The organism is Pseudomonas tohonis, assembly GCF_012767755.2.
Classification (GTDB): Bacteria; Pseudomonadota; Gammaproteobacteria; order Pseudomonadales; family Pseudomonadaceae; genus Metapseudomonas; species Metapseudomonas tohonis.
Window position 1 is genome coordinate 6,642,501 of record NZ_AP023189.1, and the last position, 114,170, is coordinate 6,756,670.

Annotated in this window: 99 protein-coding genes (2 of these 99 cut by a window edge); 49 read left to right on the forward strand and 50 right to left on the reverse strand. The window is 67.6% G+C overall.

Annotated elements, in window-relative coordinates; genetic code table 11:
• Both HSX14_RS30220 and HSX14_RS30225 read right to left on the reverse strand, forming a co-directional pair.
• Positions 1-940, reverse strand: partial view of a CaiB/BaiF CoA transferase family protein gene (locus HSX14_RS30220; RefSeq protein WP_173178217.1) — the 5' portion only. 284 nt of this gene lie to the left of the window's left edge; only the first 940 of its 1,224 coding nucleotides appear in the window; the start codon lies at positions 938-940; its stop codon lies beyond the left edge, outside the window.
• A 70-nt stretch (positions 941-1,010) separates the two neighbouring features.
• The gene (locus HSX14_RS30225) at positions 1,011-2,192 is read right to left on the reverse strand and encodes an acyl-CoA dehydrogenase (protein ID WP_173178216.1); all 1,182 of its coding nucleotides are present in this window, start codon (positions 2,190-2,192) and stop codon (positions 1,011-1,013) included.
• Between the two features lie 184 nt (positions 2,193-2,376).
• Here HSX14_RS30225 and HSX14_RS30230 point away from each other — a divergent pair, with 184 nt between their 5' ends.
• From HSX14_RS30230 to HSX14_RS30290, 13 genes are all read left to right on the forward strand, one after another.
• Positions 2,377-3,285 carry a LysR family transcriptional regulator gene (locus tag HSX14_RS30230; RefSeq protein ID WP_173178215.1) on the forward strand — a complete coding sequence of 303 codons (909 nt, stop codon included), beginning with the start codon at positions 2,377-2,379 and terminating at the stop codon, positions 3,283-3,285.
• Between the two features lie 213 nt (positions 3,286-3,498).
• On the forward strand, positions 3,499-5,265 hold the full coding sequence (locus tag HSX14_RS30235) for a DUF1302 domain-containing protein (RefSeq protein ID WP_173178214.1): 1,767 nt from the start codon (positions 3,499-3,501) through the stop codon (positions 5,263-5,265).
• Between the two features lie 25 nt (positions 5,266-5,290).
• A complete protein-coding gene (locus HSX14_RS30240; protein WP_173178213.1) occupies positions 5,291-6,661 on the forward strand; it encodes a DUF1329 domain-containing protein in 1,371 nt (456 codons plus the stop codon).
• Positions 6,662-6,826: 165 nt separating this feature from the next.
• A complete protein-coding gene (locus HSX14_RS30245) occupies positions 6,827-9,385 on the forward strand; it encodes a LuxR C-terminal-related transcriptional regulator (protein WP_173178212.1) in 2,559 nt (852 codons plus the stop codon).
• 520 nt (positions 9,386-9,905) lie between these two features.
• The gene (locus tag HSX14_RS30250) at positions 9,906-11,027 is read left to right on the forward strand and encodes a Re/Si-specific NAD(P)(+) transhydrogenase subunit alpha (protein ID WP_173178211.1); all 1,122 of its coding nucleotides are present in this window, start codon (positions 9,906-9,908) and stop codon (positions 11,025-11,027) included.
• Positions 11,028-11,039: 12 nt separating this feature from the next.
• Positions 11,040-11,354, forward strand: coding sequence for an NAD(P) transhydrogenase subunit alpha part 2 (locus HSX14_RS30255; RefSeq protein WP_021217425.1), 315 nt, complete (start codon positions 11,040-11,042; stop codon positions 11,352-11,354).
• A gap of 2 nt (positions 11,355-11,356) precedes the next feature.
• Positions 11,357-12,793 (forward strand): NAD(P)(+) transhydrogenase (Re/Si-specific) subunit beta, encoded by a 1,437-nt coding sequence (locus HSX14_RS30260; RefSeq protein ID WP_173178210.1) that lies wholly within the window; start codon positions 11,357-11,359, stop codon positions 12,791-12,793.
• Between the two features lie 268 nt (positions 12,794-13,061).
• The gene (locus HSX14_RS30265) at positions 13,062-14,555 is read left to right on the forward strand and encodes a succinyl-CoA:acetate CoA-transferase ScpC (protein ID WP_173178209.1); all 1,494 of its coding nucleotides are present in this window, start codon (positions 13,062-13,064) and stop codon (positions 14,553-14,555) included.
• Positions 14,556-14,866: 311 nt separating this feature from the next.
• Positions 14,867-15,082 (forward strand): DUF1127 domain-containing protein, encoded by a 216-nt coding sequence (locus HSX14_RS30270; RefSeq protein ID WP_111263305.1) that lies wholly within the window; start codon positions 14,867-14,869, stop codon positions 15,080-15,082.
• Positions 15,083-15,332: 250 nt separating this feature from the next.
• The gene (locus tag HSX14_RS30275) at positions 15,333-15,542 is read left to right on the forward strand and encodes a DUF1127 domain-containing protein (RefSeq protein WP_173178208.1); all 210 of its coding nucleotides are present in this window, start codon (positions 15,333-15,335) and stop codon (positions 15,540-15,542) included.
• A gap of 111 nt (positions 15,543-15,653) precedes the next feature.
• Positions 15,654-15,971 carry a DUF2388 domain-containing protein gene (locus tag HSX14_RS30280; RefSeq protein WP_173178207.1) on the forward strand — a complete coding sequence of 106 codons (318 nt, stop codon included), beginning with the start codon at positions 15,654-15,656 and terminating at the stop codon, positions 15,969-15,971.
• Between the two features lie 182 nt (positions 15,972-16,153).
• Positions 16,154-16,474 (forward strand): DUF2388 domain-containing protein, encoded by a 321-nt coding sequence (locus HSX14_RS30285; protein WP_173178206.1) that lies wholly within the window; start codon positions 16,154-16,156, stop codon positions 16,472-16,474.
• A gap of 31 nt (positions 16,475-16,505) precedes the next feature.
• A complete protein-coding gene (locus HSX14_RS30290; protein ID WP_173178221.1) occupies positions 16,506-18,464 on the forward strand; it encodes a DUF7844 domain-containing protein in 1,959 nt (652 codons plus the stop codon).
• Positions 18,465-18,700: 236 nt separating this feature from the next.
• On the opposite strand, the gene HSX14_RS30295 is transcribed toward HSX14_RS30290, so the two are convergent.
• The gene (locus HSX14_RS30295; RefSeq protein WP_173178205.1) at positions 18,701-19,102 is read right to left on the reverse strand and encodes a GFA family protein; all 402 of its coding nucleotides are present in this window, start codon (positions 19,100-19,102) and stop codon (positions 18,701-18,703) included.
• 72 nt (positions 19,103-19,174) lie between these two features.
• Here HSX14_RS30295 and HSX14_RS30300 point away from each other — a divergent pair, with 72 nt between their 5' ends.
• The gene (locus tag HSX14_RS30300; protein WP_373874664.1) at positions 19,175-20,146 is read left to right on the forward strand and encodes an AEC family transporter; all 972 of its coding nucleotides are present in this window, start codon (positions 19,175-19,177) and stop codon (positions 20,144-20,146) included.
• A 7-nt stretch (positions 20,147-20,153) separates the two neighbouring features.
• Here HSX14_RS30300 and HSX14_RS30305 read toward each other — a convergent pair whose 3' ends face one another.
• Positions 20,154-20,309, reverse strand: coding sequence for a hypothetical protein (locus HSX14_RS30305; protein ID WP_173178203.1), 156 nt, complete (start codon positions 20,307-20,309; stop codon positions 20,154-20,156).
• A gap of 100 nt (positions 20,310-20,409) precedes the next feature.
• Between HSX14_RS30305 and HSX14_RS30310 the strand changes: the two genes are divergently transcribed.
• Positions 20,410-21,717, forward strand: coding sequence for a CitMHS family transporter (locus tag HSX14_RS30310; protein WP_173178202.1), 1,308 nt, complete (start codon positions 20,410-20,412; stop codon positions 21,715-21,717).
• Positions 21,718-21,822: 105 nt separating this feature from the next.
• Complete coding sequence (locus HSX14_RS30315) at positions 21,823-22,584, forward strand: TerC family protein (protein ID WP_173178201.1); 762 nt, start codon at positions 21,823-21,825, stop codon at positions 22,582-22,584.
• Positions 22,585-22,660: 76 nt separating this feature from the next.
• On the opposite strand, the gene prfH is transcribed toward HSX14_RS30315, so the two are convergent.
• The 9 genes from prfH to HSX14_RS30360 all read right to left on the reverse strand — a co-directional run bounded on the left by prfH (position 22,661) and on the right by HSX14_RS30360 (position 33,722).
• Entirely contained in the window at positions 22,661-23,275 is a 615-nt protein-coding gene (prfH, locus tag HSX14_RS30320) for a peptide chain release factor H (RefSeq protein WP_173178200.1), read from the reverse strand.
• Entirely contained in the window at positions 23,275-24,411 is a 1,137-nt protein-coding gene (locus tag HSX14_RS30325; RefSeq protein WP_173178199.1) for an RNA ligase RtcB family protein, read from the reverse strand. The genes prfH and HSX14_RS30325 overlap by 1 nt, the downstream gene beginning before the upstream one ends.
• 215 nt (positions 24,412-24,626) lie before the next feature.
• Positions 24,627-25,523, reverse strand: coding sequence for a peptidoglycan DD-metalloendopeptidase family protein (locus HSX14_RS30330; RefSeq protein ID WP_173178198.1), 897 nt, complete (start codon positions 25,521-25,523; stop codon positions 24,627-24,629).
• 101 nt (positions 25,524-25,624) lie between these two features.
• The gene (locus HSX14_RS30335) at positions 25,625-26,527 is read right to left on the reverse strand and encodes a response regulator (RefSeq protein ID WP_173178197.1); all 903 of its coding nucleotides are present in this window, start codon (positions 26,525-26,527) and stop codon (positions 25,625-25,627) included.
• Between the two features lie 298 nt (positions 26,528-26,825).
• On the reverse strand, positions 26,826-27,575 hold the full coding sequence (gene phoU, locus HSX14_RS30340; protein WP_173178196.1) for a phosphate signaling complex protein PhoU: 750 nt from the start codon (positions 27,573-27,575) through the stop codon (positions 26,826-26,828).
• A 118-nt stretch (positions 27,576-27,693) separates the two neighbouring features.
• Positions 27,694-28,527, reverse strand: a complete 834-nt coding sequence (gene pstB / locus HSX14_RS30345; protein ID WP_173178195.1) for a phosphate ABC transporter ATP-binding protein PstB — start codon at positions 28,525-28,527, stop codon at positions 27,694-27,696.
• A gap of 81 nt (positions 28,528-28,608) precedes the next feature.
• Positions 28,609-30,225, reverse strand: coding sequence for a phosphate ABC transporter permease PstA (gene pstA / locus HSX14_RS30350; RefSeq protein WP_173178220.1), 1,617 nt, complete (start codon positions 30,223-30,225; stop codon positions 28,609-28,611).
• Positions 30,226-30,292: 67 nt separating this feature from the next.
• Positions 30,293-32,581 carry an ABC transporter permease subunit gene (locus HSX14_RS30355; RefSeq protein ID WP_228723516.1) on the reverse strand — a complete coding sequence of 763 codons (2,289 nt, stop codon included), beginning with the start codon at positions 32,579-32,581 and terminating at the stop codon, positions 30,293-30,295.
• Between the two features lie 169 nt (positions 32,582-32,750).
• Positions 32,751-33,722, reverse strand: a complete 972-nt coding sequence (locus tag HSX14_RS30360) for a phosphate ABC transporter substrate-binding protein PstS (RefSeq protein WP_111263322.1) — start codon at positions 33,720-33,722, stop codon at positions 32,751-32,753.
• 155 nt (positions 33,723-33,877) lie between these two features.
• Here HSX14_RS30360 and HSX14_RS30365 point away from each other — a divergent pair, with 155 nt between their 5' ends.
• A complete protein-coding gene (locus HSX14_RS30365) occupies positions 33,878-35,185 on the forward strand; it encodes a PQQ-dependent sugar dehydrogenase (protein WP_173178194.1) in 1,308 nt (435 codons plus the stop codon).
• 291 nt (positions 35,186-35,476) lie between these two features.
• Here the strand turns inward: HSX14_RS30365 and HSX14_RS30370 are convergent, their stop codons facing one another.
• A complete protein-coding gene (locus tag HSX14_RS30370; RefSeq protein ID WP_173178193.1) occupies positions 35,477-36,763 on the reverse strand; it encodes an MFS transporter in 1,287 nt (428 codons plus the stop codon).
• Between the two features lie 289 nt (positions 36,764-37,052).
• On the opposite strand from HSX14_RS30370, the gene HSX14_RS30375 reads away from it, so the two are divergent.
• Together HSX14_RS30375 and HSX14_RS30380 are read left to right on the forward strand one after the other, a co-directional pair.
• Positions 37,053-37,460, forward strand: a complete 408-nt coding sequence (locus HSX14_RS30375; protein WP_111263325.1) for an acyl-CoA thioesterase — start codon at positions 37,053-37,055, stop codon at positions 37,458-37,460.
• A 137-nt stretch (positions 37,461-37,597) separates the two neighbouring features.
• Positions 37,598-38,515 (forward strand): D-hexose-6-phosphate mutarotase, encoded by a 918-nt coding sequence (locus HSX14_RS30380; RefSeq protein WP_173178192.1) that lies wholly within the window; start codon positions 37,598-37,600, stop codon positions 38,513-38,515.
• A gap of 137 nt (positions 38,516-38,652) precedes the next feature.
• On the opposite strand, the gene HSX14_RS30385 is transcribed toward HSX14_RS30380, so the two are convergent.
• The 4 genes from HSX14_RS30385 to purE all read right to left on the reverse strand — a co-directional run bounded on the left by HSX14_RS30385 (position 38,653) and on the right by purE (position 41,163).
• Complete coding sequence (locus HSX14_RS30385; protein ID WP_173178191.1) at positions 38,653-39,198, reverse strand: DUF3299 domain-containing protein; 546 nt, start codon at positions 39,196-39,198, stop codon at positions 38,653-38,655.
• 66 nt (positions 39,199-39,264) lie between these two features.
• The gene (locus HSX14_RS30390; protein ID WP_173178190.1) at positions 39,265-39,510 is read right to left on the reverse strand and encodes a GlsB/YeaQ/YmgE family stress response membrane protein; all 246 of its coding nucleotides are present in this window, start codon (positions 39,508-39,510) and stop codon (positions 39,265-39,267) included.
• 75 nt (positions 39,511-39,585) lie between these two features.
• Positions 39,586-40,668 (reverse strand): 5-(carboxyamino)imidazole ribonucleotide synthase, encoded by a 1,083-nt coding sequence (locus HSX14_RS30395; protein WP_173178189.1) that lies wholly within the window; start codon positions 40,666-40,668, stop codon positions 39,586-39,588.
• A 3-nt stretch (positions 40,669-40,671) separates the two neighbouring features.
• Positions 40,672-41,163 carry a 5-(carboxyamino)imidazole ribonucleotide mutase gene (gene purE, locus HSX14_RS30400; protein WP_111263329.1) on the reverse strand — a complete coding sequence of 164 codons (492 nt, stop codon included), beginning with the start codon at positions 41,161-41,163 and terminating at the stop codon, positions 40,672-40,674.
• 233 nt (positions 41,164-41,396) lie between these two features.
• Here purE and adhP point away from each other — a divergent pair, with 233 nt between their 5' ends.
• A complete protein-coding gene (adhP, locus tag HSX14_RS30405) occupies positions 41,397-42,419 on the forward strand; it encodes an alcohol dehydrogenase AdhP (RefSeq protein ID WP_173178188.1) in 1,023 nt (340 codons plus the stop codon).
• Between the two features lie 18 nt (positions 42,420-42,437).
• On the opposite strand, the gene HSX14_RS30410 is transcribed toward adhP, so the two are convergent.
• Positions 42,438-43,358: a LysR substrate-binding domain-containing protein gene (locus HSX14_RS30410; protein ID WP_173178187.1), complete on the reverse strand. Its 921-nt coding sequence runs from the start codon at positions 43,356-43,358 to the stop codon at positions 42,438-42,440.
• Positions 43,359-43,532: 174 nt separating this feature from the next.
• On the opposite strand from HSX14_RS30410, the gene HSX14_RS30415 reads away from it, so the two are divergent.
• Entirely contained in the window at positions 43,533-44,957 is a 1,425-nt protein-coding gene (locus tag HSX14_RS30415; protein ID WP_173178186.1) for an aspartate ammonia-lyase, read from the forward strand.
• An 865-nt stretch (positions 44,958-45,822) separates the two neighbouring features.
• On the opposite strand, the gene pdxR is transcribed toward HSX14_RS30415, so the two are convergent.
• Complete coding sequence (gene pdxR, locus HSX14_RS30420; protein WP_173178185.1) at positions 45,823-47,289, reverse strand: MocR-like pyridoxine biosynthesis transcription factor PdxR; 1,467 nt, start codon at positions 47,287-47,289, stop codon at positions 45,823-45,825.
• Between the two features lie 89 nt (positions 47,290-47,378).
• Here pdxR and HSX14_RS30425 point away from each other — a divergent pair, with 89 nt between their 5' ends.
• The 4 genes from HSX14_RS30425 (at position 47,379) to HSX14_RS30440 (ending at position 52,331) form a co-directional block, all read left to right on the forward strand.
• Positions 47,379-48,011: an FMN-binding negative transcriptional regulator gene (locus HSX14_RS30425; protein ID WP_173178184.1), complete on the forward strand. Its 633-nt coding sequence runs from the start codon at positions 47,379-47,381 to the stop codon at positions 48,009-48,011.
• Positions 48,012-48,033: 22 nt separating this feature from the next.
• Positions 48,034-48,477: a GNAT family N-acetyltransferase gene (locus HSX14_RS30430; protein ID WP_173178183.1), complete on the forward strand. Its 444-nt coding sequence runs from the start codon at positions 48,034-48,036 to the stop codon at positions 48,475-48,477.
• Positions 48,478-48,487: 10 nt separating this feature from the next.
• Positions 48,488-49,171, forward strand: a complete 684-nt coding sequence (locus tag HSX14_RS30435; RefSeq protein ID WP_173178182.1) for a GNAT family N-acetyltransferase — start codon at positions 48,488-48,490, stop codon at positions 49,169-49,171.
• A gap of 256 nt (positions 49,172-49,427) precedes the next feature.
• Positions 49,428-52,331, forward strand: coding sequence for an autotransporter family protein (locus HSX14_RS30440; protein ID WP_173178181.1), 2,904 nt, complete (start codon positions 49,428-49,430; stop codon positions 52,329-52,331).
• A gap of 202 nt (positions 52,332-52,533) precedes the next feature.
• On the opposite strand, the gene HSX14_RS30445 is transcribed toward HSX14_RS30440, so the two are convergent.
• On the reverse strand, positions 52,534-53,226 hold the full coding sequence (locus tag HSX14_RS30445) for a hypothetical protein (RefSeq protein ID WP_173178180.1): 693 nt from the start codon (positions 53,224-53,226) through the stop codon (positions 52,534-52,536).
• A gap of 55 nt (positions 53,227-53,281) precedes the next feature.
• On the reverse strand, positions 53,282-54,100 hold the full coding sequence (locus HSX14_RS30450; RefSeq protein ID WP_173178179.1) for a helix-turn-helix domain-containing protein: 819 nt from the start codon (positions 54,098-54,100) through the stop codon (positions 53,282-53,284).
• A gap of 168 nt (positions 54,101-54,268) precedes the next feature.
• On the opposite strand from HSX14_RS30450, the gene HSX14_RS30455 reads away from it, so the two are divergent.
• The 3 genes from HSX14_RS30455 to HSX14_RS30465 all read left to right on the forward strand — a co-directional run bounded on the left by HSX14_RS30455 (position 54,269) and on the right by HSX14_RS30465 (position 57,253).
• A complete protein-coding gene (locus HSX14_RS30455; RefSeq protein WP_173178178.1) occupies positions 54,269-55,717 on the forward strand; it encodes an alanine/glycine:cation symporter family protein in 1,449 nt (482 codons plus the stop codon).
• 160 nt (positions 55,718-55,877) lie between these two features.
• Entirely contained in the window at positions 55,878-56,867 is a 990-nt protein-coding gene (locus HSX14_RS30460; RefSeq protein WP_173178177.1) for an asparaginase, read from the forward strand.
• Between the two features lie 185 nt (positions 56,868-57,052).
• Positions 57,053-57,253: a type II toxin-antitoxin system VapB family antitoxin gene (locus HSX14_RS30465; RefSeq protein ID WP_173178176.1), complete on the forward strand. Its 201-nt coding sequence runs from the start codon at positions 57,053-57,055 to the stop codon at positions 57,251-57,253.
• Between the two features lie 24 nt (positions 57,254-57,277).
• Here the strand turns inward: HSX14_RS30465 and HSX14_RS30470 are convergent, their stop codons facing one another.
• The 3 genes from HSX14_RS30470 to HSX14_RS30480 all read right to left on the reverse strand — a co-directional run bounded on the left by HSX14_RS30470 (position 57,278) and on the right by HSX14_RS30480 (position 61,133).
• On the reverse strand, positions 57,278-57,718 hold the full coding sequence (locus HSX14_RS30470) for a CBS domain-containing protein (protein ID WP_173178175.1): 441 nt from the start codon (positions 57,716-57,718) through the stop codon (positions 57,278-57,280).
• Between the two features lie 162 nt (positions 57,719-57,880).
• Entirely contained in the window at positions 57,881-59,701 is a 1,821-nt protein-coding gene (gene oadA / locus HSX14_RS30475; RefSeq protein WP_173178174.1) for a sodium-extruding oxaloacetate decarboxylase subunit alpha, read from the reverse strand.
• Between the two features lie 16 nt (positions 59,702-59,717).
• On the reverse strand, positions 59,718-61,133 hold the full coding sequence (locus tag HSX14_RS30480) for an acetyl-CoA carboxylase biotin carboxylase subunit (protein WP_173178173.1): 1,416 nt from the start codon (positions 61,131-61,133) through the stop codon (positions 59,718-59,720).
• A gap of 201 nt (positions 61,134-61,334) precedes the next feature.
• Between HSX14_RS30480 and HSX14_RS30485 the strand changes: the two genes are divergently transcribed.
• Complete coding sequence (locus tag HSX14_RS30485) at positions 61,335-62,282, forward strand: LysR family transcriptional regulator (protein ID WP_111259375.1); 948 nt, start codon at positions 61,335-61,337, stop codon at positions 62,280-62,282.
• Here HSX14_RS30485 and HSX14_RS30490 read toward each other — a convergent pair.
• The 5 genes from HSX14_RS30490 to HSX14_RS30510 form a co-directional block, all read right to left on the reverse strand.
• Positions 62,224-62,448: a PA3496 family putative envelope integrity protein gene (locus HSX14_RS30490; RefSeq protein ID WP_173178172.1), complete on the reverse strand. Its 225-nt coding sequence runs from the start codon at positions 62,446-62,448 to the stop codon at positions 62,224-62,226. The two genes, HSX14_RS30485 and HSX14_RS30490, sit on opposite strands and share 59 nt — an antisense overlap.
• Before the next feature lie 112 nt (positions 62,449-62,560).
• Positions 62,561-63,850, reverse strand: a complete 1,290-nt coding sequence (locus HSX14_RS30495; RefSeq protein WP_173178171.1) for an NAD(P)/FAD-dependent oxidoreductase — start codon at positions 63,848-63,850, stop codon at positions 62,561-62,563.
• A complete protein-coding gene (locus tag HSX14_RS30500; RefSeq protein WP_173178170.1) occupies positions 63,847-64,590 on the reverse strand; it encodes an amino acid ABC transporter ATP-binding protein in 744 nt (247 codons plus the stop codon). Before HSX14_RS30500 ends, HSX14_RS30495 begins: the two co-directional genes overlap by 4 nt.
• Positions 64,587-65,243, reverse strand: a complete 657-nt coding sequence (locus HSX14_RS30505; RefSeq protein ID WP_173178169.1) for an amino acid ABC transporter permease — start codon at positions 65,241-65,243, stop codon at positions 64,587-64,589. Before HSX14_RS30505 ends, HSX14_RS30500 begins: the two co-directional genes overlap by 4 nt.
• 61 nt (positions 65,244-65,304) lie before the next feature.
• Entirely contained in the window at positions 65,305-66,063 is a 759-nt protein-coding gene (locus tag HSX14_RS30510) for an ABC transporter substrate-binding protein (protein WP_173178168.1), read from the reverse strand.
• 172 nt (positions 66,064-66,235) lie between these two features.
• Here HSX14_RS30510 and HSX14_RS30515 point away from each other — a divergent pair, with 172 nt between their 5' ends.
• Entirely contained in the window at positions 66,236-67,012 is a 777-nt protein-coding gene (locus HSX14_RS30515; protein ID WP_173178167.1) for an IclR family transcriptional regulator, read from the forward strand.
• 33 nt (positions 67,013-67,045) lie between these two features.
• Here the strand turns inward: HSX14_RS30515 and hexR are convergent, their stop codons facing one another.
• Entirely contained in the window at positions 67,046-67,912 is an 867-nt protein-coding gene (gene hexR, locus HSX14_RS30520) for a transcriptional regulator HexR (RefSeq protein WP_111259177.1), read from the reverse strand.
• A gap of 173 nt (positions 67,913-68,085) precedes the next feature.
• Between hexR and zwf the strand changes: the two genes are divergently transcribed.
• Together zwf and trhP are read left to right on the forward strand one after the other, a co-directional pair.
• Positions 68,086-69,507 carry a glucose-6-phosphate dehydrogenase gene (gene zwf, locus HSX14_RS30525; RefSeq protein ID WP_228723657.1) on the forward strand — a complete coding sequence of 474 codons (1,422 nt, stop codon included), beginning with the start codon at positions 68,086-68,088 and terminating at the stop codon, positions 69,505-69,507.
• A 253-nt stretch (positions 69,508-69,760) separates the two neighbouring features.
• Complete coding sequence (gene trhP, locus HSX14_RS30530) at positions 69,761-71,119, forward strand: prephenate-dependent tRNA uridine(34) hydroxylase TrhP (protein ID WP_173178165.1); 1,359 nt, start codon at positions 69,761-69,763, stop codon at positions 71,117-71,119.
• Here trhP and HSX14_RS30535 read toward each other — a convergent pair.
• The gene (locus HSX14_RS30535) at positions 71,088-73,973 is read right to left on the reverse strand and encodes an EAL domain-containing protein (RefSeq protein WP_173178164.1); all 2,886 of its coding nucleotides are present in this window, start codon (positions 73,971-73,973) and stop codon (positions 71,088-71,090) included. The two genes, trhP and HSX14_RS30535, sit on opposite strands and share 32 nt — an antisense overlap.
• 199 nt (positions 73,974-74,172) lie before the next feature.
• Here HSX14_RS30535 and uvrD point away from each other — a divergent pair, with 199 nt between their 5' ends.
• The 3 genes from uvrD to HSX14_RS30550 all read left to right on the forward strand — a co-directional run bounded on the left by uvrD (position 74,173) and on the right by HSX14_RS30550 (position 79,319).
• A complete protein-coding gene (gene uvrD / locus HSX14_RS30540) occupies positions 74,173-76,356 on the forward strand; it encodes a DNA helicase II (RefSeq protein WP_173178163.1) in 2,184 nt (727 codons plus the stop codon).
• Positions 76,357-76,465: 109 nt separating this feature from the next.
• The gene (locus HSX14_RS30545) at positions 76,466-78,253 is read left to right on the forward strand and encodes a hypothetical protein (RefSeq protein WP_173178162.1); all 1,788 of its coding nucleotides are present in this window, start codon (positions 76,466-76,468) and stop codon (positions 78,251-78,253) included.
• Positions 78,254-78,476: 223 nt separating this feature from the next.
• Positions 78,477-79,319, forward strand: coding sequence for a Tim44 domain-containing protein (locus HSX14_RS30550; RefSeq protein WP_173178161.1), 843 nt, complete (start codon positions 78,477-78,479; stop codon positions 79,317-79,319).
• A gap of 258 nt (positions 79,320-79,577) precedes the next feature.
• Here HSX14_RS30550 and HSX14_RS30555 read toward each other — a convergent pair whose 3' ends face one another.
• Positions 79,578-80,036 (reverse strand): GNAT family N-acetyltransferase, encoded by a 459-nt coding sequence (locus HSX14_RS30555; protein WP_173178160.1) that lies wholly within the window; start codon positions 80,034-80,036, stop codon positions 79,578-79,580.
• A 136-nt stretch (positions 80,037-80,172) separates the two neighbouring features.
• On the opposite strand from HSX14_RS30555, the gene HSX14_RS30560 reads away from it, so the two are divergent.
• On the forward strand, positions 80,173-80,580 hold the full coding sequence (locus tag HSX14_RS30560; RefSeq protein ID WP_111259185.1) for an SMI1/KNR4 family protein: 408 nt from the start codon (positions 80,173-80,175) through the stop codon (positions 80,578-80,580).
• A gap of 15 nt (positions 80,581-80,595) precedes the next feature.
• Here the strand turns inward: HSX14_RS30560 and HSX14_RS30565 are convergent, their stop codons facing one another.
• On the reverse strand, positions 80,596-82,359 hold the full coding sequence (locus HSX14_RS30565; RefSeq protein ID WP_173178159.1) for a cation:proton antiporter: 1,764 nt from the start codon (positions 82,357-82,359) through the stop codon (positions 80,596-80,598).
• Between the two features lie 213 nt (positions 82,360-82,572).
• Positions 82,573-83,238, reverse strand: a complete 666-nt coding sequence (locus HSX14_RS30570) for a GntR family transcriptional regulator (protein WP_173178158.1) — start codon at positions 83,236-83,238, stop codon at positions 82,573-82,575.
• Between the two features lie 282 nt (positions 83,239-83,520).
• Between HSX14_RS30570 and HSX14_RS30575 the strand changes: the two genes are divergently transcribed.
• The 4 genes from HSX14_RS30575 (at position 83,521) to ybaL (ending at position 88,934) form a co-directional block, all read left to right on the forward strand.
• On the forward strand, positions 83,521-84,912 hold the full coding sequence (locus HSX14_RS30575; RefSeq protein WP_173178157.1) for an aspartate aminotransferase family protein: 1,392 nt from the start codon (positions 83,521-83,523) through the stop codon (positions 84,910-84,912).
• Between the two features lie 14 nt (positions 84,913-84,926).
• On the forward strand, positions 84,927-86,294 hold the full coding sequence (locus HSX14_RS30580) for a glutamine synthetase family protein (RefSeq protein ID WP_173178156.1): 1,368 nt from the start codon (positions 84,927-84,929) through the stop codon (positions 86,292-86,294).
• A 268-nt stretch (positions 86,295-86,562) separates the two neighbouring features.
• The gene (locus HSX14_RS30585; RefSeq protein ID WP_173178155.1) at positions 86,563-87,066 is read left to right on the forward strand and encodes an acyl-CoA thioesterase; all 504 of its coding nucleotides are present in this window, start codon (positions 86,563-86,565) and stop codon (positions 87,064-87,066) included.
• Between the two features lie 176 nt (positions 87,067-87,242).
• Positions 87,243-88,934 (forward strand): YbaL family putative K(+) efflux transporter, encoded by a 1,692-nt coding sequence (gene ybaL / locus HSX14_RS30590; RefSeq protein ID WP_173178154.1) that lies wholly within the window; start codon positions 87,243-87,245, stop codon positions 88,932-88,934.
• 15 nt (positions 88,935-88,949) lie between these two features.
• Here the strand turns inward: ybaL and HSX14_RS30595 are convergent, their stop codons facing one another.
• The 4 genes from HSX14_RS30595 to pdxY form a co-directional block, all read right to left on the reverse strand.
• On the reverse strand, positions 88,950-89,462 hold the full coding sequence (locus HSX14_RS30595; RefSeq protein ID WP_173178153.1) for a copper chaperone PCu(A)C: 513 nt from the start codon (positions 89,460-89,462) through the stop codon (positions 88,950-88,952).
• A 71-nt stretch (positions 89,463-89,533) separates the two neighbouring features.
• Positions 89,534-90,913 carry a PepSY-associated TM helix domain-containing protein gene (locus HSX14_RS30600; protein WP_173178152.1) on the reverse strand — a complete coding sequence of 460 codons (1,380 nt, stop codon included), beginning with the start codon at positions 90,911-90,913 and terminating at the stop codon, positions 89,534-89,536.
• Positions 90,914-91,034: 121 nt separating this feature from the next.
• Positions 91,035-91,418, reverse strand: a complete 384-nt coding sequence (locus HSX14_RS30605; protein ID WP_228723517.1) for a DUF2946 domain-containing protein — start codon at positions 91,416-91,418, stop codon at positions 91,035-91,037.
• 118 nt (positions 91,419-91,536) lie between these two features.
• Positions 91,537-92,406 (reverse strand): pyridoxal kinase PdxY, encoded by an 870-nt coding sequence (gene pdxY, locus HSX14_RS30610; protein ID WP_173178150.1) that lies wholly within the window; start codon positions 92,404-92,406, stop codon positions 91,537-91,539.
• Positions 92,407-92,511: 105 nt separating this feature from the next.
• On the opposite strand from pdxY, the gene HSX14_RS30615 reads away from it, so the two are divergent.
• Positions 92,512-94,050 carry a sensor domain-containing diguanylate cyclase gene (locus HSX14_RS30615; RefSeq protein ID WP_173178149.1) on the forward strand — a complete coding sequence of 513 codons (1,539 nt, stop codon included), beginning with the start codon at positions 92,512-92,514 and terminating at the stop codon, positions 94,048-94,050.
• Between the two features lie 47 nt (positions 94,051-94,097).
• Positions 94,098-94,502: a DUF3301 domain-containing protein gene (locus HSX14_RS30620; protein ID WP_111259376.1), complete on the forward strand. Its 405-nt coding sequence runs from the start codon at positions 94,098-94,100 to the stop codon at positions 94,500-94,502.
• Positions 94,503-94,546: 44 nt separating this feature from the next.
• Here HSX14_RS30620 and HSX14_RS30625 read toward each other — a convergent pair whose 3' ends face one another.
• From HSX14_RS30625 to HSX14_RS30635, 3 genes are all read right to left on the reverse strand, one after another.
• Positions 94,547-94,912 (reverse strand): DUF7079 family protein, encoded by a 366-nt coding sequence (locus HSX14_RS30625; RefSeq protein ID WP_173178148.1) that lies wholly within the window; start codon positions 94,910-94,912, stop codon positions 94,547-94,549.
• A complete protein-coding gene (locus HSX14_RS30630; RefSeq protein WP_173178147.1) occupies positions 94,909-95,784 on the reverse strand; it encodes an alpha/beta fold hydrolase in 876 nt (291 codons plus the stop codon). Before HSX14_RS30630 ends, HSX14_RS30625 begins: the two co-directional genes overlap by 4 nt.
• A gap of 67 nt (positions 95,785-95,851) precedes the next feature.
• On the reverse strand, positions 95,852-96,643 hold the full coding sequence (locus tag HSX14_RS30635) for an alpha/beta fold hydrolase (protein WP_173178146.1): 792 nt from the start codon (positions 96,641-96,643) through the stop codon (positions 95,852-95,854).
• Positions 96,644-96,827: 184 nt separating this feature from the next.
• Between HSX14_RS30635 and HSX14_RS30640 the strand changes: the two genes are divergently transcribed.
• Positions 96,828-97,442: a TetR/AcrR family transcriptional regulator gene (locus HSX14_RS30640; RefSeq protein ID WP_173178145.1), complete on the forward strand. Its 615-nt coding sequence runs from the start codon at positions 96,828-96,830 to the stop codon at positions 97,440-97,442.
• Here the strand turns inward: HSX14_RS30640 and HSX14_RS30645 are convergent.
• On the reverse strand, positions 97,439-98,800 hold the full coding sequence (locus HSX14_RS30645; RefSeq protein WP_173178144.1) for a DUF1329 domain-containing protein: 1,362 nt from the start codon (positions 98,798-98,800) through the stop codon (positions 97,439-97,441). The two genes, HSX14_RS30640 and HSX14_RS30645, sit on opposite strands and share 4 nt — an antisense overlap.
• Before the next feature lie 16 nt (positions 98,801-98,816).
• A complete protein-coding gene (locus HSX14_RS30650) occupies positions 98,817-100,565 on the reverse strand; it encodes a DUF1302 domain-containing protein (RefSeq protein ID WP_173178143.1) in 1,749 nt (582 codons plus the stop codon).
• A gap of 326 nt (positions 100,566-100,891) precedes the next feature.
• Between HSX14_RS30650 and HSX14_RS30655 the strand changes: the two genes are divergently transcribed.
• The 4 genes from HSX14_RS30655 to HSX14_RS30670 all read left to right on the forward strand — a co-directional run bounded on the left by HSX14_RS30655 (position 100,892) and on the right by HSX14_RS30670 (position 107,421).
• On the forward strand, positions 100,892-101,728 hold the full coding sequence (locus tag HSX14_RS30655; protein ID WP_173178142.1) for an extracellular medium-chain-length polyhydroxyalkanoate depolymerase: 837 nt from the start codon (positions 100,892-100,894) through the stop codon (positions 101,726-101,728).
• 70 nt (positions 101,729-101,798) lie between these two features.
• Entirely contained in the window at positions 101,799-103,559 is a 1,761-nt protein-coding gene (locus HSX14_RS30660; RefSeq protein WP_228723518.1) for a sensor histidine kinase, read from the forward strand.
• Positions 103,556-104,896 carry a sigma-54-dependent transcriptional regulator gene (locus tag HSX14_RS30665; protein WP_173178141.1) on the forward strand — a complete coding sequence of 447 codons (1,341 nt, stop codon included), beginning with the start codon at positions 103,556-103,558 and terminating at the stop codon, positions 104,894-104,896. Before HSX14_RS30660 ends, HSX14_RS30665 begins: the two co-directional genes overlap by 4 nt.
• Before the next feature lie 1,217 nt (positions 104,897-106,113).
• Positions 106,114-107,421: an MFS transporter gene (locus tag HSX14_RS30670; RefSeq protein ID WP_173178140.1), complete on the forward strand. Its 1,308-nt coding sequence runs from the start codon at positions 106,114-106,116 to the stop codon at positions 107,419-107,421.
• 90 nt (positions 107,422-107,511) lie between these two features.
• On the opposite strand, the gene HSX14_RS30675 is transcribed toward HSX14_RS30670, so the two are convergent.
• On the reverse strand, positions 107,512-108,477 hold the full coding sequence (locus HSX14_RS30675) for a CobW family GTP-binding protein (protein WP_173178139.1): 966 nt from the start codon (positions 108,475-108,477) through the stop codon (positions 107,512-107,514).
• A gap of 82 nt (positions 108,478-108,559) precedes the next feature.
• On the opposite strand from HSX14_RS30675, the gene HSX14_RS30680 reads away from it, so the two are divergent.
• Positions 108,560-108,946: an NADH:ubiquinone oxidoreductase gene (locus HSX14_RS30680; RefSeq protein WP_173178138.1), complete on the forward strand. Its 387-nt coding sequence runs from the start codon at positions 108,560-108,562 to the stop codon at positions 108,944-108,946.
• Positions 108,947-109,069: 123 nt separating this feature from the next.
• Here the strand turns inward: HSX14_RS30680 and HSX14_RS30685 are convergent, their stop codons facing one another.
• From HSX14_RS30685 to dksA, 3 genes are read right to left on the reverse strand one after another with little or no spacing between them, the layout of a single operon-like run.
• On the reverse strand, positions 109,070-109,714 hold the full coding sequence (locus HSX14_RS30685) for a DUF1826 domain-containing protein (protein ID WP_173178137.1): 645 nt from the start codon (positions 109,712-109,714) through the stop codon (positions 109,070-109,072).
• Positions 109,714-110,919 carry a zinc metallochaperone GTPase ZigA gene (zigA, locus tag HSX14_RS30690; protein WP_173178136.1) on the reverse strand — a complete coding sequence of 402 codons (1,206 nt, stop codon included), beginning with the start codon at positions 110,917-110,919 and terminating at the stop codon, positions 109,714-109,716. The genes HSX14_RS30685 and zigA overlap by 1 nt, the downstream gene beginning before the upstream one ends.
• Before the next feature lie 48 nt (positions 110,920-110,967).
• Positions 110,968-111,387, reverse strand: a complete 420-nt coding sequence (gene dksA / locus HSX14_RS30695; RefSeq protein ID WP_173178135.1) for an RNA polymerase-binding protein DksA — start codon at positions 111,385-111,387, stop codon at positions 110,968-110,970.
• Positions 111,388-111,457: 70 nt separating this feature from the next.
• Between dksA and folE2 the strand changes: the two genes are divergently transcribed.
• Positions 111,458-112,396 carry a GTP cyclohydrolase FolE2 gene (gene folE2, locus HSX14_RS30700; protein WP_173178134.1) on the forward strand — a complete coding sequence of 313 codons (939 nt, stop codon included), beginning with the start codon at positions 111,458-111,460 and terminating at the stop codon, positions 112,394-112,396.
• A gap of 237 nt (positions 112,397-112,633) precedes the next feature.
• Here the strand turns inward: folE2 and HSX14_RS30705 are convergent, their stop codons facing one another.
• The gene (locus tag HSX14_RS30705) at positions 112,634-113,194 is read right to left on the reverse strand and encodes a DUF6037 family protein (protein ID WP_142013303.1); all 561 of its coding nucleotides are present in this window, start codon (positions 113,192-113,194) and stop codon (positions 112,634-112,636) included.
• Positions 113,195-113,278: 84 nt separating this feature from the next.
• Positions 113,279-114,170, reverse strand: partial view of an SAVED domain-containing protein gene (locus HSX14_RS30710; protein ID WP_173178133.1) — the 3' portion only. It continues 656 nt past the right edge of the window; 892 of the gene's 1,548 nt are visible here — the last part of the coding sequence; the start codon falls outside the window, past its right edge; the stop codon is at positions 113,279-113,281.

Sequence of the window (114,170 nt, forward strand, 5' to 3'; positions counted from 1 at the left end):
CCCACTCGGCCGTCGTCTTGAACACGGTCGCCTGGCGGATCAGCGGGATCAGCTCGGCACGATTCGCCACTCGCGCCTTGTTGGAAGAAAAACGCGGGTCGTCGGCCCACTCCCGGTGGCCGGCGACCTCGCAGAACTTGCGGAACTGCCCATCGTTGCCAACGGTGAGGATGAAATCCCCATCCGCGGTGGGGAAGTCCTGATACGGCACGATGTTGGGATGGGCATTGCCCAGCCGGCGAGGCGCGTTACCCGTGGTGAGGTAGTTCATCGCCTGGTTCGCCAGGCAAGCCACCTGCACATCCAGCAGCGCCATGTCGATGTGCTGCCCACGCCCGGTCGTAGCGCGCGCGGTCAATGCAGCGAGGATGGCGACGGAGGAATACAGCCCCGTGAGGATATCGGTCAGCGCCACGCCCACCTTCACCGGCCCGGCTCCCTCCTCGGCATCCGAACGCCCGGTCAGGCTCATCAGCCCACCCAGCCCCTGGATCATGAAGTCGTAACCCGCGCGCTTGGCGTAGGGCCCGAACTGGCCGAAACCGGTGATGGAGCAATAGATAAGGCGCGGGTTGATCACCTTCAGGGATTCGTAGTCCAGCCCATAGGCCGCCAGCCCACCCACCTTGAAGTTCTCGATGAGGATGTCCGACTCCGCCGCCAGCTTGCGCACCAGCGCCTGCCCCTCGGCCTGGGTGAAGTCGATGGTCACCGACTGCTTGTTGCGGTTCGCGGAAAGGAAGTACGCCGCCTCGCTGGTATCCCGGCCATCGGCGTCCTTCAGATAGGGCGGGCCCCAGGAGCGGGTGTCGTCCCCGGCCCCCGGTCGCTCGACCTTGATCACCTCGGCACCGAGGTCGGCGAGTATCTGCCCGGCCCAGGGCCCGGCCAGCACACGGGAAAGATCGAGCACGCGGATATGCGAAAGGGCACCGGCCATGGAATCACCCAAAGGAGAAGGAAGGACAGGCACCACTCCCTCTATATATAGAGGGAGTGGCAACTCCGGATCAGAAGAACGCCTGGATACCGGTCTGCGCGCGACCGAGGATCAGCGCATGCACGTCGTGGGTCCCCTCGTAGGTGTTGACCACCTCCAGGTTCACCAGGTGACGGGCGATGCCGAACTCGTCGGAAATCCCGTTGCCGCCCAGCATGTCGCGGGCCAGGCGGGCGATCTCCAGCGCCTTGCCGCAGCTGTTGCGCTTCATGATCGAGGTGATCTCCACCGCAGCGGTGCCTTCATCCTTCATGCGACCCAGGCGCAGGCAACCCTGCAGGGCCAGGGTGATCTCGGTCTGCATATCGGCCAGCTTCTTCTGGATCAACTGGTTGGCCGCCAGCGGGCGACCGAACTGGTGGCGGTCCAGCACATACTGGCGCGCGGTGTGCCAGCAGAACTCGGCGGCACCCAGGGCGCCCCAGGAAATGCCATAGCGTGCGGAGTTCAGGCAGGTGAACGGCCCCTTCAGGCCACGCACCTCGGGGAAGATGTTCTCCTCGGGGACGAACACGTTATCCATCACGATCTCACCGGTGATGGACGCCCGCAGGCCCACCTTGCCGTGGATGGCCGGTGCGCTCAGGCCTTCCCAGCCCTTCTCCAGCACGAAGCCGCGGATATCGCCGGCATCGTCCTTGCCCCAGACCACGAAGACGTCGGCGATCGGGCTGTTGGTGATCCACATCTTGCTGCCGGTCAGGCGGTAGCCGCCCTCCACCTTGCGCGCGCGGGTGATCATCGAGCCCGGGTCGGAACCGTGGTTCGGCTCGGTCAGGCCGAAGCAGCCGATCCACTCGCCACTGGCCAGCTTCGGCAGGTACTTCTGCTTCTGCGCCTCGCTGCCGAATTCGTTGATCGGCACCATCACCAGGGACGACTGCACGCTCATCATCGAGCGATAGCCGGAGTCGACGCGCTCCACCTCGCGGGCGATCAGCCCATAGCACACATAGTTCAGGCCGCTGCCGCCGTACTCCGCCGGGATGGTCGCGCCCAGCAGGCCGACCTCACCCATCTCGCGGAAGATCGCCGGATCGGTCTTTTCATGGCGGAAGGCTTCCAGCACGCGGGGCGCCAGCTTGTCCTGGGCGAACTGCTCGGCGCTGTCGCGCACCATGCGCTCCTCTTCCGTCAGTTGCTGGTCCAGCAGCAGCGGGTCGATCCAGTTGAAAGCAGCTTTGGCAGCCATGAAGGAATCCTCGGTATGCGGTGGATGCGGAACGGGTCGCGCCCGTCTTGTCGTATGCATTCATCCTAGACAGTGCCGGCCGCCAGGGGCAAACGAGGATTTCGCACCCTCTTGTGCTAATTTCTCACTCCGAAATCGCACAAGCCGCCGTTTACGCCAGTCAATTGTGAGGCAGAGGTACAGCATGCGCCGCAAGATCCCCAGCACCAGTGCCTTGATCGCCTTCGAATCCGCCGCGCGGCACCAGAGCTTCACCAAGGCCGCCGAAGAACTGGCCCTGACCCAGAGCGCCGTCTGCCGGCAGATCGGCGGGCTGGAGGAATTCCTCGGCCTGGAACTGTTCCGCCGCTCGCGCCGGGGCGTGAAGCTCACCGAGGCCGGCCTCGCCTACTCCCGCCGCATCGCCACCCAGCTCGACGCCGTGGAGCGCGACACCCTCGCCGTGATGGGCCAGCAGGGCGCGATGGCCATCGAACTGGCCGTGGTGCCCACCTTCGGCACGCAATGGCTGGTTCCCCGGCTGGCGGACTTCCAGCGCCTGCACCCGGAAGTGACGGTCAACCTCACCAACCGCACCCGCCCCTTCCTCTTCGCCGACACCGCCTTCGATGCCGCGCTCTACTTCGGCGACGCCGACTGGTCGGGCACCGAATCCCACTTCCTCATGCACGAGCACTCGGTGCCGGTGTGCAGCCCGCGCCTGCTGGGCGGCCGCACGCGCCTCAGCGCCAGCGAGATCGCCGGCCTTCCGTTGCTGCAACAGACCACCCGCCCCTACGCCTGGCGCCAGTGGTTCGGCTCCCTCGGCCTCAATGTCCCGCGTGACATGAGCGGCCCGCGCTACGAACTCTTCTCCATGCTCGCCCAGGCCGCCACCCACGAGATGGGCATCGCCCTCATCCCGCCCTTCCTCATCCAGCGCGAACTGGCTGACGGCAGCCTGGTCACCGCGCTGGACCACAGCTTCCGCAGCGACAAGGCCTATTACCTGATCATCCCCGAACGCAAGGTCGAATCCGCCGCCCTGGGCGCCTTCCGCGACTGGCTGGTGGAAGCCGCGTGCCTCTATCGCCAGCAGGCCGGCCAGGACTGAGTCCACACGCCCGCCACTGTCACGCAAAGTAGCAGCCCGCCAGGCCGTATCGCCCCGCCCGCCCTTCGTCGCCCTGAAAAGCCCCCGCGCAGGCCCGCGCGGGCGATGGCATCACCCACCCGGGTGATGGGTGAAATCGCCCGTTCAGGCAGTTATGGGCAGACTTTCGGCTGATTAGCATGAGGCCTCCTTCATCCTTCACTGGAGAGCCGCATGACAACAAGAACAATGCGCGGAATCTTCCGGCCGCACGCGCTGGCCGCCGCCGTGGCACTGGGATTCACCGCCCCCTCGTTCGCCGTCACCTTCAACATCGGGGAGATAGAAGCGCAGTTCGACTCATCGCTGTCGGTCGGCGCGAGCTGGGGCACCCGCGCGCCGGACCCGGAATTCATCTCCGTCGCCAGCGGTGGCGAAGCGCTCTCGCGCACCTCCGACGACGGCCGTCTCAACTTCAAGAAGGGCGAGACCTTCTCGAAGATCTTCAAGGGCATCCATGACCTCGAACTGAAGTACGGCGACACCGGCGTCTTCATCCGCGGCAAGTACTGGTACGACTTCGAGCTGAAGGACGAGCACCGCGAGTTCTACGACATCGACGACCACAACCGCAAAGAGGGCGCCAAGTCCTCGGGCGCGCAGATCCTCGACGCCTTCATCTACCACAACTACAACCTGGGCGACCTGCCCGGCAGCGTACGCGTCGGCAAGCAGGTGGTCAGCTGGGGCGAAAGCACCTTCATCGGCAACTCGATCAACAGCATCAACCCCATCGACGTCGCCGCCTTCCGCCGTCCCGGCGCCGAGATCAAGGAAGGCCTCATCCCGGTCAACATGATCTACGTCTCCCAGAGCCTGACCGACAGCCTCTCGGCAGAAGCCTTCTACCAGCTGGAGTGGGACCAGACGGTCGCCGACAACTGCGGCACCTTCTTCTCCACCTCCGACGTGGTCGCCGACGGCTGCACCGACCGCCTCATCGTCAACGGCCCCGACCTGCCGCCCGGCGTCTCCACCAACACCGGCGCCACCCTCTACATCCCCCGCGCCGGCGACAAGGACGCCCGCGACAGCGGCCAGTTCGGCGTCGCCCTGCGCTGGTTCGTGCCGGAGTTCAACGACACCGAGTTCGGCGCCTATGCGATGAACTACCACAGCCGCGGGCCGGTGTTCAGCACCATCCGCACCACCACCCCGAGCCTGGCGGTCATCCCCGGCGCGCCGGGTGCCCGCTACTTCATCGAATACCCCGAGGACATCCGCCTCTACGGCGTGAGCTTCCAGACCAACATCGAAGGCACCTCGGTCGCCGGCGAGCTCAGCTTCCGCCCCAACATGCCGCTGCAGCTCAACAGCACCGACCTGTCCTTCGCCGCCCTGGCCGTCCCCTCCTCGCCGATCTTCGAAAGCGGCCACGGCAGCAACACCGCCGGCGCCATCCTCCACGGCTACGAGCGCAAGCCCGTCACCCAGGCCCAGGTCACCGCCACCCAGTTCGTCGACCAGGTCATGGGCGCCAGCCGCCTGACCCTGGTGGCCGAGGTCGGCTACAACCACATCGGCGGCCTCGACGACGACATGGGCTCGCTGCGCTACGGCCGCGACCCGATCTACGGCCCCGGCCAGCTCTCCTCGCAAGCCACCTGCCTGGCGCTCACCGCCACCAGCCCGGCCCAGCGCGAGTGCAACGACAAGGGCTTCTACACCAGCAGCTCCTGGGGCTACCGCGCCCGCGCCGCCCTGGACTACAGCAACGTCTTCGCCGGCATCAACCTCACCCCCAGCCTCGCCTGGTCCCATGACGTCGACGGCTACGGCCCCAACTTCAACGAAGGCAGCAAGGCCATCAGCCTCGGCCTCAACGCCGAATACCAGAACACCTACACCGCCAGCCTCAGCTACACCGACTTCTTCGGCGGCCACTACAACACCACCACTGACCGCGACTTCATCGCCCTCAGTTTCGGCCTGAACTTCTGATCAACGACCGCATAGGACTCGCACAATGAGAACCACAAGAATCCTGCAAGGCGGTGTGCTGGCCCTCAGCCTGCTGGCCGCCACCGTGATGGCCGCGGTATCGCCCGACGAGGCCGCCAAGCTCGGCACCAGCCTCACCCCGCTGGGCGCCGAGAAGGCCGGCAATGCCGATGGCAGCATCCCCGAATGGACCGGCGGCCTGCCCAAGAACGCGGCCGCCATCGACGCCAACGGCTTCCTCGGCGACCCCTTCGCCAGCGAGAAGCCGCTGTTCACCATCACCGCCGCCAACGCCGCGCAGTACAAGGACAAGCTCTCCGAAGGCCAGCTGGCGATGTTCAAGCGCTACCCCGAGACCTACAAGATCCCGGTCTACACCACCCACCGCACCGCCGCCGCGCCGGACGCCATCTACGCCGCCGCCAAGCAGAGCGCCCTCAACACCCAGCCGGTGGACGGCGGCAACGGCCTGTCCAACTTCGCCGCCAGCCACTACTACGCCTTCCCGATTCCCAAGGACGGCGTCCAGGTGCTGTGGAACCACATCACCCGCTACCGTGGCGGCAACGCCCGGCGCCTGGTGGTGCAGGTCACCCCGCAGACCAACGGCTCCTTCTCCCCGGTGCAGTTCCAGGACGAAGTCGCCTTCCCCGGCGACATGAGTGACCTCGACCAGGACAAGGCCGCCAACATCCTCCTCTACTTCAAGCAGCGGGTCCTCGCGCCCTCGCGCCTGGCCGGCAACGTGCTGCTGGTCCACGAGACCATCGACCAGGTCAAGGAGCCGCGCCTGGCGTGGATCTACAACGCCGGCCAGCGCCGCGTGCGCCGGGCGCCGCAGGTCGCCTACGACGGCCCCGGCACCGCCGCCGACGGCATGCGCACCGCCGACAACTTCGACATGTTCTCCGGCGCGCCCGATCGCTACGACTGGAAGCTCATCGGCAAGAAGGAGATGTACATCCCCTACAACAGCTACAAGCTCGATTCCACCTCCCTCAAGTACAAGGACATCGTCCAGGCCGGCCACATCAACCAGGACCTGACCCGCTACGAGCTGCACCGCGTCTGGGAAGTCGAGGCCACGCTGAAATCCGGCGAACGCCACATCTACGCCAAGCGCCACATGTACATCGATGAAGACAGCTGGCAGGTCGCCCTGGTGGATCACTACGACGGTCGCGGCCAGCTGTGGCGCGTCGGCGAAGGCCACGCCGAGTACCACTACGGCCAGCAGGTTTCCGGCTACACCCTGGAAGCCCTGTACGACATCATCGCCGGCCGCTACATCGCCCTGGGCCTGAAGAACGAGGAGAAACACGGCACCGAATTCGGCTTCAAGGCCAGCGGCGCCGACTACACCCCGGCCGCCCTGCGCAACGCCGGCATCCGCTGACCCACCCGCTCCACCCGCGCCCCGGCATGTCCGGGGCGCGTGCGTTCCGGGGCTGCGTTATGGCGCACAATCATTCGCGGCCATAGCGCTTCACCTGCCGCTGCCTTGGGTCTAGTCTCAATGACCACGGTTCATCCCATAACAACAACATCCGCGAGAACCGCCATGCCCCGCAGCAGCTCCGGCGTTCCGTCCGTTCGCGCTCCCCACTCCAGCATCCCGCGCCTGCCGCCGGCCCATGTGCCGCGCCCCCGGCTGACCGAACGCCTGCTCGCCGAACAGAGCCGACTGCGCCTGCTCTGCGCCCCGGCCGGCTTCGGCAAGAGCGTGCTGTTCAGCGAATTGCTGCTGGGCCTGCGCGACCCCGGCCAGGTGCTCTGGCTCAACCTCGCCGGCCAGCCGCTGCACCCCGAGCAGCTGATCGCGCAGATCGCCGGCGCCCTGCAGCGCCCGGTCCCCGACCTGCCCGCGCCGCTCGCCCTGCTGCAACTGCTCGATGGCGGCGGCAAGCCGCTGTGGCTGGTGCTCGACGACTACCCGAGCCAGCCCCCGGCCGAACTCGATGCCTGCATCGACCAACTGCTCGCCCGCGCCCTGCCCAACCTGCAGCTGCTGGTCAGCGCCCGCCAGCGGCCGGACTGGAACCTGCCACGCCTGCTGTTGGCCGGCGAACTGCAGGAACTGGACGCCACCCACCTGGCCCTGACCCGCGACGAATTGGAGCGCCTGGTCGACCAGCTCGCCCCCCAGGCCAGCGACGCCCAGCGCGAGGAACTCTGGCAGGAGAGCGAAGGCTGGTGCGCCGGCGCCCGCCTGCAGCTGTCCAGCCGCAATCACCCGCACGGCCCCGGCACCGCTGCCGCCGCCAGCCATTGCTGGCTGAAGGAATACCTCGACCACGAACTGCTCGCGCGCCTGGGTGACGAGGAAGCCCGCTGCCTGTTCGCGCTGGTCCACCTGCCCAAGGTCTCCGCCGAACTGTGCCGCCAGCTGTGGGAGGAAAGCGACGGCGCCGAACTGTTCTCGCGCCTGCTCGCCCGCCAGGCCTTCTGCATGCCGCTGGACGAGGACGGCCACTGGTACCGCGTGCTGCCCGCCGTGGCCAAGGTCCTGCACAACCGCATCTCGGCCACCGCTGCGGCCCACCTGCACCTGGCGGCGTGCCGGGTGTTCATCGCCGCCGGCCAGGTGGAAGACGCCATCGAACAAGCGCTTTGCGCCGGGCAACCGGAGGTCGCCGCCAACTACCTCGAACACCTCGGCCAGGAATGGCTCACCGGCGAGCAGCACCTCGCCCACCTGCTCGCCTGGCGCAGCCGACTCCCGGCCCTGCTGCTGGAGAGTACGCCGCGCCTGCTCACCCTCAACGCCTGGGCCCTGCTCCTGGCCTGGCGCCTGGACGAAGCCGAGGACTGTATCCACAAGCTCGGCCGCTTCCTGCCCCAGGCCGATGCCCGCCGCAACCGCAAGCTGCTGGCCAACTGGCAGGCCCTGCACGGCGTGCTCGGCGCCCTGCGCGGCCGTCCCGGTCAGGACGCCGCGCTGCACTGCCAGCAGGCCCTGGAACACCTGCCCGAGCGGGACTGGATGCCGATCCTGCTGTGCCACTCCGCCCTCGCCCGCATCGCCATGGCCAGCGGCCAGCCCGACCTCGCCCCGGTGCGCCTGCACGACGCCCTGGAGATCGCCCGGCGCCAGGGCAGCCTGCTGTTCGAAACCCTGATCAACCTCGACCGCACCCGCCTGCTGCTGCTGCGCGGCGAGTTCGCCCGCGCCCAGGGGCTGGTCACCCAGAGCTTCGTCCTGATCGGCCAGCGCAAGGCGGTGGACGGCCTGCTGCTCGGCCGACTGCACCTGATCCAGGGCGAACTGCACCTGATCCACGGCCGCCTCGACGACGCCGAGACGGAACTGCGCATCGGCCTGGAACAGGCCCTGGAATGCGCCGACCCCTTCGCCCTGCACGGCTACCTCGGCCTTGCCGAACTCCGCTCGCGGCGCGGCGAGTTCGACCAGGCCTTCGTCCACCTGCGTGATGCCGAGCGGGAAATGCATTGCCGCCAGGTCTGGCGCCTGTCCTTCAACGGCGTGCTCAGCCTGCAGAGCATGCGCGTGCTCGCCCGGCAGCAGCGCTGGGACCGCGTCGAGCCCGTGGGCCTGCGCATCCAGCGCTACTTCGAGGGCGACAGCCCCTGGATGCCACCGCTGGACTACCCCACCCTGCCGTTGCGCAACCTGCTCCTGCTGGCCCGCGGGCACCTGGCGGCGGGCCGCGCCGAACAGGCCGAGGCGATGCTGCGCCCACTGCTGCAGCGCTGCGAATTCCTCCAGTACCGACCGCTGGCCTGCGAAGTCGGCCTGGCGCTGGCCGAGGCGGCCCGCTGGCTCGGCCAGGAGGATGCCGCCAACCTGGAGCGCGAGGCTCGCCAACAGGCCACCCACCTCGGCATGCAGGGCCTGCTGCAGGAGTGGCCCACCGCCGGCCAGACCGGCGAGCGCAGCGGCACGGCGGGCACGGGCGACCACAGCAACCTGCTCAGCCAGCGCGAACGCTCGGTCCTGCAACTGCTCGCCGAGGGCTTCTCCAACCAGGAGATCGGCAGCTACCTGTTCATCTCGGTGAACACGGTGAAAACCCACACCAAGAAGATCAACAGCAAGCTCGGCGTGAAGCGCCGCACCCAGGCGGTGATGCGCGCCAAGAGCCTCGGCCTGCTGGTTTGAGGCGCAACCGCGACAATCCACCACAGGGCGCGCCCGCCCTTCCTGCACTTCCCCCTCTGGAACGGGCTTTTCGGCGATATTTGACCCTGTAGTCAAATATTCATCAAAGCTACAGAAGCCCCGTTTTCCAGACACTTATGGCAACTATAAAAAACGCTGACTAACAGTCGCGCCGCCAATGACGGCAGGATGTCGCGGCCTCCCAGTGGGTCGGGCATGGCCTGATGGACATCCATTCATGTCAGGGATGTCATTCCCCGCCCACAGGGCCTCCGGATAGGCTGCGCAGCCAGTCCGGACGGCGCTTTGAATCAAATGGCCGTTTTCCCGGTCAATTGGTGACTTGTAGTTACTGCCGCGTTTGACTTCAGAACTTCTTGAAGCACTCGCGGTTCGCCTGCAAAATGCCGCGCCCGCCGGTCAGCACCCAGTGCACCGAGCGGTTTTGTGCTGATCCGCCCCCGCCAGAGCGCCAACGTAGTGCGCTGGTCAATCACAACGATCACGCAGGAGAATTTACGTGCACATCGGTGTTCCTCTCGAAACCCTGGCCGGTGAAACGCGGGTAGCCGCGACTCCCGAGACCATCAAGAAACTGATCGGCCAAGGCCATCAGGTCACCGTCCAGAGCGGTGCCGGCGTCAGCGCCAGCATCACCGACGCGGCCTATGAAGCCGTCGGCGCCACCCTCGGCAGCGACGCCGCCGCCTTCGGTGCCGACCTGGTGCTGAAAGTCGTCGCCCCCTCCGACGCCGAACTGGCCCTCATGAAGGCCGGCGCCGTGCTGGTCGGCATGCTCAACCCGTTCAGCAACGAGACCATCGCGCGCATGAATGCCCGTGGCATCACCGCCTTCGCCCTCGAAGCGGCGCCGCGCACCTCCCGCGCCCAGAGCCTCGACGTGCTGTCGTCCCAGGCCAACATCGCCGGCTACAAGTCCGTGCTGCTGGCCGCGCACCACTACCCGCGCTTCATGCCGATGCTGATGACCGCCGCCGGCACCGTCAAAGCCGCACGCATCCTCATCCTCGGTGCCGGTGTCGCCGGCCTGCAGGCCATCGCCACGGCCAAGCGCCTGGGTGCGGTGATCGAAGCCTCCGACGTACGTCCCGCAGTGAAGGAGCAGATCGAATCCCTCGGCGCCAAGTTCGTCGACGTGCCCTTCGAGACCGATGAAGAGCGCGAATGCGCCCAGGGTGTCGGCGGTTACGCCCGCCCGATGCCGGCCTCCTGGATGGAGCGCCAGGCCAAGGCCGTGCACGAGCGCGCCAAGCAGGCCGACATCGTCATCACCACCGCGCTGATCCCGGGCCGCAAGGCACCGACCCTGCTGCACGAGGCGACCGTCGCCGAGATGAAGCCGGGCTCCGTGGTCATCGACCTGGCGGCGGCACAGGGCGGCAACTGCCCGCTGACCGAAGCCGAGCAGGTGGTGGTCAAGCACGGCGTCACCATCGTCGGCTACAGCAACCTGGCGGCCCTGGTGCCGGCGGATGCCTCGGCCCTCTATGCGCGCAACCTGCTGGACTTCCTCAAGCTGGTCATCGACAAGGACGGCCAGTTCCACGTCAACCTCGAAGACGACATCGTCGCCGCGTGCCTGATGTGCCGCGACGGGCAAGTCGTCCGCACCAACGGCTAAGGGGCAGCGGACATGGATATGATTTCTGACGGCATCTACAACCTGATCATCTTCGTGCTGGCGATCTACGTCGGCTACCACGTGGTCTGGAACGTGACCCCCGCCCTGCACACCCCGCTGATGGCCGTGACCAACGCCATCTCCGCGATCGTGATCGTCGGCGCCATGCTGGCCGCCGCCCTCACCGTCACCCCGCTGGGCAAGGCCATGGGCACCCTGGCCGTGGCCCTGGCCGCGGTCAACGTCTTCGGTGGCTTCCTGGTCACCCGACGCATGCTGGAAATGTTCAAGAAGAAAGCGCCCAAGGCGTCGGCGGAGAAGCACTGACCATGAGCATGAACCTGATCACTGTTCTCTACCTCGTCGCCTCGGTGTGCTTCATCCAGGCACTGAAGGGCCTGTCGCACCCGACCACGTCCCGTCGCGGCAACCTGTTCGGCATGATCGGCATGGCCATCGCGGTGTTCACCACCGTCGGCCTGATCTACAAGCTCGGCGCCGAGCTGGCCACCCAGGGCATCGGCTACGTCATCGTCGGCCTGCTGGTCGGCGGCACCGCCGGCTCGGTCATGGCCAAGCGCGTCGAGATGACCAAAATGCCGGAGCTGGTCGCCTTCATGCACAGCATGATCGGCCTGGCCGCCGTGTTCATCGCCATCGCCGCCGTCGTCGAGCCCCAGTCCCTGGGTATCGTCGCCGCACTGGGCGACGCCATTCCGAAAGGCAACCGCCTGGAACTGTTCCTCGGCGCTGCCATCGGTGCCATCACCTTCTCCGGTTCGGTGATCGCCTTCGGCAAGCTCTCGGGCAAGTACAAGTTCCGCCTGTTCCAGGGCGCCCCGGTGGTGTTCAAGGGCCAGCACATGGTCAACCTGGCCGTCGGCCTGGCGATCCTCGGCCTGGGCCTGTACTTCACCTTCACCGGTGACATCCGCGCCTTCGCCCTGCTGGTGGCCCTGGCCTTCGTCATCGGCGTGCTGATCATCATCCCGATCGGCGGCGCCGACATGCCGGTGGTGGTGTCGATGCTCAACAGCTACTCGGGCTGGGCCGCCGCCGGTATCGGCTTCTCGCTGAACAACTCGATGCTGATCATCGCCGGTTCGCTGGTGGGCTCCTCGGGCGCGATCCTCTCCTACATCATGTGCAAGGCGATGAACCGCTCGTTCTTCAACGTCATCCTCGGCGGCTTCGGTGCCGATGCGGATGCCGGCGCCGCCACCGGCAGCAAGGAACAGCGCCCTGTGAAGTCGGGCTCCTCCGACGACGCGGCCTTCCTGCTGACCAACGCCGACACCGTCATCATCGTTCCCGGCTACGGCCTGGCGGTGGCCCGTGCCCAGCACGCGCTGATGGAACTGGCCGAGAAGCTGACCCACCGTGGCGTGACCGTGAAGTACGCGATCCACCCGGTCGCCGGCCGCATGCCGGGCCACATGAACGTCCTGCTGGCCGAGGCCGAAGTGCCCTACGAGCAGGTGTTCGAGATGGAAGACATCAACTCCGAGTTCGGCCAGGCCGACGTGGTCCTGGTGCTCGGCGCCAACGACGTGGTCAACCCGGCTGCGAAGAACGACCCGAAGTCGCCGATCGCCGGCATGCCGATCCTCGAGGCCTACAAGGCCAAGACCGTGATCGTCAACAAGCGCTCGATGGCCAGCGGCTACGCCGGCCTGGACAACGAACTGTTCTACCTAGACAAGACCATGATGGTCTTCGGCGACGCCAAGAAGGTCATCGAAGACATGGTCAAGGCGGTCGACTGACCCCTGCCCCGCACCACCGAAAACCCCGGCCACGCGCCGGGGTTTTCTTTTATGGGGGATTTCTGTGGGAGCGAATCCATTCGCGAAGCAGACCGCTGGGCTGCCTGGAAATCCCACCCCCTGAGAAGCCCTTCGCGAATGAATGCGCGCCTATCCCCTCCGTCCTGCCCTCCATTCATGCGCGCTCTTCGACCTTGGTATAGAAGGCGGCGGCCCTCGGAGCCCCTAGACTGCGCGGCTCGTTTCCCCCGTTGCCCGAGGTTCCCCCATGCACCCTGATCGCGTACGCCTGCCCTCGCTGCTGGGCAAGGTAATGAGTGCGGCCGAAGCCGCGTCCCTCATCGAAGACGGCATGACCATCGGCATGAGCGGCTTCACCCGCGCCGGCGAGGCCAAGGCCGTGCCCCGGGCGCTGGCCGAGCGCGCCAAGCAGCAGCCGCTGCAGATCACCCTGATGACCGGGGCGAGCCTGGGCAACGACCTCGACAAGCAACTCACCGAAGCCGGCGTACTGGCCCGGCGCATGCCCTTCCAGGTGGACAGCACCCTGCGCAAGGCGATCAACGACGGCAGCGTCATGTTCATCGACCAGCACCTGTCGGAAACCGTCGAACAGCTGCGCAACCACCAGCTCAAGCTGCCGGACATCGCCGTCATCGAGGCCGTGGCCATCACCGAGGAAGGCCACATCGTGCCCACCACCTCCGTGGGCAACTCCGCCAGCTTCGCCATCTTCGCCAAGCGCGTGATCGTCGAGATCAACCTGGCCCACGACACCAACCTCGAAGGCCTGCACGACGTCTACATCCCCACCTACCGGCCGACCCGCACGCCCATCCCTCTGACCCGCGTGGACGACCGCATCGGCACCACCGCCATCCCGATCCCCCCGGAGAAGATCGCCGCCATCGTCTTCACCGAACAGCCGGACTCGCTCTCCACCGTGCTGCCGCCGGATGCCGAGACCCAGGCCATCGCCGACCACCTGATCGGCTTCTTCGCCCGCGAAGTGGAAGCCGGGCGCCTGTCCAACAGCCTGGCGCCGCTGCAGGCCGGCATCGGCAGCATCGCCAACGCCGTGATGTGCGGGCTGATCGACTCGCCCTTCCAGAACCTCAGCATGTACTCCGAGGTGCTGCAGGACTCCACCTTCGACCTGATCGATGCCGGCAAGCTGCGCTTCGCCTCCGGCAGCTCCATCACCCTCTCCGCGCGCCGCAACGCCGATGTCTTCGGCAACCTCGAACGCTACAAGGACAAGCTCGTGCTGCGCCCGCAGGAGATCTCCAACCACCCCGAAGTGGTGCGGCGCCTCGGCATCATCGGCATCAACACCGCCCTGGAGTTCGACATCTACGGCAACGTCAACTCCACCCACGTCGGCGGCACGAAGATGATGAACGGCATCGGCGGCTCGGGGGACTTCGCCCGCAACGCCCACCTGGCCATCTTCGTCACCAAGTCCATCGCCAAGGGCGGCGCCATCTCCAGCGTCGTGCCCATGGTCAGCCACGTCGACCACACCGAGCACGACGTCGACATCCTCGTCACCGAACAGGGCCTGGCCGACCTGCGCGGCCTGGCCCCACGAGAACGCGCCCGGGCGATCATCGACCACTGCGTGCACCCGGATTACCGCGCCGCACTGGACGACTACTTCGAGCGCGCCTGCGCCAAGGGCGGGCACACCCCCCATCTGCTGCGCGAAGCCATGGACTGGCACATCAACCTGGAAGAAACCGGGCGCATGCTCGCCAGCTGAATCGGTACAGCGGGCTTTTTGCTGACAAACAGGTCAAAAAACAGCTTCCGGTAAAAGGCCAACTGTACTGCTGCCAATCCCTGCCGAAGTTCGCTTCGGCAGTGAAAAATCCGGTTTCCCGTCGTTCGCCGAGGGTTTCAACGGGGCACCAATACAGCTGATGGAAATTTCGCAAGCACAGTTAGTTAGCTTGCTCAGTACTACCCGTACAATTTCAATCAGCTGTGACTACTGGGTCGTTTGTTCTGGACAGAAAATAGGTACCAGACAAACCCCTCTAGCCCCGCCACAAGCGGGAAGGAAGCGCCACCATGGAACGTACCCTCAGTTCCGACCTGATCCTCAGCTCCTCCGAATCCAGCGCCAAGGCCTCCTGGCCGCTGCGCGTCATCTCCACCCTGCTGATGTGGCAGCGTCGTATCTCCAGCCGCCATCAGCTCGCGATGCTCGACTCCCGCCTGCTGGCCGATGCCGGCATCAGCGAGGCGCAGCGCGAACTGGAGCTGAACAAGCCCTTCTGGCGCTAAGCCCGAAGCGGCGCCAGCCGCACTGCAACACCTGACAGAACCCGCCGCAGAGGTATCGCCGGCGGGTTTCGTTTTTTCGGGGCCCGGAAACCTGCGTAACAGCGCGACCCGATAGGGCCGGTACAGTTGGCCAAGTCGCGACACTGACCCCCTACAATTGCGCCCCGCTGTCCCTGCCGCCAAGCGCCCCGGCGCGCGAACATGGTCTCCCATAACCCGAACCCGCCCAGACGCGGGAAGGAAGACCGCCATGGAACGCAGCTTCGTTTCCCCTGCCCCCGCCGCCCCGTCCCTGCAACGCACCCCGCTGGCCATCCGCCTGTTCGCCCGCGTGGCCGAATGGCAGCGCAACATGCGCACCCGCCACCAGCTGGCACAGTTGAACGCGCAGCAACTGGCGGACATAGGGCTCAGCGAGTGCGACCGCAGCCAGGAGCTGGACAAGCCCTTCTGGCGCTAGGCGCGGACACCACGCGTGCCACCACTGGAACGACTCCCGCCGCTTCGCTAGGCTCTACGCCACGGGGCGCTGCGCGTGCAGCGCCCTTCGTCCCGCACAGGAGTTATTCCCATGTCCCTCTCCCGCCTGCTCGGCGCAGCCGCACTGCTGGCCCTGGCCACCAGCGCCTCGGCCACCAGCTTCGTGGTCACCACCGATGCCGTCGTCGGTGCCGTCGGCGCCACCTTCGATGCCACCTCGGACGTCACCTCTTCCCTGCGCGACGACAAGCTCGTCCTCGCCGCCCGTGACGACGCCGCCAGCTTCGTCGCCAGCGCAGGCGACATCCGTGGCGCGCGCCTGGAAGCCGCCCTCGTGCACATCCGCAGCGCCCAGCCGCAGCTGCAGGCCAGCGACCTGCAACTGGCCCAGGCCATCCTCGCCCTGTGACGCCCCTCCCGGCGGGCGCTCCCCGCGCCTGCCGGCCCTGGCCGTGAACCCCGCATTCCGCTAGCCTTGGCGCCCGCCGCGCCCCGGGCCCGGCAACCTCCTGCGCCGCTTCGCTCGGTTTGAACTGCGCCAGGGGTTTTCCGTCCAATGACCCGTACAGTTTTCACCTTCGGAGAGATCCAATGCGTCGCACGCTGATTGCCGCTGCCACCGCCCTCACCCTCGTCGCCGGCGCCGTCCAGGCACAGACCCTGGTTGCCACCAGCAACATCATCGTCCGCGCCTTCGGCCGCAGCATCGACTTCACCTCCGATACCACCACCTCGATCCGCGACATGAAGGTGATCCGCGAAGCCCGCGACGATGCCGCCAGCTTCGTCGCCAGCGCAGGCGACATCCGCGGCGTCCAGCTGGAAGCCGCCTTCAGCACCCTGCGTGAGCGCCTGCCGGAGGCGCGCGACGCCAGCGACGAGGCCCTGGCCCAAGCCATCCTCGCACTCTGATCGCCCCCTGACCGCCGTCTTGGCCGTGCGCCTGCCCACTGTCCTGCGCTGGGTTTGCCTGGCAGGGTTGCTGGCGAGCGCAACAGTTCGGGCCGAGCTGCAACTGGACCTGAACAGTGACGGCCTGAGCGCGCCCCAGCGCCAGGCCAGCCAAGCGCTGCTGGATGAAGCCCTCGCCGCCCTGCCGCCGAGCTTCGTCCAGCGCCTCGACCGCCGCGTCGAGGTCGCCTGGGCCGATGACCTGCCCGACAACGCCTACGGCCGCGCCACCCGCATCGACGCCCTCGACCTCAACCGCGCCCTGCTGCCGGAGCTGGCCGATGGCAGCGCCGCGCAGGAAAAAACCCGCCGCCCACACGGCACCGTGCGCCGCGAACTGCTGGCCACCGTGCTCCACGAACTCACCCACCTCTACGACCGCGCCCGCTGGCGTACCCCGGCCGAGCGCAGCCTGCAGTTCCGTTGTGGCCTGGCGGCCGACAGCACCGGCCTGGTGGGGCAGCGTGGCGAATGCCGGGGGCAGGTGGCGCGGCGCTTCAGCCTCAGCGACGACCCGCGCCTGCTCGACCTCGCCGGCTGGCCGCAACAGGTCGGCCGGCGCGGTGACCGCGAGGCGGAGAACCACCAGGTCGCGCGCAGCCCGGATCTCTACGAGCTGAGCAACCCGCGCGAATTCGTCGCGGTGAACATGGAGTACTTCCTCCTCGACCCCGCCTTCGCCTGCCGCCGCCCGGCGCTTTACCGCTACCTGCGCCAGCATTTCGGCTGGGCCCCCGCGCAGCAGGCCGAGTGCGCCGGGGAGCTGGCCTACCTCAACGCCGGGCGCGACTTCGGGCGCGAACCCCTGGGCCGTCTCGACCCCGAGCGGGTCTACGAAGTGGACTACCTGTTCGCCGAAGCCAACGACAACTGGGTCAGCCGCTGGGGCCACAGCATGCTGCGCCTGGTCATCTGCGCCCCCGGCCGGCCGCGCGGCCCGGACTGCCGCCTCGACCTCGACCAGCACCTGGTGCTGTCCTATCGCGCCTTCGTCGGCGACGTGCAGCTCTCCAGCTGGGACGGCCTCACCGGCGCCTACCCCTCGCGCCTGTTCGTCCTGCCGCTATCCCAGGTGATCGACGAATACACCAAGGTCGAAATGCGCAGCCTCGCCTCGGTGCCGCTCAAGCTCGACCGCGACCAGGTGGAGCGCCTGGTGGAGCGCGCCACCGAGATGCACTGGAGCTACGACGGCGACTACTGGTTCCTCTCCAACAACTGCGCGGTGGAGACCCTCAAGCTGCTGCGCAGCGGCACCGCCGACCCGCGCCTGGCGGATCTCGACAGCATCATGCCCAACGGTTTGCTGGCCCTGCTCGAAGGGCGTGGCGTGGCCGACCCGCAACCGCTGCGCGACCCGAAGGAAGCCCTGCGCCTGGGCTACCGCTTCGACTCCTTCCGCGACCGCTACCAGGCCATGTTCGCCATCGCCCGCGAGCGCCTGGCCCTGCCCCAGGCCGATGTCGAGACCTGGCTCGACCTGCCCGCCGACCGGCGCCGACCCTGGATCGCCAACGCCGACCTGCGCGCCAGCGCCGCCCTGCTGCTGCTGGAGCAGGCGGCCATGCGCAAGCAGATGCTGCTGGCCCAGGACGAACTCAAGCGCCGCTACCTCGACAGCCGCGAGAAGCTCGGCAATGCCGAGTTCTCCAGGGCCGGCGACACCCTGGAGCAGATCCTCGCCAACAGCGGCTTCCTCAGCCGCCCGGCGGACATGCTCGAAGGCGGCTACGGCCTGCCCCAGGCCAGCGAGTGGCAGCGCCTGGAGGCCGAGAGCAGCAGCCGCCAGCAGAAGCTGCGCAGCCTCACCGACGACCTCGACCGCGAAGTGCGCCACCTGATCGACCCGCGCATCCTCGCCGAGCTGGACGCCGTGCAACTCAACCTCGACCAGCTCAGCGCCCACCTGCGCCAGCTGCACAAGGACGCCGGCGGGCTCGAGCTGCCCTGACGGCTTTGCCCCACCTCCAGCCCCACCGGTGGGCTGAAGCCCACCCTACGATCAAGGCGCAGGCCGATAGGGAATGACTTGCGCCGGAAACCATCCGCGTGGGTTTCGCTCCGCTCTACCCACCCTACTGGGTACGGCCACGCCGTGGCATGAGCCCCGTAGCTCGGGTGCGAACCGGCGTTCCGTGCACAGGACGTTCGGGGGTTTCACCCGCCCTACTGGCGTGACAGAGGTGACTACAGCTTCTCTTCCTGCTCCTCCGGCAGGCCCGGGTCCAGGTGCAGCCAGGGCAGGCGGCTGCGCACCCAGATGTGGCGGTCCGGCAGGGCCTCGGCCACATCGTCCAGGGTGGCGATGGTCACGTCCATGGTGCCCGGGGCCTGCTGGGTGAAGAGGCCGAGCAGGCAGCCGCAGCCGCCGCAGAAATAGCGCGAGCAGCCGGGGGAGGAGTGGTACTGCGCCGGCTCGCCACGGGTCCAGGTGAAGGACGCCAGTGGCACGGTGATCCAGGTGGTGACGATTCCGCCGCTGGTGCGCCGGCAGTCCGAACAGTGGCAGTGGGCGATATCGGTGAGCGGGGCTTCGATGCGGTAGCGCAGCCGCCCGCAATGGCAGCCGCCCATATGGACCTGGGTCATGGGTACGTCCTCCTGTGCAGTGGGAAAACCTAGTCGCTGCAAGGCGCATCGGCCAATGGTCGGCTTGCGGATGTGCGCGGCGTTGCACAAGATGGCCGCCTCCCGACCGGACCACCGGAACCCGATGTGACCGCACTGCTTGCAGCCCTCTGGCCCCTTTTCGCCCTGATCGTCGGCGGCTACGCGCTGCGCCTGAAGGGCTTCCCCGGCGATGCCTTCTGGCCCGCCGCCGAGCGCCTGAACTACTTCATCCTCTTCCCCGCGCTGCTGTTCAGCAGCCTGGCCACGGCGCCGCTGGACAACCCCGCGCTGCCGCGCCTGGCCCTGGCGGTGCTGCTGGGCCTGGGCGTCGGCTGGGCCGTCCTGCTCCTGGCCCGCCGCGTGATGGGCTGGCCGGCGGCACGCTTCGGCGCCGTCACCCAGGGCGTGCTGCGCTTCAACACCTACCTGGGGCTGGCGGCCATCGGCAGCCTGTTCGGCAAGGAGGGCCTGGCCATCGCCGCGCTGATGCTGGCGCTGATGGTGCCGACGGTGAACCTGCTGTCGGTGTGGTCGCTCACCGCCGAGCGCGGCGTCAGCGCGCGGGGCCTGCTGCTGCCGATGGCGAAGAACCCGCTGATCCTCGCCTGCCTCGCCGGCGCCGCCTACAACCTGGCCGGGCTCGGCCTGGGTGGCGGCATCGACCGGCTGCTCAACCTCCTGGCGGTGGCCAGCCTGCCCCTGGGCCTGCTCTGCGTCGGCGCGGCGCTGCAGCCCCGCGAGCTGGGTGGCGAGCTGGCGGCCCTGGGCTGGAACTGCGCGGCGCGCCTGCTGGCCATGCCCGCCCTGGCCTTCGCCGTGGCACGCCTGCTCGGCCTGCCGGCGATGGAGAGCAGCATCCTGGTGCTGTTCTTCGCCCTGCCGACGGCCCCCACCGCCTATGTGCTGACCCGCCAGCTGGGCGGCGACGGCCACCTGATGGCGGGGATCATCACCCTGCAGACGCTGCTCTCCGGCGCCACGCTGGTGGCCGTGCTGGCGCTGCTGCAGGCTGGGCCGGGCTGACCGCCCGTCAGGATTTCGCAGCACGTTCGCCGCCGATTCCCGGCGAAAGCTGGCTGAAAGCTTCGCCCCTTAGCATCGCCCCACCGCCGGCGAAGACCGGCCGCCGGGTGCTGCACCCGCTCCACCCGGCAACCCCGACAACAACAAGATGGGTGATTGCCATGCTCCGCTCCTGCCGCCTCAACGGCCTCGTTCCGCCCCCTCTCCGTACCCGACCCGCGCGCTGATCCAGCCCCGCCCTCGCCCTCGTCCGGAGATTCCCCATGCTGACCTTCCTCGGCTTCGCCATGGTCATGACCTTCATGTACCTGATCATGACCAAGCGCCTGTCCGCGCTGATCGCGCTGATCATCGTCCCCATCGCCTTCGCCCTGCTCGGCGGCTTCGCGGCCGGCATCGGCCCGATGATGCTGGAGGGCATCGGCAAGCTCGCGCCCACCGGCGTGATGCTGATGTTCGCCATCCTCTACTTCGCCCTGATGATCGACTCCGGGCTGTTCGACCCCGCCGTGCGCGCCATCCTGCGCCTGGTCAAGGGTGACCCGCTGAAGGTCTCGGTGGGCACCGCCGCGCTGGCGCTGATCGTCTCCCTCGACGGTGACGGCGCCACCACCTACATGATCTGCGTGGCTGCGCTGCTGCCGCTCTACAGCCGCCTGGGCATGAGCCCGCTGATCATGGCGGGGCTGATCATCCTCGCCGGCGGCATCATGAACATGACCCCCTGGGGCGGCCCCACCGCCCGCGCCGCCAGCGCCCTGCACGTGGACCCGTCGGACATCTTCGTGCCGATGATCCCGGCCATGATCGCCGGCTCCCTGGCCCTGTTCGGCCTGGCCTGGGCCTATGGCAAGCGCGAGCGCGCCCGCCTCGGCGTGCTGCACCTCCCGGACGAGCCGACCCGCCACGACGAGATCAGCGTCTCCCAGTACCCGGAAGCGCGCCGGCCGAAACTCTTGTGGGTGAACGCGGCGCTGACGGCCGCCCTGATGGTCACGCTGATCGCCGGCCTGCTGCCACTGCCGGTGCTGTTCATGATCGCCTTCAGCATCGCCATGATCATCAACTACCCCTGCCTGCAGCAGCAGAAGGAGCGCGTCGCGGCCCATGCCGGCAACGTGCTGGCGGTGGTGGGGCTGATCTTCGCCGCCGGCATCTTCACCGGCATCCTCACCGGCACCGGCATGGTGGAGGCCATGTCCAAGAGCCTGCTGGCGGTGATCCCGCCCGCCCTCGGGCCCTACATGGCGGTGATCACGGCGCTGGTGAGCATGCCCTTCACCTTCTTCATGTCCAACGACGCTTTTTATTACGGCGTGTTGCCGGTGCTCGCCGAGGCGGCGGCCCATTACGGCATCAGCCCGGTGGAGATGGCGCGGGCCTCAATCGTAGGCCAGCCGGTGCACCTGCTCAGTCCGCTGGTGCCCTCCACCTACCTGCTGGTGGGCCTGGCGAAGATCGAATTCGGCGACCACCAGCGCTTCACGTTGAAGTGGGCGGTGATGATCTGTCTGTGTATCCTGCTCGCCGCACTGTTACTCGGCGTGTTCCCGCTGTTCGGTACACACTGAACCGCAGGCGACGCGCCCTCGCCGAAGCCGGAAATGCGCCTGCGCACGTTCCGGCTTCGGCGTGCTCCAACCCCCTGACCGCTGAACACACGAGGAATCCGCATCATGGAATGGCTGACCAGCCCGGAAATCTGGGTCGCCTTCTTCACCCTGACTGCCCTGGAGATCGTCCTGGGCATCGACAACATCATCATGATCGCCATCCTCGTGGGCCGCATGCCGCCGCACATGCAGGCACGCACCCGCTTCTTCGGCCTGGCGCTGGCGATGATCACGCGCATCATGCTGCTGCTGTCGATCACCTGGATCATGCGGCTCACCGCCGACCTGTTCCACGTCTTCGGCCAGGGCATCTCCGGGCGCGACCTGATCCTGTTCTTCGGCGGCCTGTTCCTCCTGTGGAAGAGCAGCACCGAGATGTACCACAGCCTCGAAGGCGAGGATGAAGCCGAGCAGCCGCAGGCCGGCGGCGCCGCGCGCAACTTCATCGGCACCATCATCCAGATCGCCATCATCGACATCGTGTTCTCCCTGGACTCGGTGATCACCGCCGTGGGCATGGTGTCCCACGTGCCGGTGATGGTCGCCGCGATCGTCGTCGCCGTGCTGGTGATGATGGCCGCCGCCGGCACCATCAGCGACTTCATCGACAAGCACCCGAGCCTGAAGATGCTGGCACTGTCCTTCCTGGTGGTGGTCGGTACCGTGCTCATCGCCGAGTCGTTCGAAGTCCACGTGCCCAAGGGCTACGTCTACTTCGCCATGGCCTTCTCCCTGGCCGTGGAAGCGCTGAACATCCGCATGCGCACCGCGCGCGGGCGCAAGGAAGACCCGGTCAAGCTGCGCAAGGACATCCCGGGGGAATGAGCCCGGACATAAGCGCCAGCTGAAATGAAGAACGGGGCCGAATGGCCCCGTTTTTCATGGGTGGGTGAACGCCGGCTCACACCGGCTCGAACCGCTCGCCTCGGAAGCAGCGCACCGGGTTGCCGCGCTCCACCCGGTGGTGGAACAGGCGGCGCTCCGCGCGCAGGGCGCCGTCCGCCTCCTCGGCCCGCTGCGCCAGGCGCTGGCCGATGAGCAGGACGGCCAGGCGCTTGTTGGCGTGCTGGCTGCGCTCGCTCTGCACCTTGACGCTGATGCCGCTGGCCAGGTGGGTGGCGCGCACCGCCGAGTCGGTGGTGTTGACGTGCTGGCCGCCCGGCCCCGAGGCACGCAGCGCTTCGAAGCGGATCTCGCCTTCGAGGCTGGCCGGCGGTGCGGCGAACCGCGCCCCGCCGAAGAACCAGTTCTTGCGCCCGTGGTTGGGCCGGTAGGGGCTGGGGCAGGTCCATTGCAGGGAACCTTCCCAGCGCCCGGCCAGCGCGTCCGCATGCGCGCCGTCCAGGGCCAGGAGCACGGAGGCGAGGGTGCCGCGACGCGCGCCCTCCTCCCGCTCCAGTACCTGCGCCTGCACGTCCAGCGTGGCGGCTTCGTCCAGCAGCCGTTGCAGCGCCTTGGCCACCGCCAGGGCGCATTCGTCCGGCCCCTGGGCCGCCGAGAGTTGCAGGAGGATCATCAGCAGCACCCTCCGCGCGTCTTGTAGGTCAGCACCGGCTTGAGCCGCGCCAGCACCTGCACCAGCCCGGCGTCACGCAGGGCACCGACCACCGAGTCGATGGCCTTGTAGGCTTCCGGCGCTTCCTCGTAGATCAGCGCGCGGTCGGCGCAGATCACCCGGCTGCCGAGGGCGGTGCGTTCCAGTTGCTCGACGCTGTAGCGCTTGGCGAGGCGGTCCTTGCACTCGCTGCGCATCCACTTGCGCCCGGCGCCGTGGGCCAGGGAGTTGAGGCTGCGCTCGTCGGCCACCGGGGCCACCAGGTAGCTGTAGTCGCCGCGGGAACCGGGGATGACCATCACGCCCTGGTCGGCGGGGGTGGCGCCCTTGCGGTGCAGCCAGCCGTCGACGCCGCCGAGGGTCGCGGCGGAAACGAGGTTGTGGTTCACATCCAGCAGCTGCTCGCCGTTCGCACGCAGGCGGTCGAGGATGCGTCGGGCGATGAGCTGGCGGTTGGCCTCGGCGAAGCGCAGGGCGCCGTCGTGGCGGGCCAGGTAGTGCTCGGCTTCCGGGCTGCCAGCCTCCAGCCCGGCGTGGCTGAAGCGGTCCACCTGCTCGCGCAGGATGGCTTCGCCCAGGCCGCGCGAGCCGCTGTGCACCAGCAGGAGCAGGTGCTTGCGGTCGATGCCCAGGGCCGCCAGGGCCGTGTCGTCATAGGCCTCGTCGAGCTGCTGCAGCTCGGCGAAGTGGTTGCCGCCACCGATGGTGCCCAGGGAACGCTCGTGCCCGCAGGGCGCCAGGCCGAAGGCGGCGATCGCCTCCTGCCAGCTGTCGTCCAGCGGCGCATCGAGGGAGCCCAGGCGCTTCTCCAGCTTGTCCAGGTGGAGCTTGGCGACGGGGATGTCGGTGCGCCAGAAGGCCATGCCGCAGCCGATGTCGTTGCCCACCAGGGCGGGGTAGAAGCGGCCGCTGGAGAAGAACGCGGCGCCCACCGGGTAGCCACGCCCCGGGTGCAGGTCCGGCATGCCGGCCACCCGTTGCATGCCCGGCAGGCGGGCGGTGGTTTCAAGTTGCTGGATCGCTTTTCCTTCGATCCAGGTGTCGTCCGCGGCGATCAGGGTGATGCCGTCGGCCAGATTGCGAATGCAAGTGCCCATGGTCCAATCCAAATGGGTTGAAACGAAAAATGCTTGGATTTGGCAGGTCTGGGTCGGGCAGTGCGGGACCGTCGCGAAGAAGGACGGAAGAAGCGTTTAAGCCAGGCGCGACCTGCAAAGGGTGATCAGTGTCTGCATGATGGACCTCCTTTGCTGTCGGGTTGGGGGGAAAGGCGCGCATCTTAGGCGCGCCGCCCGGATTGACGCAAGCGCTGTCATTCACCGCCCACGGCGAAGTTGGGCAGGGTGTCCACCGGCTGGGCGAACTGGAAGGGGATGGATTCGAGCGCAAGGCCCACGTTGCGCTGGATGACGAAGTGCAGGTGCGGGCCGGTGCTGTTGCCGGTGTTACCGGAGCGGCCGATCTGCTCGCCGATGGCGACGCGCTGGCCCTCCTGGACCTTCACCGAGCCGCGCATCAGGTGCAGGTAGACGCCCATGGTGCCGTCGTTGTGGAGGATGCGCACGAAGTTGCCGGAGGGGTTGTTGCCCCGCCCGCTCTGCTGGTTCTCGATCTTCACCACCATGCCGGGCCGCGCCGCGACGATGGGCGTGCCTTCGGGCATGGCCACGTCCTGGGCGTAGCGGCCCTTGGGGGTGAAGTGGCTGTACTGGCCGTTGGCGCCCTGGGTCAGGCGGAACGGGCCGCCCACCCAGGGCAGCGGGTAGCGGTAGAGCGAGGGCTGCTGGCGCGGGTCGCCCAGGGCGTAGCGCAGGCGCGGCTTGTAGCGCATGGCCTTGCTGGCGTCGGCCGGGGCCAGGGTGGCGAGGCGGATCTTGCTGCGCGGCGGCAGCACCCAGCGGATTGGCTTTTCCGGCGCACCCACGGCGTTGCTGACGTTGTTCAGGCTCAGCTCGACTTCCACCGGCGCATACAGGTCGTTGCGCACCAGCAGGGTCTCGCCGGCGTCATGCTTCTGGGTTTCCAGCTTCACCGAGAGGTCGAGGCGCTCGACCATGCGGTCGCGGAAGACGAACACCTGCGCACCGGCGACGGCCTTGTCGGTGTAGGTCACCACGCCGTTGGCATCGGTGTACTTGTAGATGGTCAGCGCGCACGCCGGCAGGGCTGCCGCCAGCGAACCGCAGAGAAGGAGGATGCGCCCTAGCATGACTGCATGGATCTAGTGGTTATGGGTGTTCGAGCTGGCAAGCCTAGCAGCGCCGCCGGCACCGCGCGAGGCACCGGCCGTCGGGCTGTGACGGGGTTGGCTCAGGCGCCGGGTACGAAATGTTTCTGTGCCGAGCCACGGGCGATCAGGCGCGACAGGTAGTCGAGCTTCTGCGGATCGCGGTCGACGAAGCGGAAGGTCAGTTGCAGCCACTCGCTGTCGGGCTTGGGTTCGAGGGCCGAGACGGCGTGCAGGTAGCCGTTGAGGCGCGCCACCTCGCCACCCTCGCCCTGTTCCAGGTCGAGCACGGCGCTTTCCAGCACCTGGGGCAGCGGCTCGCCGCGCTTCACCACGAGGTGGGCGTCCTTGAGGCTGATGGTCTTGATCACGCAGGACAGCACGCCGCTGGGCAGGCGCAGCTGGGCTTGCCCACGGCCTCCCGGCGCCTGGCCGGCAGCCTTGGCCGAGGGGGTGGGCGCAGCCGGCTTGGCGGCGGCCTTGGGCGCCGCTGCGGGCTTGACCACCTCGGCCTTGCCACCGGTGAGGGCGGCGAGGGAATCGTTGGCGAAGCCGCCGGAGCTGAGCATCTTCGGCGGCGCGCCGGCGGCCAGGGCCTCCATCTTGCCGGCGCGGGCCAGCTGCTTCTTCACCTTGGTCACCAGCTGGTCGTTGGAGAAGGGCTTGCCGATGTAGTCGGAAACCCCGGCCTGGATGGCCTGCACCACGTTCTCCTTGTCGCCGCGGCTGGTCACCATGACGAAGGGCGTGGTCTTGAGCGTGTCCTGGGCGCGGCACCAGGTGAGCAGCTCGAGGCCGGACATCTCCGGCATCTCCCAATCGCACAGGATCAGGTCGACGGGCGTGCGCGCCAGCATCTGCTGGGCCTTGCGCCCGTTGATCGCTTCTTCGATCTGGATGCCGGGGAAATGGTCGCGCAGCCCCTTCTTCACCAGGTCGCGAATGAAGGACGCATCGTCCACTACCAGCACTGTCACCTTGCTCATCGACCACTCCTCAGAGAACGGGCGTAAGCATAGCCTCGGCTGATAGCGCTTTGCCAAGCTGAATGCGACATCGCGCACCCTTTCGCGTGAAAGGTGGCGCCAGGGCCTTGGTCGGCAGGGGACTGGCGGGGCTCGCGGGACGTCACCGCGGAGGAACGCATCGCGAATGAATTCGCTCCCACACGGCAGGAGACGCTTCGCGAGCAGAGCCCGCTGCTACGGTGGGAGGTAGAGAAAGGGGTGGAGCCGCAAACGAAAACGCCCGGCATGGCCGGGCGTCTTGCCGAAGCGGGGCGGATCAGCTGGCGGGGGTATCGCCGGCCTTGTTGGCGGTGCCCTTCACTTCTTCCTGCATGCGCGCCAGGCCCATGTGGCGCACGTCGGTGCCGCGCACCAGGTAGATCACCAGTTCGGCGATGTTGCGCGCGTGGTCGCCGATGCGCTCCAGGGAACGCAGGGCCCAGATGATGTTGAGCACGCGGCTGATGGCGCGCGGGTCTTCCATCATGTAGGTGACCAGCTCGCGCAGGGCGGTCTTGTATTCGCGGTCGATGGTCTTGTCGTACTGGGCGACCGACAGGGCCAGGTCGGCGTCGAAGCGGGCGAAGGCGTCCAGGGATTCCTGCACCATGCGGCGCACCTGGTCACCGATGTGGCGGACCTCGACATAGCCGCGCGGCGACACGCCCTCCTCGCAGAGCTGGATGGCGCGGCGGGCGATCTTCGAGGCTTCGTCGCCGATGCGCTCAAGGTCGATCACCGACTTGGACACGCTGATGATCAGGCGCAGGTCGGAGGCCGCCGGCTGGCGACGGGCGAGGATGCGTACGCACTCCTCGTCGATGTTGCGCTCCATCTGGTTGATCTCGTCATCGATCTCGCGCACCTGCTGGGCCAGGCCCGAGTCGGCGTCGATCAGTGCGGTGACGGCGTCGTTGACCTGCTTTTCCACCAGGCCGCCCATCGCCAGGAGGTGGCTGCGCACTTCCTCCAGTTCGGCGTTGAACTGCTGGGAGATGTGATGGGTGAGGCTGTCTTTGTCGATCATGTTTTCGCTCCGCGAAAGCCGCAAGCTTCAAGCTGCAAGCTTCAAGTCGGTTGATTCGTGTCCCTGAGCTGACTTGCCGCTTGAAGCGTGCGGCTTGCAGCTGTCGCGTCCCACGCGACTAGCCATAACGACCGGTGATGTAGTCCTCGGTCTGCTTCTTGGCCGGGTTGGTGAACAGGGTATCGGTATCGCCGAATTCGATCAGCTTGCCCATGTACATGAACGCCGTGTAGTCGGAGACGCGCGCGGCCTGCTGCATGTTGTGGGTGACGATGACGATGGTGTACTTGCTCTTGAGCTCGTAGATCAGCTCTTCCACCTTGAGGGTGGAGATCGGGTCCAGGGCCGAGCAGGGTTCGTCGAGCAGCAGCACTTCGGGTTCGACCGCGATGGTGCGGGCGATGACCAGGCGCTGTTGCTGGCCGCCGGAGAGGCCGAGGGCGGATTCGTGCAGGCGGTCCTTGACCTCGTCCCACAGCGCCGCGCCCTTGAGGGCCCACTCGACGGCTTCGTCGAGCACGCGCTTCTTGTTGATGCCCTGGATGCGCAGGCCGTAGACGACGTTCTCGTAGATGCTCTTGGGGAAGGGGTTGGGCTTCTGGAACACCATGCCGACGCGGCGGCGCAGTTCGGCCACTTCCTCGCCCTTGCGGTAGATGTTGTTGCCGTCGAGGCGGATCTCGCCCTCGACGCGGCAGCCGTCCACCAGGTCGTTCATGCGGTTGAAGCAGCGCAGCAGCGTGGACTTGCCGCAGCCGGACGGGCCGATGAAGGCGGTCACGCGCTGTTTCGGGATGTTCATCTGCACGTCGTACAGCGCCTGCTTCTCGCCGTAGAACAGGTTCAGGCCCGGCACTTCGAGGGCAACCGTTTCCTGCGCCAGGCTCAGGCTCTGCTTGCTGCGGCCGAGGGCGGAGATGTTGACGCCGTGGCTGTGGCTTTCGTGTTGCATGGTTTCACTCCGTTCGTAGCGCCAGGCTACAAGCTTAAGTTTTCAAGCGGAGCGGCGTGCTGCACGCCGCTCGGGGCTGACTCAGTTATCCAGCGCCTTGTACTTCTCGCGCAGGTGGTTGCGGATCGCCACGGCCGAGAGGTTCAGCAGCGCGATCACCAGCACCAGCAACAGCGCGGTGGCGTACACCAGCGGACGGGCAGCCTCGACGTTGGGGCTCTGGAAGCCGACGTCGTAGATGTGGAAGCCCAGGTGCATGATCTTCTGGTCCAGGTGCAGGTAGGGGTAGTTGCCGTCCACCGGCAGGCTCGGGGCCAGCTTCACCACGCCCACCAGCATCAGCGGCGCCACTTCGCCGGCGGCACGGGCCACGGCGAGGATCAGGCCGGTCATCATGGCCGGGCTGGCCATCGGCAGGACGATCTTCCACAGGGTCTCGGCCTTGGTCGCGCCCAGGGCCAGGGAGCCTTCGCGCACCGCACGGGGGATGCGCGCCAGGCCTTCCTCGGTGGCGACGATCACCACCGGCACCGCGAGGATGGCCAGGGTCAGCGAGGCCCACAGCAGGCCCGGGGTGCCGAAGGTCGGCGCCGGGGCGGCTTCGGGGAAGAACAGGCGGTCGATGGAGCCGCCCAGCACATAGACGAAGAAGCCCAGGCCGAACACGCCGTAGACGATGGCCGGGACGCCGGCCAGGTTGTTCACGGCAATGCGGATGATGCGGGTCAGCAGGCCCTGCTTGGCGTACTCGCGCAGGTAGATGGCCGCCACCACGCCGAAGGGGGTGACGATCACGGCCATGATCAGGGTCATCATCACGGTGCCGAAGATGGCCGGGAAGATGCCGCCCTCGGTGTTGGCTTCACGCGGGTCGTCGGCGAGGAATTCCCACAGCTTGGCGAAGTAGAAGCCGATCTTCTGGAACAGGCCCATCGAGTTGGGCTGGTAGGCATGCACCACCTTGCCCAGGGAGATCTCCTGCTCCTGGCCACCGGCCTCGCGGACCACCACGCTGTCGCGGTTGAAGGCTTCGTGCAGGCCGCCCAGTTGCGCTTCGAGGCCCTTGTAGCGGGCTTCCAGCTCGGCGCGCGCGGCGGCCAGGTCGGCCTGCGCGGCGGCGTCCAGCTTGCCGTCCAGCTCCAGCTTGCGGCCTTCCAGGCGCAGGCGCTCGAGGCCGTGGTTGATGGCGCCGATGTCCTTCTTCTCCAGCTTGTAGAGCTGGGCGTAGAGGTCGTCGACGCGCTTCAGGCGCTTCTGCAGCTCGGCCATGGCGGCGTCGCCTTCGGCGACGACCTGGCCGTTCTCCTTCACGCTCACCAGGCGACCGTAGAAGTTGCCCCACTCGCGGCGCTCCATGGCGACCAGCTCGGCGGGTTTCTTCTGGTCCTGCAGCCATTCGCCCACCACCCAGGTGAAGTCGCTGCCGTACACCTCGCGGTTGCCCACCTTGACCAGCTCGCGGGTCATGAACTCGGGGCCCTCCTCGGGCACCGGCAGGCCGGCACCCTTGAGGCGCGCGCGGGATACTTCCTCGATCTGTACCGCTTCGCCGATCAGCGCCTTGGGCGCCTGGCCCGGGACGCTGTACTGGGCTTCGATCAGGTCGGCCGGCCAGAAGTGGCCGAGGCCACGCACGGCGATCACCGAGAGCAGGCCGATGGTCATGATGACGGCGATGGATACCGCGCCACCGCTCATCCACACACCTGGCGCGCCGCTTTTGAACCAGTATTTGAGGGAAACCTGTTTCACGGAATTCTCCACCTTAAAGCGAGGCGTATTTCTTGCGCAGGCGCTGACGGATCAGCTCTGCCAGGGTGTTCATGACGAAGGTGAACATCAGCAGCACCAGGGCCGCGAGGAACAGCACGCGGTAGTGCGAGCCACCCACTTCGGATTCCGGCATCTCCACCGCGACGTTGGCCGCCAGGGTGCGCATGCCTTCGAAGATGTTCACTTCCATCACCGGGGTGTTGCCGGTGGCCATCAGCACGATCATGGTCTCGCCCACCGCACGGCCGAGGCCGATCATCAGCGCGGAGAAGATGCCCGGGCTGGCGGTGAGGATCACCACGCGGGTCAGTGTCTGCCAGGGCGTGGCGCCCAGGGCCAGGGAGCCGTAGGTGAGGCTGCGCGGCACGCTGAAGATGGCGTCCTCGGCGATGGAGAAGATGTTCGGGATCACCGCGAAGCCCATGGCCAGGCCGACGATCAGGGCGTTGCGCTGGTCGTAGGTGATGCCCAGGTCATTGCTGATCCACAGGCGCATGTCGCCGCCGAAGAACCAGGCTTCCAGCAGCGGGCTCATGCCCAGGGCGAGCCAGCCCACCAGCAGCACCACGGGGATCAGGATCGCCGCTTCGAAACCGTCCGGCACGCGCAGGCGGATCGACTCGGGCAGGCGGCTCCAGAGGAAGCCGGCGAGCAGGATGCCGATCGGCGTGAGCAGCAGCAGGCTGAAGATGCCCGGCAGGTGCCCCTCGACGTAGGGCGCCAGGAACAGGCCGGCGAAGAAGCCGAGGATCACCGTCGGCAGCGCTTCCATCAGCTCGATCACCGGCTTGACCTTGCGGCGCATGCTCGGCGCCATGAAGTAGGCGGTGTAGATGGCGGCGGCGATGGCCAGCGGGGCGGCCAGCAGCATGGCGTAGAAGGCGGCCTTGAGGGTGCCGAAGGTCAGCGGCGCCAGGCTCAGCTTGGGTTCGAAGTCGGTGTTGGCCGCGGTGGATTGCCAGACGTACTGGGGCGCGTCGTAGCTTTCGTACCAGACCTTGCCCCACAGCGCGCTCCAGGAGACTTCCGGGTGCGGGTTGCGCAGGCTGAAGGGCAGCAGCTGGCCGCCTTCCTCGATCACCACGCGGTTGGCGCGGGGCGAGAAGGCCATCACACCGGCGCCGTCGGTGACCTGCTCGATCAGCAGGGTGCGCTCGGCGGTGCTGTGGAAGACGCCGAGCTTGCCGCTGGCATCCAGGGCGAGGAAGCCCTTGCGACGCTCCTCGGGGGCGATCTGCACCACCGGCGCCTGGCCCAGCTGGAAGCTGCGGATGTGGGTCAGGCGGGCTTCGCCGTCGGCGCCACGGACCATGAACCACTGGCTCACGTCGCCCTTGGAGTCACCGATCATCAGGGAGATGCCACCCAGCAGCAGGTTGCTCGAGGACACTTCGCGATCACCTTCCTCGAACAGCTTGTAGCGGCCGTTGAGGCTCTTGTCGTGCAGGCTGAAGACATCCACCTGGGCGCGACCGTTGACCACGTACAGCCACTGCTGGCGCGGGTCGACGTAGATGGCCTTGATCGGCTCGGTCATCTGCGGCAGGGCGATGGCGTTCTGCTCGACCGTGGTCTCGCCGGTCATCATGTTTTCTTCGCTGACCAGTTCCTGCACGTGCAGCTGGTTGCCGGTGGAGCCGGCCAGCAGCAGGGTCTCGTCGTTGTGGTTGACCGCCACGTGCTCCAGCGCGCCGCCGTCCTGGTTCAGCACTAGGGGCTTGTCGCCGTAGGGGAAGTCGATCTGCGGGGTGATGACCCGCTTGTTGTCCGGGTAGGTCACCGCATAGCTGTGCTTGAACAGCAGCACCTGGCCATTGGAGAGGCCCAGGGCCACCAGCGGGCTGCCGGGCTGGTCCTGGCCGATGGACACCACGCTCGCGCCGGCGGGCAGCGGCAGCGGGGTGCGCTTGAGCTCGGCGCCGTCCTTGGTGGCGAAGAACACCGCTTCGCCCTTGTCGGAAATGCGCATGCCGACCTGGTTCTGCTCCTCGATGGTCAGCAGCAGCGGCTTGCCGGCGTCCTGCTGGAGCCAGGCGGGGCTCTGCACCTTCTTCGCGGTCAGCTCGGCACCCTGGAACAGGGGCAGCACCACGTAGGCGAGGTAGAAGAAGATCAGGGTGATGGCCGCGAGCACGGCCAGGCCGCCCACCAGTACGTACCAGCGGGTCAGGTTGTCTTTCAGCGCACGGATGCGACGCTTGCGCTGCAGCGCCGGCGTGTTGAAGTCGATGCGCTCGGGGGGATTCGTCGAGGTCATGGGGGAACTGGCCAGATCATTCATGGGCACACCCTAAAGCCTTCGTATGACAGAAAGATTACAGCGAGGTGACGCAACGAGGCCCACCCTGGGCATGCTGCCGGGGGCGGGCCTCCATGGCGGGGGTCTCCCGCCATCGTCGCGTCCTTGCGGGGCGGCCTGCGAAGCGGCCGCCCCCTTCATCTGTCCTGGATTACAGGCCCAGATCCTTCAGTGCTTTTTCAGCGACCTTGGCCGGCAGCGGGATGTAGCCATCCTTCACCACGACCTGCTGGCCTTGTTGCGACAGGACCAGCTTCACGAACTCGGCTTCCAGCGGGGCCAGAGGCTTGTTCGGGGCCTTGTTGACGTAGACGTAGAGGAAGCGGGACAGCGGGTAGCTGCCGTTCAGGGCGTTCTGCTCGTTGTCTTCGACGAACTCGCCGCCCTCCTTCTTGGCCAGGGCGACGGTCTTCACGCTGGACGTCTTGTAGCCGATGCCCGAGTAGCCGATGCCGTTGAGGGACTGGCTGATGGACTGCACGACGGAAGCCGAACCCGGCTGCTCGTTGACGTTGGCCTTGAAGTCGCCTTTGCACAGGGCTTCTTCCTTGAAGTAGCCGTAGGTGCCGGATACCGAGTTGCGGCCGAACAGCTGGATCGGCTTCTCGGCCAGGTCGCCGGTCACGCCCAGCTCGCCCCAGGTCTTGATGTTGCTCTTGCCACCGCACAGGCGGTTGGCGGAGAAGATGGCGTCGACCTGCTGCATGGTCAGGCCTTTGATGGGGTTGTCCTTGTGCACGAAGATCGCCAGGGCGTCGACGGCGACCGGGACGGCGGTCGGCTTGTAGCCGTACTTCTGTTCGAAGGCCTGCAGCTCGACGTCCTTCATCTTGCGGCTCATCGGGCCCAGGTTGGCGGTGCCTTCGGTCAGAGCCGGCGGCGCGGTGGAGGAACCGGCGGCCTGGATCTGGATGTTCACGTTCGGGTATTCGCGCTTGTAGGCTTCGGCCCACAGGGTCATCAGGTTGGCCAGGGTGTCCGAACCGACGCTGGAGAGGTTGCCGGATACGCCAGTGGTCTTGGTGTAGGACGGGATGGACGGGTCGACAGCGGCAACCGCGCTGGCGGTCGCAACGCCGGCGGCGACGAAAGTCAGGGCCGCCATCAAACGCTTCAGTTTCATGCCTTGCTCCTAGCAAAGGATCGGGTTGGATGAATCGGGGGCCAGTATCTGCAGGCCGTATGAACACTCTATGAACCGAATATGACAATTGGATGAATGGCCATCATGACGGTCCAAACCTGCTTGAATGAGCCCGCACCCCTAGGAGAACGACCATGCACCCCCTACGACTGATGCCCCTGGCGGTCCTCCTCGCCGCCTGCACGGCCTGCGGCGACAAGGCCACCCTCGAGGTGAGCGACGGCACCGGCGCCAACCCCAGGCTGCCGCCGCCGAACAAGACCCTGCTGCCCACGGTGAACGTGGCCCCGGCCAAGGGCTGGGCCGAAGGCGGCCTGCCGACCGCCACCACCGGTACGCAGGTGAAGGCCTTCGCCGAGGGCCTGGACCACCCGCGCTGGCTCTACCTGCTGCCCAATGGCGACGTGCTGGTGGCCGAGAGCAACGCCCCGGCCTCCGATGGCGGCTTCAGCCTCAAGGGCTGGATCGCCGGCAAGGTCATGGAGAAGGCCGGCGCCCGCACCCCCAGCGCCGACCGCATCACCCTGCTGCGCGACACCGACGGCGACGGCGTGGCCGACCTGAAGACGCCCTTCCTGGAAAACCTCCACTCGCCCTTCGGCATGGCCCTGGTGGGCGGGGACTTCTACATCGCCAACGCCGACGCCCTGGTGCGCGTGCCCTACCAGGAAGGCCAGACGCGCATCGACGCCACGCCGCAGAAGGTCACCGACCTGCCGGCGGGCATCAACCACCACTGGACCAAGAACGTCATCGCCAGCCGCGACGGCACCAAGCTCTACGTCACCGTCGGCTCCAACAGCAACGTCGGCGAGAACGGCCTGGAGATGGAGCAAGGCCGCGCGGCGATCTGGGAAGTGGACCGCGCCAGCGGCACCAAGCGCCTGTTCGCCAGCGGCCTGCGCAACCCCAACGGCCTGGCCTGGGAGCCGGAGACCGGCGCACTGTGGACGGCGGTGAACGAGCGCGACGAGATCGGCAGCGACCTGGTGCCCGACTACATCACCTCGGTGAAGGACGGCGGCTTCTACGGCTGGCCCTGGAGCTACTACGGCCAGCACGTCGACGAGCGCGTGGAGCCGGCCAACCCGGATATAGTCGCCAGGGCGCTGGTGCCCGACTACGCCCTGGGTCCGCACACCGCCTCCCTCGGCATCGCCTTCGGCAAGGGCGGCGCCCTGCCGGACTTCCAGAACGGCCTGTTCGTTGGCCAGCACGGCTCGTGGAACCGCAGGCCGCACAGCGGCTACAAGGTGATCTTCGTGCCCTTCAAGGACGGCAAGCCCAATGGCGAGCCGGTGGACGTGCTCACCGGCTTCCTCGATGCCGACGGCAACGCCCAGGGCCGCCCGGTGGACGTCATGCTCGACGCCCGCGGCGCCCTGCTGGTGACCGACGACGTGGGCAACAAGGTCTGGCGGGTGACCTCCACCGCCCAGTGATGGCCAGCCCCGCCAACATCTCCCCTGTAGGAGCGAGCTCTGCTCGCGAAGTGCTCCCTGCAGGGGCATGGCGCCCATCACCGCTGCGCATAGAGCCGGTCCGTAGGATGCGGTGAGTTCAGCGCCGCATCGATGCCCCGTACGTGGGCCATGTAGGGTGGGCCGGGCGGCGTTCCGCTTCAGCCCACCAGCGGGGGTCAGCGTGGGCTGAAGCCCACCCTACGGGAATGCCCCAGCACGAAGTGCTCCTGCAGGGGCATGGCGCCCGTCACCGCAGCGCCAAGCCCTCGATCAGCGCTTCTTGCCGATCAGGTACAGCCCGATGACCATCGCCAGCCCGCACAGCGCCGCCACGTAATAGGCCGGGCCCAGCGGGTCCCACTTCATCAGCAGCGAGACGATCATCGGCGTCAGCCCACCGAAGATGGCGTAGGCCAGGTTGTAGGAGAAGGACAGGCCGGAGAAGCGCACCACCGGCGGGAAGGCCTTGACCATCACATAGGGCACCGCGCCAATGGTGCCGACGAACAGGCCGGTCAGCGCATAGAGCGGGAACAGCCAGTCCGGGTGCGCCTTGAGGCTGGTGTAGAAGGTCCAGGAACTGGTCGCCAGCAACAGCCCGCCCACCAGGAAGGTACGGCCCGCGCCGAAGCGGTCGGCGATGGCGCCGGAGGCGACGCAGCCGACCGTCAGGCAGACGATCGCCAGGCTGTTGGCCTTGAGCGCGGTGGCGGCCGCGAAGCCGTAGACGGTCTGCAGCACGGTGGGGGTCATGAGGATGACCACGACTATGCCCGCCGACAGCACCCAGGTCAGCAGCATGCTGATGGCGATGGCGCCACGGTGCTCGCGCAGCACCGCCTTGAGCGGCACCTCCTCGGCCAGCGCCTTGCGCTGCTGCAACTCGGCGAACACCGGCGTCTCGTGCAGCCAGCGGCGCAGGTACACGGAAAACAGGCCGAACACGCCACCCACCAGGAAGGGCACGCGCCAGGCCCAGGCCTGCACCTCTTCCGGGGTGTAGAGGGTGTTGATCAGGGTCGCCATCAGCGAGCCCAGCAGGATGCCGAAGGTCAGCCCCGACGTCAGGGTGCCGCAGGCGTAGCCGATGTGCCGGGTCGGCACGTGCTCGGCGACGAACACCCAGGCACCGGGCACCTCGCCACCGATGGCAGCGCCCTGGATCACCCGCAGCAACAGCAGGGCCAGCGGCGCCCAGATGCCGATCTGCGCGTAGGTCGGCAGCAGGCCCATGATCAGCGTCGGCACCGCCATCAGGAAGATGCTCAGGGTGAACATGCGCTTGCGCCCCAGCAGGTCGCCGAAGTGCGCCATGACGATGCCGCCCAGGGGCCGCGCCAGGTAACCGGCCGCGAAGATGCCGAAGGTCTGCAACTGGCGCAGCCACTCGGGCATCTCGGCGGGGAAGAACAGCTTGCCGACCACCGCCGCGAAGAACACGAAGATGATGAAATCGTAGAACTCGAGGGCACCGCCCAGGGCGGACAGGGAGAGGGTCTTGTAGTCGCTGCGGGTCAACGGCCGCGCGGGGGCCTCGGAGGCGGTAACGGTGGACATGGAGGGTCTCTTGTCAGTGCAGGCAGGGCATGCCCCGCCGCTGCGTTGGCGGCGGGCCGGTCCGCAAAATAGCAAAAAGCCGCCGGGCGCACACAATCTCTGACGTATGGGTGGTCAAAAGCGAAACCCGGCGGTCGTCGCCCGACGCGGCGAGCTATATACTGCGCGCTGTTGCGCGCGGGCGACATGCAGTGGGTCGGCGGGCGCAGGGGGAACTTTGCAGGGCACCTTGTCCTTCCCCGTCCATTGAAGCCATCCAGAGCAGCACAGGGGCAGAGGCACCCCAGGCATGATCGAGATCGAAGAAGAAGAAAACCTGACTCCCCAGGGCGACCTGGCCTTGCAGATCACCGCGCTTCCGCGCGAAACCAATGGTTTCGGCGACATCTACGGCGGCTGGCTGGTCTCGCAGATGGACCTCGCCGGCACCGCCATGGCCAGCAAGGTCGCCGGCGGCCGCGTCGCCACCGTCGCCATCGACCGCATGGCGTTCCTCGTCCCGGTGGCCGTGGGCGCCCAGCTCTCCTTCTATACCCAGGCACTGGAGATCGGCCGCAGCTCGATCCAGATGCTGGTCGAGGTATGGAGCGACGACCCGCTCTCCAGTGAATGGCGCAAGGTCACCGAAGCGGTGTTCGTCTTCGTCGCCATCGACGGCAGCGGTCGCACCCGCCCCGTTCCGCCGCGCCGCGGCTGAGCCGCACGAGGGGCGCCGCAGCCGCGAACGCCCCCTCTTCCCGATATTGCTCACGCATTCGCCGGTTTCGGGGAACCCCGCCGGCCCGCCCCTGCCCAATGCAGACGGCAAGCAGCCACAGGCCCAGGAGCCCCCGGATGAACAGCGAAAGCAAGGTTCCGCAGATCGAGCGGATCGAGATGGACGAACTGGCGTGCTGGCGCCTGCGCACCGCCGACGCGGAGCTGCTGGTGGCCCAGCAGGGCGCCCAGGTGCTGAGCTACCAGCGCAACGGCGAAGAGCCGCTGATCTGGCTCAGCGAGCAGGCGGCGTTCAAGCGCGGCCAGTCGGTGCGCGGTGGCGTGCCGGTGTGCTGGCCCTGGTTCGGCGACCTGCGGCGCAACCCCCTGGACGTGCAGGCGCACTACCCGGCGGACAGCGAGGCCCCGGCCCACGGCGGCGTGCGCAGCCTCGACTGGGAACTCGAAAGCGTCGAGGCCCTGGAGGGCGCGGCGCGCCTGGTGCTGTCCTGGGACAGCCGCCGCACGCCCCTGCCCGGCTGGAACGGCGACGCCGAGCTGCGCCTGGAGATCCGCCTCGACCAGCGCCTGCACCTGAAACTGGAAACCCGCAACCGCGGCACCGCGCCCCTGGCCCTGACCCAGGCGCTGCACAGCTACTTCGCCGTCGGCGATATCCACCAGGCCCATGTGGAAGGCCTGGACGGCTGCGACTACATCGAGACCCTGGAAGGCTGGGAGCGCCGCGTCCAGCAAGGCGATGTCGGCTTCGCCGGCGAGACCGACCGCATCTACCTGGGCACCCCGTCCCGCCTGGCCATCCGCGACCAGGCCTGGCAGCGCCGGGTGCTGATCGAAGCCAGCGACTCCGCCTCGGCGGTGGTGTGGAACCCCTGGATCGACAAGGCCGCCCGTCTCTCCCAGTTCGCCGACGACGCCTGGCAGCGCATGCTCTGCATCGAAACCGCCCGCGTGCTGGACGACGCCCTGCTGCTGCAGCCCGGCGCCAGCCACGGCATGGCCGTCAGCCTGTGGAGCGAAGCGCTTGGCGACTGAAGTCGCCCCTGCATAGGCTCGGACGTGTCCGTTGTGTAGGGTGGAGGTCGCTTTCTACCTCCACCAGGCGGAGCCAAACGCGGCACATTGTGATGGCTCGACCCGGTATTGGCGGGGCGCGCCACCCGAACGCCGACTCACTGGATATCCTCGTCCCGCACCACCCTCACCTCGCCCGCATCCAGCGCATAGGCGGCATCGGCCAGATCGTTGCTGACCGACTCCACCTTCAGCGTGCCGGTGACCCAGAGCGGGGTGTAGATATCGTCGAGCGCGACGCCCTTGGGGTAGCGCACCAGCACGATCTGGTTCGGCGGTGGCGGCGGAACGTGGATGCAGGCGCCCGGGTAGGGCACCAGGAAGAACAGCGTGCCGCGCCCCTTGGCGTCGGTCTCCAGCGGCACCGGATAGCCCCCGATACGGATCTTCTGGCCATTGAGCCTGGCCACGGTCTTCGCCGAATACATCACCGCCGGCAGGTCCTTGTCCTGCTGCTTGAGGCCACCCTTGTTGCCGAAGGTGCCATCCGCCTCCGGGGTGTCGTGGCTGATCTCGGGCATCTCCTCCAGGGCCTTGCGGTCCTCGGGGGGCATCAGCTCGAGCCAGTCGGTTTCCGGCAGCTCCAGCCGGGCATGGGCCAGGGTGCTGCACAGCAGCAGGGAGAAAAGCAGGGCGCGGCGCATCGGGCAGGACTCACGTAAAGAAACAGGCGCCAAGACTAGCGGCGCCCGTTCCCGGTTCCCAGCCCCTCAGCTCTTCTTGATGGCGCCGTAGATCACCAGAAGGATGACGGCACCGACCACGGCACCGATGAAGCCGGCACCCTCGCCGGCCTGGTAGATGCCCAGGGCCTGGCCGCCGTAGGTCGCGGCGACGGAGCCCCCGATGCCCAGGAGGATGGTCCAGATCCAGCCCATGCTGTCGTCGCCGGGTTTGAGGAAGCGCGCGACCAGACCGACGATCAGGCCGATGAAGATGGTTCCGATGAGCCCCATGGCATTTACTCCTGAATGAAAAAAGGGCGTGTCCGTGGACACGCCCTTTTTCAGACTGGAAGCAGCCACCGGGGTTCAGCCGGCGATCAGCGCCTCGACCTCGGCGATGCGCGCCTTCAGGGTCGCCAGGTCCGCGCTGCGCAGGGTGGCGTGGCCGACCTTGCGCCCGGCCTTGAAGGCCTTGCCGTAGTGGTGCAGGTGGCAGTCGCCGACGGCGATCACCTTCTCCACCGACGGTACTTCGCCGATGAAGTTGAGCATGGCGCTCTCGCCCACCTTGGCGGTGGAACCCAGCGGCAGGCCGGCGACGGCGCGCAGGTGGTTCTCGAACTGGCTGCACTCGGCGCCTTCGATGGTCCAGTGGCCGGAGTTGTGCACGCGCGGGGCGATCTCGTTGGCCTTCAGGCCGCCGTCCACTTCGAAGAATTCGAAGGCCAGCACGCCGACGTAGTCCAGCTCGCGCAGCACGCGGCCGACGTAGTCCTCGGCCAGGCCCTGCAGCGGGTGGTCGGTGCTGGCGATGGACAGGCGCAGGATGCCGTTCTCGTGGGTGTTGTGCACCAGCGGGTAGAAGCGCGTCTCGCCGTCACGGGCGCGTACCGCCACCAGGGACACTTCGCCGGTGAAGGGCACGAAGCCTTCGAGGATGCAGGGCACGCTGCCCAGCTCGGCGAAGGCGCCGGCCACGTCCACCGGGGTGCGCAGGACCTTCTGGCCCTTGCCGTCGTAGCCCAGGGTGCGGGTCTTCATCACCGCCGGCAGGCCGATGGCGGCCACGGCGGCGTCCAGGTCCGCCTGGGACTGGATATCGGCGAACTCGGGGGTGGGGATGCCCAGGTCCTTGAACATCGACTTCTCGAACCAGCGGTCACGGGCGATGCGCAGGGCATTGGCCGAGGGATAGACCGGCACGAACTGGGAGAGGAAGGCCACGGTCTCGGCCGGCACGCTCTCGAACTCGAAGGTCACCAGGTCCACTTCGTCGGCCAGCTGGCGCAGGTGGTCCTGGTCGCCGTAGTCGGCGCGGATGTGCTCGCCGAGCGCCTGGGCGCAGGCGTCGGGGGCCGGGTCGAGGAAGGCGAAGTCCATGCCCAGCGGGGTGCCCGCCAGGGCCATCATGCGGCCGAGCTGGCCGCCACCGATCACGCCGATCTTCATGGGTCAGGCCTCACGCGGGTCCGGGTTGTCGAGCACCGAGCGGGTCTGCTCGTCGCGGAAGGCCTTCAGCGCCGCGTGGTACTGCGGGTGCTGGTGGCCGAGGATGCTGGCGGCCAGCAGGGCGGCATTCACCGCGCCGGCCTTGCCGATGGCCAGGGTGGCGACCGGGATGCCCGCCGGCATCTGCACGATGGAGAGCAGCGAGTCGACGCCCGAGAGCATGGACGACTGCACCGGCACGCCGAGCACCGGCAGGTGGGTCTTGGCCGCGCACATGCCCGGCAGGTGGGCGGCACCGCCGGCACCGGCGATGATCACCTGGATGCCACGGGCCTCGGCCTCATCGGCGTACTGGAACAGCAGGTCCGGGGTGCGGTGGGCGGAGACCACCTTCACTTCATAGGGGATGCCCAGCTTGTCCAGCATCTCGGCGGTGTGGCTGAGGGTGCTCCAATCGGACTTGGAGCCCATGATCACGCCTACCAGTGCGCTCATCGTCGTGCCTCATCAAGGGTCGAAAAACCAACAAGCCACGCATAGTGCGTGGCTTGTCTGCGATGTGGGCCGGCGTGCGCTGCCGGCCGAAGGCCGCGCAGTATAACGCAAAGCCCGCCCTTGCCTACCGTCCGTCCAGCGGCTCGCCAAGGCGCCCGGAAATTGCCCTGGAGCAAGGGGCGGCCTGGCTTGCGGGTGCACACTCCAGGCTCCTTTTCCAGGAGGTGCATGCCATGAACCAGACCATGAAAGCCGCCGTCGTCCACGCCTTCGGCGAACCGTTGCGGATCGAAGAGGTGAAGGTCCCGCTCCCCGGCCCCGGCCAGATCCTCGTGAAGATAGAGGCCTCGGGCGTCTGCCACACCGACCTGCACGCCGCCGAGGGCGACTGGCCGGTCAAGCCCGCCCTGCCCTTCATCCCCGGCCACGAAGGCGTCGGCTACGTGGCGGCGGTGGGTGCCGGGGTCACCCGCGTCAAGGAAGGCGACCGCGTCGGCGTGCCCTGGCTGTACACCGCCTGCGGCTGCTGCGAACACTGCCTGACCGGCTGGGAAACCCTCTGCGAAGGCCAGCAGAACACCGGCTACTCGGTGAACGGCGGCTATGCCGAATACGTGCTGGCCGACCCCAACTACGTCGGGCTGCTGCCCAAGAACGTCGGCTTCGCCGAGATCGCGCCGATCCTCTGCGCGGGCGTCACCGTCTACAAGGGCCTCAAGGTCACCGGCGCGCGCCCCGGCCAGTGGGTGGCCATCTCCGGCATCGGCGGCCTCGGCCACGTGGCCGTGCAGTACGCCCGCGCCATGGGCCTGCACGTGGCGGCCATCGACGTCGACGACGCCAAGCTCGACCTGGCGCGCAAGCTCGGCGCCAGCCTCACGGTCAATGCCCGCAACGAGAACCCCGCCGAGGTGATCCAGCGCGACATCGGCGGCGCCCACGGCGTGCTGGTCACCGCGGTGTCCAACAGCGCCTTCGGCCAGGCCATCGGCATGGCCCGTCGTGGCGGCACCGTGGCCCTGGTCGGCCTGCCGCCGGGCGACTTCCCCACGCCCATCTTCGATGTGGTGCTCAAGGCCATCAGCATCACCGGCTCCATCGTCGGCACCCGTGCCGACCTGCAGGAAGCGCTCGACTTCGCCGGCGAAGGCCTGGTGCATTCGACCTTCAGCACCGACCGCCTGGACAACATCAACGCCATCCTCGACCGCATGCGCGCCGGCCAGATCGAGGGCCGCGTCGTCCTGCAGATGTGACCGCAACGCGGCCCCGGCTCAGGCCGGGGTCGCGCCCTCGCTGCCCGCCCCGCCTTCCAGCTTGCGCCACAGCAGGCGGATCGACGCCTTGCGCACCAGGGCGCAGCGGTACAGGCGGATCTCCAGCGGGATATGCCACTGGCTGCCCCCGCACACCACCAGCTCCCCGCGCGCCAGCTCGGCCTGCGCACTCAGGCGCGGCACCCAGGCCACGCCCATGCCCTGCAACGCCATGCTCTTGAGGCTGTCGGCCATGGCCGTCTCGTAGACGGTGGTGGAACGCAGCGCGCGCTGGCGCAGTAGCAGGTTCACCGAGCGCCCGAGAAAAGCCCCGGCGGTATAGGCCAGCAACGGCACGCTCTGCCCGCTCTCCAGGCTGTAGAGCGGCTCGCCATGCGCATCCACGGCGCTCACCGGCAGCATCTCGGTGCTGCCCAGGTGCATCGAGGGGAAGATCTCCGGGTCCATCTGCAGGGAGGCGTCGGGGTCGTAGAAGGCCAGGATCAGGTCGCAGCTGCCCTCGCGCAGGGAGTGCACGGCATCGCCGACGTTGGTGGCGATCAGCCGGCTGGCGATGTTCAGGCCCTCGCCACGCAGCCGCGCGATCCACTGCGGGAAGAAGCCCAGCGCCAGGGAGTGGGCGGCGGCGAACTGCAGCACCTCGCCCTGCTGGCCTTCCAGGTGGTGCAGGTGGCGCACCACCTCGCCCATCTGCTCGACCATGCTGCGCGCCGTGACCAGGAACAGCTGGCCCGACTCGGTGAGTTCGATGGGCGTGCGCGAGCGGTTCACCAGGGTCAGCCCCAGGGCCGACTCCAGGCTGCGGATGCGCCGGCTGAAGGCCGGCTGGGTGACGAAGCGCTTCTCCGCCGCCTGGGAAAAGCTGCGGGTGGCGGCCAGGGCGACGAAGTCCTCCAGCCATTTGGTTTCCAGGTTCATCTCGGCCCCTTGCCCGATTTTGGTGCACACGCTTCTCGAACGAAGCGGGTCACGGCCACATTATGCCGTTTATGCATGACCCAGCGGATAACAGCATTGGTCGACGAAAGGCTGGAAGCTTAGTCTATTGGGCATCGCGGCACTGGCCGTGTCCTTCCCGAGATGTATTACATCATGTTCTCCGCTGCATCCTTCCGCGTCGAAAAAGACCTGCTCGGCACCCTCGAAGTCCCCGCCGATGCCTACTACGGCATCCAGACCCTGCGCGCCGTGCAGAACTTCCGCCTCTCCGGTGTGCCCCTGTCGCACTACCCGAAACTGGTGATCGCCCTGGCGATGGTCAAGCAGGCCGCCGCCGATGCCAACAGGCAGCTCGGCCACCTCGATGCCGAGAAGCACGCCGCCATCAGCGAGGCCTGCGCCCGCCTGATCCGTGGCGACTTCCACGACCAGTTCGTGGTGGACATGATCCAGGGCGGTGCCGGCACCTCCACCAACATGAACGCCAACGAGGTCATCGCCAACATCGGCCTCGAGGCGATGGGCAAGCAGAAGGGCGAGTACAAGTACCTGCACCCGAACAACGACGTGAACATGGCGCAGTCCACCAACGACGCCTACCCGACCGCCATCCGCCTGGGCCTGCTGCTCGGCCACGACGCGCTGCTGGCCAGCCTCGACAGCCTGATCCAGGCCATCGCCGCCAAGGGCGTCGAGTTCTCGCACATCCTCAAGATGGGCCGTACCCAGCTGCAGGACGCCGTGCCCATGACCCTGGGCCAGGAATTCCACGCCTTCGCCACTACCCTGGGTGAAGACCTCGGCCGCCTGCGCAGCCTGGCGCCGGAACTGCTCACCGAGGTCAACCTGGGCGGCACCGCCATCGGCACCGGCATCAACGCCGACCCCGGCTACCAGCACCTGGCCGTCGAGCGCCTCGCCGCCATCAGCGGCCAGCCGCTGAAACCCGCCGCCGACCTGATCGAGGCCACCTCGGACATGGGCGCCTTCGTGCTCTTCTCCGGCATGCTCAAGCGCACCGCGGTCAAGCTGTCGAAGATCTGCAACGACCTGCGCCTGCTCTCCAGCGGCCCGCGCACCGGCATCAACGAGATCAACCTGCCGGCACGCCAGCCGGGCAGCTCGATCATGCCCGGCAAGGTCAATCCGGTGATCCCGGAAGCGGTCAACCAGGTCGCCTTCGAAGTGATCGGCAACGACCTCGCCCTGACCCTGGCGGCCGAAGGCGGCCAGCTGCAGCTGAACGTCATGGAGCCGCTGATCGCCTACAAGATCTTCGACTCGATCCGCCTGCTGCAACGCGCCATGGACATGCTGCGTGAGCACTGCATCGTCGGCATCACCGCCAACGAAGCCCACTGCCGCGCGCTGATGGAGAACTCCATCGGCCTGATCACCGCGCTGAACCCCTACATCGGCTACGAGAACTCCACCCGCATCGCCAAGGAAGCGCTGGTCAGCGGCCGCGGCGTGCTGGAACTGGTGCGCGAGGAGAAGCTGCTGGACGAGTCCATGCTCGCCGACATCCTCCGCCCGGAAAACATGATCGCCCCGCGCCTGGTGCCCCTGAAGGCCTGACGCGACACCCGACTCACCAGGAGGGGCCCAGCCCCTTCATCCTTCAAGGATGGCGCCCGCCATCCTTTTTTTTGCCTGTGGAAAAGCGGTTATCCACAAGCTTCACTGGCACCGCTCCTCTACGGTTGTAGGGTGGATAACGCTCTTTTATCCACCGAGCGGAGCCGATCCCAACACCACTGCTCACCCCGTGGGAGCGAATTCATTCGCGCTGGAGCCGCAGCCACCTGAGACTATCCCGCGGGCTGCACCCCTTTCGCGGCTGAAGCCGCTCCCACGTAAAGCACAGCAAGCGCCGGTGAATCGGCGCCAACCTCGACGCCGAAACGGTGGACCGATAAAGCGCAGTCCACCCTACCCCCGGGCGCATGGTGCCCGTACGCACCATCCCGCTGCGTAGTGTGGACAACGCTCTTTTATCCACCGAGCGGAGCCGATCCCAGCACCGCTGCTCACCAGTGGGAGCGAATTCATTCGCGATGGAGCCGCAGCCACCTGAGACTATCCAGCGGGCTGCACCCCTTTCGCGGCTGAAGCCGCTCCCACGAAAAGCACAGCAAGCGCCGGTGAATCGGAGCCAACCTCGACGCCGAAACGGTGGACCGATAAAGCGCGGTCCACCCTACACCCCTGGCACCGCTCCTCTCCGGATGTAGGGTGGATAACGCTCTTTTATCCACCGAGCGGAGCCGATCCCAGCACCGCTGCTCACCCCGTGGGAGCGAATTCATTCGCGATGGAGCCGCAGCCACCTTGGGGATGTCCGGCGGGCTGCACGACTCTCGCGGCTGAAGCCGCTCCCACAAGTACCACCACCCTCGGCCGGGATAACCGTGCGGGTGGCCCTGGGCGAATGCATTCGCCCCTACAGCCTCCACGCCTTGCGCAGCGCCGCCAGCGCCTTGGCGATCTCCGCCTCGGGCACGGCGGCGAAGCCCAGCACCAGCCCCGCACGGTTATCCACAGGCGGCTCGTCCCCCGGCAGCCAGTAGCTGCTGAGCCCGGTGAGCTCGACACCGGCCTTGTCGGCCGCCGCGATCAGTTGGCGCTCGCGAGCGAGACCCGCAACCCGCACACACAGGTGCAGCCCGGCTTCCACGGCCGGCATCGGGGCGCAACCGGGGATATCCACAGGCCAGCCCGCCAGCAGTGCATCGCGGCGGCTGCGGGCGGCGGCGCGCATGCGGCGGATGTGCCGCTGGAAGTGCCCGGCGGCGATGAACTCGGCCATCACCGCCTGGGTGCCGATCTCCGAGTGGCGCATGTCCAGGGCACGGCGCCGGGCGAAGGGCTCCACCAGCGCCGGCGGCAGCACCAGGTAGCCCAGGCGCAGCGCCGGGAAGGCGATCTTGCAGAAGGTGCCGACGTAGAGCACCCGCCCCTGCCGGTCCAGCGCCGCCAGGGGGGCCAGGGGCGTGCCGCTGTAGCGGTACTCGCCGTCGTAGTCGTCCTCGACTATCCAGCCGTCGTGGCGCTCCGCCCAGTCGAGCAGCTCCAGGCGCCTCGCCAGGGACAGGGTCACCCCGGTGGGGTACTGGTGGGACGGCGTGACGTAGACCAGGCGGCAATCCCCGGCCCGCTCCAGGGCAGCGGTATCCAGCCCTTCGGCGTCCAACGGGATGCCGGCGAGCTGCGCGCCGGCCACGGCGAAGGCATGGCCGGCGGCGCGGTAGCCGGGGTTCTCGATGGCCACCCGGTCCCCCGGCTCGACCAGCAGCTGCGCGCAGAGGCTGATGGCCTGCTGGGCGCCGCAGGTGACGATCACCTGCGCCGGGTCGCAATGCAGGCCCCGGCTGTTGCGCAGGTAGGCGGCGATCAGCTCGCGCAGCTGCCAGTCGCCCGCCGGGTCGCCATAGCCCAGGCGCGCGGGCGAGGGCTTGCGCCAGAACCGCGCGGATAGCCGCGCCCAGGTCTGGAAGGGGAACAGGTCGAAGGCCGGCACGCCGACGCGGAAGGCCCGGGGCGGCCCGCTCAGCGGGTGCTTCAGGTGGTGGGCAGCCAGGCGCGACAGCGCCTCGCCGGCGGCCGCCCGCACCGGCACGGGGGGCGCAGCGCGCGGAGCTGTGGATAACTCGGCCACGTAGGTGCCATCGCCGACGCGCCCCGCGATGTAGCCCTCGGCATAGAGCTGGTCGAAGGCACGGGTCACGGTGTTGCGCGAAATGCCCAGCAATGCTGCCAGGTCGCGGCTGGCCGGCAGCCGCGTGCCGCCCTGCAGGCGCCCATCGAGGATGCGTTCGCGCAACCTCTCATAGAGCTGGCGGGCCAGGCCCTGGCGCGCATCCAGGCGGATGCCGGATAGATCGACGGGAAGCGGCACGGCGATCGGCATGGATTGGCCCTGTGAAAGTCGCGGGAAATGGCTCTTACAACGGACCAATATCCTGCCTAGCATGCGTCCATCACGCCAGGAGAATCGCCATGTACCTGCCCGCCGCCTTCCGCCAGGAAGACCTCGCCGAGCTGCACCTGCAGATCCACCAGAGCCGCCTGGCGACCCTGGTCTGCCAGGGCGCCGGAGGCCTGGTGGCCAGCCACCTGCCGCTGCTGCTGGAGCCCGGCGAAGGCGAGTACGGCACGCTCTACGGCCACCTGGCCCGGGCCAACCCGCACTGGCGCGCACTCGCCGATGGCGCCGAGGCGCTGGCGGTGTTCAACGGCCCGGACGCCTACGTCACCCCCAGCTGGTACGCGGCCAAGGCCGAGCACGGCAAGGTGGTGCCGACCTGGAACTACATCGCCGTGCACGCCCATGGCCAGGCCGAGGTGTTCGACGACGCCGAGCGCCTGCTGCACCTGGTCGGCCGCCTCAGTGACCGGCACGAGGCCGGGCGACCGCAGCCCTGGGCGCTGGGCGACGCACCGCGCGAGTACATCGACGCCATGCTGCGCGCCATCGTCGGCTTCGCCCTGCCGATCCGTCGTATCGAAGGCAAGTGGAAGCTCGGCCAGAACCGCAGCCAGGCCGACCAGGACGGCGTGCGCGAAGGCCTGGGCGCCAGCACCGACGAGCGTGATCGCGAGCTGGCCCGGCGCATGGCCCCCTCCCTCTGACCCACCACGACAAGGAAGCAGCATGTCCCTCGAAATCCGCCCGGTCGGCGTCGCCGACCACGCCGCCTGGCTGCCGCTGTGGCAGGGCTACCAGCGTTTCTACAAGACCGAGATCGCCACCGAGACCACCGCCATCACCTGGCAGCGCTTCCTCGACGGCGCCGAACCCATGCACGCCGCCCTCGCCTGGCAGGGCGAGCGCGCCGTGGGGCTGGTGCACTTCATCTACCACCGCTCCTGCTGGACGGTGGGCGACTACTGCTACCTGCAGGACCTCTACGTGGAGGATGGCCTGCGCGGCGCCGGCATCGGCCGCGCGCTGATCGAGCACGTCTATGCAAAGGCCCGCGCGGCCGGCGCCTCGCGGGTGCACTGGCTGACCCACGAGACCAACACCGACGCCATGCAGCTGTACTACCGCATCGCCGACCGTTCCGGCTTCCTCCAATACCGCAAGATCCTCTGAGGCCCACCCCATGAACCAGGAAGCGCAACTCGACTGGCACCCCGTACCCGCCCCGGCCCACGCCCCGCTCGCAGGCCGTTACGTAGACCTGGAGCCACTGGACATCGCGCGTCACGGCGACGATCTCTGGCACGCCCTGCAAGGGCCCGGCCACGACCCGGCGCTGTGGAGCTACCTGCCCTACGGCCCCTTCCCCGAGCGCGCGTCCTTCGACACCTGGCTCGCCGGCCACGCCGCCAGCCGCGACCCGCTGTTCTTCACCGTCATCGACCGCGCCAGCGGCCGCGCGGTAGGCCTGCTCAGCTACCTGCGCATCGCCCCCAACGACGGCTGCATCGAGATCGGCCACATCGCCTTCGGCGCCCCCATGCAGCGCTCGCCCGCCTCCACCGAGGCGGTCTGGCTGCTGGCACGCCTGGCCATGAGCGAGCTCGGCTACCGCCGCCTGGAATGGAAGTGCAACGCCCTCAACGCCCGCTCCATGCGCGCCGCCGAGCGCCTGGGCTTCACCTACGAGGGGTTGTTCCGCCAGCACATGGTGATCAAGGGCCGCAACCGCGACACCGCCTGGTTCTCCATCATCGACAAGGAATGGCCGGCGATACGCGATGCCTTCGAGGCCTGGCTGGCTGTGGATAACTTCGATGGCGACGGCCGGCAGAAGCGCCGCCTGGAGGATTTCAGGAAAGCCTGAAGGCGAACGAACACACTCGCAGGATGGCTAAGAGCGCAGCGAAACCCATCATCGCGGAGCAACCCACGACCGCATGGGTTTCGCTTCGCTCGCGGAACGGTGCCCCGCCCCATCCTAGGGGCTACGGATCCCAGCGAATGCTGGGCCAGTGGAATCAAAACCTCCCTTATTCCCGTAACCCTTCTGTTACGAAACCGTAAGACTTCTTCCTTATAAACAGCGGCCAATCAACAAGATCACGAACAAGGTTGCCGCCATGAACCGCACGCTGTCTCCGCTCGCCCGCTGCGTCGCCCTCGCCCTCACCGGCTTCTCCTCCCTCGCCGGTGCCGCCACCGTCAACGTGGACACCGCCACCACCACAGGCCAGGTGCTCACCGGCGAGACCACCCTGCAGGTGGGCAGCGCCGGCAGCATCACCACCAGCGGCAAGAGCGTGGAGTTGAAGAACGCCACCAGCGGCGCCGGGGTGATCGTCGACAACCGCGGCCTGATCAAGTCCACCGGCGATCGCGGCCTCGACAGTTCGGGCAGCAACCCCTCGCGCACCTACCAGATCATCAACCGCGAGGGCGCCACCATCGACGCCTCCAAGCAGGCCATACGCATCAGCGGCGACCTGGCCGGCACCCACGTGACCATCGACAACGCCGGCACCGTCATCTCCCAGACCGACCGCGCGATCATGCTCAAGGACCTCAAGACCAACGTGCAGATCGACATCACCAACCGCGCCACCGGCCTGATCCGTGGTGTGAAGGAAGACGCCATGCGCGTCGGCAACAACGCCACCATCACCAACTACGGCACCATCAGCAGCGGCGACATGACCAGCGCCGACGCCAAGTTCGACGGCATCGACTTCGACGCCTCCACCGGCGGCAAGGTGGAGAACCACGGCACCATCTCCGGTGGCCGCCACGGCATCACCACCGACGCCGGCGCCGAACTGGTCAACTACGCAGGCGGCGTGATCATCGGCCGCAACGGCTCGGGCTTCGGCTCCGACGGCAACGGCCGGGTCACCAACTACGGGCGCATCACCGGTGCCTACAACGGCCTGGTGCCGGACGGCGACGGTGACGGCGTGGACATCGACGGCGAGGGCTGGATCGACAACCACGGCATCATCGAAGGCACCGGTGCCGGCGGCTTCAAGGACGGCTCGGCCAACACCAGCGAAGGCATCGCCATGGGCGGCGGGACGATCCTCAACCACGCCGGAGCCACCATCAGCGGCGCGGCCAACGCCATCCTCATCGACGACAGCGCCACCGGCGGCGCGCCCTATGCCACCCACCTGGAGAACTTCGGGCAGATCCTCGGCCTGGGCGGCGATGCCGTGCGCATCATCGGCGACAAGAACGACACCGTGATCAACGGCGGCCTGATCAGCAGCACCGGCGGTGTGGCCCTGGACCTGGGCGGCGGCGCCGACAGCCTGACCCTGCGCAGCGACAGCCAGTTCATCGGCCGGGTGGACGGCGGCGCCGGCCGCGACGTGCTGACCCTGGACGATGTCGGCGGCGGCAGCTTCGGCAACAGCGCCCACTTCGAATGGCTGCAGGTCAGCGCCGGCCGCTGGACCCTCGACACCGACGACTTCAGCGAAGGCGGCGAAGTGCTGGCCGGCGCCGAGCTGGTCAACCTCGGTCGCATCGGCGGCACCCTGGGCATCGCCTCGGGCGCCACCTACGCCGGCGGCGGCCATGTGGATAACCTCGACCTGGCCGCCGGCTCCACCCTGGCCTTCGCCGTCGCGGCCGATGGCAGCCACAGCCCGCTGCAGGCCGACGGGCACGTGGCCCTCGACGGCGCCCGCCTGGAGGTGCGCGCCAGCGCCGGCACCTACCCGAACACCCGCCACTACCAGGTGATCCAGGCCGCCGACGGCGTCAGTGGCCGCTTCGCCAGCGTCACCAGCAACTTCGCCTTCCTCACCCCGACCCTGCGCTACGAAGCCGACAGCGTAGAGCTGGACCTGACCCGCAACGACGTCGCCTTCGCCGATGTCGCCGACAGCGGCAACGGCGCCAAGGTCGCGGGCAGCATCAGCGCCCAGGGCAGCCCGCAGCTGTACAACGCCCTGGTCACCAGCAGCAGCATCGAAGCCCGTGACGCCCTGAACCAGCTGGCTGCGCCGAGCAACGCCAGCCTGGCCGGCAGCACCCTGGGCAGCACCAGCCAGGTCAGCGGCGCCATGCTCGGTGCCCTGCAGTCCTTCAGCGGCGGCCTGGGCGGCAACCTGCAGAGTTCGCTGAACGTCGAAGACGGCCCGCTGCTGGCCGCCACCGGCGTGCCGGCAGATGCCCGCAACCTCAACGACCCGTCCGCGCGCGGGCGTCTCTGGGTCCAGGCCCTGGGCAGCCACGGCAACCTCGACGGCAGCCAGGGCGGCCACGACCTGGACAGCGACACCCGGGGCGCCGTGGTGGGCGCCGACTGGGCCATGGGCAGCGACTGGCGCCTGGGCGTGCTCGGCGGTTATTCGCGCACCGACCTGGAGGCCGGCAGCGGCTTCGAGGGTGATGTCGACAGCCTGCACCTGGGCGTCTATGGCCTGCGCCAGGACGGCCCGCTGGCCCTGCGCCTGGGCGCCGCCTACAGCCGCCACGACGGCGACAGCAAGCGCGAGGTGGCCTTCGGCGGCTTCACCGACCACCTGCGCGGCCGCTACGACGCCGAGAGCTTCCAGGCCTTCACCGAGGTGGGTTACGCCATGGGCAGCGGCAACATCCAGGCCGAGCCCTTCGCCGGCGTCGGCTACCAGTACTACGCCCGCGACGGCTATGACGAGAAAGGTGGCGCCGCTGCCCTGCACGTGGACGACCAGGACCAGGGCAACCTCACCAGCACCTTCGGCGTGCGCATCGCCCGCCTCGATACCCTGGACAACGGCATGGCCTTCACCCCGCGCCTCTCGGTGGCCTGGCGCCACGTCTACGGCACCGTCGACAGCAGCACCCGCCAGTCCTTCCTCAGCGGCGGCAGCGCCTTCAGCGTCGAAGGCAGCGCCCTGGACCGCAACAGCCTGCTGCTCGACGCCGGCTTCGACATCGGCCTGAGCAGCACCCAGAGCATCGGCCTCGGCTACAGCGGCGAGCTGGGCGGCAACGCGCAGAACCACGCCATCGTCGCGCAGTGGCAGATGGGATTCTGAAAGCAGAGGGGCCGCAACGCGGCCCTTCGCGGCTGAAGCCGCTCCCACAGGTGGCATCGAGCGTCGCCCGGACCGAGGTGCATCCCGGTGCGTGGGGTGGATAACGCGTTTCCATCCACCGCGCGGAGCCAGGCCCAACCCCATGCCACCTGCGAATTCAGGCGCCATGGGGTGACTCGCCGCCTGCGGGGAAGCGCTTTCTTCAATAGGTGCGGCAGGCGCCCTGGGCCACGGTCTCCAGCAGGCGCTCCTTGCGCTGGCTTTCGCCGTCGAACTCGGCCAGCGGCTGGCGCTTGTTGGTAGGCTCCGTGAACTCCAGGCTCACCAGCAGCCGGTAGATCTGGTAGCGGTTGCGCACGGAGCGGGTGCCCGGGCAGTCGGGGAAGTTGCCGTTCTCGGTCACCAGCACCTCCTGGCAGCCTTCGTCACCCAGGTGTTTCTCGTAGCGATCGGTGCCGCTGCGGTAGGTCTTGCCGGCGCACTTGAGGCGGCGCACCGTCTTGCTGCAGAAGCCGGGCGCGGCGCAGCTCTCGCTGCTGTCGCGCTCCACCTTGTCTTCCTTCGATTCGCGCCAGCGCGCCTGGATGTCATAGCGCAGGCCGCTCTCCCGGCTGGCGAGGAAGAAGGACCGGCCCTGATAGGCGCTCGACGGGACGCTGACGCTGAAGTCGCTGCGTTCGTTGTGCAGGCGCAGGTCGGCGGACCACATCGGGTCCGGGTCGAACTCCAGCTCGATATGGCCCTGGCGCAGTTGCGCCTCGTCGCTCAGTTGCAGGGGCTGGCTGTCGCGGGTGAAGAGGTAGCCCTTGCCGGTGAGGCCACCGCAGCCGGTCAGCCCCAGCAGGAGGGAAGCCAGCAGGGCGCCGCGTGCGGCAGAGGGGGAAGGCGAAATCATGAGGTTCGGTCCTTGATTGGAAAATGGACGGTCCATCGGTGCAGCGGTCTTGCGCTCACTCGATCTCGAAGAGCCCGTTCTTCAGCGGCGCGACATCCAGGCGCTGGCGGATGTCGGCGTCGATGCGCGGGTCGTCGGGGCGGTACAGCATCACCTGGCGGTAGGCGCTGACCCGGTTGATCTCCGGGCCCAGGTATTCCCACACCACGCGGGTGCAGGCGGGGTTGCGCCGGTCGCCGCTGGAGACGCCGGTCTTCAGGCCGTTGAGGCGGGTGATACGGCTCTTGAAGCTGGGAATGAGGATGGTCTGGCTCATCTCGTTGACGGTGAGCGACTCGTAGTCCATCAGGAACACGCGATCCTGCAACTGGAAGGCGGCGCCCAGGTAGCGGCAGCGCACCCAGTCCTCGGCCTGCACGTCGGTGCTGCTGGAGCGCTCCTGGCGTTCCTGGCGCTCGAAGAGGAAGGTGCCGCGCTCCTCCCACAGGTGCACCAGCGACAGCAGGATGGTGCCGGGCACCGACATGCAGTTGGAATATTCGAAGTAGTAGCCGCAGTAGCGCGACAGGTTGCCGGACTCCTCGCGCAACGGCCGCAGCAGGTCCAGCAGCGGGTCGCTGGCCGGGGAGGCATCGCCTTCCCGGCGGCGGGCGCCGATCAGGCGGGCGAACTGCTCGGTCGGCTGGCTCAGCTCGTAATCCTCGACGCCGAAGAAATCACCGATGCGCTTGAGGTTGTAAGCCGTCGGACGGCTCTGCCCGCTGAGGTACTTGTTGAACTGTGCACGGTTGATCGCCAGCTTGCGGCAAACCTCCGCGATAGAGCGGTAGTGGCTGCAGAGCAGCTTGAGGTTTTCCCCCAGATTGTCCGACAAGGTCTGAACTCCCCCGATGCGAGCGGCGCGAATATAGCATCAACTCGCGCCACTTCGAATCGACCTGCGAAATTGCCTGACCGGCGGCCATTGGCCAAACATGCGCGCCTTGATCGCGACCGGGTCGCGGCGTTCACCGTCCGAACAATAAGAATCGAGGAATTCTCCATGCTCGAAATGCTCAACGACTTCCTGTCCGGGAAGGTGCTCATCGTGCTGATCGTCGGCCTGGGTACCTACTTCACCCTGCGCTCGCGATTCGTGCAGTTCCGCCATTTCGGCCATATGTTCGGTGTGTTCAAGGAGTCCATCCGTGGCCAGGCCGGCCAGCTGAGCTCCTTCCAGGCCCTGATGCTGAGCCTCGCCGGCCGCGTCGGCGCGGGCAACATCGCCGGTGTCGGCATCGCCGTGACCCTCGGCGGCCCGGGCGCCGTGTTCTGGATGTGGGTGACCGCCCTGGTCGGCATGTCCAGCAGCTTCTTCGAGTGCACCCTGGCCCAGGTCTACAAGCGCGCCGACGGCGACGGCCTGTACCGCGGCGGCCCGTCCTACTACATCCAGCACGGCCTGAAGCTGCGCTGGATGGCGATGGTGTTCGCCGTGCTGCTGCTGGTCACCTACGGCTTCGCCTTCAACGGCCTGCAGTCCTTCACCGTCACCCACTCGCTGGAAAACGCCTTCGGCCTTCCGGTGCAGTACACCGGCATCGGCCTGGCCGTGCTGCTGGGCCTGGTGTTCATCGGCGGCATCAAGCGCATCGCTTCCGTCTCCGACCTGCTGGTCCCGGTGAAGACCCTGGCCTACATCGGCGTGACCCTGTACGTGATCGCCACCCAGATCGAACTGGTCCCGGGCATGCTGGTGACCATCGTCAAGAGCGCCTTCGGCCTCGAGCCCGCCTTCGCCGGCCTGCTCGGCAGCGCCATCGTGATGGGCGTGAAGCGCGGCGTGTTCGCCAACGAAGCCGGCCTGGGCAGTGCCCCGAACGTGGCCGCCGTGGCCGCCGTGAAGCACCCGGCCGCCCAGGGCGTGGTCCAGGCGTTCAGCGTGTTCCTCGACACCTTCGTGATCTGCACCTGCACCGCGCTGCTGATCCTGCTGTCCGGCTTCTACACCCCGGGCTTCGAAGGCGACGGCATCGTCCTGACCCAGAACTCCCTGGCCGCCGTGGTCGGTGACTGGGGCCGGATCTTCGTCAGCGTCGCGCTGAGCCTCTTCGTCTTCACCTGCATCCTCTACAACTACTACCTCGGCGAGAACGCCCTGCAGTTCCTCGCCGGCCGCAGCCGCGCCGCCCTGCTGACCTACCGTGGCCTGGTACTGGCGCTGATCTGCTGGGGCTCGATGCAGAACCTGGGCACCGTGTTCGCCTTCGCCGACATCACCATGACCTGCCTGGCCTTCGTCAACCTCATCGCCCTCGCCCTGCTGATCAAGGTCGGCCTGCGGGTGATGCGCGACTACGACGAGCAGCGCAAGGCCGGTATCGACCAGCCGGTGTTCGACGCCGCCAAGTTCGCCGACCTGGACCTGGACCGTGCCGCCTGGCCGGCCAACCCGGCCGTCGAGGCAGCCCCGCAACAGGCCCCTGCGGCCCTGGCGGAAAGCCACCGCTAAGCGCTCCCGAGCGCTGCACCGGATGCCGCTTCTCCGCCCTGCGGGGAAGCGGCATCGTCGTATCAGGCAACAGTTTCTGGTGGGATCGGCTCGCGATGGCAGCCGGATTCAGCGTTATGCTGGCCCACCGTTTTATTCCCCGAGTGAGCCAGGACAAGGCATGAGCGCAGTCAACAACCTCTTCGTCCTCTATACCGGTGGCACCATCGGCATGCTGCAGACGGCCCAGGGCCTGGCGCCCGCCGGCGGCTTCGAGACGCGCATGCGCGAGCACCTGGCCAGCGCGGGCAAGCCCGCACCGCAGTTCGTCTTCCAGGAGATGCTGCCGCTGCTCGACAGCGCCAACATGACCCAGGCCCAGTGGCTGGCCATGCGCGATGAGATCGTCGCCGCGGTGGTCGAGGGCGGCCATGACGCCGTGCTGCTGCTGCATGGCACCGACACCCTGGCCTACAGCGCCGCCGCCCTGAGCTTCCTGCTGCTGGGCCTGGACGTACCGGTGGTGCTGACCGGCGCCATGCTCCCGGCCGGCTGCGATGGCAGCGACGCCTGGCCCAACCTCTGCGGCGCCCTCGCGGCACTGCAAAGCGGCGTGGAGCCGGGCGTGCACCTGTATTTCAACGGCGGGCTGATGCATGGCGCGCGGGTGAGCAAGCTGCGCAGCGATGCCTTCGACGCCTTCACCGTGTTGCCGCGCCAGCGCAGCGGCGAGCGCGCCGACGCCCTGCCCGCCCTGCTCGGCTTCAACACCCGTCGCGTGCCGGTGAACCTGGCGGTGCTGCCGCTGTTCCCCGGCCTGCAGGCGGGCCATGTGCAGGCGCTGCTGGATTCCGGCGTGCAGGGGCTGTTGCTGGAGTGCTACGGCAGCGGCACCGGCCCGTCGGACAACGCCGAGCTGCTGGCCGTCCTCAAGGCCGCGCACCAGCGCGGCGTGGTGCTGGCGGCGATCAGCCAGTGCCCGGCCGGGCACGTCGAGTTCGGTGTCTACGCCGCCGGCAGCCAGCTGGCGGCCAGCGGCCTGGTCTCCGCCGGCGGCATGACCCGCGAAGCCGCCCTGGCCAAGCTGTTCGCCCTGATCGGCGCCGGCCTCGCCCCTGCTGACGTCGAGCGCTGGTTCGCCCTGGATTTGTGCGGCGAACGGGCGGAGTGACGAACCCGTAGGGGCGACTTCAGTCGCCAAGGGCCGCAGAGCGGCCCAGATCACCGCCAGCCATATGCATCCGACAGCGGTAGGGTGGACCCCGCTTCACCGGTCCACCGCAGCGCAGTACCAGTCGGCACCGCCGGTGGACGTAAAGAGTGACGTCCACCCTTGCCCGGAGGAGGGACCGAAACATGCGCATCACAGTCACCCTCGACGACGCGCTCTACCAGCAGGCATTGGAGATGGCCGATCCCGATATGGACGAGGCCGATCTCGTTCACGAAGTCTTCAAAACCTTCGTGCGAATCCAGGCGGGAAAGCGCCTCGTCTCCCTAGGCTCCAAAACGCCGGACATACAGGACGTGCCACGCCGCCGTACAGACGAGGCGTGACAACGGGCTTCCCAGCAAGGCGGCTCAGGCCATCTCACCCCGGATGTACTGCTCCAGGTGCTGGATCAGCGCGTCCTGCTCGGCGATGGCTTCCTTGACCAGGTCGCCGATGGACAGCAGGCCGACCAGTTGGCCGTCCTCCACCACGGGCAGGTGGCGCAGGTGGCGGTCGGTCATCAGCGCCATGCATTCGCGGATGCTCTGCCGGCCGTTCACCGTCAGCACCGCCTCGGTCATGAACTCGCGCACCGGCGTGACCACCGACGAGCGCCCTTGCAGCACGCCACGGCGGGCGTAGTCACGCTCGCTGACGATGCCCACCAGGCGGCCATCCTCGACCACCGGCAAGGCGCCGATATTGTGTTCGGCCAAGAGGCGCAGGGCATCGAGCATCGGCACTTCGGCGGTGACGGTGTGCACCTGCTGCAGCGGCTTGGCGTGGAGCATCTGGGCAACGGTCTTCATCGGTGATCCTCCTGGGTTGAACCTGATGGGCGCCCAGCATGGCGTCGACGGCCGGGGCACGGCCAGACGGCTATCTGCATGGCGGCCATTGAAAATATTTCGGCCCGGGTAAAGACAAAAAAGGGGAGCCCGAGGGCTCCCCAGGGGACTTCTCGCTCGCGATCATTCGATCTCGATCAGGACCTCGCCCGGGTTGACCCGGTCGCCCTTGGCGATGTGGATCGCCTTGACGGTGCCGGCGATGGGCGCCTGCACTTCGGTTTCCATCTTCATGGCTTCGGTGATCAGCACGGCCTGGCCGGCCTTGACGCTGTCGCCTTCCTTGACCAGCACGTCGACGATGTTGCCCGGCATGGTGGTGCTGACATCGCCGGGCGCACTGGCGTTCTTCCGCTTGCTGCTGTTGCCGGCGACGAAGTCATTGAGCGGCTCGAACACCACTTCTTCCGGCATGCCGTCGATGGACAGGTAGAAGTGGCGCTTGCCGTCGCTCTTCACGCCGACCCCGGTGATGTCCACGCGGTAGCTCTCGCCGTGCACGTCGACCACGAACTCGGTGGGCACGCCCTCGCCGCCGACCGGGGCCGAGCCCTGGCCGTTGGGGATGGGCAGCAGCTCCTCGGGCTTGAGGGTGCCGGCTTCACGCTCTTCGAGGAACTTGCGGCCGATGTCGGGGAACATGGCGAAGGTGAGGACGTCCTCCTCGCTCTTGGCCAGGGCGCCGATTTCCTTGCGCAGCTTGTCCAGCTCGGGCTTGAGCAGGTCGGCCGGGCGCACGTCGATGACTTCCTCGTTGCCGATGGCCTGGCGGCGCAGCTGTTCGTCGATCTCACCCGGGGCCTTGCCGTAGCGGCCCTGCAGGTAGAGCTTCACCTCGTTGGTGATGGTCTTGTAGCGCTCGCCGGCCAGCACGTTGAACACCGCCTGGGTGCCGACGATCTGCGAGGTCGGGGTCACCAGGGGCGGGTAGCCGAGATCCTTGCGCACCTTGGGGATCTCCTCGAAGACCTCGTTGATGCGGTTCAGGGCGCCCTGCTCCTTCAGCTGGTTGGCGAGGTTGGAGATCATCCCGCCCGGCACCTGGTTGACCTGCACGCGGGTGTCGACGCCGGTGAATTCGCTCTCGAACTGGTGGTACTTCTTGCGCACGGCGTGGAAGTACATGCCGATCTCCTGGATCAGCGCGAGGTCCAGGCCGGTGTCGTAGGGCGTGTTGCGCAGGGCCGCGACCATGGACTCGGTGCCCGGGTGGCTGGTGCCCCAGGCCATGCTGGAGATGGCGGTGTCGATGTGGTCGGCGCCGTTCTCGATGGCCTTGAGCTGGCACATGCTGGCGACGCCGGCGGTGTCGTGGGAGTGGATGAACACCGGCAGGTCGACGCTCTCCTTCAGGGCCTTGACCAGGTCACCGGTGGCGAAGGGGGTGAGCAGGCCGGCCATGTCCTTGATGGCGATGGAGTCCACGCCCATCGCCTGCATGGCCTTGGCCTGGGCGACGAAGGCGGCCTCGGTGTGCACCGGGCTGGTGGTGTAGGCGATGGTGCCCTGGGCGTGCTTGCCGGCGGCCTTCACCGCTTCGATGGAGACGCGCAGGTTACGCACATCGTTCATCGCGTCGAAGATGCGGAACACGTCGATGCCGTTGACCGCCGCCTTGGCCACGAAGGCCTTCACCACGTCGTCGCTGTAGTGGCGGTAGCCCAGCAGGTTCTGCCCGCGCAGGAGCATCTGCAGGCGGGTGTTGGGCAGCGCGGCCTTGAGCTTGCGCAGGCGCTCCCACGGGTCTTCCTTGAGGAAGCGCACGCAGGCATCGAAGGTGGCGCCGCCCCAGACTTCCAGCGACCAGTAGCCGACCTGGTCGAGCTTGTCGCAGATGGGGAGCATGTCTTCCAGGCGCATGCGGGTGGCCAGCAGGGACTGGTGCGCGTCACGCAGGATGGTGTCGGTGACGGTGATCTTCTTGGCTTCCGGGGTCTTGCTCATGTTCTGCATCCTTCCCTTACAGGCCCGCGTGGGCGGCAATGGCGGTCGCGATGGCGATGGCCAGGTGCGACGGGTTGCGCTTGATCGAATACTGGGTCAGCTCCGGGTGGCTCTCGACGAAGCTGGTGTTGAACTGGCCGCTGCGGAACTCGGGATCGCGGAGGATCTCCTGGTAATAGGCGGCGGTGGTCTTGACCCCCTGCACGCGCATGTCGTCGAGCGCACGCAGGCCGCGGTCCAGCGCCTCCTCCCAGGTCAGCGCCCAGACGATCAGCTTCAGGCACATGGAGTCGTAGAAGGGCGGGATGGTGTAACCGGTGTAGATCGCCGTGTCGGTCCGCACGCCGGGGCCGCCGGGGGCGTAGTAGCGGGTGATCTTGCCGAACGAGGGCAGGAAGTTGTTCTTCGGGTCCTCGGCGTTGATGCGGAACTGCAGGGCGAAACCGCGATGGATGATGTCTTCCTGCTTGACCGAGAGCGGCAGGCCGGAGGCGATGCGGATCTGCTCGCGGACGATGTCGATGCCGGTGATTTCCTCGGTGATGGTGTGTTCCACCTGCACCCGGGTGTTCATCTCCATGAAGTACACCTCGCCCTCGGCGAGCAGGAACTCCACGGTGCCGGCGTTCTCGTAGCCCACCGCCTTGGCGGCGCGCACGGAGAGGTCGCCGATGTAGGCGCGCTGCTCGGGGGTGAGCTGCGGGCTGGGGGCGATCTCGATGAGCTTCTGGTTGCGGCGCTGGATCGAGCAGTCACGCTCGAACAGGTGCACGGTGTTGCCGAAGCTGTCGGCCAGCACCTGGGCTTCGATGTGCTTGGGGTTGACGATGCATTTTTCCAGGAACACCTCGGCGGAGCCGAAGGCCTTGGTCGCCTCGGAGATCACCCGGGGGTAGGCCTGCTCCAGTTCCTCGCGGCTGTTGCAGCGGCGGATGCCGCGACCGCCACCGCCGGAGGTGGCCTTGAGCATCACCGGGTAGCCGATGCGCTCGCCTTCGCGCAGGGCCTCCGCGAGGTCCGCCACGTTGCCTTCGGTGCCCGGGGTGACCGGCACGCCGGCCTTGATCATGCTGCGGCGGGCTTCGGTCTTGTCGCCCATGCGGCGGATGACTTCCGCCGACGGGCCGATGAAGCGGATGCCACGCTCGGCGCAGATATCGGCCAGCTCGGCGTTCTCGGAGAGGAAGCCGTAGCCGGGGTGCAGCGCGTCGCAACCGGTCTCCACGGCCAGGTTCACCAGCTTGCGCGGGTTGAGGTAGCCGGCCAGCGGGTCCGCGCCGATGCTGTGGGCCTCGTCGGCACGCTTGACGTGCAGGGCGTGGCGGTCGGCGTCGGAGTAGACGGCCACCGAGCGGATGCCCATCTCGGCGCAGGCGCGCACGATGCGGACGGCGATCTCACCCCGGTTGGCGATGAGGATTTTCTTGATCACGAGCGTTCCCTCGACCAAGTGGGCAGGCGAACGGCAGGCCGTTCGGCGAGTGACCGCCGGTGCTGTAGCGGTGCGTGATTAACCTACGCCCAGCCCTGGGATAACCCAAATCAATAATTATTGGGGTATCCATTAGGAAAGCCTTATAGTCGGCGCCGCGATCCCCCTTTTCCGAGGCTTCCACCTATGCGCAAGACCCTGCTGCGCATGACGCTGCGCCAGCTCCAGGTGTTCCGTGCCGTATTCGAGAGCCGCTCGTACAGCCGAGCGGCGGAAGAGATGGCGCTGACCCAGCCGGCCGTCAGCCTGCAGATCCGCCAGCTCGAGGAGCTGGTGGGCCAGCCCTTGTTCGAATACGTCGGCAAGAAGCTCTACCAGACCGATGCCGCCGAGGCGCTGTACGTGGCCAGCAGCGACATCTTCCAGCGCCTGGCCAGCCTCGACATGCAGCTCTCGGACCTGCAGGGCTCGCTGCAGGGCCAGCTCAACCTGGCGGTGGAATCCAGCGCCAAGTACTTCGTGCCGCACCTGTTCGCCGCCTTCAAGCAGCACCATCCGGACGTCAGCCTGCACCTGACGGTGGTCAACCGCGCCCAGGTGATCAAGCGCCTGGCGGACAACCGCGACGACCTGGTGATCATGTCCCTGGTGCCCCAGGACATGGCCCTGGAGTTCCTGCCGTTCCTCAACAACCCGATCATCGCCGTGGCGCCGCCGGATCACCCGCTGTGCCACGCGCGCAGCCTGACGCTGAAGGACCTGGAGCCCTTCCCGCTGCTGATCCGCGAAGCCGGCTCGGGCACCCGCAAGGCCTGCGAGGAATACTTCCAGCAGAAGCGCGCGCACTTCGCCCAGACCCAGGAAGTCGCCTCCTTGGATGCCCTGCGCGAATGCGTGGTGGCCGGGCTCGGCCTGGGCCTGCTGCCCCGCCACGCGGTCAGCCTGGAGCTGGCCACCGGCGTGCTGCGCGAGCTGCCGGTGGAGGAGTTGCCCCTCTACCGCAGCTGGTGCGTGGTCCACGCCAAGGGCAAGCGGCTGTCACCGGTCGCCCAGGCGTTGATGGCCTTTATCCGCGAAGAACGCGCCCAGATCAGCACGCTTTCCCAGAGGTTCGACGGCGCTCTGCCGTTGACGACAACAGGTAGTTGATCGCGATCAGGTCGGGGTAGCCATCCAGATCCGCCAGCAGGCGGCGCTGTTCGGCACGCTCCTCGATGGCGCGGCGGAACTGCATCCGGCGCTGGTCTTCGAGCTTGCGCCGGGTCTTGCTGTCGATGGCCGGCTCGTCAAAACGCTGTGCATGGTGTCGAGGCATGTCAGGTCTCCCAGGACGAAGTGCGGGGAGCACCAGCATCGGCCAGCGGCATGACGCTTTGAGGACAGGGTCGTGAAACTCCGATGACCGTCCTGCGACAGCCACCGGCCGTTCAGAGCAGGGCGTCGAGCAGGCGGTACCAGGCGATCCCCGCGCCCAGGTAGAGGCGCTGCAGGCCGTGCAGGGGGATGCGCCGCACCGGCGTGATCGGGAAGGGGAAGTCCCCGCCCTGCCCCGCCAGGCGCGCCGCCATGTGCCGCCCCAGGCAGGTGGCCAGGGCGATGCCGCGACCGTTGTAGCCCAGCAGCATCGACAGCCCCGGCGCCGGTTCGTGGACATGGGGCAGGAAGTCCTGGGTCAGCGCCACGCGCCCGCTCCAGCGGTATTCGATGGGCACCCCGGCGAGCTGCGGGAAGAGCCCGGTGAGCGAGCGCTCCAGATGCGCCCAGTCGGCGGCCTCACGCGGCTCCGGGAAGGGCCCGCGCCCGCCCAGCAGGAGCCGCCCCTGGGCGTCCTGCTTGAAATACAGCAGCAGGCGCCGCGCATCCGAACAGACCTCGCCGCCCGGCAGCACGCTGTGGCGCAGGTGCGCCGGCAACGGCTGGGTGGCGACGATGAAGCTGTTGGCGGCGATCAGCGTCTGCCGCAGGCCGGGCCAGAGGTCATCGGTGTAGCCGTTGCCTGCCAGCAGCACGCGCTCGGCGCTGATGCTCGCGCCACGGGCTGTGGATAACTGCCAGCGCGACCCTTCGCGGCGCAGCCCGGTGACCCGGCTGTGGCCATGGATCGCCGCGCCCCGCTGCACCGCCGCCCGCGCCAGCCCACGGGCGTAGCTCAGGGGCTGGACACTGCCGGCACGCGGGTCGACCCAGGCACCGAGGTAGTTGACGCTGCCGATGCGCCGGGCGACGGCCGGCTCGTCCAGCAGCTCCACCTCGACGCCGCGCGCGCGCCACTGCCCGGCGCGCTGCTCCAGGCCGCGCATGGCCACGGTCGAGGCGGCCGGCTGGATCCAGCCCTTGCGGGTGGCGTCGCAATCGATGCCGAGCCGCTCGATCAGCGCGAACACCTCGTCGGCGGCACCGCCGGCGGCCTGGATCATCGCCTCGCCACGGGCCACGCCGAACTTGGCGATCAGTTGCTCGGGGTCGAACTTGAGGCCGGGGATCACCTGCCCGCCGTTGCGCCCGGAGGCGCCCCAGCCGGGTTCGCCGGCGTCCAGCACGCAAACGCCGATGCCCGCCTCGGCCAGGTGCAGCGCTGCGACCAGCCCGGTGTAGCCGGCACCGACGATGGCGACATCGACCTGCCGGTCTTCCTCCAGCGCCGGCGTGGCGATGCCGGGCGTGGCAGTGGCGGCCCAGAGCGAGGACGGCAGCGCGGGCGCGAGGGGCGCGTTCATGCCGGCACCTCGCCGCTGTTCAGCAGGCGCTTGAGGAAGTCCTGGGTGCGCGGGTGGCTCGGCGCGCTCAGCACCTCGCGGGCCGGGCCCTGTTCGACGATGCGACCGCTGTGGAGGAAGCAGACCTTGTCAGCCACATCGCGGGCGAAGCCCATCTCGTGGGTGACCACGATCATGGTCATGCCTTCGTCGGCGAGGCGCCGCATCACCGCCAGCACCTCGCCCACCAGCTCGGGGTCCAGGGCGGACGTGGGCTCGTCGAAGAGGATCGCCCTGGGCTTCATCGCCAGGGCGCGGGCGATGGCCACGCGCTGTTGCTGGCCGCCGGAGAGCTCGTCCGGGTAGGCGTTCATGCGATGCGCGAGGCCGACCTTCTCCAGCAGCGCCTCGGCCTGGCGGCGGGCTTCGCGGGGGTCTTCCTTCTTCACGTAGACCGGCCCCTCCATCACGTTTTCCACAGCCGTGCGATGGGGGAACAGGTTGAAGCGCTGGAACACCATGGCCACCTGGGTGCGGATCTCATGGATGCTGTCGTGGTGGCGGTTCACCGGCTGGCCGCTGACCAGGATCTCGCCCCGGTCGTGGGTCTCCAGGCCGTTGATGCACCGCAGCAGGGTGGACTTGCCGGAGCCCGAGGGGCCGATCAGGCAGACCACCTCGCCACTCTCGATGCTCAGGTCGATGCCTTCGAGCACCGCCAGGCTGCCGAAGCTCTTGTGCAGCTGCTTGATCTCGATCATGCCTTGCTCCTCTTGCCGATTCGGGCTTCCAGCCGGCGCAGGCCGTAGGACAGCGGCAGGCTCAGCGCCAGGTAGAGCAGCGCCACCAGGGTGTAGACGGTCATGTTCTCGAAGGTCGAGGAGGCGATCAGCTGGCCGGCGCGGGTCATCTCGGCCACGGTGATGGTGGAGACCAGCGAGGAGTCCTTGAGCATCATCACCAGGGTGTTGCCGTAGGGCGGCAGGGCGATGCGGAAGGCCTGGGGCAGCACCACCCGGCGCATCACCATGGCACCGCGCATGCCGAGGGACTCGGCCGCCTCGATCTGCCCCTGGTGGATGGCCTGGATGCCGGCGCGGAAATTCTCCGCCTGGTAGGCCGAATAGGCGATGCCCAGGCCGATGACGCCGGCCTGGAAGGCGCTGAGCTGGATACCGAAATCCGGCAGCACGAAATAGATGTAGAAGAGCTGCACGATGATCGGCAGGCCACGGATGACGTTGACCACGCCGATGGCGAACAGCGAGATGGCGCGGACCTTCGACACCATCATCAGGGCGAAGACCAGGCCGATGATGGAACTGAGCAGGAAGGACCCGGCCGTGACCTGCACGGTGATCACCGCCCCTTTCAAGAGAATGGGGAGGAAGTCCAGAGCGTTCTGGAGAAACATGGAGGCTACCCGTGGATGGGTTCAGGGAAAGGCCCGCCACGCCGGCGGGCCGCGAGCGCGGTCAGTCGAGCTTCCACTTCGCGATGATGCGGTCCAGCGAGCCATCGGCCTTGATCGCGGCGATGCCCCTGTTGACCCGTTCCAGGGTCGCGGCATCGCCCTTGCGCACGATCAGGCAGACATCACCCATGATCACCGGCTGGTAGCCCTGCACCAGGCGCACCTTGTCCTGGGTGCCCTGGGCCAGCTGGTAGGCGAGGATCGGGCGGTCGGCGAAGCCGGCCTTGATCCGCCCCAGCGCCAGGTCGCGCATCAGGTCGGCGATGGAGTCGTAGCCGCGCACTTCCTTGAAGATGCCGCGCTTGTTCAGCTCGTCGATGAACACGGTGCCGACCTGGGCGCCCACCACCTCGCCCGAGAGGTCCTCCATGCGCGTGTAGGCGGTGGCGTCGTCGGCCCGGACGATCAGGCCCTCGCCGTAGCTGAACACCGGGTCGGAGTACTGCACCACCTTCTCCCGCGCGGGGGTGCGCAGCATGGCGGCGGAGATGACGTCGATCTTGTTCGCCGTCAGCGAGGGGATCAGGGCGGCGAAGGTGGTCTGCTGGATCTGAACCTCGAAGCCGCCGGCCTTGGCCACGGCCTGGGCGGCATCGACCATCATCCCCTGGATGCTCTGGCTCTTGACGTCGAGGAAGGTGAAGGGCACGCCGGTGGCGGTGGCGCCGACCCGGTAGCTCTCGGCGCTGGCGGCCAAGGACGTGGCGAGGCCGGCGACCAATGCGCAGGCGCAGGTGAGGGCACGAAGGCGAGGAGGCATGGCGAATCTCCCATTGGACGCTGTTTATTGTCGTTGTGCGCTATGGATGGCCTCGGCTGTATCGGCAGGAGGCGTTTTCTCGACTATAAACAATTTACAAGAATCGTAAAGAGATTTATAAATATCGAATATCGATATTCAAAGCAGCAGAAACCCGCTGAAAGGACGCGACATGAGCGATAACAACAATTCACTGTTCAACCAGTCGCTGGAGAAAGGCCTGGCCGTGCTGCGCGCCTTCAACGCCCGGCAACGCACCATGAACCTGGCCGAGGTGGCCGAGGCGGCGGGTATCAACAAGAGTTCGGCGCAACGCATGATCCACACCCTCGAGGAGCTCGGCTACGTGCGCAAGCACCCGCAGACCAAGCGCTTCCAGCTCACGCCCAGGGTGATGGAGATCGGCTACAACTACCTGGCCGCCGACACTCTGGTGGACGTGGCCAACCCCTTCCTCGCCGAACTGGCGCAGATCACCGGGGAAACCACCAACCTCACCGAGCCCGACGGCCTGGAGATGGTCTACGTGGCGCGCTTCGTGGCACCCAAGTTCATCCCCATCCACATGCCCATCGGCAGCCGCATCCCCATGTACTGCACCGGCTCCGGCCGCGCCTACCTGAGCGCCCTGGACGATGACGAAGTGCACGCGGTACTGGCGGCCAGCGAGCTGAAGCGCCACACGCAGCAGACCCTGACCGGCCCGGAGGAAATCTTCGCGCAGATCGAGGCGACCCGGCGCAAGGGCTATGCGATCAACAACGAGGAACTGTTCCTCGGCGACATGACCATCGCCGCGCCCATCCTCGGCAGCCAGGGCCAGCCGGTGGCCGCCGTGCACGTGGTGGCGCCGACCAGCCGCTGGAGCATGGAGGAGGCGGAACGCAAGCTGGCGCCTGCGGTGATCGAGTGCGCGCGGGCGATCCGCACCTCGATCAGGACCCTCTGAGCGCCGCGCGGCGCCCGGGCCGTGGGCGGTCGATCAGTCTTCCATCGCCTTGATCGACTTGGGCGACAGGCGCAGGCTGCGCAAGCTGCGCTTCACGCTCTTGAGGTGGTTGACCAGGCTCGGACCACGGGCCATGGCGACGCCCATCGCCAGCACGTCGATCACCACCAGGTGGGCGATGCGCGAGGTCAGCGGGGTGTAGATCTCGGTGTCTTCCTGCACGTCGATGGCCAGGTTCACCGTGGCCAGGTCCGCCAGCGGCGTCTGGCTCGGGCACAGGGTGATCAGCGTGGCGCCGGCCTCGCGCACCAGGTTGGCGGTGATCAGCAGGTCCTTGGAGCGGCCCGACTGGGAAATGCAGATGGCCACGTCGGTGGGCTTGAGCGTCACCGCCGACATCGCCTGCATGTGCGGGTCGGAATAGGCGGCGGCGGTCAGCAGCAGGCGGAAGAACTTGTGCTGGGCATCGGCCGCCACCGCACCGGAGGCACCGAAGCCGTAGAACTCCACGCGCTGGGCCTGGGCGCAGGCGGCGATGGCGCGTTGCAGGGCCTGGGGGTCGAGCTTCTCGCGCACGTCCATCAGGGTGTGCAGCGTGGTGTCGAAAATCTTCAGGCTGAAGTCGGCGACCGAGTCGTCCTCGTGGATCGCGAACTGGCCGAAGCTCGCGCCGGCAGCGAGGCTCTGCGCCAGTTTCAACTTGAGGTCCTGGAAGCCGCCGCAGCCGATGGCGCGGCAGAAACGCACGATGGTGGGTTCGCTGACGCCGACGCTCTGCGCGAGGTCCGCCATGGAGCTGTGCATGACTGCGGCGGGATCGAGCAGGACGTGGTCGGCGACCTTCAGTTCCGACTTGCGCAGCAGGTGGCGCGACTGGGCGATGTGTTGCAGCAGATTCACAGGGCAGGCTCTTCGAAGTGGGGGATACGCCTCACGGCTCGATCAACGCGTGGGGACAACTCGGTTATGATCGACGGCCGTCGGGCTGTAGTGACCTTGTAGTTATACTACATGACCCGCTTTTCCGCCCAGGTAAACCACGCAGGAGTGCACCCTTGACCCAGCCCTGTGACATGTTGGTCTTCGGCGGTACCGGCGACCTCGCCCTGCACAAGCTGCTCCCGGCGCTCTACCACCTGCATCGCGACGGGCGCCTGCATCCGCAGCTGCGCATCCTCGCCATCGCCCGCAATCCCCTCGACGTCCAGCAGTACCGGGCCCTCGCCGAGCGTCACTGCCGCGCCCAGGTGGCCCGCGCCGACTTCACCAACGAGGCCTGGGCGGGGTTCGCCGCGCGGCTCGACTACTTCGTCATGGACGTCTCCCAGAGCGCCGATTTCGGCCGCCTGGCCCGCCACCTGGGGCCGGGCGAGGATCGTGGCCGCGTCTACTACCTGGCCATCGCCCCGCGGCTGTTCGAGGACATCGCCCGGCACCTGCAGATCGCCGGCCTCGCCGGGCCCCAGGCGCGCATCGTGCTGGAGAAGCCCATCGGCCACTCCCTGGAATCGGCCCTGGCGATCAACGCCGCCATCGGCGCGGTGTTCGACGAGCGCCAGGTGTTCCGCATCGACCACTACCTGGGCAAGGAGACGGTACAGAACCTCATGGCCCTGCGCTTCGCCAACGCCCTGTTCGAGCCGGTGTGGCGCGCCGGGCACATCGACCATGTGCAGATCAGCGTGTGCGAGACCCTGGGCGTGGAGAACCGTGGCAGCTACTACGACCACGCCGGCGCCATGCGCGACATGGTGCAGAACCACCTGCTGCAGCTGCTCTGCCTGGTAGCCATGGAGGCGCCGGTGCGCTTCGACGCCGACGCGGTGCGCACCGAGAAGGTGAAGATCCTCGAGGCCCTCAAGCCCATCTCCGGGCTCGACGTGCAGGACAAGACCGTGCGCGGCCAGTACGGCGCCGGCAAGATCGGCGGCCAGGAAGTGCCCGCCTACTACTTCGAGAAGAACGTCGACAACGACAGCGACACCGAGACCTTCGTCGCCGTGCAGGCGGAGATCGACAACTGGCGCTGGGCCGGCGTGCCCTTCTACCTGCGCACCGGCAAGCGCCTGGCGCGCAAGTACTCGGAGATCGTCATCCAGTTCAAGCCGGTGCCGCACCGCCTGTTCAACGGCGGCGAGGCCAACCGCCTGCTGATCCGCCTGCAGCCCGAGGAGCGCATCAGCCTGCAACTGATGGCCAAGAACCCCGGCAAGGGTATGCGCCTGGAGCCGGTGGAACTGGACCTGAACCTGGCCCAGGCCTTCAGCCAGCGCCGCTGGGACGCCTACGAGCGCCTGCTGCTGGACGTGATCGAGGGCGACTCGACGCTGTTCATGCGCCGCGACGAGGTGGAGGCCGCCTGGCGCTGGGTCGACCCGATCCTCGAAGGCTGGCACGAGTACTACCAGAGCCCACGCAGCTACCCCGCCGGCTCCACCGGCCCCGAGCAGGCCCACAGCCTGCTGGAGCTGCAGGGGCGGGAGTGGAATGACTGAAACGAATGGAGCCGCCTCCAAGAGAGTGGTGGCGGGAGGAAGAGCGGGCGAATGAATTCGCCCCTACAAAAGCGCGGCCGCCCCACCAAGGCACCGAAGCCCCGTAGGTTGGCGCCGAGCGCAGCGAGGCCCAACGCAGCGAAATCCATCCCTTCGAGAACGAATTCGCCCCGCACCAGCATTGCTCCAGCGCAATACCCACCGAAGGCGGCTTGCCTAGAATCCGCGATTTTTCGCGCAACGAGCCCCGCCCATGTCCAGCCGCCAAGCCCCCGAACTGCTCTGCCCCGCCGGCACCCTCAAGGCCATGCGCCATGCCTTCGCCTACGGCGCCGATGCCGTGTACGCCGGGCAGCCGCGCTACAGCCTGCGGGTGCGCAACAACGAGTTCGACCACGCGACCCTGGCCGCGGGCATCGCCGAGGCCCACGCCCAGGGCAAGCGCTTCTACGTGGTGGTCAACATCGCGCCGCACAACGCCAAGCTCAGGACCTTCCTCAAGGACCTGGCCCCGGTGGTGGCGATGGCGCCGGACGCGCTGATCATGTCCGACCCGGGGCTGATCATGCTGGTGCGCGAGCACTTCCCGCAGATGCCGGTGCATCTCTCGGTGCAGGCCAACACGGTGAACTGGGCGAGCGTGAGGTTCTGGCAGGCCCAGGGGCTGACCCGGGTGATCCTGTCCCGCGAGCTGTCGTTGGAGGAGATCGACGAGATCCGCCGCGAGGTGCCGGAGATGGAGCTGGAGGTGTTCGTCCACGGTGCGCTGTGCATGGCCTACTCCGGCCGCTGCCTGCTGTCCGGCTACATCAACCACCGCGACCCCAACCAGGGCACCTGCACCAATGCCTGCCGCTGGCAGTACAAGGCCGGCGAGGCCCGCGAGGACTCGCTCGGCGACCTGGTGCACCGCTGCACGCCGCAGCCGACCCTGGGCGAGGGCGCACCCAGCGAACGCCTGTTCCTGCTGGAGGACGGCAGCCGCCCGGGCGAATACATGCCCGCCTTCGAGGACGAGCATGGCACCTACATCATGAATTCCAGGGACCTGCGCGCCGTGCAGCACGTGGGCCGCCTGCTGGAGATGGGCGTGCACTCGCTGAAGATCGAGGGCCGCACCAAGTCGCACTTCTACGTGGCGCGCACCGCCCAGGCCTACCGCCAGGCCATCGACGACGCCCTCGCCGGTCGTCCCTTCGAGCCGCGCCTGCTGGAGCGCCTGGACTCCCTGGCCAACCGCGGCTACACCGAGGGCTTTTTGCGGCGCCACACCCACGACCACTACCAGAACTACGAGCACGGCAGCTCGCGGCCCTCGCGCCAGCAGTTCGTCGGCGAGCTGACCGGCGCGCGCCGGGGCGAGCTGGCGCAAGTGCGGGTGAAGAACCGCTTCGAGGTGGGTGATCGCCTGGAACTGATGACCCCGTCGGGCAACCTGGGCTTCATCCTCCATGGCCTGGAGACCGAGGCCGGCGAGCGCCGGGATGTCGCGCCCGGCGACGGCCACGTGCTCTACATCCCGCTGCCCGCCGACCTCGACCTGGAGTACGCCCTGCTGCTGCGCGACCTGCCGGAGGCGGTCAGCGCCACAGCGCCGTCGCCTGCTCCTTGAGCAGCGCGGCGAACACCGGCGCCTCCACCGGCGGGCTGATCAGGTAGCCCTGGATCTCGTCGCAGCCCTGGGTCTTGAGGAAGTCCATCTGCGCCTGGGTCTCCACGCCCTCGGCCACCACTTTGAGTTCCAGGCCGTGGGCCATGGCGATGATGGCGCGGGTGATGGCGGCGTCCTCGCCCCCGGAGGACAGGTCGCGGATGAAGGTCTGGTCGATCTTCACGTAGTCCACCGGGAAGCGCTTGAGGTAGCTCAGGGACGAGTAGCCGGTGCCGAAGTCGTCGATCGCCAGCTTCACCCCCAGCTCGCGCAGCTGGCGGAAGGTGGCGATGACGTGCTCGACGTTCTCCAGCAGGTGGCTCTCGGTCAGCTCCAGCTCCAGCAGCCGCGGCGACAGGCCGGTCTCGTCGAGCACCTGGCGCACCAGGCTGGTGAGGTTGCCCTGGCGCAGCTGGTGGCCGGAGAGGTTCACCGAGACGCGGATGTCCGCCAGCCCCTGGCGCTGCCACTCGCGCGCTTGCAGGCAGGCCTGGCGCAGCACGAACTCGCCGATGGGCGCGATCAGCCCGGTTTCCTCGGCCAGGCCGATGAAGTCCCCCGGCGGCACCAGCCCCAGTTGCGGATGGCGCCAGCGCACCAGCGCCTCGGCGGCGTTGAGGCTGTCGTCGGCCAGGCACAGCTTGGGCTGATAGAAGACCTCCAGCTGGCCTTCCTCGATGGCCTTGCGCAGCTGGGTCTCCATCTGCAGGCGTTCGAGGGTGCAGGCCTGGAGGTTGTCGGTGAAGAACTGGAAGGTGTTGCCGCCCAGGTGCTTGGCGTGCTGCATGGCCATGTTGGCCTGGCTGATCAGGGTGGAGATCTCGCGGGCGTTGTCCGGCAGCAGGCTGATGCCCAGGGAGGCGCTGACCACCAGTTCCTCGCCGCCCACCGTCATCGGCGTGCGCAGCTTGGTCAGCAGGCGGCTGGCGGTGCGCGCCAGGCTGGAGAGGCTGCCGTAGGAGTCGAGAATCACCGCGAATTCGTCGCCGGACAGCCGGGCGATGGTGTCCGCCTCGGGCGCGGCCTGGGCCAGGCGCCGGCTCATCTGCCGCAGCAGCTGGTCGGCCACTTCATGGCCGAGGCTGTCGTTGAGCACCTTGAAGCGATCCAGGTCGATGTGCAGCAGGGCCAGGCCGCGGCCGCTCTGGCGCGCGCGCTGGCTGGCCTCGTGCAGGCGGTCCTTGAACAGGGTGCGGTTGGCCAGGCCGGTGAGTTCGTCGTAGTGCGAGAGGTAGCGCAGGCGCTCCTCGGCATCGCGGCGTGCGGAGAGGTCGGCGAAGAAGCCGACGATGTGGCTGGCGTTGCCCCGGGCGTCGCGCACCACGTTGAGCTGCAGCCACTGCGGGTAGAGCTCGCCGTTCTTGCGGGTGTCCACCAGTTCGCCCTGCCAGCTGCCGCTCTGCTCCAGCTCCTGGCGGATCAGGTGGTACTGGCGGCGGCTCTCGCGGGTGCTGTTGATTTCCACCACCGTGCGGCCGAGCACCTCGTCGCGGCGGTAGCCGGTGACTTCGCTGAAGGCCTGGTTGACCGCCAGCAGTCGGTATTCCGGGTCGAGGATGACGATGCCCTCGCTGGCCGCCTCGAAGACCATGGCCGAGAGGCGCTGCTGCTCCTCGGCCTGCTTGCGCTCGGTGACGTCGCGGCGGGTGCCGAGCATGCGCAGCACCTTGCCCTGCTCGTCACGCTCCACCACGCGGCCGCGGTCCTCGACCCAGAGCCAGCGGCCGTCGCTGTGGCGCACCCGGTAGTCGATGGCGTAGCCGTCGCTGCGGCCCTTGAGGTGGTCGACCAGGGCCCGGCGCAGCAGCGGCAGGTCGTCCGGGTGCAGGCGCGGCTTGAGGTCGCTGAGCACGCGGGTGACGTCGTCCATCTCGATGCCGAAGATCTCCCGCAGGTGCGAGTGGTGCACCTCGTCGGTCTCCAGGTTCCAGTCCCACAGCCCCAGCTCGCTGGCCTCCAGGGCCAGGGCCAGGCGCGCCTCGCTCTTGGCCAGGGCGTGGCTGGCGTCGGCCAGTTCCAGGGTGCGCTGGGCGACGCGGATCTCCAGGTCGTTGTGGGCGGCGCGCAGCTCGCGCTCGGCGCGCCGGCGCTGCTCCACTTCCCGCGCCAGCTCGCTGTTGAGCCCCTCGGCGCGGACCTTGGCATGCTCCAGGTTGTCGATCAGCGCCTGGTTGTGGAAGCGCTGGATCAGGCTGCGCTGCACCAGGCGGTTGACCTGCCAGGCCACCACCATCAGCGCGGCCAGGAGGATCAGGCTGAGCAGGCCCCAGCCACGCTGCAACGGCTCGCCGCTGGCCAGCAGCCAGGACACGGTGGGCACCAGGCACGGCAGGGCGAAGGTGAGGAAGGCCTGCAGGCTCACCGCATAGGCGACGCTGGCGGAGAGGATGGCGGCGGCGATCAGGCCATAGACCAGCGCCTGCTGCAGGAAGGCATCGCCCGGCACCAGGAAGATCACCGGGAAGGCCAGGGTCAGGCCGGAGGCGGCGGCACCGAGAAGGAAAGTGTGGTGCCACTGGGGCTGGGCCTGACGCGAGGGCAGCGCGGCCTTGAAGGCGGCCACCTGGGTCAGGCGCAGCACCGCCAGCAGCACCAGCCACACCAGCCAGCCGCCCAGCAGCAGGCCGTTGGCGGGCTCCCACAGCAGGTAGGCGCAGGCCAGGCCGTTGAGCAGCATGAATAGAGTGGGGGTTTGCGAGCCCTGATAGAGCAGGCGCGTGCGCTCCACGGCCAGGTCCGTTGCGAAGTGCTGGCTGAGGGCGCGGCTGTCGCCGCCGGGCAGGTCGATCTGGGCTTCGTTGGGTGTCGCGGTCATAGGCGATTTTCTTGTAATGGTTGCCTAGGCGTCGGCGGAGCTTACCCGAGCGGAACGTGCCGCCAAAGCTTTATGTGCCGTGTTTCACGGATGCGCCGCCCAACTTTCGGCGGGCCTTCCGGGCGCGGCTCGCGAACCGTCTGGCTGACCACGCGGTCATCGGTTTGCCCTCGCCTGGGCCGGTCAATAGAATGCCGCGATGCATGACGATCTCTCTCTCCTCCTGAACTCCCTGAACGATGCCCAACGCCAGGCTGTAGCCGCCTCGCTGGGGCGTCAACTGGTCCTCGCCGGTGCCGGCTCGGGCAAGACCCGCGTGCTGGTGCACCGCATCGCCTGGCTGATCCAGGTGGAGCAGGCTTCGCCGCACTCGATCCTGTCGGTGACCTTCACCAACAAGGCCGCCGCCGAGATGCGCCACCGCATCGAGCAGCTCCTGGGTATCAACCCGGCGGGCATGTGGGTCGGCACCTTCCACGGCCTGGCCCACCGCCTGCTGCGCGCGCACTGGCAGGAAGCCGGCCTGGCCGAGAACTTCCAGATCCTCGACAGCGACGACCAGCAGCGCCTGGTCAAGCGGGTGATCCGCGAGCTGGGCCTGGACGAGCAGCGCTGGCCGGCACGCCAGGCGCAGTGGTTCATCAACGGGCAGAAGGACGAAGGCCTGCGCCCGCAGCACATCCAGGCCGGAGGCGACCTGTTCCTCGGCACCATGCTGAAGATCTACGAAGCCTACGAGGCCGCCTGCGCGCGCACCGGGGTCATCGACTTCTCCGAACTGCTGCTGCGCGCCCTCGACCTGTGGCGCGACAAGCCCGGCCTGCTGGCCCACTACCAGCGGCGCTTCCGCCACATCCTGGTGGACGAGTTCCAGGACACCAACGCCGTGCAGTACGCCTGGCTGCGCCTGCTCGCCCAGGGCGGCGACAGCCTCATGGTGGTGGGCGACGACGACCAGTCGATCTACGGCTGGCGCGGCGCGCGCATCGAGAACATCCAGCAGTTCTCCAGCGACTTCGCCGACGCCGAGACCATCCGCCTGGAGCAGAACTACCGCTCCACCGCCGGCATCCTCAAGGCCGCCAACGCCCTGATCGCCAACAACCAGGGGCGCCTGGGCAAGGAGCTGTGGACAGAAGGCGAGGACGGCGAGCCGCTGGGCCTGTACGCCGCCTTCAACGAGCACGACGAAGCCCGCTACGTGGTGGAGAGCATCGAGAGCGCGCTGAAGGACGGCATGGCACGCAGCGAGATCGCCATCCTCTACCGCTCCAACGCCCAGTCGCGGGTGCTGGAGGAGGCGCTGCTGCGGGAGAAGATCCCCTACCGCATCTATGGCGGCCAGCGCTTCTTCGAGCGCGCCGAGATCAAGAACGCCATGGCCTACCTGCGCCTGCTCGACGGCCGTGGCAACGACGCCGCCCTGGAGCGGGTGATCAACGTCCCCGCCCGGGGCATCGGCGAGAAGACCGTGGAAAGCATCCGCGAATTCGCCCGCGCCCAGGACGTCTCCATGTGGGAGGCGATCCGCCTGCTGCTGGCCAACAAGGGCCTGCCGGGCCGCGCCGCCGGTGCCCTGGCGGTGTTCATCGAGCTGATCGAGAACCTCGCCGCCAAGGTCATGGAGATGCCCCTGCACCTGATGACCCAGACCGTCATCGAGCAGACCGGGCTGATCACCTACCACAAGGAAGAGAAAGGCGAGAAAGGCCAGGCCCGGGTGGAGAACCTCGAGGAACTGGTCAGCGCCGCCCGCGCCTTCGAGAACGGCGAGGACGACGTCGAACTCACCCCGCTGCAGGCCTTCCTCAGCCATGCCTCGCTGGAGGCCGGCGATACCCAGGCCGATGCCTTCGAGGACAGCGTGCAGCTGATGACCCTGCACAGCGCCAAGGGCCTGGAGTTCCCCCTGGTGTTCCTGGTGGGCATGGAAGAAGGCCTGTTCCCGCACAAGATGAGCCTGGAGGAGTCCGGCCGCCTGGAAGAGGAGCGCCGCCTGGCCTACGTCGGCGTCACCCGCGCCATGCAGCGCCTGGTGCTGACCTACGCGGAAACCCGCCGCCTCTATGGCAGCGAGACCTACAACAAGGTTTCGCGCTTCGTCCGCGAGATTCCCCCGCAACTGATCCGCGAGGTGCGCCTTGGCAACAGCATCAGCCGCCCGGTGGCCGGCGGTGCGCGCAGCGGCGGCTCGATGTTCTCCGGCGCGGAGATCCCGCAGACCGACTTCAACCTCGGCCAGCGGGTGCAGCACGCGCTGTTCGGCGAAGGCACCATCCTCAACTTCGAGGGCTCCGGCGCCCAGGCGCGGGTGCAGGTGAAGTTCGAAAGCGAAGGCAGCAAGTGGCTGATGCTCGCCTACGCCAAGCTCCAGGCCCTCTGACCGAACCCGGGCCCCGCTGCCATGGCGGGGCCCGGCACAACGCGCACTTGGCAGTTATCCACAGCCACGGCAGGATGGCCGCTCCCCTCCTTCTTGCGGAAACACGGACGTGCGCCTTCCCCTGCTGCTGCTCAGCCTGATCATCGCCACCGGCATCGAGGCCGCCCCGGGCTTCGAGGTGAAGCGCGAAACCGACAGCTACCGCGACTGGAACACCGGGCAGCGCCGCGAGCGCACCGAGACCTCCCTGCGCCTGGACGGCGAAACCCTGTCGATGAAGGCCCTCTCACGCCTCCTGGCCCCCGGCGGCGAAACCCTCTACCCGACGCTCTGGGACGCCCGCGTCAACGGCCCCGACCAGGTGCTGATCCTCTTCAACCGCGGCAGCGGCCAGGACTTCGAACTGGCCCGCCTGTACCGCAAGAACGGCGGCAAGCCCCAGGCCGAGGTGTTGCTGCGCGACCTCCCCTACAACTGGTTCAACGACGCCCGCCGCACAGGCTGGGTGAGCGTGGGCGGCGAGGACCGCCTGTACCTGGTGCAACTGCAGCCGCTGCGCATCGTCGATGCAGGCCCCGGCGCGCTGCTGGATGTGCGCGGCGAGGTGGCCCTGCTCGCCGACCCTGGCTGGAACAAGCGCCCGCCGGCCTTCCGTGCGGTGGACATGCAGCGTGGCCACGAAGTCGCCCGCCTGGAGCTGGACCCCGCCTGCTTCGTGCTGCCCGATCTGGAATTCAGCCATCCACTGATCTATTCCGCGCTGGGCAGCTCCACCCCCGGGCGCCTGCGCTTCCAGGACGGGCCCGACTGGTTCGACCGCAACCTGGAGCTGGTCACCACGCCCGCACCGGCCCTGCGCCTGCGCCCGACCCAGCAACTGCCGCGACCCGACCCGGTGCGCTGGGGCGTGACCCTGCGCGAGGCGGACGCCGGCCCGCAGCCCCGCACGCCGGACACCCTCGACTACGCCTCCAGCCCCGAGCCCGACGACTTCGTCGATACCCTCGACCTGGTGCCCGGGCAGTGCCAGGCCATCAACCCCAACCCGCCCCTGCACGCCGACCAGACGCCCTACCCCAGCCGCCACGTGCCAGCCGACGACCTGTGCCTGGGCGAGCCGCTGCCCGGCGTGCCGGACAGCCTGCGCCAGGAGCGTTGCGTCCTGCCGGCACGCACCCGCGTGCTGGTCGGGAGTCCGCGCTGGTCGCTGGAGGAAGTGCGCTACGCCTATCGCCCCGGCGGCAAGGGCACGGCCATCGAACAGACCGTCTACCAGTTGCGCGAGGGGGACGCGGTCAACCGCTACATCGCCAGCAGCAACGGCTACGAAGAGGCCCTGGCGATCCGCGAAGTGCTGCCCACCGGCCAAGGCGAGGCGCTGTTGAAAACCCGCGGCGACGGCGCCTACGAACTGCTGCGCGCCTCGACCGAGACCGACGGCAAGCTGCGCCTGGACTACCTCGACATGCTGCCCTACCCCGCCAGCCCCTTCGACTCCAGCCGCCCCGGCTGGGTCTACCTGCGCAAGCCGGGGCTGCTGGTGCGCCTTGCGCCCTTCGCCCATGAGCAGACCGGCGAGAACCTGCTGGATATCCGCGGCGAGACCCTGCTCTACGCCTATGGCGACAGCGAGAAAGACCGCCTGAGCCTCGGCCAGCGGACCTTCGGCAGCGACCGCGCCGACGACTCGCCCCTGCCGGGCCTGGTACTGAACGCCAGATGCCGGCGGGAGGACGACCCCTACTGGGAATTCACCCTGCCACCGGTCAACGCGACGCTGGAGCAATCCGCCGCCTGGTTCGCCCGCAACTTCGACTACCAGCCCGGCGCCAAGGGCGCCATCCGCCTGCGCACCGACCACCAGCTGCGCGCCCGCCCGGGCTGCGCCGCACGCTAGGTCGACCGTGGGAGCGGCTTCAACCGCGAAGCGCTCGCCGGATGGCCTTCAGGGGCCGGTAGCAGCATCGCGAATGAATTCGCTCCCACGGGAAGTACGCCGGCCCCGGCGGCACACGCCCGTAGCGCAGCCGTAAAAAATCCCGATACATTCTGCCGCTAGCCATCGCAGGCGCGACTGGGCAGCATGGCGCGCGTGGACCCCTAACCAAGAGATGCCTCTGATGCGCCGATTCCTCAGTATCGCCCTGGCCCTTTGCGTCGGCCTGACGCTCAGCCTGGATGCCAACGCCAAGCGTATGGGCGGTGGCAAGACCTTCGGCTCCGCGCCGACCCACCAGACCCGCCAGGCGCAGCCCAACACCCCTGCCGCCACCCCGACCGCACCCGGTCGCCAGCCCGCTGCCGCCAGCGGTGCCTCGCGCTGGCTCGGCCCGCTGGCCGGCCTCGCCGCCGGTGGCCTGCTCGCCTCCATGTTCATGGGCGACGGCTTCCAGGGCATGCAGATCTTCGACTTCCTGATCATCGCCCTGATCGCCTTCGTCATCTTCCGCTTCATCGCCGCCCGCAAGCGCCAGCAGCAGGGCCAGCCCGCCATGGCCGGGGCGCCGTTCCAGCGCGAGATGCCGCAGCAGCAGGCGCCGATCTTCGGCAGCACCGCCGCCCAGGCCCCGGTGGCACAGCGCGCGTTCAACGCTCCGAGCTGGTTCAACGAAGAGCGCTTCATCGAAGCCGGCCGTGAGCACTTCATGTCCCTGCAACAGCATTGGGACGCGGCCGAGATGGACAAGATCGCCGAGTTCGTCACCCCGCAGATGCTCAGCTTCCTGAAGGAAGAGCGCGCCAGCCTGGGCGACGGCTTCCAGTCCACCTACATCGACAACCTGCAGGTGCAGCTGGACGGCATCGACGAGCTGGCCGACAAGACCGTCGCCACCCTGACCTTCAACGGCGTGTCGAAGACCTCGCGCTTCGACCAGGGCGAAGTGTTCAGCGAAAGCTGGCGCATGGAGCGTGCCAACGGCGACAACCAGCCCTGGCTGGTGGCGGGCATCCGCCAGAACTGATCACGCTTCGCGCAATGAAGAAACCCCGGGCATGCCCGGGGTTTTCTTTTGTGGTGTTCGGCTCAGCCTCTGAGCCGAACGAGAGGGTGGATGACGCTCTTTTCATCCACCAAACCAGGCCATGGAAAACACCCTGCGTGGGCCGCGACCGGAATCTGTGGGTCGGTTGCAACCCGGCGTTCGTGGCTGGCGGCAGCAGGGACCGCTACGCGGTCCTTGGCGAATCAAGTCGCCCCTACAGGGCGATATCCACCGGTATCAAACCGCCGCCTTGCGCATGCCGACATGGGGGATGTCGTCCTCCAGGTAGACCTCGGTCACCGGCACGAAGCCGTAGCGCCCGTAGTACTTCTGCAGGTGCGCCTGGGCCGAGAGGTAAACCGGCAGGCCCGGCCAGCGCCGCTGGCAATCCTCCAGGGCCCGCTCCATCAGTTGGTGACCCAGCCCGGTGCCGCGCGCCGCCTCGGCGATCACCACGCGGCCGATGACCACCTCGCCCTCGTTGCGCTGCGGGTCCAGCAGGCGCAGGTAGGCCACCAGCGCATCGCCGTCGCGTGCCATCAGGTGGCAGCTGTCGCCCACCAGGTCCAGGCCGTCCACCTCCAGGTAGGGGCACTTCTGCTCGACGACGAACACCTGGGTGCGCAGGGCGAGGATGTCGTAGAGCGCCTGTTTGTCGAGTTCGCTGTGGTGGCTGCAGGTCCAGGTGATCGGCATGGGGGCTCCGTCGTGGTCAGGGGAAGGGGGCAGTATGCAATGCACCACCACCGGACGAGCGGTCCGCTCGCGGTTTTTTTCTTCCGGGCGCCAGCTACTGTATAAAGCGCATCCCAATGCACGAGGACCTGTCGCCGTGGAAGAAGTCATCGAACAGCTGCGCGAACTCAACGAACCCGTACCGGTCCCGCTGGAGCTGCCGGACGACGAGCTGCTGGTGGAGATCGAGGAGCAGTTGCTGATCAACCTGCCCTTCGAGCTGCGCGAGTTCCTGCTCAAGGTCAGCGATGTGGTCTACGGCCGCCTGGAGCCGGTGACCGCCACCGACCCGCAGTCCCACACCTACCTGCCGGAAGTGGCTTCGGTGGCCTGGGACCTGGGCGTGCCCCGCGACCTGGTACCGATCTGCCAGGACGGCCGCGACTACTACGTGGTCGACCTGGAAGGCGAAGTGCTGCTCTGGTCAGGCGAAGAGGGCGACATGACCGATGAGAGCTGGGACTCCGTCTGGCACTGGGCGCGCGACGTCTGGCTGGAGAGCTGAGCGCCCTCCCGCCCCTCAGTGGTGGCCCTGGTCGCGGCTCTGCTCCAGGGTCTCCAGCAGCGCGATCTGCATGCGCGAGTGCACGCGGATCAGCCAGCGCCACATCAGCGCGATGACCCCGGCCGCCAGCAGCGCGATCAGCAGCAGCAGCTCCAGGGTCGGCAGGATACTCGCCGACAGCGCCATGAGCAGCAGCATGATCACCCCCAGCGACAGCGCCGGGATCACCTCGGCGATCACCTTGCGCACCCGCGCGGTATGCCGCCCGGCCTTCTCCGGCGTCACGCCCATCTCCGCCAGCAGCATCGACAGCGCCTTGAGCTTGCGGTACGCGGCGATCAGGAAAGGCAGCGACAGCAGTAGCGCGGCGCCCCAGACCATGGCCTTCTGCAGGTTCTGCTGGGCCACCCAGTCGCTCAGGTGCTCGCCCAGGGTGCCGGCGAAATAGGCGCCGGAAAGGAAGATCGCCACCACCAGCGCGATGTTCACCCCCACCTGCAGGAGGATCTTGCGGATCATCCCCGCCAGCACCGCGCCCTGCCCCTGGGGCTGGATGCTGCGCAGCCAGTCGCCATAGAGGTTGAACACCCGCGCGATGCGCGCCGGCACGATGCCGGCGAGCGTCTGCGACAGCGGGTCGGCTGCGCGGATCAGGTAGGGCGTGAGCAGCGTGGTGATGGCCGAGACCGCCACCGCCACCGGGTAGAGGAAGTCGCTGGTGACCTGCAGGGTCATGCCCAGCGCGGCGATGATGAAGGAGAACTCGCCGATCTGCGAAAGGCCCATGCCGACGCGCAGCGAGGTGCGCCCGTCATTGCCGGCGATGAACGCGCCGATGCCGCAGGAAACCATCTTGCCCAGCACCACGGCGACGGTGATCACCGCGATGGGCCAGGCGTATTCCAGCAGGATCGCCGGGTCGATCATCAGGCCGATGGCGACGAAGAAGATGGCGCTGAACATGTCGCGCACCGGCTCCACCAGGCGCTCGATCTGCGCCAGCTGGCGCGACTCGGCGATGATCGCGCCGATCAGGAAGGCGCCCAGCACCATGCTGTATTCCAGCTTCACCACCAGCAGGCAGAAGCCGAAGCACAGCCCCAGCACCGTCACCAGCAGCATCTCGTTGCTCTCGAACTTCGCCACGTAGGCCAGCAGGCGCGGCACCAGCAGGATGCCGATGACCAGCGCGACGACCATGAACAGGCTGAGCTTGCCCACCGTGGCGAACACCTGGCCGGTCTCCACCGAGCCGGACAGGGCGATGCCCGAAAGCAGCGCGATGATGCCGATGCCGAGGATGTCCTCCACGATCAGCACGCCGAAGATCAGCTGGGCGAAGCGCTCGTTCTTCATCTTCAGGTCGCTCAGCGCCTTGATGATGATGGTGGTCGAGGAAATGGCCAGGATGGCGCCGAGGAACAGCGAATCCATGGTGCTCCAGCCGAAGAAGCTGCCGATCTCGTAGCCGATCCAGATCATCAGCACGATTTCCAGGAAGGCGGCGATGAAGGCCGTGGCGCCCACCTTGAACAGCTTGCGCAGGCTGAACTCCAGGCCCAGGCAGAACATCAGGAAGATCACCCCCAGCTCGGCGAGGATCTTGATCGTCTCTTCCTCGTGGATCAGGGCGAAGGGCGGCGTGTGCGGGCCGATGAGGAAGCCGGCGATAATGTAGCCCAGCACGACCGGCTGCTTGAAGCGGTGGCAGAGGATGGTGACCAGGCCGGCCACCAGCATGATCACCGCCATGTCCTGGATGAAACTTATGGCATGCATGGCGCACCGGCTCCTTCTTGCTGGTCAGTGCGCAGGACAGCGCCGCGCCCGGGGTTTCTCGCTTGGCTCCTTGGGAGCCCCTGTATGAAATAGGGAAGTTCCTAGTCAGGACTTTCGGCAGAGTAACACCGGGCACCGCACCGTCATTTTCGGCGAAACAAACCGAAACAGCTTTGCCGGGCCGAGGGGGGAAGCGGCCGCATCAGCCGCCTTTCAGCCCCCGCTCCTGGCGTGGGCGGTCTCCAGCTCCAGCAGGTTCATCAGGAAGTTGCCGAAATAGGTCATGTCCTGCTCGATCGCCGCCCGCGCGCCCTTGGCGTCGCCGGCGAGCACCGCCGCGAAGGCGTCCTCGTGGAAATCGTTGAGGCGCAGGGACAGGTCGGCCTCGGTGAACAGCTGGTTGAAGAAGGGGCCGACCTGCAGCCACAGCGACTCGATCATGCGCAGCAGCGTGGGGTTGGCGCAGGCGCGGTAGAGCGTCATGTGGAACAGGCTGTTGTCGTCCAGGTAGCCCTGCACGTCGCGCCGCTCCAGGGCCCGCTCCATGTTCTCGACGCAGCGTCGCAGCTGCTCGATGTCCTCCCCGGTGAGCCGTGGCGTGGCGGTCTCCACGGCCAGTCCCTCCAGGGACAGGCGCACCAGGAAGATCTGCTGGAAGCGTTCGCGGGTCATGAGCGGCACCCGCAGCGAGCGCTGCGGCTCGCCTTCCAGGGCACCCTCGGCCACCAGGCGCTGCAACGCCGCACGGACCGGCATCGGGCTGGTGCCCCATTCGGCGGCGAGGTCGCGGATCTTGAGGCGCTCGCCGGGCTGGAAACGCCCTGCCAGCAAGCCTTCACGTAGTCGTAGGTAAAGCTGTTCCTGCAGGTTGTCGGCCATGGGTCACTCCTGGGTGGCTGGTGGTGCCGGCAGTTGGGCGAGGGTCAGGCTGCAGTTGCGCATGGTGGTGGATCTCCTGGGTGGGCGGATGGCCGCGCCTGTGGATAACTGCCCCGGCGTGCTGCAAGCGCAGCGATCGCCTGGGGACAAGACCGACAGGCCTGCCGATAGTGTGATCACAAAAGCAGCTCGATCATAGGCTTTTGCCAGAAACAGTCCAGCTATTGACATATCTGTGATCACAAAACAGGATGTGCGGAAATTCGAACGAGGTGTTCAAACATGACCGCCAGTGGCATTGCAGAATCCGCCGTTGAAACCTTCGCCGCCGCCGAGCGCGCCCGTTTCATCGCCCAGAACCCCAAATCCCTGGCGCTCGCCGAGCGTGCCCGCCACTCGCTGTTCGGCGGCGTGCCCATGCACTGGATGAGCGACTGGTCGACGCCCTGCCCGCTGTTCGTCGAGCGCGCCCAAGGCGCGCGCTTCCACGACGTCGACGGCCACGAGTACGTGGACTTCTGCCTCGGCGACACCGGCAGCATGTTCGGGCACTCCCCCGCGCCCATCGCCCGTGCCATCGCCGAGCAGGGCGCGCGCGGGCTCACCACCATGCTCCCGGGCGAGGACGCCGTGGTCGCCGGCGAACTGCTGGCCGAGCGCTTCGGCCTGCCCTACTGGCAGGTGGCGACCACCGCCACCGACGCCAACCGCTTCGTCATCCGCTGGGTGCGCGCCATCACCGGGCGCAAGGTGCTGCTGGTGTTCGACGGCTGCTACCACGGCACCGTCGACGACGTCATGGTGCGCCACCGCGAGGGCCGCACCGTGCACCGCAGCGGCCTGATCGGCCAGGCGCGCAACCTGGCCAAGACCAGCCGCGCCGTGCCCTTCAACGACCTCGAGGCGCTGGAGAAGGCCCTGGCGCAGAACGATGTCGCCGCCGTGCTCTGCGAACCGGCGATGACCAACATCGGCATGGTCCTGCCCGATGCCGGCTACCTGGAGAAGCTCCGCGAGCTGACCCGCCGCCACGGCACCCTGCTGATCATCGACGAGACCCACACCATCTCCACCGGCCCCGGCGGCTGCACCCGCGCCTGGAACCTGCAGCCGGACTTCATCACCCTCGGCAAGCCCATCGCCGGCGGCGTGCCCTGCTCCGTCTACGGCTGCACCGCCGAGATGGCCCAGGCCATGAAGCTGGCCCGCAAGCACGCCAGCGAACAGTCCGGCGGCCACGGCCACAGCGGCATGGGCACCACCCTCTCGGCCAACGCCCTGGCCATGCACTGCATGCGCGCCAACCTGGAACAGGTGATGACCCCGGCCGCCTATGACCACATGCTGCCCCTGGCGGCACGCCTGGCCGAAGGCTTCCGGGGACTTATCCACAAGCACCACCTGGCGTGGTCGGTGACCGAGCTGGGCGCCCGCTGCGAGTTCCAGTTCTGCGCCACCTCGCCGCGCACCGGTGCCGAGGCCGAAGCGGCCTTCCACGACAGCCTGCAGATGGCCCTGCACCTCTACCTGATCAACCGGGGCATCCTCATCACCCCGTTCCACAACATGACCCTGTGCTGCCCGGACACCACCGAGGCCGACGTCGACCGCCTGATCACCACCCTCGACCAGGCCCTGGCCGAGCTCCTGGCCATCCCCGGCGCCCGACTCTGAACGCGAGAACCCCCATGCGATTCGCCGACCCCCAGGAAGCCCGTGACTTCCTCGAACGCCACCCCGAAGTCCGCAGCATCGAACTGATGCTGTTCGACGCCAACGGCATCCCGCGCGGCAAACTGCTGCACCGCGACGAGCTGCTGGCCATCTACGAGAATGGCCGCCCGCTGCCCAGCTCCATCCTCTCGCTGACCATCCAGGGCGAGGACGTGGAAGCCAGTGGCCTGGTCTGGGAAGTGGCCGACGCCGACTGCTGGACCTACCCGGTGCCCGGCTCCCTGGCCCTGCAACCCTGGCGCAGCAGCCCCACCGCCCAGGTGCAGGTGAGCATGCACCCGACCCGGGGCCTGCCCGCCACGCCCGGTGACCCGCGCCACGTGCTGGCCCGCGCCATCGACCGGCTCAAGGCCGACGGCTACCACCCGGTGATGGCGGTGGAGCTGGAGTTCTACCTGCTGGACAAGGCACGCGACGCCAACGGTCGCCCGCAGCCGGCGCTGCAGGCCAATGGCGTGCGCCCGCAGGCGCCGCAGGTCTACGGCGTGTACGAACTGGAGCAGCTGCAGCCCTTCCTCGACGACCTCTACAGCGCCTGCGAGGCCCAGGGCCTGCCGCTGCGCACCGCCATCTCCGAATACGCCCCCGGCCAGCTGGAGCTGACCCTGGAACACCGCTTCGACGCGCTCCAGGCCATCGACGAAGGCGTGCGCTACAAGCGCCTGGTCAAGGGCGTGGCCAACAAGCACGGCCTGGTGGCCTGCTTCATGGCCAAGCCCTTCGGCGACCTGGCCGGCAGCGGCATGCACCTGCACGTCAGCCTGGCCGACGAGGCGGGCAACAACCTGATGGCCAGCGAGGACCCGCACGGCACCCCGCTGCTGCGCCACGCCATCGGCGGGATGATGGCGACCCTCGACGACGCCCTGGCGATCTTCTGCCCCAACGCCAACTCCTACCGGCGCTTCCAGGCCAACAGCTACGCGCCGCTGGCCAAGAGCTGGGGGGTGAACAACCGCACCGTGTCCTTCCGCGTCCCCGGCGGCCCGGCCCAGAGCCGGCATGTCGAGCACCGCATCTGCGGCGCCGACGCCAACCCCTACCTGGCCGCCGCCGCGATGCTGGCGGGCATCCACAAAGGCATCCGCGAGCAGATCGACCCGGGCCAGGCCATCACCGGCAACGGTTACGAACAGGCCCGCGAGACCCTGGCCACCGACTGGCTCACCGCCCTGCGCACCCTGGAGCGCTCGGCCTGGGCGAAGGAGGCCCTGGGCGAAGGCTTCCTCGACATCTTCCTCGCCATCAAATGGGAAGAGTTCCGCCAGTTCGTCAGCGAGGTGGGCGAGCAGGACTGGCGCTGGTACCTGACCCACGCCTGACCGCATGGGGTTGTGGACAAGTTGTTTATCCACAACCCCACCAGCCGCAAACCGCAACTCGCAGGATGGGTAGAGCGGAGCGAAACCCATCCATTCCGAGTACCGGCATGAGTTCGGCGTCGGGCGGGCAGCATGGGTTTCGCGGGGCTCTACCCATCCTACGGTGCGGAGCGCGGCCAGGTGTTTATCCACAGGCGGTGCCCTGTGCTCCGCGCCGGGCTCGCTGCGTCTACAGTTTCACTTCCCAGCCCCGAGACAGAGCCCCTCCATGGAACCCGGCAACGCGCAACTGACGATGACCGTCCTCATGACCCCGGACATGGCCAATTTCTCCGGCAACGTCCACGGCGGCACCCTGCTCAAGTACCTCGACGAGGTGGCCTACGCCTGCGCCAGCCGCTACGCCGGGCGCTACGTGGTGACCCTCTCGGTGGACCAGGTGGTGTTCCGCGAGCCGGTGCACGTGGGCGAGCTGGTGACCTTCCTCGCCTCGGTCAACTACACCGGCACCACGTCCATGGAGATCGGCATCAAGGTGGTGACCGAGAACATCCGCGAGCGCTCCGTGCGCCACACCAACAGCTGCTTCTTCACCATGGTGGCGCTGGATGACGACCGCAAGGCGGCTCCCGTGCCACCGCGCCAGCCGCAGACCGCCGAGGAGAAGCGACGCTTCCTGCAGGGCCAGCAGCGCCGGCAGATCCGCCAGGAAATGGAGCGCCGCTACCGTGAGCTGCGCGAGAACGGCAGCGAGAGCCCCGCTACATCCTGAAAAATAATCTGACGGACTTTTCATACAATCACCGTCAGCCAACGGGTAACCTGACGCACGCGGCGGCAGCCGCGTTCGCCACGGGCCAGGCCCCGTGAACCCCCTTCGAACCGTCCTCCGCAGCGATGCGCACACCGCTGCGGCCTGGATGTTCCCTGCGTGCAAGGAGCCGCCGCATGCCCCACCACACACCGCTGATCGCGACCCTCTCCGCCGGCCTGGTGCTGGCCTTCCTGCTCGGCAGCCTGGCCAACCGCCTGCGCATCTCGCCGCTGGTGGGCTACCTGCTGGCCGGCGTTCTCGCGGGACCCTTCACCCCGGGTTTCGTCGCCGACCAGGCGCTGTCCCAGGAGATCGCCGAGCTGGGGGTGATCCTGCTGATGTTCGGCGTCGGCCTGCACTTCTCCCTCAAGGACCTGATGTCGGTGAAGAACATCGCCATCCCCGGTGCCGTGGTGCAGATCGCCGTCGCCACCCTGCTGGGCATGGGCCTGGCCTGGGGGCTCGACTGGTCGCTGGGCGGCGGGCTGGTGTTCGGCCTGGCGCTGTCGGTGGCGAGCACCGTGGTGCTGCTGCGGGCCCTGGAGGAACGCCAGCTGCTCGATACCCAGCGCGGCCGCATCGCCGTCGGCTGGCTGATAGTCGAGGACCTGGTGATGGTGCTGACCCTGGTCCTGCTGCCGGCGCTCTCGGGCATGCTCGGCGGCAAGGCCCATGGCGGGGGCGAGATCAGCCTCGGCGTCGAACTGCTGCTGACCCTGGGCAAGGTCACCGCCTTCGTGGTGCTGATGCTGGTGGTCGGCCGCCGCCTGATCCCCTGGGTGCTGGCCAAGGTCGCCGGCACCGGCTCGCGGGAGCTGTTCACCCTCGCCGTGCTGGCCATCGCCATGGGCATCGCCTACGGCTCGGCCATCCTCTTCGACGTGTCCTTCGCCCTGGGCGCCTTCTTCGCCGGCATGGTGCTCAACGAGTCGGAGCTCAGCCATGACGCCGCGGAGAAGACCCTGCCCCTGCGCGACGCCTTCGCGGTGCTGTTCTTCGTCTCGGTGGGCATGCTCTTCGACCCGCTGATCCTGATCCGCGAGCCGCTGCCGGTGCTGGCCACCTTCCTGGTGATCGTGCTCGGCAAGTCGGTGGCGGCCTATGTCATCGTGCGTGCCTTCGGCCACCCCAAGAGCACCGCCCTGACCATCTCCGCCAGCCTGGCGCAGATCGGCGAGTTCAGCTTCATCCTCATCGGCCTGGGGCTGGACCTGGAGCTGATGCCGCAGACCGGCCGCGACCTGTTGCTGGCCGGTGCCATCCTCTCGATCCTGGTCAACCCGCTGCTGTTCATCGCCATCGGCCGCTGGCAGGCACGCCAGGACCGCAAGGCGGCGGAGCTGCCGCCGGAGCAGGCAGCGGTCGAGGACGTGCCGCCGGCGATCGAGGAACACGACCACGCCATCCTCATCGGCTATGGCCGCGTCGGCCGCAAGATCGCCCTGCGCCTGCGCGAGGCCGGCACGCCGCTGGTGGTGATCGAGGACAGCCGTGCGGGACTGGATGAATTGCGCGAGGCGGGCATCAGCGCGGTGCTCGGCAACGCGGCGCGACCCGAGGTGCTGGAGCTGGCGCAGCTGGCGCGGGCGCGCTGGCTGCTGCTGGCGATCCCCAATGGTTTCGAGGCCGGGCAGATCGCCCAGCAGGCCCGCGTGGTGAACCCGCGGCTGACCATCATCGCCCGCGCCCACTTCGACGCCGAGGTGGAGCACCTGGAACAGAACGGCGCGGACCTGGTGATCATGGGCGAGCGAGAGATCGCCCGCGCCATGATCGACCGCGTCGCCGCCGACCAGGCCACCCCGGACGCACCGGTCGCGGCCTGACGACGGCGCGAGCCGTCACTCGGCGTGCTGGTGCGCGCCGTGGTCCATGTGCTCCATGTGCTGCATCTGCCCGTCGGCCTTGGCGGGTGCCTCCTTCTGCACGGCGATCTCCACCTGCAGGTCGCCGGCCTTCTCGAAGTGCAGGGTGAGCGGGAAGCGCTCGCCATCCTTCAGCGGCTGCTTCAGGCCGAACAGCATCAGGTGGTAGCCGCCCTGCTCCAGGCGCACCTCGCCACCGGCGGGGATGGCCAGGCCGCCCTGCACCTGCTGCATCTTCATCATGCCGTTGACGTGAGCGTGCTCGTGGATCTCGGCCTTGCTCGCGCGCGGTGTATCGGCGCCCAGCAGGCGGTCCGGCGTGTCGCCGCCGTTGTGCACCACCAGGTAGGCCGCGCCGTTGGGCGAGACCGGCGGCACTTCCAGGGCCCAGGGGTGCTCGATGTGCAGCTTGCCCAGCTCGTATTCATGGGCCTGGGCGAAGGGGACGAAGCCCAGCAGGGCGATCAGGGTCAGCAGTGTCTTGCGCATGTTCAACTCCATCAATCGATAAGCAGATTGGGCGCCCGCCATGCGAGCGCCGATGAAAACCCGTGGCGGGATCAGCCCGCCATCACCCTGCCGCCGCCGAAGCGCGACAGCACCAGCCGGTCCAGGGCCCAGACCAGCACCAGCGACAGGCCCACCAGGGGAAAGGCCACGCCCAGCACCAGCATGATCACCACCGCGCCACGCCACAGCGGCAGGCCGTGGGGCAGCGGCGGCACGCCGAGGCGGCCGCTGGGCCTGCGCTTCCACCAGAGCACCAGGCCGCTGACCGCGCTGAGCAGGATCATCAGGCACACGGCGAACATCAGCAGCTGGTTGGCCAGGCCGAAGAGACGACCCTCGTGCAGCATCACGCCGGTCTCCACGCTCCGGGCGACGAGCCCGTAGTCCCGCCAGCGCACATCGGCCAGCACCTTGCCGCTGTAGCGGTCCAGGTGCAAGGTCGCGTCGTTGCGCGGGTCGTCGGCGAACACGGCGATGCTGAACACGCCCGTGGGCGTGGTCGGCAGGGTGATCCCGTAGCCCGGCACCACACCGCGCTCGCGGGCGGTGTCGACCACCTGCTGCAGCGGGATGCTCGGCGTATCGGTTGCCGCTGCACGATCGTGCCCGGCGTGGGCACGGTGGGCGGCATGGGCATCCGATTCGGGCAGCGGCGTGTTCTCCACCGCCCAGGGCACGGTCTGGTCACTGGCGCTGTTGAGGCTGCGCGCCAGCTCGCCGGACTTCGGTACCTCGTTCCACATGGCGGCGGGGAAGCGGTTCCACACATCGGCGAAGCTCGCCCCCCAGAAACCGGTCCAGGTCATGCCGGTGAGCAGCATGAACAGCAGCAGCAGGCTGCCCCAGAAGCCGGTGACGCCGTGCAGGTCGCGCCAGAACAGGCGCCCGCGCGCGGACAGGCGCGGCCACAGCACGCCGGCGCCGGACCGCCCTCGCGGCCACCAGAGGTAGAGCCCCGACACCACCAGGACGATGCCCCAGCCGGCCGCCAGTTCGATCAGCCGATCGCCGACCGTGCCGATCATCAGCTCGCCGTGCAGGGCGCGGGTGGCCGCCTGCAGGTTCCAGAAGGCGTCCTGGGTGCCCAGCAACTTGCCGCTGTAGGGGTCGAGGAACAGGTTCAGGGTGCGGCCGGCGTCGGCGATGACGAACTGGGCACTGTGCCCGGCATCCACCGGCGGCAGGTACTGGCTGACGCTGGCCTGTGGATAAGCCTCGCGCACCCGCTGCAGCTGGGCGTCGGCGTCCAGCGCGTGGTGGCCCGGCTGCACCTGCAGCAGGTCGGCGTACATCAGCGCGTCGAGCTGCGGCTTGAACAGGTAGATGCTGCCGGTGACCGACAACAGGATCATGAAGGGGATGACGAAGAGGCCGGCGTAGAAATGCCAGCGCCAGGCCAGGTTGTAGAACGAGACAGCAGGTTTGCTCATGGTCGTGCTCGCCTAGAAAGCGCCTCTCTGGGTTCGCGCGCAGCGACGTGGCTGGCGCGGCGGAGGCTTGGCGCCAGCCGACGCGCCCAGGGAAGGCGGCAAGGTTGGCGCGGTGCGTGGATCAGGCGAGGGTAACGGGTGGCGCGCGGGAACGTGAGCCGGGGAAGATCGCCGAGCCGGCATGGCCCGAGTCGACCGGGGCCAGGCGAGGTGCCCGGACGAGGTCCGCCAGGGCGGAGGCCACCAGCGGTGCGGAACTCAACGCCGGGCAATTGAGCAGCAGGGTGCAGTAGCCGCACTTGGCCCAGGCCGCCTCGTGGTCCGGCTGGCCCGGCGCCTTCTGCGGGGCGCCGTGCTCGGCGGAGCAGGCCAGTTCGCCCATCCAGGCCGGCACGCCCTGGTGGTCCATGGCACGGGCCTGGGACAGCAACGGACCGGCGAACACCAGCAGCATGGCCAGAAGGCCAAGCCAGGCGCCGCTGCGGATTGTCGTGTGTCGAGCCACTGCTGCCGTCCCGGAATCGAGGGGGTGAAGAGCGGGCGCCATGCTAGCCGCACGCCGCCACGGGTTGAAGCATAGCGGCTGAGTCAGATGGCCGCAGTGGGCGGCGGCAAATTCCCGCTCAACCCAGGCGCCGTGCCTCGAACTTCACCCGGGGATGGGCGATGCGGTCCTGGGCGCGTACCAGTTCCAGCTCGTAGCTGCCGCACGCCTGGGTCTCCAGCAGCACCTCGTGCACGGCGGCGGCGCTGAATTCGAAGGCGCCGAGCAGGTCGTCGCCCAGCAGCAGTCGCGCCAGGAACACCCCGGAGGTGAGGTCGCCCACGCCCACCGGCTGACGCGGGAAGGCCAGCAGCGGGCGGCGCAGGAGCCAGGTGCCCTCGGCGCTGGCCAGCAGCATCTCGAAGTTCTCGGCGGCGCGGCCCGGGTAGTCCAGGTGCTTGACCAGCACGGCCTTCGGCCCGCGTGCAAGCAGCGCCCGGGCCATGCCCACGCAATCCTCCAGCGAGGTGGGGCGGCGGCCGGCGAAGCTGTTCAGCTCCAGCTGGTTGGGGCACAGCAGGTCGGCCACGGCGGCGGCTTCCTCGAGGAGGAAGGTGCTGACTTCCGGCGCCACGATGCAGCCTTTCTCCGGGTGGCCCATCACCGGGTCGCAGAGGTACAGGGCACGCGGGTTGGCCCGCTTGATGCGCGCCACCACCTCGAGGATCTCGCGCCCCTGGGCCGCACTGCCGAGGTAGCCCGAGAGCACCGCGTCGCAGTTGCCCAGTTCGCCGATGGCGGCGATGCCCTCCACCAGCGTCGGTATCTGGTTGGGCGGCAGCACCTCGCCCGTCCACTGCGCGTACTGGGTGTGGTTGGAGAACTGCACGGTGTTCAGCGGCCAGACATTGACCCCGAGACGCTCGACGGGAAACACCGCCGCGCGGTTGCCGGCGTGGCCGAAGACCACATGGGACTGGATGCTGAGGAGATGGGGCGTTCGCGACATTGGGTGGACCCTGGGCTCGACGGGTGGGAGGACGGGCCTGGCTTACGGCGACAGGCTCACTACCATGGTGGCAAGATTCTCCCATCCTCCGCCGCAAGAGCCACCATGGAATTCCTGTATTTTTCGCCGATGCTGCTGGGCCTCAACCTGATGCTCGGCAGCGCCGTCGCCTGCACTGGCCTGTGGTACTTCTCGCGGCCCTACCGCGGCCCGGGCCTGTGGATGGCCGGCGCCTGGCTGCTGATTTTCGGCATCCTCGCCTTCTTCGTCTTCGTCGCCACCGGCAACCGCCCGCTGAACGTGCTCGGCAACGCCACGCAGCTGGCGGGCGAGGCGGTGCTGATGCTCGGGGTGTTCCGCTTCCTCGGCCGCCCGCTGCCCTGGTGGACGGTGCCGGTCAGCGCCGGGCTGATGGCCGCCGCCAACAGCTGGCACTGGTGGGTGGCGCCGCTGAACAGCGAATTGCTCATCGCGCTGTACGCCGGCATCGGCGGCCTCCTGCCGCTTCAGGCCGCCAACGCCCTGCTGCGCTACCCGCGGGAGCCGGAGCTGCGCAGTGTCTGCCGCTGCGTCGGCATCGTCCTGCTCGGCTATGCGCTGGTCACGCTGCTGCGGGGCGCCATCGCCGTGCACGACTGGCTCAATGCCGTCGAGCACGCCGACGTGACCCGCTCCATGGCCTACCTGTTGCCCTACAACTTCGGCATTCCGCTCTGGGTCATCGCGCTGCTCGGCCTGGCGCTGATGACCATGCGCCGCATCCTTCTCGACAGCCAGCGCAACGCCCGCCACGCCGAGGCCAGCGCGCAGCGTTTCGAACGGCTGATGGGGGTGACCAGCGCCGGCGTCCTGGTGCTGCAGGACGGGCGCATCCACGACAGCAACCCGACGCTCGAGGCGCTCTTCGACCAACCGCGCGAAGCACTGCAGCGGCAGGCGCCCGAGCAGTTGTTCGTCGAGGCCGAACGGGCGCGCATCGGCCAGTTGCTCGCCCGTGGGGACGGCGCCCCCGCCGACGCGCTCGCGCTGCGCCGTGATGGCTCGACCTTCCCGGCCGAGCTGGCGGTCACCAACCTCGACGGCAGCGGCCAGCAGCTCATGGAGGTGCGCGACGTCAGCCACCGCAAGGCCCTGGAGGAGCAGTTGCGCCTGCAGGCCACCACCGATCCGCTGACCGGCGCCCTCAACCGCCGCGCCTTCCAGGCCCGCGCCGAACAGGAACTGCAACGCGCGCGGCGCCAGGAACAGCCCCTGTGCCTGGCGATGCTCGACCTCGACCACTTCAAGCGCATCAACGACACCCACGGCCACGCCAGCGGCGACCTGGTGCTTTGCGCGTTCAGCCAGCTGTGCCAGCGCGAGGCACGCAGCACCGACCTGTTCGCGCGCTTCGGCGGCGAGGAGTTCGTCTTCCTGCTGCCCGACACGACCCTCGAGGCCGCCCGCGCCTTCCTCGACCGTCTGCGCGAAGCGGTCGAGCACCTGCGCATCGACGCCAGCGGCACCGCCCTGAGCGTCAGCGTCAGCATCGGCCTGGCCGGCAGCCCGCCGAACGGCGATCTCCTGCACTTGCAGGCGGCCGCCGACGCGGCCCTCTATCGCGCCAAGCAATACGGTCGCAACCGTGTCGAACTGGCCCGATGAAATCGCCAAGGATGGGTTAAGCTTCTGAGCATTCCAGGGGAGTGATCATGATCAGTCTGGGCGATGTCTTCCTGTTCCTGCTCTTCGCCGCCGGTGCCGCCTGGCTCTGGCGCGGCCACGGCATTCGCGAGCGCGCACTGGCGCTGGTGAAGCAATACTGCACGCGTTTCGACGTGGAGCTGCTCGACGGCAACGTCGCCCTGCAGCGCCTCGCCATCGTCCGCGACGCCAGGGGCCATCGGCGCCTGGCGCGGATCTACGGGTTCGAATTCACCGTCACCGGCGAGCAACGCCTCACGGGGACCATCCAGATGTTCGGCAACCACGGTGGCCGCATCGAGCTGGATGCCCACCCCTTCCAGCCGCCCGTCGCCTCCGAAGGCAACGTCATCCAGATCAGCGACTGGCGGCGCAGCCACCCGCGCCCGGACGAGCAGCGCCACGTCGAATGACGCTGCGGTTTTCCACAGCGCGTGCTTGTGGATAAACCTCGCGATCAGGCGCCTACGACCAGCCTGTGGATAACCTGCTGCCACTGCTCGCGGTTGGTGTAGGTCATCGGCCAGCGCAGTAGCCGGCAGCGCCAGCGGAACCAGCGGCTGGCACGTCGCGCCCGGTTAACCCGGCAATGCTCGAAGAGCCATTTGGGATCGAAGCCGATCCACTCCCCCGCCACGCTCCAGGCGTTCAACCAGACCACCGGTGCCACCTCGTAGAGGTAGATGGCCTCCAGCTCGGCCGGGGGCAGGGCGCTGGCGCGCAGCGTGTCGGCGATCACGCGCAGGTCGGCCTCATCCCGTTGCGTGTCCAGCCACAGCCCGGACAGCGCCAGCCAGACCCGCTCCCGCGCCGCGTCGCTCATCGCTGCAGGAGGAAATCGGCCGCGCGCTCGGCGGCGGCGTCGGGGAACTCCTGCATGAAGCAGTGCCCGCCCTCCACCACCTGGGCGCCGACGTGGGGGTTGAGGGCGCTGATCCGCGCCACCGAGCGGGCGACGAAGGGATAGCTCGCCTGGCCATGGAAGATCCGCGTCGGCGTGACGATGCGTGTCAGCGACGGCCACAGGCGCTTGGGGCAGGAGCTGAAAATCTCCGCCTCGCGGCTGGGCCGGCATTTCAGCTCCACACCGCCGTCCACGTCCTTCAGCGCGTGCTCCACGTAGGCGCCGAGGGCCGCGTCCGTCCAGCCCTTGAAGATGCCGCGCCCGTGCAGCGCGGCGAAGGCGGCCGGGCGATCCACCCAGTGGTTGCGCCGGGCCCGGGCGCGCTTGGCCATGGTGGTGCGGCGATGCAGGCCGAGCACTTCGGAGAAGGCCATGACGCCGATCATCGCCGGGGTGAAGAGCACCGGGTCGAGCAGCACCGCGCGCTGGAACAGCCCGGGGTGGCGCGCCAGCACCAGGCTGGTGAGCACGCCGCCGAAGCTGTGGCCGAGGGCGAAGCGGGGGGCATCGCCGAAGATGCCGCGCCCGGCCTCGAAGGCTTCCACCGCCAGCTCGGCGTTGCGGTTCCAGCCGAGGAAACGCCCGCCGTGGTCGCTGTCGCCATGCCCCTGCACATCGCACAGCCAGAGGTCGAAGTCCTCGCTCAGGGCTTCCAGCAGCGGCGTGTAGGCACGACCGCAGAAACCATTGCCGTGGAGGAAATGCAGCAGCGGCTTGCCGCTGGGCTGGCTGTGCCAGCCGCGCAGGGTGAAGCCGGCGGAACTCGGGTGGGACCAGGCGGACAACAGCATCGCAACGCACTCGAAGGAATGAGCGCGCAGTTTATCCGCCGGGCCGCCTCCGGCGCAGCCGTTGCCTTCAGATGGCCGCGTGTTCGCGGACGAAGGCGTCCAGCAGGCGGTTCAGCGCCTCGGGCTGGTCCAGCGGCGTGGCGTGGCCGGAATCGGCTATCACCTCCAGGCGTGCGTTGCGCAACTGGGCGACGTAGGCCGCCTTGGCCGCCACCGGGGTGTAGTCGCGGTCACCGCTGATCACCAGCAGCGGAGTGTTCGCCCGGCGCGCCCCGGGCAACGCCGACCAACCCGGGATGGCGCCCATCGCGTGCAGGTAGGAGCGCCGGTCGTTGCCGGCGATGCGCGCCATCACCCGCTTGCGCAGCGCCGCCTGCTCCGGCTTGGGGAACAGCCTGCCGGCCAGCAGCCGCGCCATCCCCGCCGGGCCGAACAACCGCACCAGGGCGAAGCGCAGCGCAACCTGCCAACGCGCCTGCCAGCTGTCCAGGGGGAAGCACGGCGAGCTGTTGATAACCGCCGCCGCGCGCACCAGGTGCGCGTGCTCGGCGAGCAGCTGGAAGGTGATCATGCCGCCCATGGAGATGCCCACCAGGATGCACGGCTCCAGGTCCAGGGCGACGATGAACTCGGCCACGTCGGCGGCCAGCTCGCCCATGCTCACCGGCGCCCGCAGCGGCTCGCTGGCGCCGTGGCCACGCAGGTCCAGGGCGTACACGCGAAAGTGCCGCGACAGCGCCTCGACCTGGGGCTGCCAGTCCTCCAGGGACGATCCCAGGCCATGCACCAGCAGCACGGCGGCCCCTTCTCCCTGGCGGATATAGTTGAAACGCCCGCCGGACAAGTTGATCTGTTCCATGCTCGATTTAATTCCCTTTCGAATAATCATCGGCCAATAAAAAGGCGCGGTTCCTTATTAAACGGACCGATGAAAAGTTGGTTGATCGGATAACTTCCGAGGCGCCCGATGAACAAGTTTCCGGTGTTTGCCTTTGCCCTTCCAAACCTCCTAGAATCGCCCAGCGCCGACTCGAGAAACCACCATGTACAGCATTGCCAGTCCGACCCAGGCACGCAGCAGAAAGGCCCTGGAACGCTACCTCAACGTCGCCGCCGAACTGCTCGCCAACGACAGTTTCGAAGAAACCGGCATTTCCCAGATCGCCCAGCTCGCCGAGTCCTCGGTGGGCACTTTCTATCGCCTGCTCGGTGACAAGGACGTGCTGCTCTATGCCGTCCACGAGCGCTTCGTCGAGCAGAGCCGGGACGCCGTCGACAGCGTCATCGCCCACCTCGACGGCCTGCCGCTGACCGCGCAGATCGAGGGTTTCATCGAAGGCGTGACGCGCCTTTTCGATGGCAGCGAGGGCCTGCTCCGCGCCCTGATCCGGCGCAGCTCGATGGACGTGCAGTTCCGCGAGCGCTTCCACCAGCTCAATGCCTACATCGGCCAGGCCTTCTGCCGCATCGTGCTCGCCCACCCACAGCAGATCGGCCACCGGCACCCGCAACAGGCCGCCGACCTGACGGCCCACATGCTGCTCGCCAGCCTCAATTACCTGACCATGGTCGGCACCCTCGGTGTCACCCCCCGGAAAGTTGTCCCGGGGGAACTTTCCCACCTCGTCTGCAATTACCTGGAAGTTCGCCGGGTTTAACGCCGGCTGTCCCGCCTTAGTTGTGCCGGGGTGAAGTCGGACGCTTTCAGCGCTATATCGAATTCATCCGCTGGTTCTTCGTTGGACAATATGCCGATTACATAACGACCGCCGATCAGGTCATATACGGCGTCGCCCCTGGTCCATACCAGCGGCTGGTCGTAGAGGTTGAGGGTGTAGGACTCGCCGACCCGCCACAGCTGGTCGCGGTTGTCGTAGTGGTCCACCAGGAGGATCTGGTAGCTGTCCTCGTCGAAATAGAGGTCGCGCTGCTTGTACTGGTGGCGCTGGCCGTCCTTGAGGGTGGCGCGCACGTGCCAGACGCGGTGCAGCTCGTAGCGCAGCAGGTCGGGATTGACGTGGCCGGCCTGGACGATGTCCGCGTACTTGCTGCTGCGCGAGGCAAAGCGGTAGCTGTTGTAGGGCACGTAGAGCTCTTCCTTGCCCACCAGCTTCCAGTCGTACTTGTCCGGCGCACCGGAGAACATGTCGAAGTTGTCGGTGGTGCGCAGCCCCTCCGAGGCGGTGCCGGGAGAATCGTAGGCCACGTTCGGCGTGCGCCGCACACGGCGCTGCCCGGCGGCGTAGAGCCAGGCCAGGCGCGGCTCCTTCACCTGGTTGACGGTCTCGTGCACCAGCAGCTCGGTGCCGGCCAGGCGTGCCGGCGCCAGCACCGACTGGCGGAAGTAGAACAGCACGTTGCCGTTGTCCTTGCCGGGGTCGCCGGCATCTTGGTTGAACAGGAACAGGTCCTCGATGCGGGTCATGAAGTAGTCGCCGCTGGCGTGGGGCACCGCCTGGGCGTAGTAGCGCTTGACGCTGTTGCCACGGAACCGCACCAGGTGGTTCCACAGCACCTCGAGCCCCGACTGGGGGATGGGAAACGGCGTGGCGACCTTGAAGTCGGCGATGCCGTTGCCGTTCTCGATCAGCCGCGCACGGGTGGCGTTGCCCTTGATCGCGGCGTACACCGCCTCGGGGTAGGAGGCCGAGCGCCGGGTCGGGTAGACCACCAGCTTCCAGCTGTCCGGGTAGCGCTTGAGCATGGCCAGCTGGCCGGGGCTGAGGTGGGCACGGTACTGCTCGGCGTTCTGCGCGGTGATCCTGAACAGCGGCTGGTCGGCGGCGAAGGGGTCCTTGTACCCCGTGGCCTGGTCATAGGCGCTGGCGCTGCGGGCCAGGCCGCCGTCCCAGGCGGGGATGGTGCCGGCGGCGTTGCCGGCCTTCTCCGCGCCCAGCGGGGTCAGGTCGGCGCCCAGGCGCGCGGCCTGGTCGGCCCCCACCTGGGCCAGGGCGAACGGCGCGGCCAGCAGCAACGCGGTGAGCAGGCCGCTGTGGATAAGTCCGGATCTGTGCATGGCGTCGAATCCCTTCTCAGAAGCTGTACTTGATGTTGAAGCTGACGAAGTCGCGATCGCTGCGCTTGTTCGATACGCCACCGCCGCTGTAGCCGACGTAGCGGGTGCCCACGGTCAGCGATTCCTTGTAGATGGCGTCGATCCCCGCCGACCAGCTCTGCGCCTCCTCGTCGAGGCCGTTGGTGAGCTGGGGCGCCACGCCGTTGATGCTGTACTGGTAGCCGAACGACGGCACCAGGTTCACCAGGTTGAGCACGTTGGTGTAGGTCAGCTGCAGGCTGGCCTGGGCGCCGGTGGCGGTGCTGGTGGCCTCGTAGTAGTCGACGTCGGATTCCAGGCCCTGCACGCGGCTGGCCACGAGTTCGGTGAACAGGGTCGCCGAGTCGGCGCCGAACACCCCGGTGAAGTTGTAGATGGCGGCCAGCGAGGCCTGGTACATGTCCTTCTCGCGGTAGCCGTCCAGGTGGGTGCCCACCGGCAGGCCGGCGGGGTTGAACAGGGCGTCGGGCAGGTACTCGTTGAGGCCGAGGGCGATGGGCGTGTCCGGGCGGTAGCTCAGCTCGCCGGCCAGCGACAGGCCGTTGAAGATGCTCTCGCCGCCGATGGAGGTGTTGAAGCTGATGCCGAACAGGTCGCGCTTCTCCAGGTACTCGGCGTAGTAGCGCGAGCTGCTGGCGTTGGGCAGGGTGCCGACGATGGGCAGCGTCACCGGCTGGCCGACGGTCAGCCCGAGCATGGGCACCTGCATGTTGTAGCGCAGGTAGTAGAAGCCCAGTTCGGTGTCGTTCAGTTCCGGCACGTACCAGCGCAGGGCGAGGCCGTACTGCGCGGCGTCATCGCCGTCGATGTCCTGGGCGCGGGGGATGAAGGTGGTGGGCAGATAGGCCTTGAGCAGGTTGTTCAGGCCGCCCGGCGCCAGGGCATCGGCGTAGGCCTGGGCCAGGGCCGGGTTGTCGAAGGCGCGGCCGCCGGCCACCGCTTCCTGCAGGGGCGAGACGGACAGGTAGTTGCAGCCCTCGCCTATCACGTCGAGGGTCGAGTAGTAGGTGCCGCAGGGGTCGATCTTCGAGGCTTCCCAGGCCTTGCCCGGTTGCCAGTAGCCCTCGACGCTGAGGTTGTCGCGCAGCTCGAAGGAGGCATAGGCCATGAAGGTCGGCATGTACGCCTCCTTCACCTCGGAGCCCGGCGCGCGCAGGGCGTTGATATCCACGGGGTTCGTGGCGCCGATGCCGTTCTGGTAGAACAGCCCCTCGCCCCAGTTGATCACCTGGCGCCCGAGCCGCGCGTTCAGGGCGCGGTCATTCACCGTCCAGCTGCCGTAGACGAAGGCGTCCAGCAGGTCGGCGCTGGAGCCGGCTTCATCGAGGCCGGCATGGCTGATCGGGCGGTGGCGGCGCTCGTCGTCCTTCAGCTCGAAGTCATAGAACGCGCGGCCCCGGACGAACACGCCGAAGCGGTCCTGGTAGCGCAGGTCGAGCTCGGACACCGCCTTGACCACTTTGGAGAAGAGATCGCCACGGCGGAAGTTGAGGTCGCCGTCATCGGAGTTGATCAGCCCGGCGTTGTCACCGGTACCGCCGTTGGCGCGGGCGATCAGCTTGCTGTCCTGCCCCTCCACGCGGTAGCTGAGCCCGTAGGACAGGGTGGTGTCGAGCGAGGTGGTCCAGTCACCGGAACGCACCTGAAACGCCTGTGCGCCGCCCAGGGGCAACGCGCCGAGCAACGCCAGGCCGGCTGCTGCCAGGCCTCTTCCTTGATTTGCCACGATGATCTCCAGCTGTTGTTTTTATCGGAATCGGAACATCGGTTCCGAAATAATCTAATCCGGCGCCTAACAGCTGACAAGACGGCCACCGCATTATTTTTATCCACAGCTCCGCCACCTCAGTCGGGATCGCCCGGCGTGCCGGACCGGCCTGTGGGCGAACCACCTAAGCACGCGCCGTCTGTCGCTTTTCAGAAGCTGTCCACAGGCTCTGCAACGGCCCTCCTCCACAGCGCGCTGGACGAATATCGAACAGCCCTATTGACGGAATCGGAATTTCTGTTTCGATTTAAAAGCGGTCGAACAACAACAACAGGAGACCCGTCATGCCCCTTCGTACCCTGCTCTGCGGCCTGCTGCTGGCCGCCTGCCTGGGCCAGCACGCCCTGGCCGCCTCACGCTGCAGCGAACGCCCCCGCACCCTGCTACGCCCTGCCGAAGTGAGCTGCACCTACCAGAGCACCTGGCTGGATTCCGGCCTGGTCGGCCAGCGCAAGATCATCTACCAGACACCGCTGGGCACCCCTCCGGCCGGCGGCTGGCCGGTGGTACTGGTCTACCAGGGCTCGTTCTTCCCGCTCAACGACTTCAGCTACCACGGCAACCTGCCCTTCGGTGGCTACTACGAGGGCAAGCTGGTGCAGGCCCTGCTGGACAACGGCTATGCGGTGATCGCCCCCAGCGCGCCGGCAGACCTGTTCTGGCAGACCAACATCCCCGGCCTCGCCCAGGCCTATGAGCTGAGCACCGACTACGATTTTCTCGGCAACGTCCTCGCCGCCATCGCCAGCGGCCACTTCGGCCCGCTCAACGCCCAGCGCCAGTACGCCACCGGCATCTCCAGCGGCGGCTACAACACCAGCCGCATGGCCGTGTCCTTCCCCGGCAGGTTCCGCGCCCTGGCGGTGCAGTCCGGCTCCTACGCCACCTGCAGCGGCCCGCTCTGCGTGGTGCCCGACCAGCTCCCCGCCGACCACCCGCCGACGCTGTTCCTGCACGGCTTCGTCGACGCCGTGGTGCCCTGGTGGAGCATGGACCTGTACTACGACCGCCTGCTCCACCAGGGCATCGAGACCGCGCGCTACACCGAGCCCCTGGGCGGCCACGAATGGTTCGCCGCATCGCCGGGCAAGGTGCTCGCCTGGTTCAACGCCCACCCCTGAGCCACCGCGGACGCAGCCCGGGCCGGGTCATGCTATCGTCGCCGCCTGTCGCGACACCCGGACCCCGCCCGTGCTGCCCCGTTCCCTGCGCATCGCCCTGCTGACCCTGCTGCTCTTCGCCGGCCTGCTGCTGTCGATGCACCTGGCCGGCCGCCATGCCGAGCGCCAGGCCCTGCGCGAGGAAGGCCAGCAGGCCGGCGCCCAGCTGGGCCTCTACGCCGACGCCCTGCGTACCCTGATCGACCGCTACCGTGCCCTGCCCGCCGTGCTCGCCCTGGACCCGGAGCTACGCGACGCCTTGCAGCAACCGCTGACGCCCGACCTGCAACAGCGCCTCAACCTCAAGCTGGAGCGCATCAATGGCGCCGCCCACTCCTCCACCCTGGAGCTGATGCGCAGCGACGGCCTGGCCATCGCCGCCAGCAACTGGCGCCTGCCCACCAGCTACGTGGGCCATAACTACGGCTTCCGCCCCTACTTCCTCCAGACCCGCACCCATGGCACCGGGCGCTTCTACGCCGTGGGCGTGGTCAGCGGCATCCCCGGCTATTTCCTCTCCCACGCCATCCTCGACGCAGCCGGCAACTTCCTCGGCGCCATCGTGGTGAAGCTCGAATTCCCCCAGATCGAGCAGCAATGGCGCGAGCGCCCGGACACCATCCTGGTGAGCGACGCCAAGGGCATCGTCTTCATCGCCAACCAGCCGCAATGGCGCTACCGCGAGCTGGCACCGATCGATGCCGCGCAGCGCGCCGAGCTGGCCTCCACCCGCCAGTACGACAAGAAGCCGCTGACGCCGCTGGTGCACCGTACCCTCGACGACTTCGGCGACGGCAGCCGCCTGGTCCGGGTGCAGGGGCCCGACGGCGAGGCCGACTACCTGTGGGAATCCCAGGCACTGCCCAGCGAAGGCTGGACCCTGCACCTGCTGCATCGCCCGCAGAACGTCGCCGGCACCGCCCGCGACGCCAGCCTGGCCGCCGGCGGGCTGTGGCTGGCGCTGTTCTTCCTCGCCCTGTTCCTGCACCAGCGCTGGCGCCTGGCACGCCTGCGCCGGCAGAGCCACGACGAACTCGAACGCCTGGTGGAACAGCGTACCGCCGCCCTGCGCACCGCCCAGGATGGCCTGGTGCAGGCGGCCAAGCTCGCGGCCCTGGGGCAGATGTCCGCCGCCCTCGCCCACGAGATCAACCAGCCGCTGACCGCCCTGCACATGCACCTGGGCAGCCTGCGCCTGATGCTCGACAACGGGCAGCTGGAACAGGCGCGCAATGCCCTCGGCCGCCACGACGAACTGCTGCAGCGCATGGCCGCCCTCACCACCCACCTGAAGACCTACGCCCGGCAGAGCCCTGGCGGCCTGCGCGAGACCCTGGAGCTCGGCAGCGTGGTGGACAAGGCCCTGCAGCTGCTGGCGCCGCGCCTGCGCGACGGCGCCGTGCACATCGAGCAGCACCCGCGCCAGCCGGCCTGGGTGCGTGGCGACGCCATCCGCCTGGAACAGGTGCTGGTCAACCTGCTGCGCAACGCCCTCGACGCGGTCGCCGAACAGACCGCACCGCGCATCGAGATCGCCCTGCTGCGTGAGGACGGGCACTGGTGCCTGGAAGTCGCCGACAACGGCGGCGGCATCCCCGAAGACACCCTGGCCCAGGTGTTCGACCCCTTCTTCACCACCAAGCCGGTGGGCGAGGGGCTCGGCCTCGGCCTCGCGGTTTCCTACGCCATCGTCCATGAACTGGGTGGCCGGCTCAGCGCCGGCAACCGCGGCGCCGGCGCGGTGTTCCGCCTGTGCCTGCCCATCTTCGAGCCTGCCGAGGAGCAGCCATGACCCCGAATCTGATCTTCGTCGACGACGAGGCCGCGATCCGCGAAGCGGTGCGCGAGTGGCTGGAGCTCTCGGGCTTCACCGTGCGCCTCTGCGCCAGTGCGGCGGAATGCCTGGACGGGCTCGACGCCGACTTCCAGGGCGTGGTGATCAGCGACCTGCGCATGCCCGGCATGGATGGCATGGCGCTGCTGGAAGCGGTCCAGGCGCTGGATCGCGAGCTGCCCTTCCTGCTGGTCACCGGCCACGGCGACGTGCCCCAGGCCGTGGAAGCCATGCGCCTGGGCGCCTATGACTTCATCGAGAAGCCCTTCACCCCTGAACGCCTGCTGGGCAGCCTGCGCCGTGCCCTGGACAAGCGCCGCCTGACCCAGGAGAACCGCCGCCTGCGCCGCCAGGTGGACGACCGCGCCCGCCTCGATGCGCGGCTGATGGGGTTCTCCCGTCCCATCGAACAGCTGCGCCGCCAGGTGCTGGACCTGGCGCAGACGCCGGTGAACATCCTCCTGCGCGGCGAAACCGGCAGTGGCAAGGAACTGGTCGCCCGCTGCCTGCACGACTTCGGCCCGCGCGCCGGCAAGCCCTTCGTGGCGCTGAACTGCGCGGCCATCCCGGAGAACCTGTTCGAGAGCGAACTGTTCGGCCACGAAAGCGGCGCCTTCACCGGCGCCCAGGGCAAGCGCATCGGCAAGCTGGAACACGCCGATGGCGGCACCCTGTTCCTCGATGAGATAGAGAGCATGCCCCTGGCCCAGCAGGTGAAGCTGCTGCGCGTACTGCAGGAGCAGCAACTGGAACGCCTGGGTTCGAACCAGAGCATCCGCGTCGACCTGCGGGTGATCGCCGCCACCAAGCCGGATCTCAAGGAAGAAGTGCGCGCCGGGCGCTTCCGCGAGGACCTGCTCTACCGCCTCAACGTCGCCGAGCTGCAGTTGCCCGCCCTGCGTGAACGCCGCGAGGACGTGCCGCTGCTGTTCGAGCATTTCGCCGCCCTGGCCGGCGAGCGCCTCGGCCGCCCGGTGCCGAGCCTGACGCCCGCCGAACTGGCGCAACTGCTGGCCCACGACTGGCCGGGCAACGTGCGTGAACTGGTCAACGCCGCGGAGCGCCATGTCCTGGGGTTATCCACAGCGGTCCGCAACCCGGACGGCGCCGACCCCTCCCTGGCCGAACTGATGGAAACCTATGAGGCCCAGTGCCTGCGCCAGGCCCTGGCCCGTTGCAAGGGCGATATCAAGGCGGTGATGGCCCTGCTGCAGCTGCCCCGCCGCACCCTCAACGAGAAGATGCAGCGCCACGGCCTGGCCCGGGGCGAGTTCCTGCCGGGGGATGAGGACTGAGGCCGGTCAAAAGCTGAGCACACCGGTGAAACCCTCGTGCCCTATGGCTCACAGCTAACTATCCACAGGCCGCGCACAGTTGGCTCCACAGGCATTGTGGGCAACTGGGGATGAATCCGAGCGCCTGGGGATTTCTTCGCGAATGAATTCGCTCCCACGGGCGCATCCTCGCCTGTAGGAGCGGTTTCAACCGCGAATGGGCGCCATTGATCGAAATCTGAGCACACCGTTCAAAGCCCCGTGGTTACTGCCCCATGTCAATCTATCCACAGATCGCGCACAGTTGGCTCCACAGCAATTGTGGGCAACTGGGGATGAGTACGCGCGCCTGGGGATTTCTTCGCGAATGAATTCGCTTCTACAGGCGCGTCCTCGTCTGTGGGAGCTGTCTCAACCGCGAGTGGGCAGCACTGATCGGAATCTGAGCACACCATTCAAAGCACCGTGGCTACTGGCCCATATCGATCTATCCACAGACCTCGCACAGTTGGATCCACAGCAATTGTGGGCAACTGGGGATGAGTGCGCACGCCTGGGGATTTCTTCGCGAATGAATTCGCTCCTACAGGCGCGCCCTCGTCTGTGGGAGCTGTCTCAACCGCGAATTGGCGGCACTGATCGAAATCTGAGCACACCATTCAAAGCCCTGTGGTTACTGGCCCATATCGATCTATCCACAGATCGCGCACAGTTGGCTCCACAGCAATTGTGGGCAACTGGGGATGAGCACGCGCGGCTGGGGATTTCTTCGCGAATGAATTCGCTCCTACAGGCGCATCCTCGCCTGTGGGAGCGGTTTCAGCCGCGAATGGACGGCACTGATCGAAATCTGAGCACACTCCTGAACGCACCGCGGCAAGGGGCTCCTGGCAATCTATCCACAGGGTGCTAACAGTCGGCTCCACAGTAATTGTGAGCAATGCAGAGGCCCATTCATTCGCCCGGGAAAAACACTGTGGATACTTCAGCTCCGTCGGTGGCGCTGTGCACCGCTTGGCGAATGAATTCGCCCCTACCTGGCCATCGATTGATAGGCGGAATTCCGCTTATGACCCCTCCGCGATAAGCGCCAATCCGCGCAAAAATGCCCGGTTAAATCCCCTCGAGCCCTCTACTCCGGTGCTTTTCGGCACTGGCACAGCTCCTGCTATGTGCCCGCACCCCAAGCGCGGCGAAGGCCGTGCCTAACAACAACAACTATGAATCGAGGAAACACGATGGAAAGCACCAGCACCCTGACTGCCTCAGCAGCACCCCGCACGACATCCCAACGCATCAAGTCCATCTTCAGCGGCTCGGTGGGCAACCTGGTCGAGTGGTACGACTGGTACGTCTACGCCGCCTTCTCGCTGTACTTCGCCAAGGCCTTCTTCCCCCAGGGCGATTTGACCGCCCAGCTCCTGAACACCGCCGCGATCTTCGCCGTGGGCTTCTTGATGCGCCCGATCGGCGGCTGGCTGATGGGCATCTACGCCGACCGCAAGGGGCGCAAGGCCGCCCTGCTGGCCTCGGTCCTGTTGATGTGCTTCGGCTCGCTGATCATCGCGCTGACGCCCAGCTATGAAACCATCGGCATCGCCGCGCCCATCCTGCTGGTGGTCGCCCGCCTTCTGCAGGGCCTGTCGGTCGGTGGCGAATACGGCACCTCGGCCACCTACCTGTCGGAGATGGCGACCAAGGAGCGTCGCGGGTTCTTCTCCAGCTTCCAGTACGTGACCCTGATCTCCGGCCAGCTCATCGCGCTGGCGGTGCTGATCCTGCTGCAGCAGACCCTGTCCACCGAACAGCTGGAAAGCTGGGGCTGGCGCGTACCCTTCTTCATCGGCGCACTGTGCGCGGTGGTGGCGATGTTCCTGCGTCGCGGCATGGAAGAGACCGAGTCCTTCACCAAGAAGAAGGACAAGCCCAAGGAAAGCCTGCTGCGCACCCTGATGCGCCACCCCAAGGAAGTGTTCACCGTGATCGGCCTGACCATGGGCGGCACCCTGGCCTTCTACACCTACACCACCTACATGCAGAAATACCTGGTCAACACGGTCGGCATGAGCAAGAACGACTCGACCATGATCTCGGCCGCCACGCTGTTCCTGTTCATGCTGCTGCAACCCCTGGTGGGGGCGCTCTCGGACAAGATCGGCCGCCGTCCGATCCTGATCGCCTTCGGGGTGATGGGCACGCTGTTCACCTACCCGATCCTCAGCACCCTGCACACCATCGAGACCTGGTGGGGCGCGTTCTTCCTGATCATGGCGGCGCTGATCATCGTCAGCGGCTACACCTCGATCAACGCCGTGGTGAAGGCCGAACTGTTCCCCACCGAGATCCGCGCGCTGGGCGTGGGCCTGCCCTACGCACTGACGGTGTCCATCTTCGGCGGTACCGCCGAGTACGTGGCGCTGTGGTTCAAGAGCATCGGCATGGAGAGCGGCTTCTACTGGTACGTGACCGGCTGCATCGCCTGCTCGCTGCTGGTGTACGTCTTCATGAAGGACACCCGCACCCACTCGCGGATGAACCAGGATTGATCCCTTGAGCCCAGGTGGCTCTGGCTGCGTTAACCCGTAGCCGTTTTATTCCCGACGACGGGCCCGCGAGGGCCCGTTTTCGTTTGTGGATCAGGAAAGGCGGCAGGCCTCGAACCCCGCCTTGAGCGCTTCCTCGTCCTGGGGTGTGGCGAAGATCAGTTCCAGCCGCGAGTCCTTGCGCCACTCGCTGGCCTGCCAGTGGACGGGCGCGCCATCCAGGACATTGCCGGACAACCAGCCCGCGTTGCTGTGGATAACCAGCTTGGCGCGGCGCCAGGGCAGGCTCGCCAGCCACAGCTGCACGCGCATCAGCTCGAAGGTCTGCGAGGGGTGCCAGCGCCAGCCGATGCTCCAGCCGTCCGCCGAACCCTGCGCCTGGACGAGGGGCTGTCGGGGGTTTATCCACAGTGCGGCCGGAGCCGCCTGGCCACCGGGCGGGGCCGGGTTATCCACAGCGGCACCCGCCTTGGCGTCGAGCCCCGGCAGTTCGGCCAGGGGCAGGCGGCCCTGTACCGTCCAGCTCTGCGGCAGGGACGGCAATTGCGCCGCCAGGCGCTGGCGGGTGGCCTCGTCGAGGTTCTCGGCCTTGTTCAGCACCAGCAGGCCGGCGCCCTCCAGGGCATCACGCTGGCTGTCGGGCAGTGCCTCGCCACGGGCCAGGGCGGCGGCATCCAGCACCAGCAGGCTCGGCTGCAACGCCAGCACGCCTTCCCAGGGCGGCTCGCGCAATTGGCGCATCAGCTCGGCGGGGTGGCCGAGGCCAGAGGGCTCGATGAACAGCCGATCCGGCCGCGCCTTGCGCAGCAGGCGCCCGAGCCCGACCTGGAAGGGCGCGCCGTTGACGCAACACAGGCAGCCGCCGGCCACTTCGGCCAGGGCGATGCCGTCGTCGCCGGTTTCCAGCAACGCGGCATCCAGGCCGACCAGGCCGAATTCGTTGATCAGCACCGCCCAGCGCTCGTCGCTCGGGCGCTGCGCCAGGAGGTGGCGGATGAGGCTGGTCTTGCCGGCGCCGAGGGGGCCGGCCACCAGGTGGGTGGGGATATGGGCAAGCATCGCGCTATGGTGCTGCGTCACGGGTTCGGAATAAAGCCTCGTGCTAGAGTCGCGCCCATTATTTTCCCGAGGTCCTGCGTTCATGCGTCTCTGCCTACTGCCCCTGCTGCTGGTCCTGTCCGCCGATGCGCTGGCCGAGGCCTGCATCGTCCACAGCCAGAGCGACACGCTCGATGTGAAGGTCTGCCAGCAAAACCGCAGCATCCCTGAGCAGCTGTTCCGCGACGGCTTCTGCAAGCCGGAGATGCCCGGGCAGAAGGTGGAGGTTAGCTACGCCGACCAGTGCCCGAGTGGCGCGTTCGGGGTGTGCAATAACGCCCAGGTGAGCAACATCGCCTACCGCCAGGACATCCACTACTACGGCGTGGCCACCGACGCGCGCTACCTCAAGCCCTTCTGCGAGGGGCCGAGCAAGGGCACCTGGGAAGGCCCGTCGTCATCAGCCGGTAACAGCCAGGGTGTGCAATAGCCTTGGGTACCTCGCCCGTACCGGCATGGCCGGCAGGGCCTCGGTGATACAGGGCCACCTCCGGGTGGCCCTTTTTTTATCCCGCTCCTTGGCAGGGCTGTGCCTGGCCGGGTCACAGCCGGATCAGGCCAGCCAATCCAGGGTCAGCAGCAGGCGCGCATCGCCGGGCATGACATCGGGCGACCTGTGGATAACCCCTCGCCCCTCATTGCCGATCCACTTCTCGCCCTTGAACAACGCCACATGACCTGCGCCCATGGCCTGCCCGGCCGGCACGGCCTTGGGCTCGGCAGCCGCATCGCCCAGGCGGTTGCGAGGCATCTGCCCCTCTCGCAGCCATTGGCTGCCGGCACCGGCGTAGGTGGTGATCAGCCGCAGCGGCACATGGTCGACGTGGTAGCGCGGGCACATGGCGCGGTCCAGTCGACGCAGGCGCAGGCCGACGCGGCGGGCATCCAGCAGGCAGGCGAAGGCGCGTACCAGCCAGGCCACATCGGCGATGAAGTCGGCGCGGCCTTCGATGTCGTGGAAGCGCCGCGCCAGGTCGTCCAGGTCGAGCGGCGCCTCCGGGTCCGCCAGCTCCAGGGTCAGGGATTCGCTCAGCGGCTCCCCGACCTGCAGCAGCCAGCGGGCGTAGTCGGCGATGCGTGGGGGCAGCGGGCGTTCCCACACGGCGAGGTTGACCTCCTCCCGCAAGGCTTCGCCGAGAACCGCCGGGGTGTCGCCGATTGCCGCACGGGGCGGGAGGCGCAGCGCCAAGGCCTGCATCAGGCGACCTCCCCTACCAGGCCGTCGAAGGGGTCGACCAGGCGCGACCAGCCCTCGGTCCCCTGGGCCAGCTCTGCGGCATCCAGCAGGCACGCGTCCAGTTCGGCATGCAGGCGCTCGAAGTCGATGCCCTGGCCGATGAAGACCAGCTCCTGGCGGCAATCGCCCACCTCCGCATCCCAGTGCTTCATCACCGCGCGCAGGCCGTCTTCGTCGGTGGGCCACTGCTCGCGCGGCACGAAGCGCCACCAGCGCCCGGCATGCCCGTAGCGCATCAGCCCGCCGGCCTGGGACCAGCTGCCCGCCTCGCGCCAGGCGCTGGCCAGCCAGAAGAAGCCCTTTGAGCGCAGCAACCGGCCGTTGCTCCACTCGCGATTGAGGAACGCGTGGAAGCGCTGCGGGTGGAAGGGCCGACGCGCCCGGTAGGCGGTGGAGGCGATGCCGTAGGCCTCGGTTTCCGGCACGTGCTCGCCACGCAGCTCCTTGAGCCAGCCGGGCGCCTCGGCGGCGCGGTCGAAGTCGAAGCGACCGGTGTCGAGGATCTTCTCCAGCGGCACCCGGCCCATGCTCATGGGCAGGATCTCGGCCTGGGTGTTGAGCCGCGCGAGGATGGCCGTGAGCTCCTCGCGCTCGGCCTGGCTGATCAGGTCGATCTTGCTGATGAGGATGACGTCGGCGAACTCCACCTGTTCGATCAGCAGGTCGGTGATGGAGCGCTCGTCCTCCTCGCCCAGCGTCTCGCCACGACTGGCGAGGCTTTGCGCTTCGTGGAAGTCGCGCAGGAAGTTGACGCCGTCGACCACGGTGACCAGCGTATCCAGCCGCGCCAGGTCGGACAGGCTCTGGCCATGCTCGTCGCGGAAGGTGAAGGTTTCGGCCACCGGCAGGGGCTCGGAGATGCCGGTGGACTCGATCAGCAGGTAGTCGAAGCGCCCTTCGCCGGCGAGGCGGCCGACCTCTTCCAGAAGGTCCTCGCGCAGGGTGCAGCAGATGCAGCCGTTGCTCATCTCCACCAGGCGCTCTTCGGCGCGGTTGAGGCTGACGTCGCGCTGTACCTCGCTGGCGTCGATGTTGATTTCACTCATGTCGTTGACGATCACGGCGACGCGCAGGTTCTCGCGGTTCTTCAGCACGTGGTTGAGCAGGGTGCTCTTGCCGGCGCCGAGGAAGCCGGAAAGCAGGGTGACGGGGAGTCGGGCGGTCATGGGGTTCTCCGGTTCAGGCTGGGCGGCTCGGGCGGCCGCTCTGGGCTATCAGGCGTCGCGCCGGTGGCGCTCGCGTTGTTCCTGGCGCTCCTTGGCCTCGATGCACAGCTCGGCGGTGGGGCGCAGCAGCAGCCGGCGCAGGCCGATGGGCTCGCCGGTCTCGCGGCACCAGCCGTATTCGCCACGGGCCAGCCGTTCGAGGGCGCCGTCGATCTTGTCCAGCAGCTTCTTTTCCCGCTCAAGGCGCCGCAGTTGCCACTGGCGCTGTTCCTCGCGGCTGGCGATATCGGCGTCATCACTGGCCGGTTGCGTTTCGCGCAGCTCATCGATTTCCTCGTCTATGCGGCTGCGCAGGTCGTCGCGCTCGGTCAGCAGCAAGGCACGGAAATACGCCTGCTGGGCGTCGTCCATGTAGCGCTGGGCGGGTTGGGCGAGCAGTTCCTGCTCGCTGAAGGGAAAATCGGGCATGGGGAGGTTCGCTTGATTTTTAAGTGTTATAACATAACATATTCAACCGAACTCAAGCCCCGGATTGCCGATGAACGTCCAGAACCTGCCCGACGTGGCCACACAGAACGCGCCCTGCCTCGGTCCCCTCGACTGGGTGGGCATGAGCGACATCGCCCTGCCCCTGGTCCTCGATGGCCAGCGGGTACAGGCACGGGTGGATATTGGCGTGAGCCTCGATGACAGCGGCGCGCGAGGCATCCATATGTCCCGGCTATACCTGGCGCTGGGTGAGGAGCTGGGTGGCAGGCCGGCGACGCTGCCCGTGCTGCGCCAGCTGCTGCAACGCTGCCTGGACAGCCATGAAGGCCTGTCGCAGAGCGCCTCCCTGGAGCTGCGTGGCGAGTTGCTCCTGCAGCGACCGGCGCTGGTGAGCGCGCTTTCCGGCTACAAGGCCTATCCCTTCGAGATCGCCGCACGCCTGGATCCATGGGGGTTTCACGTGGAACTGCAAGCGCAGGTCGGCTATTCATCCACCTGCCCCTGCTCGGCGGCGCTGTCGCGACAGGCGACCCAGCAAGCCTTCGCCCGACACTTCACCGACCCACTGGCGTCCTTCGAAGACGTGCATGAGTGGCTCGGCAGCCAGGCGGGCATGCCGGCGACGCCCCACAGCCAGCGCAGCCAGGCCCACCTGCGTGTCCGTGTCACGGGCGAGGAGCTGCCGCTGGTGGCGCTGCTGGACGAAGCGGAAGCAGCCCTGGGTACCGCCCTGCAGACCGCCGTGAAACGCGCCGATGAGCAAGCCTTCGCGATAGCCAATGGCCGCAACCTGTTGTTCTGCGAAGACGCCGCGCGTCGCCTGGGCCACGCCTTGCAACGCCAGCCTTGGGCAGCGGCCTACCGATTACGCGTGGTGCATGCGGAGAGCCTGCATGCGCACGATGCGGTGGCGACCGCCACTTGGCGCTGGGCGCCTGGTAGCCAGACGCACGTGTGCGACGCCCCCGTGAAGAGCCTACACGGATAGCGCACGGCGGAAACGAAAAGGCCCCCTTGCGGGGTGATAATCAGGAATAAAGTCTGTTCTGTCGTGTGCCCAAAACCCGGGCCTTCCAGCCCGTAAGGAAATTATTGAAAGTCTGTTCGATTTGCTAGGAATTCAGAAAAACGCTCTAACGCGTAGTAAGAAAGTCTGTTCGAGCGCTTTCGAGCCACGCTCACTAATGACGCAACCTAGCCTCATTGCTGCTAGGTTCGACTTGGTCTAGCCCTGCCAGGCGCGGCCAAGGTCATTAGCGCTCCATCTAGAAGAGGCTCGGTTCCTTAGGCTGAACTGCATTGCATCAGGCCCAAAGACTATTAGGGTCTTCTTAAGATTGGACGCAGTTGGTCCCCTATCCGGCCCCCAGTAGATCCAGGCATCGAAGAATGGCCGATCTCTCTCCTCAAGATCATGACGAAGGGTCAAGATTTGCTGCGGGGTCGGTGCCCTATCCGGGCTTGCCTCGTGCGGCACAGCTGCATTAAGTGCCTGGAAAAAATCTGAAGATTTAAATTCATTTGTGGACATGCCATGGGTCTTGAGCACGCTCATCAGATCTTGGAAGAGATCACCCAGGTAGGCGGACATGTGGAAATTGTCCGTGACCTGAAACTGAAAGAATTTAGGGTTTTCGCCACGAGACGTCATCGTCAACTCGAAGTCTCCTCTCATCGAGAAAAGGCAATCAAAGGTCGCAGCTCCGTTTACAAAGAGGAACTGCTGAATATCTATACCTAACGCAATCATGCTTCGTGCCAATCGCTCAAGCCCGGTCATATGCATACATTCATTCCTCTGGAGCTTATGGTGTCGCGTACTGTGCTATCCGCGGCCATAGATTGCTGAAGCTGCAGTTAAGCCGCCTCCCTAACTAGCGGCTGAAGTTATCTCTGGATACGACAGCGATGGCCGATAAGATCCATCGGCCTGGAAATCAAAATCGAATTCGTACAACGTCAGTGGCTTAAGTAGTGGTGCCTGCCTTCCAAGATAAAACGTGAAAGCATTAGGTGCCGAAATGAACAGGTGATAGCGCTCACGCCTCGCCGCTAAGTCGACCGCTCGATCGGCGGCGATTTTCGTGGCTAGCTGCTCGGCTAGGTGGTTTGCATGAGCTCCTGACGTAAGAGCTCGTGGCGAGGCCCCCCCCACCAAAGTCGCTACCAGCAGACGACGGAAGTGCCCCGGGTTCTCCTCAAGAAATTGCCGTACCGAACCTTCCGTCTCACGAGTCAAACTGACCGCACAGACTGTGCCGCTACCATCGGGATCTAGTTCGTGCTCAGAGAATACCCACCCGTTGGATGCACTGCTCAGGGTCTCGTCATCTGGCGCCCAAATCTTCATGACAGGCGAGCGCTGCTCTAATTCTGTCAGCCTTCCAGATTTAGCATCGAGTACAGCTCCAGCCGCAAAAGCCAGAGTGGCATGAGCCTCGATCGCCAGACGGATACGCCCATCTTCGGAGGGCACATTCAATAAAAACTCTCGGAGCTTGGGCAGAAGCGAATCTCTCCAGGAGCTCTCATCTCGTATCGTCCGCTCATCAAACTCTGGGACCAAATTCAGCACCTGAGCACAGCGGCTCTCCATTCGATCGAGGGCGTGCTCGAACGACTTCACGCCAAATATCAGTGGAGCTGCCTTCGGCTTTTCGGCCAGTAACCCTTCTTGCGCACACTTATCTTTAAAGTCTGATCGGTCGAACACAGCTCTGCGTTGCCCGACCCATTCGAAGATATTTCCGTCGTAGACAGTG

Bases quoted from the DNA above. Each gene is read 5' to 3' on its own strand.
- HSX14_RS30225 (WP_173178216.1), bottom strand. From the start codon at position 2,192: ATGGCTGCCAAAGCTGCTTTCAACTGGATCGACCCGCTGCTGCTGGAC.
- HSX14_RS30230 (WP_173178215.1), top strand. From the start codon at position 2,377: ATGCGCCGCAAGATCCCCAGCACCAGTGCCTTGATCGCCTTCGAATCC.
- HSX14_RS30235 (WP_173178214.1), top strand. From the start codon at position 3,499: ATGACAACAAGAACAATGCGCGGAATCTTCCGGCCGCACGCGCTGGCC.
- HSX14_RS30240 (WP_173178213.1), top strand. From the start codon at position 5,291: ATGAGAACCACAAGAATCCTGCAAGGCGGTGTGCTGGCCCTCAGCCTG.
- HSX14_RS30245 (WP_173178212.1), top strand. From the start codon at position 6,827: ATGCCCCGCAGCAGCTCCGGCGTTCCGTCCGTTCGCGCTCCCCACTCC.
- HSX14_RS30255 (WP_021217425.1), top strand. From the start codon at position 11,040: ATGGATATGATTTCTGACGGCATCTACAACCTGATCATCTTCGTGCTG.
- HSX14_RS30260 (WP_173178210.1), top strand. From the start codon at position 11,357: ATGAGCATGAACCTGATCACTGTTCTCTACCTCGTCGCCTCGGTGTGC.
- HSX14_RS30265 (WP_173178209.1), top strand. From the start codon at position 13,062: ATGCACCCTGATCGCGTACGCCTGCCCTCGCTGCTGGGCAAGGTAATG.
- HSX14_RS30270 (WP_111263305.1), top strand. From the start codon at position 14,867: ATGGAACGTACCCTCAGTTCCGACCTGATCCTCAGCTCCTCCGAATCC.
- HSX14_RS30275 (WP_173178208.1), top strand. From the start codon at position 15,333: ATGGAACGCAGCTTCGTTTCCCCTGCCCCCGCCGCCCCGTCCCTGCAA.
- HSX14_RS30280 (WP_173178207.1), top strand. From the start codon at position 15,654: ATGTCCCTCTCCCGCCTGCTCGGCGCAGCCGCACTGCTGGCCCTGGCC.
- HSX14_RS30285 (WP_173178206.1), top strand. From the start codon at position 16,154: ATGCGTCGCACGCTGATTGCCGCTGCCACCGCCCTCACCCTCGTCGCC.
- HSX14_RS30295 (WP_173178205.1), bottom strand. From the start codon at position 19,102: ATGACCCAGGTCCATATGGGCGGCTGCCATTGCGGGCGGCTGCGCTAC.
- HSX14_RS30305 (WP_173178203.1), bottom strand. From the start codon at position 20,309: ATGGCAATCACCCATCTTGTTGTTGTCGGGGTTGCCGGGTGGAGCGGG.
- HSX14_RS30310 (WP_173178202.1), top strand. From the start codon at position 20,410: ATGCTGACCTTCCTCGGCTTCGCCATGGTCATGACCTTCATGTACCTG.
- HSX14_RS30315 (WP_173178201.1), top strand. From the start codon at position 21,823: ATGGAATGGCTGACCAGCCCGGAAATCTGGGTCGCCTTCTTCACCCTG.
- prfH (WP_173178200.1), bottom strand. From the start codon at position 23,275: ATGATCCTCCTGCAACTCTCGGCGGCCCAGGGGCCGGACGAATGCGCC.
- HSX14_RS30325 (WP_173178199.1), bottom strand. From the start codon at position 24,411: ATGGGCACTTGCATTCGCAATCTGGCCGACGGCATCACCCTGATCGCC.
- HSX14_RS30330 (WP_173178198.1), bottom strand. From the start codon at position 25,523: ATGCTAGGGCGCATCCTCCTTCTCTGCGGTTCGCTGGCGGCAGCCCTG.
- HSX14_RS30335 (WP_173178197.1), bottom strand. From the start codon at position 26,527: ATGAGCAAGGTGACAGTGCTGGTAGTGGACGATGCGTCCTTCATTCGC.
- phoU (WP_173178196.1), bottom strand. From the start codon at position 27,575: ATGATCGACAAAGACAGCCTCACCCATCACATCTCCCAGCAGTTCAAC.
- pstB (WP_173178195.1), bottom strand. From the start codon at position 28,527: ATGCAACACGAAAGCCACAGCCACGGCGTCAACATCTCCGCCCTCGGC.
- pstA (WP_173178220.1), bottom strand. From the start codon at position 30,225: ATGAGCGGTGGCGCGGTATCCATCGCCGTCATCATGACCATCGGCCTG.
- HSX14_RS30355 (WP_228723516.1), bottom strand. From the start codon at position 32,581: ATGAATGATCTGGCCAGTTCCCCCATGACCTCGACGAATCCCCCCGAG.
- HSX14_RS30360 (WP_111263322.1), bottom strand. From the start codon at position 33,722: ATGAAACTGAAGCGTTTGATGGCGGCCCTGACTTTCGTCGCCGCCGGC.
- HSX14_RS30365 (WP_173178194.1), top strand. From the start codon at position 33,878: ATGCACCCCCTACGACTGATGCCCCTGGCGGTCCTCCTCGCCGCCTGC.
- HSX14_RS30370 (WP_173178193.1), bottom strand. From the start codon at position 36,763: ATGTCCACCGTTACCGCCTCCGAGGCCCCCGCGCGGCCGTTGACCCGC.
- HSX14_RS30375 (WP_111263325.1), top strand. From the start codon at position 37,053: ATGATCGAGATCGAAGAAGAAGAAAACCTGACTCCCCAGGGCGACCTG.
- HSX14_RS30380 (WP_173178192.1), top strand. From the start codon at position 37,598: ATGAACAGCGAAAGCAAGGTTCCGCAGATCGAGCGGATCGAGATGGAC.
- HSX14_RS30385 (WP_173178191.1), bottom strand. From the start codon at position 39,198: ATGCGCCGCGCCCTGCTTTTCTCCCTGCTGCTGTGCAGCACCCTGGCC.
- HSX14_RS30390 (WP_173178190.1), bottom strand. From the start codon at position 39,510: ATGGGGCTCATCGGAACCATCTTCATCGGCCTGATCGTCGGTCTGGTC.
- HSX14_RS30395 (WP_173178189.1), bottom strand. From the start codon at position 40,668: ATGAAGATCGGCGTGATCGGTGGCGGCCAGCTCGGCCGCATGATGGCC.
- purE (WP_111263329.1), bottom strand. From the start codon at position 41,163: ATGAGCGCACTGGTAGGCGTGATCATGGGCTCCAAGTCCGATTGGAGC.
- adhP (WP_173178188.1), top strand. From the start codon at position 41,397: ATGAACCAGACCATGAAAGCCGCCGTCGTCCACGCCTTCGGCGAACCG.
- HSX14_RS30410 (WP_173178187.1), bottom strand. From the start codon at position 43,358: ATGAACCTGGAAACCAAATGGCTGGAGGACTTCGTCGCCCTGGCCGCC.
- HSX14_RS30415 (WP_173178186.1), top strand. From the start codon at position 43,533: ATGTTCTCCGCTGCATCCTTCCGCGTCGAAAAAGACCTGCTCGGCACC.
- pdxR (WP_173178185.1), bottom strand. From the start codon at position 47,289: ATGCCGATCGCCGTGCCGCTTCCCGTCGATCTATCCGGCATCCGCCTG.
- HSX14_RS30425 (WP_173178184.1), top strand. From the start codon at position 47,379: ATGTACCTGCCCGCCGCCTTCCGCCAGGAAGACCTCGCCGAGCTGCAC.
- HSX14_RS30430 (WP_173178183.1), top strand. From the start codon at position 48,034: ATGTCCCTCGAAATCCGCCCGGTCGGCGTCGCCGACCACGCCGCCTGG.
- HSX14_RS30435 (WP_173178182.1), top strand. From the start codon at position 48,488: ATGAACCAGGAAGCGCAACTCGACTGGCACCCCGTACCCGCCCCGGCC.
- HSX14_RS30440 (WP_173178181.1), top strand. From the start codon at position 49,428: ATGAACCGCACGCTGTCTCCGCTCGCCCGCTGCGTCGCCCTCGCCCTC.
- HSX14_RS30445 (WP_173178180.1), bottom strand. From the start codon at position 53,226: ATGATTTCGCCTTCCCCCTCTGCCGCACGCGGCGCCCTGCTGGCTTCC.
- HSX14_RS30455 (WP_173178178.1), top strand. From the start codon at position 54,269: ATGCTCGAAATGCTCAACGACTTCCTGTCCGGGAAGGTGCTCATCGTG.
- HSX14_RS30460 (WP_173178177.1), top strand. From the start codon at position 55,878: ATGAGCGCAGTCAACAACCTCTTCGTCCTCTATACCGGTGGCACCATC.
- HSX14_RS30465 (WP_173178176.1), top strand. From the start codon at position 57,053: ATGCGCATCACAGTCACCCTCGACGACGCGCTCTACCAGCAGGCATTG.
- HSX14_RS30470 (WP_173178175.1), bottom strand. From the start codon at position 57,718: ATGAAGACCGTTGCCCAGATGCTCCACGCCAAGCCGCTGCAGCAGGTG.
- oadA (WP_173178174.1), bottom strand. From the start codon at position 59,701: ATGAGCAAGACCCCGGAAGCCAAGAAGATCACCGTCACCGACACCATC.
- HSX14_RS30490 (WP_173178172.1), bottom strand. From the start codon at position 62,448: ATGCCTCGACACCATGCACAGCGTTTTGACGAGCCGGCCATCGACAGC.
- HSX14_RS30495 (WP_173178171.1), bottom strand. From the start codon at position 63,850: ATGAACGCGCCCCTCGCGCCCGCGCTGCCGTCCTCGCTCTGGGCCGCC.
- HSX14_RS30500 (WP_173178170.1), bottom strand. From the start codon at position 64,590: ATGATCGAGATCAAGCAGCTGCACAAGAGCTTCGGCAGCCTGGCGGTG.
- HSX14_RS30505 (WP_173178169.1), bottom strand. From the start codon at position 65,243: ATGTTTCTCCAGAACGCTCTGGACTTCCTCCCCATTCTCTTGAAAGGG.
- HSX14_RS30510 (WP_173178168.1), bottom strand. From the start codon at position 66,063: ATGCCTCCTCGCCTTCGTGCCCTCACCTGCGCCTGCGCATTGGTCGCC.
- HSX14_RS30515 (WP_173178167.1), top strand. From the start codon at position 66,236: ATGAGCGATAACAACAATTCACTGTTCAACCAGTCGCTGGAGAAAGGC.
- zwf (WP_228723657.1), top strand. From the start codon at position 68,086: ATGTTGGTCTTCGGCGGTACCGGCGACCTCGCCCTGCACAAGCTGCTC.
- trhP (WP_173178165.1), top strand. From the start codon at position 69,761: ATGTCCAGCCGCCAAGCCCCCGAACTGCTCTGCCCCGCCGGCACCCTC.
- HSX14_RS30535 (WP_173178164.1), bottom strand. From the start codon at position 73,973: ATGACCGCGACACCCAACGAAGCCCAGATCGACCTGCCCGGCGGCGAC.
- uvrD (WP_173178163.1), top strand. From the start codon at position 74,173: ATGCATGACGATCTCTCTCTCCTCCTGAACTCCCTGAACGATGCCCAA.
- HSX14_RS30550 (WP_173178161.1), top strand. From the start codon at position 78,477: ATGCGCCGATTCCTCAGTATCGCCCTGGCCCTTTGCGTCGGCCTGACG.
- HSX14_RS30555 (WP_173178160.1), bottom strand. From the start codon at position 80,036: ATGCCGATCACCTGGACCTGCAGCCACCACAGCGAACTCGACAAACAG.
- HSX14_RS30565 (WP_173178159.1), bottom strand. From the start codon at position 82,359: ATGCATGCCATAAGTTTCATCCAGGACATGGCGGTGATCATGCTGGTG.
- HSX14_RS30570 (WP_173178158.1), bottom strand. From the start codon at position 83,238: ATGGCCGACAACCTGCAGGAACAGCTTTACCTACGACTACGTGAAGGC.
- HSX14_RS30575 (WP_173178157.1), top strand. From the start codon at position 83,521: ATGACCGCCAGTGGCATTGCAGAATCCGCCGTTGAAACCTTCGCCGCC.
- HSX14_RS30580 (WP_173178156.1), top strand. From the start codon at position 84,927: ATGCGATTCGCCGACCCCCAGGAAGCCCGTGACTTCCTCGAACGCCAC.
- HSX14_RS30585 (WP_173178155.1), top strand. From the start codon at position 86,563: ATGGAACCCGGCAACGCGCAACTGACGATGACCGTCCTCATGACCCCG.
- ybaL (WP_173178154.1), top strand. From the start codon at position 87,243: ATGCCCCACCACACACCGCTGATCGCGACCCTCTCCGCCGGCCTGGTG.
- HSX14_RS30595 (WP_173178153.1), bottom strand. From the start codon at position 89,462: ATGCGCAAGACACTGCTGACCCTGATCGCCCTGCTGGGCTTCGTCCCC.
- HSX14_RS30600 (WP_173178152.1), bottom strand. From the start codon at position 90,913: ATGAGCAAACCTGCTGTCTCGTTCTACAACCTGGCCTGGCGCTGGCAT.
- pdxY (WP_173178150.1), bottom strand. From the start codon at position 92,406: ATGTCGCGAACGCCCCATCTCCTCAGCATCCAGTCCCATGTGGTCTTC.
- HSX14_RS30615 (WP_173178149.1), top strand. From the start codon at position 92,512: ATGGAATTCCTGTATTTTTCGCCGATGCTGCTGGGCCTCAACCTGATG.
- HSX14_RS30620 (WP_111259376.1), top strand. From the start codon at position 94,098: ATGATCAGTCTGGGCGATGTCTTCCTGTTCCTGCTCTTCGCCGCCGGT.
- HSX14_RS30625 (WP_173178148.1), bottom strand. From the start codon at position 94,912: ATGAGCGACGCGGCGCGGGAGCGGGTCTGGCTGGCGCTGTCCGGGCTG.
- HSX14_RS30630 (WP_173178147.1), bottom strand. From the start codon at position 95,784: ATGCTGTTGTCCGCCTGGTCCCACCCGAGTTCCGCCGGCTTCACCCTG.
- HSX14_RS30635 (WP_173178146.1), bottom strand. From the start codon at position 96,643: ATGGAACAGATCAACTTGTCCGGCGGGCGTTTCAACTATATCCGCCAG.
- HSX14_RS30640 (WP_173178145.1), top strand. From the start codon at position 96,828: ATGTACAGCATTGCCAGTCCGACCCAGGCACGCAGCAGAAAGGCCCTG.
- HSX14_RS30645 (WP_173178144.1), bottom strand. From the start codon at position 98,800: ATGCACAGATCCGGACTTATCCACAGCGGCCTGCTCACCGCGTTGCTG.
- HSX14_RS30655 (WP_173178142.1), top strand. From the start codon at position 100,892: ATGCCCCTTCGTACCCTGCTCTGCGGCCTGCTGCTGGCCGCCTGCCTG.
- HSX14_RS30665 (WP_173178141.1), top strand. From the start codon at position 103,556: ATGACCCCGAATCTGATCTTCGTCGACGACGAGGCCGCGATCCGCGAA.
- HSX14_RS30670 (WP_173178140.1), top strand. From the start codon at position 106,114: ATGGAAAGCACCAGCACCCTGACTGCCTCAGCAGCACCCCGCACGACA.
- HSX14_RS30675 (WP_173178139.1), bottom strand. From the start codon at position 108,477: ATGCTTGCCCATATCCCCACCCACCTGGTGGCCGGCCCCCTCGGCGCC.
- HSX14_RS30680 (WP_173178138.1), top strand. From the start codon at position 108,560: ATGCGTCTCTGCCTACTGCCCCTGCTGCTGGTCCTGTCCGCCGATGCG.
- HSX14_RS30685 (WP_173178137.1), bottom strand. From the start codon at position 109,714: ATGCAGGCCTTGGCGCTGCGCCTCCCGCCCCGTGCGGCAATCGGCGAC.
- zigA (WP_173178136.1), bottom strand. From the start codon at position 110,919: ATGACCGCCCGACTCCCCGTCACCCTGCTTTCCGGCTTCCTCGGCGCC.
- dksA (WP_173178135.1), bottom strand. From the start codon at position 111,387: ATGCCCGATTTTCCCTTCAGCGAGCAGGAACTGCTCGCCCAACCCGCC.
- folE2 (WP_173178134.1), top strand. From the start codon at position 111,458: ATGAACGTCCAGAACCTGCCCGACGTGGCCACACAGAACGCGCCCTGC.
- HSX14_RS30705 (WP_142013303.1), bottom strand. From the start codon at position 113,194: ATGCATATGACCGGGCTTGAGCGATTGGCACGAAGCATGATTGCGTTA.